At 71.9% G+C, this 115,343-nt stretch carries 100 protein-coding genes and 2 pseudogenes (2 of these 102 cut by a window edge); 75 read left to right on the top strand and 27 right to left on the bottom strand.

Going from position 1 to position 115,343, the window contains the following annotated elements:
* The 23 genes and pseudogenes from AB0K60_RS12885 to AB0K60_RS12775 form a co-directional block, all read left to right on the top strand.
* Window positions 1-182 carry the end of an amino acid adenylation domain-containing protein gene (locus AB0K60_RS12885; RefSeq protein ID WP_364052514.1) on the top strand. It extends 1,888 nt beyond the left edge of the window, so only the last 182 of its 2,070 coding nucleotides appear in the window; its start codon lies beyond the left edge, outside the window; it ends in the stop codon at window positions 180-182.
* 49 nt (window positions 183-231) lie between these two features.
* Complete coding sequence (locus tag AB0K60_RS12880) at window positions 232-1,545, top strand: condensation domain-containing protein (RefSeq protein WP_364052511.1); 1,314 nt, start codon at window positions 232-234, stop codon at window positions 1,543-1,545.
* On the top strand, window positions 1,542-2,822 hold the full coding sequence (locus AB0K60_RS12875) for an MFS transporter (protein ID WP_364052508.1): 1,281 nt from the start codon (window positions 1,542-1,544) through the stop codon (window positions 2,820-2,822). The genes AB0K60_RS12880 and AB0K60_RS12875 overlap by 4 nt, the downstream gene beginning before the upstream one ends.
* A gap of 571 nt (window positions 2,823-3,393) precedes the next feature.
* Entirely contained in the window at window positions 3,394-5,163 is a 1,770-nt protein-coding gene (locus AB0K60_RS12870) for an ABC transporter ATP-binding protein (protein ID WP_364052505.1), read from the top strand.
* Entirely contained in the window at window positions 5,160-6,902 is a 1,743-nt protein-coding gene (locus AB0K60_RS12865) for an ABC transporter ATP-binding protein (protein ID WP_364052502.1), read from the top strand. The genes AB0K60_RS12870 and AB0K60_RS12865 overlap by 4 nt, the downstream gene beginning before the upstream one ends.
* A 32-nt stretch (window positions 6,903-6,934) precedes the next feature.
* Window positions 6,935-7,561, top strand: coding sequence for an MptD family putative ECF transporter S component (locus AB0K60_RS12860; protein WP_364052499.1), 627 nt, complete (start codon window positions 6,935-6,937; stop codon window positions 7,559-7,561).
* A gap of 319 nt (window positions 7,562-7,880) precedes the next feature.
* Window positions 7,881-8,669: an energy-coupling factor transporter transmembrane component T gene (locus AB0K60_RS12855; protein ID WP_364052496.1), complete on the top strand. Its 789-nt coding sequence runs from the start codon at window positions 7,881-7,883 to the stop codon at window positions 8,667-8,669.
* Window positions 8,670-8,674: 5 nt separating this feature from the next.
* Window positions 8,675-10,126, top strand: a complete 1,452-nt coding sequence (locus AB0K60_RS12850) for an ABC transporter ATP-binding protein (protein ID WP_364052493.1) — start codon at window positions 8,675-8,677, stop codon at window positions 10,124-10,126.
* A gap of 155 nt (window positions 10,127-10,281) precedes the next feature.
* Window positions 10,282-11,028, top strand: coding sequence for an alpha/beta fold hydrolase (locus AB0K60_RS12845; protein WP_364052490.1), 747 nt, complete (start codon window positions 10,282-10,284; stop codon window positions 11,026-11,028).
* 237 nt (window positions 11,029-11,265) lie between these two features.
* Window positions 11,266-12,615 carry a salicylate synthase gene (locus AB0K60_RS12840; RefSeq protein ID WP_364052487.1) on the top strand — a complete coding sequence of 450 codons (1,350 nt, stop codon included), beginning with the start codon at window positions 11,266-11,268 and terminating at the stop codon, window positions 12,613-12,615.
* Window positions 12,612-13,766, top strand: coding sequence for a Gfo/Idh/MocA family oxidoreductase (locus AB0K60_RS12835; RefSeq protein WP_364052484.1), 1,155 nt, complete (start codon window positions 12,612-12,614; stop codon window positions 13,764-13,766). Before AB0K60_RS12840 ends, AB0K60_RS12835 begins: the two co-directional genes overlap by 4 nt.
* A 70-nt stretch (window positions 13,767-13,836) precedes the next feature.
* On the top strand, window positions 13,837-14,553 hold the full coding sequence (locus AB0K60_RS12830; protein ID WP_364052481.1) for a VOC family protein: 717 nt from the start codon (window positions 13,837-13,839) through the stop codon (window positions 14,551-14,553).
* 330 nt (window positions 14,554-14,883) lie between these two features.
* A pseudogene (locus AB0K60_RS12825) lies at window positions 14,884-17,685 on the top strand (amino acid adenylation domain-containing protein); the annotation flags it as partial.
* Window positions 17,686-17,854: 169 nt separating this feature from the next.
* On the top strand, window positions 17,855-18,145 hold the full coding sequence (locus AB0K60_RS12820; protein WP_364053472.1) for a hypothetical protein: 291 nt from the start codon (window positions 17,855-17,857) through the stop codon (window positions 18,143-18,145).
* The gene (locus AB0K60_RS12815; RefSeq protein WP_364053469.1) at window positions 18,139-20,640 is read left to right on the top strand and encodes a methyltransferase; all 2,502 of its coding nucleotides are present in this window, start codon (window positions 18,139-18,141) and stop codon (window positions 20,638-20,640) included. The genes AB0K60_RS12820 and AB0K60_RS12815 overlap by 7 nt, the downstream gene beginning before the upstream one ends.
* Window positions 20,637-21,779 carry a saccharopine dehydrogenase NADP-binding domain-containing protein gene (locus AB0K60_RS12810; RefSeq protein WP_364052478.1) on the top strand — a complete coding sequence of 381 codons (1,143 nt, stop codon included), beginning with the start codon at window positions 20,637-20,639 and terminating at the stop codon, window positions 21,777-21,779. Before AB0K60_RS12815 ends, AB0K60_RS12810 begins: the two co-directional genes overlap by 4 nt.
* Complete coding sequence (locus AB0K60_RS12805) at window positions 21,776-22,021, top strand: hypothetical protein (RefSeq protein WP_364052475.1); 246 nt, start codon at window positions 21,776-21,778, stop codon at window positions 22,019-22,021. The genes AB0K60_RS12810 and AB0K60_RS12805 overlap by 4 nt, the downstream gene beginning before the upstream one ends.
* A 47-nt stretch (window positions 22,022-22,068) precedes the next feature.
* Window positions 22,069-23,451 (top strand): class I SAM-dependent methyltransferase, encoded by a 1,383-nt coding sequence (locus AB0K60_RS12800; RefSeq protein WP_364052472.1) that lies wholly within the window; start codon window positions 22,069-22,071, stop codon window positions 23,449-23,451.
* Entirely contained in the window at window positions 23,441-25,069 is a 1,629-nt protein-coding gene (locus AB0K60_RS12795; protein ID WP_364052470.1) for a methyltransferase, read from the top strand. Before AB0K60_RS12800 ends, AB0K60_RS12795 begins: the two co-directional genes overlap by 11 nt.
* Window positions 25,070-25,085: 16 nt before the next feature.
* Window positions 25,086-26,927: an asparagine synthase (glutamine-hydrolyzing) gene (gene asnB, locus AB0K60_RS12790; RefSeq protein ID WP_364052467.1), complete on the top strand. Its 1,842-nt coding sequence runs from the start codon at window positions 25,086-25,088 to the stop codon at window positions 26,925-26,927.
* Between the two features lie 57 nt (window positions 26,928-26,984).
* Window positions 26,985-28,190 carry a cytochrome P450 gene (locus tag AB0K60_RS12785; protein WP_364052464.1) on the top strand — a complete coding sequence of 402 codons (1,206 nt, stop codon included), beginning with the start codon at window positions 26,985-26,987 and terminating at the stop codon, window positions 28,188-28,190.
* A 2-nt stretch (window positions 28,191-28,192) separates the two neighbouring features.
* Entirely contained in the window at window positions 28,193-29,890 is a 1,698-nt protein-coding gene (locus AB0K60_RS12780) for an AMP-binding protein (RefSeq protein WP_364052461.1), read from the top strand.
* Window positions 29,891-30,224: 334 nt separating this feature from the next.
* A complete protein-coding gene (locus AB0K60_RS12775; protein ID WP_364052458.1) occupies window positions 30,225-37,199 on the top strand; it encodes an amino acid adenylation domain-containing protein in 6,975 nt (2,324 codons plus the stop codon).
* A gap of 261 nt (window positions 37,200-37,460) precedes the next feature.
* On the opposite strand, the gene AB0K60_RS12770 is transcribed toward AB0K60_RS12775, so the two are convergent.
* Both AB0K60_RS12770 and AB0K60_RS12765 read right to left on the bottom strand, forming a co-directional pair.
* Complete coding sequence (locus tag AB0K60_RS12770; RefSeq protein WP_364053466.1) at window positions 37,461-39,506, bottom strand: RecQ family ATP-dependent DNA helicase; 2,046 nt, start codon at window positions 39,504-39,506, stop codon at window positions 37,461-37,463.
* A 252-nt stretch (window positions 39,507-39,758) separates the two neighbouring features.
* Complete coding sequence (locus AB0K60_RS12765) at window positions 39,759-41,045, bottom strand: helix-turn-helix transcriptional regulator (protein WP_364052455.1); 1,287 nt, start codon at window positions 41,043-41,045, stop codon at window positions 39,759-39,761.
* Window positions 41,046-41,558: 513 nt separating this feature from the next.
* On the opposite strand from AB0K60_RS12765, the gene AB0K60_RS12760 reads away from it, so the two are divergent.
* Window positions 41,559-41,978, top strand: a complete 420-nt coding sequence (locus AB0K60_RS12760) for an ATP-binding protein (RefSeq protein WP_364052452.1) — start codon at window positions 41,559-41,561, stop codon at window positions 41,976-41,978.
* Between the two features lie 242 nt (window positions 41,979-42,220).
* On the opposite strand, the gene AB0K60_RS12755 is transcribed toward AB0K60_RS12760, so the two are convergent.
* Together AB0K60_RS12755 and AB0K60_RS12750 are read right to left on the bottom strand one after the other, a co-directional pair.
* Complete coding sequence (locus tag AB0K60_RS12755) at window positions 42,221-42,592, bottom strand: hypothetical protein (protein WP_364052449.1); 372 nt, start codon at window positions 42,590-42,592, stop codon at window positions 42,221-42,223.
* Window positions 42,593-42,695: 103 nt separating this feature from the next.
* The gene (locus AB0K60_RS12750; protein WP_364052446.1) at window positions 42,696-43,100 is read right to left on the bottom strand and encodes a tetratricopeptide repeat protein; all 405 of its coding nucleotides are present in this window, start codon (window positions 43,098-43,100) and stop codon (window positions 42,696-42,698) included.
* 12 nt (window positions 43,101-43,112) lie between these two features.
* Here AB0K60_RS12750 and AB0K60_RS12745 point away from each other — a divergent pair, with 12 nt between their 5' ends.
* Both AB0K60_RS12745 and AB0K60_RS12740 read left to right on the top strand, forming a co-directional pair.
* The gene (locus AB0K60_RS12745) at window positions 43,113-43,385 is read left to right on the top strand and encodes a TetR family transcriptional regulator C-terminal domain-containing protein (protein ID WP_364052443.1); all 273 of its coding nucleotides are present in this window, start codon (window positions 43,113-43,115) and stop codon (window positions 43,383-43,385) included.
* A 369-nt stretch (window positions 43,386-43,754) separates the two neighbouring features.
* On the top strand, window positions 43,755-44,510 hold the full coding sequence (locus AB0K60_RS12740) for a maleylpyruvate isomerase family mycothiol-dependent enzyme (RefSeq protein WP_364052440.1): 756 nt from the start codon (window positions 43,755-43,757) through the stop codon (window positions 44,508-44,510).
* 10 nt (window positions 44,511-44,520) lie between these two features.
* On the opposite strand, the gene AB0K60_RS12735 is transcribed toward AB0K60_RS12740, so the two are convergent.
* From AB0K60_RS12735 to AB0K60_RS12720, 4 genes are all read right to left on the bottom strand, one after another.
* The gene (locus tag AB0K60_RS12735; RefSeq protein ID WP_364052437.1) at window positions 44,521-45,366 is read right to left on the bottom strand and encodes a fumarylacetoacetate hydrolase family protein; all 846 of its coding nucleotides are present in this window, start codon (window positions 45,364-45,366) and stop codon (window positions 44,521-44,523) included.
* A gap of 82 nt (window positions 45,367-45,448) precedes the next feature.
* Window positions 45,449-45,844, bottom strand: coding sequence for a nuclear transport factor 2 family protein (locus AB0K60_RS12730; protein ID WP_364052434.1), 396 nt, complete (start codon window positions 45,842-45,844; stop codon window positions 45,449-45,451).
* A complete protein-coding gene (locus AB0K60_RS12725) occupies window positions 45,841-46,293 on the bottom strand; it encodes a hypothetical protein (protein ID WP_364052431.1) in 453 nt (150 codons plus the stop codon). Before AB0K60_RS12725 ends, AB0K60_RS12730 begins: the two co-directional genes overlap by 4 nt.
* The gene (locus tag AB0K60_RS12720; RefSeq protein ID WP_364052428.1) at window positions 46,290-47,180 is read right to left on the bottom strand and encodes an NmrA family NAD(P)-binding protein; all 891 of its coding nucleotides are present in this window, start codon (window positions 47,178-47,180) and stop codon (window positions 46,290-46,292) included. The genes AB0K60_RS12725 and AB0K60_RS12720 overlap by 4 nt, the downstream gene beginning before the upstream one ends.
* A gap of 101 nt (window positions 47,181-47,281) precedes the next feature.
* Between AB0K60_RS12720 and AB0K60_RS12715 the strand changes: the two genes are divergently transcribed.
* Entirely contained in the window at window positions 47,282-48,718 is a 1,437-nt protein-coding gene (locus tag AB0K60_RS12715) for an AMP-binding protein (RefSeq protein ID WP_364053463.1), read from the top strand.
* On the opposite strand, the gene AB0K60_RS12710 is transcribed toward AB0K60_RS12715, so the two are convergent.
* Window positions 48,693-49,346 carry a GntR family transcriptional regulator gene (locus tag AB0K60_RS12710; protein WP_364052425.1) on the bottom strand — a complete coding sequence of 218 codons (654 nt, stop codon included), beginning with the start codon at window positions 49,344-49,346 and terminating at the stop codon, window positions 48,693-48,695. The genes AB0K60_RS12715 and AB0K60_RS12710 overlap by 26 nt on opposite strands.
* Here AB0K60_RS12710 and AB0K60_RS12705 point away from each other — a divergent pair.
* Window positions 49,239-50,477: a carboxylesterase family protein gene (locus AB0K60_RS12705; RefSeq protein ID WP_364052422.1), complete on the top strand. Its 1,239-nt coding sequence runs from the start codon at window positions 49,239-49,241 to the stop codon at window positions 50,475-50,477. The genes AB0K60_RS12710 and AB0K60_RS12705 overlap by 108 nt on opposite strands.
* A gap of 93 nt (window positions 50,478-50,570) precedes the next feature.
* On the opposite strand, the gene AB0K60_RS12700 is transcribed toward AB0K60_RS12705, so the two are convergent.
* The 7 genes from AB0K60_RS12700 to AB0K60_RS12670 all read right to left on the bottom strand — a co-directional run bounded on the left by AB0K60_RS12700 (window position 50,571) and on the right by AB0K60_RS12670 (window position 57,179).
* Window positions 50,571-51,233 carry a TetR/AcrR family transcriptional regulator gene (locus tag AB0K60_RS12700; RefSeq protein WP_364052419.1) on the bottom strand — a complete coding sequence of 221 codons (663 nt, stop codon included), beginning with the start codon at window positions 51,231-51,233 and terminating at the stop codon, window positions 50,571-50,573.
* A gap of 40 nt (window positions 51,234-51,273) precedes the next feature.
* Window positions 51,274-51,726 (bottom strand): MaoC family dehydratase, encoded by a 453-nt coding sequence (locus AB0K60_RS12695; RefSeq protein ID WP_364052416.1) that lies wholly within the window; start codon window positions 51,724-51,726, stop codon window positions 51,274-51,276.
* Between the two features lie 70 nt (window positions 51,727-51,796).
* Entirely contained in the window at window positions 51,797-52,861 is a 1,065-nt protein-coding gene (locus AB0K60_RS12690; RefSeq protein WP_364052413.1) for an ABC transporter permease, read from the bottom strand.
* On the bottom strand, window positions 52,858-54,447 hold the full coding sequence (locus AB0K60_RS12685) for a sugar ABC transporter ATP-binding protein (protein ID WP_364052410.1): 1,590 nt from the start codon (window positions 54,445-54,447) through the stop codon (window positions 52,858-52,860). Before AB0K60_RS12685 ends, AB0K60_RS12690 begins: the two co-directional genes overlap by 4 nt.
* Window positions 54,448-54,465: 18 nt before the next feature.
* Window positions 54,466-55,005 carry a hypothetical protein gene (locus AB0K60_RS12680; RefSeq protein ID WP_364052407.1) on the bottom strand — a complete coding sequence of 180 codons (540 nt, stop codon included), beginning with the start codon at window positions 55,003-55,005 and terminating at the stop codon, window positions 54,466-54,468.
* Entirely contained in the window at window positions 54,956-56,356 is a 1,401-nt protein-coding gene (locus tag AB0K60_RS12675) for an AMP-binding protein (RefSeq protein ID WP_364052404.1), read from the bottom strand. Before AB0K60_RS12675 ends, AB0K60_RS12680 begins: the two co-directional genes overlap by 50 nt.
* A 52-nt stretch (window positions 56,357-56,408) precedes the next feature.
* Entirely contained in the window at window positions 56,409-57,179 is a 771-nt protein-coding gene (locus AB0K60_RS12670; protein WP_364052401.1) for an SDR family oxidoreductase, read from the bottom strand.
* Window positions 57,180-57,439: 260 nt separating this feature from the next.
* Here AB0K60_RS12670 and AB0K60_RS12665 point away from each other — a divergent pair, with 260 nt between their 5' ends.
* The 21 genes from AB0K60_RS12665 to AB0K60_RS12565 all read left to right on the top strand — a co-directional run bounded on the left by AB0K60_RS12665 (window position 57,440) and on the right by AB0K60_RS12565 (window position 81,348).
* The gene (locus tag AB0K60_RS12665; RefSeq protein WP_364052398.1) at window positions 57,440-58,057 is read left to right on the top strand and encodes a TetR/AcrR family transcriptional regulator; all 618 of its coding nucleotides are present in this window, start codon (window positions 57,440-57,442) and stop codon (window positions 58,055-58,057) included.
* A gap of 129 nt (window positions 58,058-58,186) precedes the next feature.
* A complete protein-coding gene (locus AB0K60_RS12660; RefSeq protein WP_364052395.1) occupies window positions 58,187-59,536 on the top strand; it encodes an amidohydrolase family protein in 1,350 nt (449 codons plus the stop codon).
* Window positions 59,533-60,414, top strand: a complete 882-nt coding sequence (locus tag AB0K60_RS12655) for an NmrA family NAD(P)-binding protein (RefSeq protein ID WP_364052392.1) — start codon at window positions 59,533-59,535, stop codon at window positions 60,412-60,414. The genes AB0K60_RS12660 and AB0K60_RS12655 overlap by 4 nt, the downstream gene beginning before the upstream one ends.
* Window positions 60,411-61,868: an amidohydrolase family protein gene (locus AB0K60_RS12650; protein ID WP_364052389.1), complete on the top strand. Its 1,458-nt coding sequence runs from the start codon at window positions 60,411-60,413 to the stop codon at window positions 61,866-61,868. Before AB0K60_RS12655 ends, AB0K60_RS12650 begins: the two co-directional genes overlap by 4 nt.
* Window positions 61,869-62,226: 358 nt before the next feature.
* On the top strand, window positions 62,227-63,456 hold the full coding sequence (locus AB0K60_RS12645) for a substrate-binding domain-containing protein (RefSeq protein WP_364052386.1): 1,230 nt from the start codon (window positions 62,227-62,229) through the stop codon (window positions 63,454-63,456).
* A complete protein-coding gene (locus AB0K60_RS12640) occupies window positions 63,453-64,976 on the top strand; it encodes a sugar ABC transporter ATP-binding protein (RefSeq protein ID WP_364052383.1) in 1,524 nt (507 codons plus the stop codon). The genes AB0K60_RS12645 and AB0K60_RS12640 overlap by 4 nt, the downstream gene beginning before the upstream one ends.
* Window positions 64,973-66,058, top strand: a complete 1,086-nt coding sequence (locus AB0K60_RS12635) for an ABC transporter permease (RefSeq protein WP_364052380.1) — start codon at window positions 64,973-64,975, stop codon at window positions 66,056-66,058. The genes AB0K60_RS12640 and AB0K60_RS12635 overlap by 4 nt, the downstream gene beginning before the upstream one ends.
* A gap of 53 nt (window positions 66,059-66,111) precedes the next feature.
* Entirely contained in the window at window positions 66,112-67,284 is a 1,173-nt protein-coding gene (locus tag AB0K60_RS12630) for a serine hydrolase domain-containing protein (protein ID WP_364052377.1), read from the top strand.
* Window positions 67,285-67,387: 103 nt separating this feature from the next.
* Window positions 67,388-68,329: a fumarylacetoacetate hydrolase family protein gene (locus AB0K60_RS12625; protein WP_364052374.1), complete on the top strand. Its 942-nt coding sequence runs from the start codon at window positions 67,388-67,390 to the stop codon at window positions 68,327-68,329.
* Window positions 68,326-69,816 (top strand): amidohydrolase family protein, encoded by a 1,491-nt coding sequence (locus AB0K60_RS12620; protein ID WP_364052371.1) that lies wholly within the window; start codon window positions 68,326-68,328, stop codon window positions 69,814-69,816. The genes AB0K60_RS12625 and AB0K60_RS12620 overlap by 4 nt, the downstream gene beginning before the upstream one ends.
* 131 nt (window positions 69,817-69,947) lie before the next feature.
* Window positions 69,948-71,126 (top strand): substrate-binding domain-containing protein, encoded by a 1,179-nt coding sequence (locus AB0K60_RS12615; protein WP_364052368.1) that lies wholly within the window; start codon window positions 69,948-69,950, stop codon window positions 71,124-71,126.
* A 20-nt stretch (window positions 71,127-71,146) separates the two neighbouring features.
* A complete protein-coding gene (locus AB0K60_RS12610; protein WP_364052365.1) occupies window positions 71,147-72,673 on the top strand; it encodes a sugar ABC transporter ATP-binding protein in 1,527 nt (508 codons plus the stop codon).
* The gene (locus tag AB0K60_RS12605) at window positions 72,670-73,713 is read left to right on the top strand and encodes an ABC transporter permease (protein WP_364052362.1); all 1,044 of its coding nucleotides are present in this window, start codon (window positions 72,670-72,672) and stop codon (window positions 73,711-73,713) included. Before AB0K60_RS12610 ends, AB0K60_RS12605 begins: the two co-directional genes overlap by 4 nt.
* 48 nt (window positions 73,714-73,761) lie before the next feature.
* Window positions 73,762-74,733: an MBL fold metallo-hydrolase gene (locus AB0K60_RS12600; protein ID WP_364052359.1), complete on the top strand. Its 972-nt coding sequence runs from the start codon at window positions 73,762-73,764 to the stop codon at window positions 74,731-74,733.
* A gap of 2 nt (window positions 74,734-74,735) precedes the next feature.
* Window positions 74,736-75,461 (top strand): CoA transferase subunit A, encoded by a 726-nt coding sequence (locus AB0K60_RS12595; RefSeq protein WP_364052356.1) that lies wholly within the window; start codon window positions 74,736-74,738, stop codon window positions 75,459-75,461.
* Complete coding sequence (locus AB0K60_RS12590) at window positions 75,462-76,154, top strand: CoA transferase subunit B (protein ID WP_364052353.1); 693 nt, start codon at window positions 75,462-75,464, stop codon at window positions 76,152-76,154.
* A complete protein-coding gene (locus tag AB0K60_RS12585; RefSeq protein ID WP_364052350.1) occupies window positions 76,151-76,861 on the top strand; it encodes a hypothetical protein in 711 nt (236 codons plus the stop codon). Before AB0K60_RS12590 ends, AB0K60_RS12585 begins: the two co-directional genes overlap by 4 nt.
* Before the next feature lie 4 nt (window positions 76,862-76,865).
* Window positions 76,866-77,504 (top strand): flavin reductase family protein, encoded by a 639-nt coding sequence (locus tag AB0K60_RS12580; RefSeq protein ID WP_364052347.1) that lies wholly within the window; start codon window positions 76,866-76,868, stop codon window positions 77,502-77,504.
* Between the two features lie 80 nt (window positions 77,505-77,584).
* Window positions 77,585-78,745, top strand: a complete 1,161-nt coding sequence (locus AB0K60_RS12575; protein WP_364052344.1) for an iron-containing alcohol dehydrogenase — start codon at window positions 77,585-77,587, stop codon at window positions 78,743-78,745.
* Between the two features lie 70 nt (window positions 78,746-78,815).
* Window positions 78,816-80,318 (top strand): CoA-acylating methylmalonate-semialdehyde dehydrogenase, encoded by a 1,503-nt coding sequence (locus tag AB0K60_RS12570; protein ID WP_364053460.1) that lies wholly within the window; start codon window positions 78,816-78,818, stop codon window positions 80,316-80,318.
* The gene (locus AB0K60_RS12565) at window positions 80,311-81,348 is read left to right on the top strand and encodes an enoyl-CoA hydratase/isomerase family protein (protein ID WP_364052341.1); all 1,038 of its coding nucleotides are present in this window, start codon (window positions 80,311-80,313) and stop codon (window positions 81,346-81,348) included. The genes AB0K60_RS12570 and AB0K60_RS12565 overlap by 8 nt, the downstream gene beginning before the upstream one ends.
* A gap of 44 nt (window positions 81,349-81,392) precedes the next feature.
* Here AB0K60_RS12565 and AB0K60_RS12560 read toward each other — a convergent pair whose 3' ends face one another.
* From AB0K60_RS12560 to AB0K60_RS12540, 5 genes are all read right to left on the bottom strand, one after another.
* Complete coding sequence (locus tag AB0K60_RS12560) at window positions 81,393-82,259, bottom strand: aldo/keto reductase family oxidoreductase (RefSeq protein ID WP_364052338.1); 867 nt, start codon at window positions 82,257-82,259, stop codon at window positions 81,393-81,395.
* Between the two features lie 151 nt (window positions 82,260-82,410).
* Window positions 82,411-83,592 carry a cytochrome P450 gene (locus AB0K60_RS12555; RefSeq protein WP_364052335.1) on the bottom strand — a complete coding sequence of 394 codons (1,182 nt, stop codon included), beginning with the start codon at window positions 83,590-83,592 and terminating at the stop codon, window positions 82,411-82,413.
* Between the two features lie 173 nt (window positions 83,593-83,765).
* On the bottom strand, window positions 83,766-85,856 hold the full coding sequence (locus tag AB0K60_RS12550; protein WP_364052332.1) for an iron ABC transporter permease: 2,091 nt from the start codon (window positions 85,854-85,856) through the stop codon (window positions 83,766-83,768).
* Between the two features lie 22 nt (window positions 85,857-85,878).
* Window positions 85,879-86,859 (bottom strand): iron-siderophore ABC transporter substrate-binding protein, encoded by a 981-nt coding sequence (locus AB0K60_RS12545; protein WP_364052329.1) that lies wholly within the window; start codon window positions 86,857-86,859, stop codon window positions 85,879-85,881.
* 10 nt (window positions 86,860-86,869) lie between these two features.
* Entirely contained in the window at window positions 86,870-87,691 is an 822-nt protein-coding gene (locus AB0K60_RS12540; protein WP_364052326.1) for an ABC transporter ATP-binding protein, read from the bottom strand.
* 557 nt (window positions 87,692-88,248) lie between these two features.
* On the opposite strand from AB0K60_RS12540, the gene AB0K60_RS12535 reads away from it, so the two are divergent.
* The 5 genes from AB0K60_RS12535 (at window position 88,249) to AB0K60_RS12515 (ending at window position 93,231) form a co-directional block, all read left to right on the top strand.
* Window positions 88,249-88,998: an ABC transporter ATP-binding protein gene (locus tag AB0K60_RS12535; protein ID WP_364052323.1), complete on the top strand. Its 750-nt coding sequence runs from the start codon at window positions 88,249-88,251 to the stop codon at window positions 88,996-88,998.
* The gene (locus AB0K60_RS12530; RefSeq protein ID WP_364052320.1) at window positions 88,995-89,849 is read left to right on the top strand and encodes an ABC transporter ATP-binding protein; all 855 of its coding nucleotides are present in this window, start codon (window positions 88,995-88,997) and stop codon (window positions 89,847-89,849) included. Before AB0K60_RS12535 ends, AB0K60_RS12530 begins: the two co-directional genes overlap by 4 nt.
* Window positions 89,849-90,736, top strand: coding sequence for a branched-chain amino acid ABC transporter permease (locus AB0K60_RS12525; RefSeq protein WP_364052317.1), 888 nt, complete (start codon window positions 89,849-89,851; stop codon window positions 90,734-90,736). Before AB0K60_RS12530 ends, AB0K60_RS12525 begins: the two co-directional genes overlap by 1 nt.
* Window positions 90,736-91,827, top strand: a complete 1,092-nt coding sequence (locus tag AB0K60_RS12520; protein ID WP_364052314.1) for a branched-chain amino acid ABC transporter permease — start codon at window positions 90,736-90,738, stop codon at window positions 91,825-91,827. Before AB0K60_RS12525 ends, AB0K60_RS12520 begins: the two co-directional genes overlap by 1 nt.
* A gap of 129 nt (window positions 91,828-91,956) precedes the next feature.
* A complete protein-coding gene (locus AB0K60_RS12515) occupies window positions 91,957-93,231 on the top strand; it encodes an ABC transporter substrate-binding protein (protein ID WP_364052311.1) in 1,275 nt (424 codons plus the stop codon).
* 170 nt (window positions 93,232-93,401) lie between these two features.
* Here the strand turns inward: AB0K60_RS12515 and AB0K60_RS12510 are convergent, their stop codons facing one another.
* Window positions 93,402-93,692, bottom strand: a complete 291-nt coding sequence (locus AB0K60_RS12510) for a hypothetical protein (protein WP_364052308.1) — start codon at window positions 93,690-93,692, stop codon at window positions 93,402-93,404.
* A 106-nt stretch (window positions 93,693-93,798) separates the two neighbouring features.
* Window positions 93,799-94,317, bottom strand: coding sequence for a DUF6879 family protein (locus AB0K60_RS12505; RefSeq protein WP_364052305.1), 519 nt, complete (start codon window positions 94,315-94,317; stop codon window positions 93,799-93,801).
* 32 nt (window positions 94,318-94,349) lie between these two features.
* On the opposite strand from AB0K60_RS12505, the gene AB0K60_RS12500 reads away from it, so the two are divergent.
* A complete protein-coding gene (locus tag AB0K60_RS12500) occupies window positions 94,350-94,571 on the top strand; it encodes a hypothetical protein (RefSeq protein ID WP_364052302.1) in 222 nt (73 codons plus the stop codon).
* Here the strand turns inward: AB0K60_RS12500 and AB0K60_RS12495 are convergent.
* Window positions 94,551-94,772 carry an alpha-hydroxy-acid oxidizing protein gene (locus AB0K60_RS12495; protein WP_364053457.1) on the bottom strand — a complete coding sequence of 74 codons (222 nt, stop codon included), beginning with the start codon at window positions 94,770-94,772 and terminating at the stop codon, window positions 94,551-94,553. The genes AB0K60_RS12500 and AB0K60_RS12495 overlap by 21 nt on opposite strands.
* 750 nt (window positions 94,773-95,522) lie before the next feature.
* On the opposite strand from AB0K60_RS12495, the gene AB0K60_RS12490 reads away from it, so the two are divergent.
* Window positions 95,523-96,077, top strand: a complete 555-nt coding sequence (locus tag AB0K60_RS12490; RefSeq protein WP_364052300.1) for a hypothetical protein — start codon at window positions 95,523-95,525, stop codon at window positions 96,075-96,077.
* A gap of 59 nt (window positions 96,078-96,136) precedes the next feature.
* On the opposite strand, the gene AB0K60_RS12485 is transcribed toward AB0K60_RS12490, so the two are convergent.
* Both AB0K60_RS12485 and AB0K60_RS12480 read right to left on the bottom strand, forming a co-directional pair.
* Window positions 96,137-97,282 (bottom strand): DUF6596 domain-containing protein, encoded by a 1,146-nt coding sequence (locus AB0K60_RS12485; RefSeq protein WP_364052297.1) that lies wholly within the window; start codon window positions 97,280-97,282, stop codon window positions 96,137-96,139.
* Window positions 97,283-97,288: 6 nt separating this feature from the next.
* Window positions 97,289-97,696 carry a YciI family protein gene (locus AB0K60_RS12480; RefSeq protein ID WP_364052294.1) on the bottom strand — a complete coding sequence of 136 codons (408 nt, stop codon included), beginning with the start codon at window positions 97,694-97,696 and terminating at the stop codon, window positions 97,289-97,291.
* Between the two features lie 556 nt (window positions 97,697-98,252).
* Between AB0K60_RS12480 and AB0K60_RS12475 the strand changes: the two genes are divergently transcribed.
* Window positions 98,253-98,708 carry an Lsr2 family protein gene (locus tag AB0K60_RS12475; RefSeq protein ID WP_364052291.1) on the top strand — a complete coding sequence of 152 codons (456 nt, stop codon included), beginning with the start codon at window positions 98,253-98,255 and terminating at the stop codon, window positions 98,706-98,708.
* A gap of 536 nt (window positions 98,709-99,244) precedes the next feature.
* Here the strand turns inward: AB0K60_RS12475 and AB0K60_RS12470 are convergent.
* Window positions 99,245-99,682 carry a hypothetical protein gene (locus AB0K60_RS12470; RefSeq protein ID WP_364052288.1) on the bottom strand — a complete coding sequence of 146 codons (438 nt, stop codon included), beginning with the start codon at window positions 99,680-99,682 and terminating at the stop codon, window positions 99,245-99,247.
* Between the two features lie 403 nt (window positions 99,683-100,085).
* On the opposite strand from AB0K60_RS12470, the gene nifV reads away from it, so the two are divergent.
* The 18 genes and pseudogenes from nifV to AB0K60_RS12380 all read left to right on the top strand — a co-directional run.
* Complete coding sequence (nifV, locus tag AB0K60_RS12465) at window positions 100,086-101,222, top strand: homocitrate synthase (RefSeq protein WP_364052285.1); 1,137 nt, start codon at window positions 100,086-100,088, stop codon at window positions 101,220-101,222.
* A 126-nt stretch (window positions 101,223-101,348) separates the two neighbouring features.
* A complete protein-coding gene (gene nifH, locus AB0K60_RS12460) occupies window positions 101,349-102,221 on the top strand; it encodes a nitrogenase iron protein (protein WP_364052282.1) in 873 nt (290 codons plus the stop codon).
* 14 nt (window positions 102,222-102,235) lie between these two features.
* A complete protein-coding gene (nifD, locus tag AB0K60_RS12455; protein ID WP_364052279.1) occupies window positions 102,236-103,711 on the top strand; it encodes a nitrogenase molybdenum-iron protein alpha chain in 1,476 nt (491 codons plus the stop codon).
* A complete protein-coding gene (gene nifK / locus AB0K60_RS12450; RefSeq protein WP_364052276.1) occupies window positions 103,708-105,240 on the top strand; it encodes a nitrogenase molybdenum-iron protein subunit beta in 1,533 nt (510 codons plus the stop codon). The genes nifD and nifK overlap by 4 nt, the downstream gene beginning before the upstream one ends.
* Window positions 105,241-105,262: 22 nt before the next feature.
* On the top strand, window positions 105,263-106,888 hold the full coding sequence (nifE, locus tag AB0K60_RS12445) for a nitrogenase iron-molybdenum cofactor biosynthesis protein NifE (protein ID WP_364052273.1): 1,626 nt from the start codon (window positions 105,263-105,265) through the stop codon (window positions 106,886-106,888).
* On the top strand, window positions 106,888-108,312 hold the full coding sequence (gene nifN, locus AB0K60_RS12440; RefSeq protein ID WP_364052270.1) for a nitrogenase iron-molybdenum cofactor biosynthesis protein NifN: 1,425 nt from the start codon (window positions 106,888-106,890) through the stop codon (window positions 108,310-108,312). The genes nifE and nifN overlap by 1 nt, the downstream gene beginning before the upstream one ends.
* Window positions 108,313-108,325: 13 nt before the next feature.
* Window positions 108,326-108,760 (top strand): nitrogen fixation protein NifX, encoded by a 435-nt coding sequence (gene nifX, locus AB0K60_RS12435; RefSeq protein ID WP_364052267.1) that lies wholly within the window; start codon window positions 108,326-108,328, stop codon window positions 108,758-108,760.
* Window positions 108,757-109,206, top strand: a complete 450-nt coding sequence (locus AB0K60_RS12430) for a NifX-associated nitrogen fixation protein (RefSeq protein WP_364052264.1) — start codon at window positions 108,757-108,759, stop codon at window positions 109,204-109,206. The genes nifX and AB0K60_RS12430 overlap by 4 nt, the downstream gene beginning before the upstream one ends.
* On the top strand, window positions 109,193-109,402 hold the full coding sequence (locus AB0K60_RS12425) for a CCE_0567 family metalloprotein (protein ID WP_364052261.1): 210 nt from the start codon (window positions 109,193-109,195) through the stop codon (window positions 109,400-109,402). Before AB0K60_RS12430 ends, AB0K60_RS12425 begins: the two co-directional genes overlap by 14 nt.
* The gene (locus tag AB0K60_RS12420; RefSeq protein WP_364052258.1) at window positions 109,399-109,746 is read left to right on the top strand and encodes a nitrogenase-stabilizing/protective protein NifW; all 348 of its coding nucleotides are present in this window, start codon (window positions 109,399-109,401) and stop codon (window positions 109,744-109,746) included. The genes AB0K60_RS12425 and AB0K60_RS12420 overlap by 4 nt, the downstream gene beginning before the upstream one ends.
* A 5-nt stretch (window positions 109,747-109,751) precedes the next feature.
* Window positions 109,752-110,051 (top strand): nitrogen fixation protein NifZ, encoded by a 300-nt coding sequence (locus AB0K60_RS12415; RefSeq protein WP_364053454.1) that lies wholly within the window; start codon window positions 109,752-109,754, stop codon window positions 110,049-110,051.
* The gene (nifB, locus tag AB0K60_RS12410; RefSeq protein ID WP_364052255.1) at window positions 110,048-111,577 is read left to right on the top strand and encodes a nitrogenase cofactor biosynthesis protein NifB; all 1,530 of its coding nucleotides are present in this window, start codon (window positions 110,048-110,050) and stop codon (window positions 111,575-111,577) included. Before AB0K60_RS12415 ends, nifB begins: the two co-directional genes overlap by 4 nt.
* Window positions 111,574-111,885 (top strand): annotated as a pseudogene (locus AB0K60_RS12405) (iron-sulfur cluster assembly accessory protein); the annotation flags it as partial. The gene nifB and the pseudogene AB0K60_RS12405, both read left to right, overlap by 4 nt.
* A 51-nt stretch (window positions 111,886-111,936) precedes the next feature.
* Window positions 111,937-112,158, top strand: a complete 222-nt coding sequence (locus tag AB0K60_RS12400) for a NifU family protein (protein WP_364053451.1) — start codon at window positions 111,937-111,939, stop codon at window positions 112,156-112,158.
* A 23-nt stretch (window positions 112,159-112,181) separates the two neighbouring features.
* Window positions 112,182-112,502 carry a ferredoxin gene (gene fdxA / locus AB0K60_RS12395; RefSeq protein ID WP_364052252.1) on the top strand — a complete coding sequence of 107 codons (321 nt, stop codon included), beginning with the start codon at window positions 112,182-112,184 and terminating at the stop codon, window positions 112,500-112,502.
* 165 nt (window positions 112,503-112,667) lie between these two features.
* Window positions 112,668-113,468: a ThiF family adenylyltransferase gene (locus AB0K60_RS12390; protein WP_364052249.1), complete on the top strand. Its 801-nt coding sequence runs from the start codon at window positions 112,668-112,670 to the stop codon at window positions 113,466-113,468.
* Entirely contained in the window at window positions 113,465-114,679 is a 1,215-nt protein-coding gene (locus AB0K60_RS12385) for a cysteine desulfurase family protein (RefSeq protein ID WP_364052246.1), read from the top strand. The genes AB0K60_RS12390 and AB0K60_RS12385 overlap by 4 nt, the downstream gene beginning before the upstream one ends.
* Window positions 114,680-114,710: 31 nt before the next feature.
* Window positions 114,711-115,343, top strand: the 5' portion of a protein-coding gene (locus tag AB0K60_RS12380) for a 2-oxoacid:acceptor oxidoreductase subunit alpha (protein ID WP_364052243.1). Its footprint extends 1,272 nt past the window's final position; the window shows 633 of its 1,905 coding nt (coding positions 1-633); its start codon is at window positions 114,711-114,713; the stop codon falls past the right edge of the window.

Genomic DNA, 115,343 nt, shown 5'->3' with positions numbered 1-115,343 from the left:
TGCTCGGCGTCGCCTCGGTCGGCGTCACCGACGACTTCTTCGCGCTGGGCGGGCACTCGCTGCTCGCCATGCGGCTGCTGTCCCGGGTGAACGAGGACTTCGACGCCGGGGTCGAACTGGGTGACTTCCTCTACGAGCCGACGATCGCCCGGCTCGCGGCCGAGGTGTCCCGTGACCGCTGACCGGGTGACCGCTGACAGGGCGACCGCCGACCGTGTGACCGCTGACCGTGTGACCGCTGACCGGGTGGCCTCCTCCGCGCAACGCCGACTGTGGATCCTCGACCGGCTCTACCCCGGGTGCGCCGCCTACGTGATCCCCGTCGTCTACCGGATCGAGGGCGACCTCGACGCCGAGGCGCTGGGGCACGCGCTGAGCGACGTCGTCCGCAGGCACGAGGTGCTGCGCACCGGCTACCGCATGGTGCGGGGCGCCCTGCGTCAGACGGTACGGCCCGCCGGGCCGGTGCCGATCCCGGTCGTGGACGTCGCCGCGCACCGGAGCCCGGGGGAGGAGGCGGAGCGGCTCGCCGCCGCCGAGGCGCTGCGGCCGTTCGACCTGAGCGCGGGCGAGGTGATCCGGGCGCTGCTGGTGCGGACCGCGCCCGGGCGGCACCTGCTGTGCCTGTCCCTGCACCACATCGCCTGCGACGGCTGGTCGCTGCGCGTGCTGGAGGACGAGCTGGCGGCCTGCTACCGGTCCCGGCTCGCCGGCAGCCCCGGCGATCTGCCGCCGCTGCCGGAGCAGTACGGCGACTTCGCCGAGTGGCAGCAGGCGCGGCTCGCGGATCCGGCGCTGCGGCCGGTCCGCGACCACTGGCGCGAGCACCTCGCCGGCATCCCCGCGCCGGCGACGATCCGTACGGACCGGCCGCGCCCGGCGGTGTGGAGCTTCGCCGGAGGCCACGTGCGGTTCCGGATCGGGCCGGAGGTGGCCGAGCGGGTCCGCCTGCTCGCCCGGGCGGCCGCGACCACCCCGTACACGGTGCTGCTCGCCGCGTTCGCGCTGCTGGTGCGGGAACACGGCGCGCCCGGCCCGGACGTGGTGATCGGCACCCCGGTGGCGGGCCGGTCGCGGGAGAGCCACTATCGGCTGATCGGCCTGTTCCAGAACACGGTCGTGCAGCGCATCCGCGTGCCGGACCGGACCACGTTCCGGGACCTGGTGCGCCTGACCCGGGAGGAGAGCCGCAACGCGATCGTCAACCAGGCCCTGCCGTTCGACGCGCTCGTCGAGGAGCTGAACCCGGCGCGCGACCCCGGACTCAACCCGGTCTTCCAGCTCATGTTCAGCCACGAGGAGGACGAGCCGGGCGGGCCGGCCCTGCCCGGATGCGCGGTCCGCAGGACGTTCGGGGACACCCGGACGGCGAAGGTCGATCTGACCCTCGGTGTCGCCCGGGACGGGCCGGGCTACACCGGGCGGCTGGAGTACAGCACCGACCTGTTCACCGCGGCGACCGCCCGGCGTATCGCCGAACGGTTCGGGGTTTTGCTGGAAAACGCCACCTCCGCCCCGTTCCGCGTGATGGGATCCGTCGAGTGACGCGGACGGAGACCGAGACCGGTGCGCGGCCCCCATCCCTGTTCCGCCACCGCGACTTCATGCTGCTGTGGAGCGGGCAGACGCTGAGCGAGATCGGCTCGATGGTCACGCCGTTCGCGATCCCGTTCCTCGCCGTCACCGCGCTGCACGCGTCGAACTTCGAGGTCGCGCTGCTCACCGCGCTGGGCTCGGCGGCGTTCCTGCTGGTCGCGCTGCCCGCCGGGGTGGTGGTCGACCGGGTGGCGCGGCACCGGCTGATGATGTGGTGCGACGTGTTGCGCGCGCTGATCGTCGGCAGCGTGCCGCTCGCCTGGCTGCTCGGCCTGCTCACGCTGCCGCAACTGTACGCCGTGGTCCTCGCCACCGGCGTGCTCACGGTCTTCTTCGACGTGGCCTACCAGAGCTACCTGCCGGTGCTGCTCGACGAGCGGTCGCTCATCGACGGCAACGGCAAGCTCGGCGTGACCAGCTCGGCCGCGGGCATGCTCGGCCCGACGATCGCCGGGGGCCTCGTCGCCGCCGTCGGCGCGGCGCAGGCGGTGCTCGTCAACGCGGTCTCGTACGTGGTGAGCGCCGTCTCGCTGCTGCTGATCAGAACCCCCGAGCCGAAGCCGGCTCCGCCGCCGGGGCCGCGCCCGACGTTCCGCCGCCAGATCGGCGAAGGGCTGCGGTTCGTCCTCACGCACCCGATCCTGAACAGGATCGTCGCCTGCACCGGGACCGTGAACCTGTTCGTCACCATGGTCCTGTCGATGGAGATGCCGTTCCTGGTCCGGGTGCTCCACCTGACACCGGAGACGGCGGGGCTGCTGCTCGCCCTCGGCGCGTCCGGCGGCATCGTCGGCGGCCTGCTCGCGGGAAGGCTCTCCCGCGCGATCGGGTCGGCGCGGATCATCTGGGTGGCGCCCCTGCTGCTCGGGCTCCCGGGGCTGTGCGTGCCGCTGGCGTATCCGGGGTGGCGGGTGCTCCTGTACGCCGTGGGCTGGTTCTCCTTCAACTTCGCCGCGGTCGTCTACAACACCGCCCAGGTGAGTTATCGGCAGACGATCTGCCCGCCGGATCTGCTGGGCCGGATGAACGCGGCGGTCCGGTGGATCGTCTGGGGGACCATCCCGCTCGGCGCGCTGATCGCCGGCGGGCTCGCCACCTGGCTCGGCCTGCGCGCGACGCTGTGGATCGGCGTCACGGGCACGTGCCTCGGCGGGCTCTTCGTGTTCTTCTCCCCGCTGCGGCACATGCGCGACATCGAGACCGGTCCCGCCCCGGCGGGCTCCTGACCGCGGCGGCCTCGCGGCGAGCTGGACTACCGGCCCGACCTGGCGGCCCGTCGGCTCGTCACCGGCCGTTCCGGCGTGCTCGGGGTCGTGAGCATCGACTCCACCCTGTACGGCCCGGCCTCCACCCTGTACGGCATCGAGCAGGCGGCCAGGCTCAACGGCTACACGGTGAGCATCGCCAGCCTGAGCACGCTCACCCGCAAGTCCATGGAGGAGCTACCGACGCGCGGCCTGGCGGCGGTCGGGCCTGGCGGCGGTCGCAGGCCGAGCCGGTCGAGATGCCGGTCGAGATGCCGGTCGAGATGCCGGTCGAGATGCCCGGCCGGTCACGGAGGTGGCCGGACGTGGGCATCGCCCGGCCGATTCCCATTCCGGCGGGGGCCCGTGCGCCGTGCAAATGGAAATGGTTTTCGTTATCATGAGGATCGCCTCGATCGCAGAGGTCGGCGCGGTCGGTTGGGGCCAAGTCGTGTCCGGCGTGATTTGAGGGGTGGATCTGTCGGGCGGCGCGGGTTTATTGTCTCCAGTAACTTAGCTTAGCCTAACCTAACTAATATCCGGAGAGTTGCTGATGGTGACCACCGCGGAACCGGGCGTGTCCCGGACGCCGTCCGTGCTCGCTCCCGCCCGGCTCACGCTCATCGGCTGCGGGCTGCTGACCGGCGTCAGCGCCCTCGCCGGCATGGCGCCGCTCGTCGCCGTCGTCGAGATCAGCAGACGCCTGCTGTCCGGCGACACCGACGTGTGGCCGGTCATCGTCGTGGCGCTCGTCGCGCTCGCGGTCAAGCAGCTCGGCACCTTCGGCGCGGGCGTGCTGACCCACCTCGCCGACATCCAGGTCTCGTTCCGCCTGCGCCGGGAACTGCTCGGCAAGCTGCGCAGGCTCCCCCTCGGCTGGTTCACCGACCGCAACTCGGGCGTCGTGAAGAAGACCGTCGAGGACGACGTCGCGGCCCTCCACCACCTCATCGCGCACTCCGTGGTGGAGATCACGGCCGCCGCCGTGCCGCCGGTCGTCGCGATCGCCTACCTGTTCGCCGTGGACTGGCGGATGGCCCTGGCCGGCCTGCTGCCGCTCGCGGCCGGGCTCGTCGCCTACCAGCGCGCCATGGCCGGGGCGAGCACCAAGTACCCCCAATTCATGGACTGGCTGGCCCGGCTGAACGGCGCGGCGGTCGAGTTCGTCAACGGCATCGGCGTGGTCAAGGCGTTCGGCACGCCCGGGGTCGCAAGCCAACGGTTCCAGGAGGTCTCGCGGCGGTTCGCGCGGTTCTTCCTGGACTGGGCACGATTGACGAGCCGCGCCGCCGTCCTCGCCGAGATCCTCATCTCGCCGCCGAGCGTGCTCGTCGTCGTCACGGCCGCCGGCGGCGTGCTCACCGCGACGGGTGGGCTGCCGCTGCCGGACTTCATCGCCTTCGTGGTGTTCGGCACCGTCACCACCGCCGGGTTCATGACGCTCATGATGTCCGTGCACCCGCTGGTCACCGCGCTCGGCGTCGCCCGCGACATCCGCGCACTGCTCGCCACCCCGGAGCTGCCGGTGCCGGACGACCCCGTCGTACCGGACCCGGACGCCCCCGGGCCGGTGGTGCGGATGCGCGGGGTCCGGTTCGTGTACGGCGACACCGTCGCGCTCGACGGGGTCGACCTGGATCTGGAGCGCGGCACCGTCACCGCCCTCGTCGGGCCGTCCGGCTCGGGCAAGACGACGCTCGCCAGACTGCTGCCCCGGTTCGACGACCCGGTGGCGGGCGAGGTGCGGCTGTACGGCGTGGACCTGCGCCGCATCGACCCCGCCGAGCTCTACCGGCACGTCGCCTTCGTGTTCCAGGACGCGGCGCTGCTGCGGATGAGCATCCGGGACAACATCCGGCTCGGCCGCCCCGACGCCGACGACGCCGCGGTGCGCGACGCCGCCCGCAAGGCGCGCGTCCTCGACCGGCTGGAGGAGCTGCCGCGCGGCCTCGACTCGGTCGTCGGCGAGGACGCCGAGCTGTCCGGCGGCGAGCGCCAGCGCGTCTGCATCGCCCGCGCGATCCTCGCCGACCGGCCCGTGCTCGTCCTCGACGAGGCCACCGCGAGCGCCGACCCCGAGAACGAGGCGCACATCCAGGACGCCCTCAGCGAGGTGGCGCGGGACCGCACCGTGCTGGTCATCGCCCACCGGATCAGCACGATCCGCGGCGCCGACCAGATCGTCGTGCTCGACGGCGGGCGCGTCGTCGAGCGGGGCGTGCACGACGAGCTGCTCGCCCGCGACGGCCTCTACGCGCGGCTGTGGGCACACGACCGGCGTGCGCGCGCCGGCGCGCCCGAGGAACTGGAGGCCGGCCGATGATCCGGATGATGCGGCATCTGTTCGAGCTGCTCGACGAGCGCGGGCGGCGCCACCTGAGCGCCATGCTGCTGCTGCAGGCCGCGCAGGGGGTGCTGCAGGGGGCGGGATTCCTGCTGGTCGCGCCGCTCATCGCGGCCCTGCTCGACGCGCCCGTCGACGGCGGGAGGGTCGCCCTGTGGATCGGCGCGATCGTCGCGGTCGTCGTCGCCCACCACGTGCTGCTCGCCTGGAGCACCTCGCTCGGCTACCTCGTCGGCACGGACGTGCTCACCGGCTTCCACACCCGCCTCGGCAACCACCTCGCCACGCTGCCCATCGGCTGGTTTCGCGGCGACCGCACCGGGCCCGTCGGGCGCATGCTCGGCAAGGGCACGATGGACGTCGCCAACGTCCCCGCGCACCTGCTGCGCCACGTGGTGGTGGGCGTCACCGCCCCCGTCACCATGATCGTCGGTAGTTTCCTGCTGGACCCGCGCGTCGGTGTCGCGTTCGCCGTCGGCGCCGTGGCGTGCGCGCTGGCGCTGCGCGTGCTCATGGTCGTGGTGCGCCGCAACGACGACGACTACGAGCACGACATCGGCGTGACCGCCTCGCGCATCGTCGAGTACGCCCGCCAACAGCCCACGATGCGCGCGTACGGCGTGCTCGACCGGCCCGAGATGGGCACCCTGGAGGAGTCCCTCGTCCGCCAGCAGGGATCCCAGTCGCGGCTCACCGTCCGCGGCGCGTGGGGAATGATCGCGTTCTTCGGCACGCTCCAGCTCGTCATCACCGGGATCATCGCGCTCACCGTGGCGCTCGCCGTGGACGGCACCCTCGGCCTGCCCGTGATGATCGGGCTGCTCGTCGTCACCCTGCGCATGGTGGACCCGATCTCGTCGCTGGGCGAGCTCGCCGGCATGGCGCAGTTGAACGCCGACGCGATCCGCCGCGTCCGGGAACTGCTCGCCGTACCGCCGCTGCCGGAGCCGGAGCGCCCGGCCGAGCCGTCCGGCGCCGACGTGGAGCTGCGCGGTGTCCGCTTCGGCTACGAGCCCGGCGCCGTCGTCATCGACGGGGTGGACGCGTGCTTCCCGCAGGGCGCGCTCACCGCCGTCGTCGGGCCGTCCGGAGCCGGCAAGAGCACCCTGCTCACGCTCATCGGCCGGTTCTTCGACGTGGACGCGGGCAGCGTACGCATCGGCGGGCGGGACGTGCGGGAGCTCGGCAGCGCCGGCGTCTCCCGGCTGACCGCCCAGGTGTTCCAGGACGTCTACCTGTTCGAGGGCACGATCGCCGACAACCTGCGGCTCGCCGCCCCCGACGCCGGCGACGCCGAGCTGGCGCGCGTCGCCCGGATCGCCCGGCTCGACGAGGTCGTCGAGCGGCTCCCCGACGGCTGGGACACCCGCGTCGGCGAGGCCGGGAGCACGTTGTCCGGCGGCGAGCGGCAACGCGTCTCCATCGCCCGCGCCCTGCTGAAGGACGCGCCGATCGTGCTCCTGGACGAGGCCACCGCCGCCCTCGACCCCGTCAACGAGGCCGCCGTCGCCGAGGCGATCGGCGAGCTCGCCCGCGACCGCACCGTCATCGTCGTCGCCCACCGGCTCTCCACCGTCATGGCCGCCGACCACATCCTCGTGCTGGAACGCGGCCGGATCACCGAACAGGGGCGGCACGACGCCCTCCTGGCGGCGGGCGGCACGTACGCGCGCTTCTGGAACGAGCGGGTACGCGCCCGCGGCTGGCAACTGCAGTGACCCCCTCCCACGGCACGAGCAGAAGGGAACCCATGGCCACCTCCACCCCGAAGGCCCCTTCCGGGCGCGGGCTCGACCTGCGCATGAGCCCGAAGGACCTCATCACCATCGGCGTCTTCGCGGCCATCTACATCGTCATCGTGTTCGCCGTGAACATGCTCGGGTTCGTCAACCCGACCGTGATGATCGTCGCGCTGCTCGCGAGCATCGTCGCCGCCGGGATCCCGTTCCTGCTGTTCCTCACCCGGGTGCGGCATGCCGGAATGGTCACGATCTTCGCGATCGTCACCGGCGGGCTGTTCTTCCTCACCGGCCACCCCCCGATCAGCTTCGCGCTCACCGTCGGCTGCGCGCTGCTCGCCGAGGTCATCCTGCTGGCCGGGCGCTACCAGGTCCGCCGGGTGGGCGCACTCGCCTACGCCGTCTACTCCGCCTGGTACGCCGGCCCGTTCCTGCCGCTCTTCTACGCCCGGTCGGAGTACCTCGCGAGCGCCGGGGTGCGGCAGATGGGGCCGGAGTACGCCGCGCAGATGGACGCGGTCCTGTCGCCCGGCGTGCTCGTCGCCTTCGACGTCTGCACCGTCGTCGCCGGGCTGCTCGGCGGGCTGCTGGGGCTGCGGCTGCTGCGCAGGCACTTCGAGCGGGCGGGCCTGGCGTGAGGCGGACGCCCCGCACCCGATCTTCAGAGCCCGCCGTCTCGACCCGGGCGGGTTCGACCCGAGCGGGTTCGGTTCGGGCGGGTTCGGTCCGGGCGTGTTTGGGCCGAGCGGGTTCGGTCCGGGCGTGTTTGGGCCGAGCGTGTTTGGGCCGGGCAGGTTCGGTTCGGGCGGGTTCGGGCCGAGCGTATTTCGGCCGGGCAAATTCGGTTCGAGCGGGCTTGGTCCGAGAGGGTTCGAGCCGGGCGCGAGGTGCGGCCCGTCCAGCGCGCCGCTTCCCCCGTCTCGTACGGCGTGCTCCGCGTCCCGTGCGGAGTCGGCCGTGAGCGCCGCCGCGGAGCATCGCTCCGCCGAGGTCGTCGCCGCGCCGGTGTCGGCGCGGCGGGAAGACGAGGCTGACCATGCAGGCGGGGCGAGCCGGGGGATGCGGCTCGACCCGCGGACGAAGATGCTCCTGGTGGGCGTGGCGAGCGCGGTGCTCATGTCGCCCGGCGGAGAGCCGTTCGTGCCCGCCGTACTCGTTCTCGGGGTGCTGCTGGCCGTGGCCGAGCGCGCCTGGGCCCGCGCGCTCGGGCTGCCGCTCGCCGCCGCGGTGCTCGCCGTGGTCGCCTACACGCTGCCGCGGGCCGTGCCGCACCCGGCCGTCGCCATGGTCGCCGTCGGCGCCGCCTACCTGCTGCGGCTGGTCGCCGTCGGCGGTGTCGCGGCGCACCTGGTGCGCACCACCCGGCCGGCCGAGCTCACCGCGGCGCTGCGCGCCGTCCGCGTTCCGCGCGCCGTCGTCGTCCCGGCCGCCGTCATGCTGCGCTTCGTGCCGACGATCGCCGACGAGGCGCGGGCCGTGCGCGACGCGATGCGGCTGCGCGGCATCGGCGGTATGGGCAACCTGCTGCGGCACCCGGTGCGCGGCATCGAGTACTTCGCCGTGCCGCTCATCGCCTCGGCGCTGCGCGCAGCCGAGGACTTGTCCGCCGCCGCTCTGCTGCGCGGCCTCGGCTCCCGCGTCCGGCCCACCGCGATGCGTCCGCCTCGGTTCGGTCTCGCCGACGCCGCCGTCGCGTTGCTCGTCGCGGCGTTCGCCGCCGCCACGTTGACGGGCGGGGTGCCGTGATCCGCGTGGCGGGCGTGCGGTGGACCTACGCCGCCGCCGACGCCCCTACCCTCGACGGTTTCGACCTGCACGTACGGCCCGGCGAGACGGTCGTGCTGTGCGGGCCGAGCGGCTGCGGCAAGAGCACCGCGCTGCGGCTGCTGAACGGCCTCGTCCCGCACCTGCACAACGGCCGCCTCGACGGGACCACGCGGGTCGCCGGCCTGCGCACCGACGAGGCGACGCTGGACCTGCTCGGCCGCCACACCGGCACCGTGCTGCAGCATCCCCGGCGGCAGTTCTTCACCGACTCGGTCGAGGCCGAGCTCGCCTTCGCCTTGGAGAACTTCGGCGAGCCACCCGCGCGCCTGCGCGAGCGCGTCGCCGAGGTGATCGACGAGCACGGCCTCGCGCCGTACCTGGACCGGCGGCTGCCGGAGCTCTCCGGCGGCCAGCAGCAGCGGGTCGCCTGCGCGGCGGCGACCGTGCACCGGCCGCCGGTGCTGCTGCTCGACGAGCCCACCGCGAACCTCTCCGAGGCCGCGGCCGACCACCTCACCGACACCGTACGGCGGCTGCGCGCGGCCGGCGCCACCGTCGTCATCGCCGAGCACCGGCTGCACCGCCTGCACCGCGTCGCCGACCGCGTCATCCTGCTGCGCGACGGACGCGTCGACGCCGAGTGGACGGGCGCGGAGTTCGCCGCCCTCGGCGACGACGCCCTGCGGGCCATGGGCCTGCGCGGCATCGAACCGCCGGCGCGCCCCGCCCCCGACCCCGTGCCCGCGCACGGGCCGAGCGTCGATCACCGAGACGGCGACGGCGGCCGGGGCGCGGGCTCTCTGCCAGGGGCGGGGGAGGGGCTGGCCCTGCGCGGGGTGCGCTGCGCCTTTCGCGGGCGGCGGGTGCTCGACATCGCCGAGGCGTACCTGCCGGCGGGTGCGATCACCGCCGTCACCGGCCCCAACGGCGCCGGCAAGAGCACCCTCGCCCGGGTCGTCACCGGCCTGCGACGGCACGAGGGGGAGGTGCTGCTCGCCGGGCGGCGGCTCAACCGGGCCCGGCGGCTGCGGGAGAGCGCGATCGTCATGCAGGACGTGCAGCGGCAGCTCTTCACCGACAGCGTCGAAGCCGAGCTGTGGCTGGGCGCGGCGGCCGACGCGCCGATCGGGCCGCGTGCCCGCGCGCTCCTGGCCGACCTCGGCCTCGAATCCCTCGCCGCCAGGCATCCGCTGTCGCTGTCCGGCGGGCAGCAGCAGCGCCTCGTGGTCGCCGCGGCCCGGCTCAGCGGCCGTCGCGTCGTCGTCTTCGACGAGCCCAGCTCCGGCGTCGACCACCGCCACCTGCGCTCCATCACCCGGGTCATGCGTGACCTGGCGGACGCCGGCGCCGTGGTGCTGCTCATCAGCCACGACGCCGACCTGCTCGCCCTCGCCGCCGACCACGAGCTGCGGCTGCGCCCGCCGCCCGCCGGGTGAGATGGGCCACATTGACAACGATAATCGTTTTCATTCAGGCTGAGAGAGGAACGAGAGGATATGTGGCTACATGGCGCTCGAAATGCGACATGCCGGAGAGCCGAGTGGCATCGGCCGCGGCGCCGGCATGCCGCCCGGATCCCGTGAGGTGCCGGGTGAGCGAGCGATGGCTGCGGCGCCGCCTGGCCCGGGAGTCGGCGAGCCACCGGACCGTCTGCTTCCCGCACGCGGGCGGAGCGGCGAGCTTCTTCGCCCCCTGGGCGACGGCCGCGCCGCCCCAGACCGAGATCTGGGCCGTGCAGTACCCCGGCAGGGAGGACCGCCTCACCGAGCGGTGCGTCGGCGACATGGACACGCTGGCCGCCGCCGTGGCACGGCATCTGGTGCCGCTGGCGGATCGCCCGCTGGTCCTGTTCGGGCACAGCCTCGGCGCGCTGGTGGCCTACGAGACGGCGCGGACCCTCCACCGCGAGTACGGCGTCGCGCCCGCCCACCTGGTGGTGTCCGGCCGCCGCGCCCCCACCGAGCCCGCCGCGGGCGACATCCACCTGCGGCCGGACGAGGAGGTGGTGGCGGAGCTGGTACGGCTCGGCGGCACCGACCGCAGGCTGCTGCGCGACCCCGACGTCCGGGCGGTGTTCCTGCCCGCCATCCGGTCGGACTTCCGCCTCGCCGAGACCTACCGCCACCGCGCCGGAACCCTGCTGACCTGCCCGATCACGGCGGTCATCGGCACCGAGGACACCGAGGTCGACACCGAGCGGGCGCTCGGCTGGCGGCACACCACGACCGGGACGTTCGCACTGCGCCGCCTGCCCGGCGGCCACTTCTACCTGATACCGCAGCGGTCGGCGGTGCTCGGACTCCTCGCACCCGAGGCGGCCGACGCGATCCGGCCCTGAACCGCTCCGGCCCCGGCCCGTCGCCCGGCACCGGCCGGGGGCGGGGCGGGACGACGAGACATCACATCGCGCCGGACAGCTCCCTGGAACCCCGACCGATTCAGGGGCGTGGGGCGGGACGACGAGACATCACGTCGCGCCGGACAGCTCCCTGGAACCCCGACCGATTCAGGGGCGTGGGGCGAGACGACGACACATCACATCGCGCCGGACAGAGGGAAGAAAGGCAGTGACGGAGTGAAATCCCCCGCTGGTCACCGCGGCCGCCGCGTGCACCGGCTCCCGTTCCGCGCCGACCGGTTCGCCACCGCGGCGGCGCTCGCGAGCGCCGCCGCCGGGCCGTACATGGTCTATGAGAACGACGGCACCGTGTGCTGGGCCGAGGGCGCGAAGGCGACCGTGACCGCCCGAGGCGGCGGGGCGGTGCTCGACGTCGGCGGCGAACGACGCGAGTTCGAGCCGGGCTCATCGCCCCTCGACGCGGTCGGCGAAGCGCTGGACGCCCTGCCGTACTCCGGCTGGCGGGCGTACGGGTGGCTGTCGTTCGAGCTGAGCCACGCGCTGCACCTGCCCGAGCCGGTGCCGCCCGCGACCCCCGTCGCCCACCTGACCGTGCCCCGCTGGGAGATCCGGCTCGGCCCCGATGTCGCCGAGCTGCGCGCGGACGACGACGCCGGGCTGAACGCGCTGCGGGAACGGCTCGCCCGCGCGATCCGGGACGGCGCGGCGGGCCCGGCCCCGGAACGGGTCGCCGTCGACGCCGACGGCCACGACGCCGACGCGTACCGCAAGGCGGTCGGGGAGGCGCTGCGGGAGATCGGCGCGGGCCGGCTGGAGAAGGTCATCCTCTCCCGGACCGTCCCCGTCGACGGCGGGCTCGACCTGCCCGCGACCTACCTCGCCGGACGCCGCGGCAACAGCCCGGCCCGCTCCTTCCTGCTCCGCCTCGGCGGCTGGGAGGCGGCCGGTTTCAGCCCCGAGATCGTGGTCCGGGTGACCGCGGACGGGTGGGTGGCGACCCAGCCGCTCGCCGGCACCCGGGCGTTCGAGGGCGACGCCGCCGCCGACGCGGCACGCCGGCGGGAGCTCTACCGCGACGCCAAGGAGGTGTACGAGCACGCGATCTCGGTACGACTCGCGGCCGAGGAACTGGGGGAGGTGTGCGAGCCCGGCACGGTGCGGGTGCGGGACTTCATGTCGGTGAAGGAACGCGGCAGCGTGCAGCACCTGGCGTCGGAGCTGTCCGGGCGGCTCAGACCGGGCGCGGGCCCGTGGGACGCGCTCGCCCGCCTGTTCCCGGCGGTCACCGTGTCCGGGATCCCGAAGGCGGCGGCGTGCGAGCTGATCCGCAGGCACGAGGGCACCGACCGCGGCCTGTACGGCGGCGCGGTGCTCACCGCCGACGCCGACGGCACGATCGACGCCGCGCTGGTGCTGCGCACCGTGTTCCGGCGCGGCGGCCGGACCTGGCTGCGCGCGGGGGCGGGCATCGTGGCCCAGTCCAGCCCGGGGCGCGAGCTGGAGGAGACCCGCGAGAAGCTGCGCAGCGTCTCCCGGTTCCTCGTGCCGGCCGGCGGGGCGTCGTGAGCGGCCCGGCACCGCTGCGGGTCGTGGTCGCCGGCACCTCCTTCGGGCGGGTGTACGTGGACGCGGTGCGGTCGCGGCCGGACCGGTTCACGCTCGCCGGCCTGCTGACGCGCGGCGGCGAGTTCTCCCGGCGGTACGCGCGCACGCTCGGGGTGCCGCTGTACACGAGCGTCGCCGAGGTGCCCGGCGACGTGGACGTGGCCTGCGTGGTGGTCCGCTCGGGCGCCACCGGTGGGCCGGGCGCGGAACTCGCCCAGGGCCTGCTGCGCCGCGGCGTCCACGTGCTGCAGGAGCATCCGGTGCACGCGGCGGAGATCGAGTCGTGCCTGCGGGCGGCACGGGAGGGCGGCGCCGCGTACGCGGTGAACACGCTCTACCCGTACGTCCGGCCGATCCGGCGGTTCCTCGCCGCGGCGGCGGCTCTGCGCCGGCGCCTGCCGCTGCGGTTCATCGACGCGGCCTGCAACAGCCAGGTCGCCTATCCGCTGCTCGACGTGCTCGGCCGCGCGGCCGGACGGCTGCGCCCGTGGTCCTTCGGCGCGCCCCAGCCCGTGGACGCGGAACTGAGCGCGCTCGCCACGGTCCGGCAGCCGTTCGAGAGCCTGCACGCCGTGATCGGCGGGGTGCCGGTGACGCTGCGCGTACAGAATCAGGTGCATCCCGACGATCCCGACAACCACTCGCTGCTGCTGCACCGGATCTCGATCGGCGCCGAGGGAGGGGTGCTCACGCTCGCCGACACCCACGGCCCGGTGCTGTGGAACCCGCGCATGCACGCCCCCCGAGACGAAACCGGACGCCTGATCATGGACGGGCCCGGCACGGACCGGCTCGGCGTGCCGAGCACCGTGATCCTCGGCGAGGACCGCATGTGGACCTACCACCAGGTGTTCGCCGAGCTGTGGCCGGAGGCGGTCGCCGCCGCGCTGTGCGACCTCGCCCGCGACATCGAGCGGCCGTCCCGGCGCGCCCGCGCCGGCCAGTGGGCGCTCGGCGTCGCCCGAGCCTGGCACGACCTCACCGCCCGCATCGGGCTCCCCGAACTGATCACCCCTGACGAGCCGGAACCCGTGCCGACCGCCGAACTCGCGGCCGCCGCCCACGCCGCCCACCCCGCCCACGCCGCCCACGCCACCTGCGACCCCCGCTGAGCGCCGCGCGCCGACGCGGCGGCTCGCTCAGCCCGATCCCCCGACCCACGCCCGACAAGGAAGGGCGATCATGACAGCCACCAGATGCAGCCACGTGCTGCTCGCCGTACGGGACCTGCGCCAGGCGGTCCGCGACTACCGGCGGCTCGGCTTCACCGTCGACTACGCGACCGCGGAGCGCACCGCCCGGCACGCGCACGTCTGGTTCCCCAGCGGACCCATCATCGAACTGCTCTGCCCGCCGCGCCGTGCCGCCCTCTACACCTGGCCGATCGAGCTGCTCGCCGGACGCGGCGCCGGCCGCCGCATGGTCCGCTGGGCCCGCGAGGCCGAGGGATTCTGCGACGTCGCGGTCGTGGTCGACACGCCCGATCTGACCGGGCCGCTGGCCCGCCTGCGAGCCGCCGGGATCCCGACGGGCAGGCGGGTCCGCTGGACCAGGACCCGCCCGGACGGCGCCAAGACCCGCTTCCAGTTCGCCTACCCGCGCCACAACCGCCTCCCGTTCCTCGTCACCCCATACGACCCGCCGCAACATCCCGAGGTCACGCACCCCAACGGCGCATTCGCGCTCACCGCCGTGCACATGGGCGTCCGCGACGAGGACCGCGCCGCCTTCGACCTCATCACCGCCGGCGACCCCACCTTCCGGGTCGAGCCCGCGCCCGCCACCGCCGTCCTGGCGGTGGAAATCGCCGGGCTCCGCGCCGATCCGGACCCGGCCCTCACCCATGGTGCCCTGGTACGGCCTGCCGTCTTGCCTCATGGCCGCAGGGAAGGCGGGTGAGCGGCCGATGTCGTGGCGACAGATTGGCGACCTTAACGACCTTAACGACCTAGACGACCTGGACATGGCCCATCCCAAAGCGGCCCGATGGCCGCTGCCGGGGATGGCGAGCGCCGGACGCCGTTCGCCCCGGGCGCGGCGCCCGCCCGGCTCGGGTCCAGTGGCGGCACGGCCGCGGCGGCGTCCCCACGGCGACCGGCGGGCGGACGACGCGGACCTCGGTCGGCGCACACCGAGCCGCAGGAGACGACGGCGGACATCGCCACGGACGGGCGGCGCGATCCGCGCCTCGAACGCATCCCATAGCGATCCACGAGGAGGAAGCCGCGCATGAGCGCAGCCGAGATCATCTCTGAACTGCGAGGACTCGGCGTCGACCTGTGGGTGGACGCCGGGCGGCTCCGGTTTCGCGCGCCCCGGGGGCTGCTGACCGAAGAACGGCAGGCGGCGCTGCGCGCGGCCAAGGCGGAGATCGTCGCATTGCTCGCCCGGGAACGGGACGAGACCGCCCTCATCCCGGATGCCGCCGCACGCCACGAGCCGTTCCCGCTCACCGACGTGCAGACCGCCTACCTGCTGGGCCGCCGCGAGCCCTTCGGCTACGGCGGCGTGGCCTGCCACGGCTACCTCGAGGTGACCTACCCGCGCCTCGACCCGGCCCGGCTGGAGCACGCCTGGAATGTCCTGATCGAACGGCACGACATGCTGCGCGCCGTGATCGAGCAGGACGCCCGCCAGCGGGTGCTGCCGAGCGTGCCGAGGTACCGCGTGGCCGTCGCCGACCTGCTCGACGCCTCCGCCGGGCGGGTCGCGGCCCACCTGGACCAGGTGCGTGCCGAGCTCGGGCACCGCGTGTACCGGACCGACGAGTGGCCGCTGTTCGAACTGCGCGTCACCCGTACCGGCGACGGCGACGTGCTGCACATCTCGATCGACTCGCTCATCGCCGACTGGGCGAGCGCGGGCGTGCTGCTCGCCGAGCTCGACACGCTGCTCGCCGCCCCCGCCGCCGTGCTGCCGCCGCTCGACATCGGCTTTCGCGACTACCTGCTCGCCGAACGACGGATGCGTGAGACCGCCCGCTACCGGCGTGACCGGGATTACTGGTTCGGCCGGGTCGACGAACTGCCGCCCGCGCCCGAGCTGCCCGTCACCGCCGCCGCCCAGGACGGCCCGGCCCGGTTCCGCCGCCACCACACCCGCCTGAGCGCCGCGGACTGGTCCCGTCTCGCCGAGCGCGCCCGCGAGCACGGCGCCACCCCGGCCGCCGCGCTGATCGCCGCGTACGCGGCGGTGCTGCGCCGATGGAGCCGACACCCCGCCTTCACCGTGAACCTCACGTTGCTGAACCGGCTGCCGCTGCACCCCCAGGTCGATCGCCTGGTGGGGGACTTCACGTCGGTGAGCCTGCTCGCCGTCGAGCCCGGCGACGGCCGTACGCTCGGCGAGCGGGCGTCCCGGATCGCGGAGCGGCTGTTCGCCGACCTCGACCACCGGCTCTGCTCGGGCGTGGAGGTGATGCGGGAGATCGCCAGGCGGCGCGGGCGCGAGGCGGCGCTCATGCCGATCGTGTTCACCAGCGGCATCGGCGTCGGCCCCGGCGGCCGCCCGCCCGGCGGCGGACGCGCCGGGTACGGCATCACCCAGACTCCGCAGGTGTTCATCGACTGCCAGGTGACCGACGACGCCGACGGTCTCGAGGTCAACTGGGACGTGCGCGAGGGGATCTTCCCCGCCGGGCTCGTCGAGGACATGTTCGCGGCGATGCGGTCCCTGCTGACCGCGCTCGCCGACCCCGCCACCGACGCCGCCTGGCACGACCGGGAGCCGGTCCCGCTCCCGCGGTGGCAAACCGAGGAGCGTACGCGCGCCAACGCCACCGACGCACCCCTGCCGGATGGGCTGCTCCACCACGCCGTGCTCCGCCAGGCCGAGCGCACCCCCGACGCCCCGGCGGTGATCGGCCCGTCCGGCACGCTCGGCTACGACGAGCTGGTACGGCGGGCCGCCGCGGTCGCCGACGCGCTCCGCGCGGACGGCACGGCACCGGGCGAGCGGGTCGCGATCGTCATGGACAAGGGCGCCGAGCAGGTGATCGCGGTCCTCGGAGTGCTGCTCGCGGGCGCGGCGTACCTGCCGGTGGACACCGCCCAGCCGAGGCTGCGCCGGGAGCGGATGCTGCGTGACGGCGGTGCCGTGCGGGTGCTCACCCAGTCGTCGGTGTGCGCCGCGACCGAGTGGCCCGAGGGAACCCGCGCGATCCGCGTCGACGCCCTCCCTCCGGCGCCCGTACGCCCGGCGGTGGAACCGGGCGACCCCGGGGCCCTGGCGTACGTCATCTACACCTCCGGCTCCACCGGCCACCCGAAAGGCGTGATGATCAGCCATCGGGCGGCGCTGAACACCGTGGCGGACATCAACCGCCGGTTCGGCGTGACCGCCGCCGACCGCGTGCTCGGCGTGGCCCGGCTCGGCTTCGACCTGTCGGTCTACGACATCTTCGGGCCGCTGTCCGTCGGCGCCGCCCTCGTGCTGCCCGACCCCGCCCGCCGCGCCGACCCCTCGCACTGGGCTCACCTGATCGACGAGCACGGCGTGACCCTGTGGAACTCGGTCCCCGCCCAGCTCGGCATGCTCGCCGACTACCTGAAGGCGGAGGACCCGGGGCGGCGACCCGGCCTTGGCTCCCTGCGGCTGGGCCTGCTGTCCGGCGACTGGATCCCCGTCACCCTCCCGGCCCGCGTCCGGCCGCTCGCCCCCGGCATGTCGCCGGTCTCGCTGGGCGGCGCGACCGAGGCGGCGATCTGGTCGATCTACCACCCGATCGAGGACGTGAACCCGGCCTGGACGAGCATCCCGTACGGCAGGCCGCTCGCCAACCAGCGCTTCCACGTGCTCGACGCGGACCTGCGCGACGCACCCGTGTGGGTGCCCGGAGAGCTGTACATCGGCGGCGCCGGACTCGCCGAGGGCTACCTCGGCGACGCCGAACTGACCGCCGCCCGGTTCGTCACCCACCCCCGTTCCGGGGAGCGGCTCTACCGCACCGGCGACCTCGGCCGATACCTGCCGGGCGGCGAGATCGAGTTCCTCGGCCGCGAGGACGACCAGGTGAAGATCCGCGGCCACCGGATCGAACTGGGCGAGGTAGAGGCGGCGATGCTCGCCCACCCGGCGGTCGGCGCCGCCGCGGCCGTGGTCGCCGGCGACCCCCGCACCGACCCGGTCCTCCTCGGCTTCGCCGTGCCCGCCCGTACGGCCGGATACGACGGCCCATCCGACGATCCGAGCGCGACGGACCGTGGCGCGTCGGACCACGGTGCGGCGGATCGTGGAGCGGCGGATCGTGGCGCGTCGGACCACGGTGCGGCGGATCGTGGCGCGTCGGACCACGGTGCGGCGGATCGTGGCGCGTCGGACACCTCTGCGACGGACTGCGGCGCGTCGGACCGTGGCGCGACGGACCGGGAGAGCGCGGCGGTCGTGGCCGCGGTGCGGCGGTTCGCGGCCGAGCAGGCCGCAGGGCTGGACGCGGGCCGGGTCGCCGAGCACGTGCGCCTGCTGCACGACGCGTCCCTCGCGGCCATGGTGAACGTGCTGTGCGAGCGCGGGGCGTTCGACGCGGAGCCGGTCACCGCCGACGACGTGCCGCGTGCGGCGCGGGTGCACGACCGGCACCACTGGCTGGTACGGCGGTGGCTGGAGCTGCTCGCCGACGCGGGCCGGCTCGACCGCGACCCGGGCACGGGCGGCTACACGCTGCGCCGTCCCGCCGACCGGCGGACCGTCGAGGAGGCGTGGCGGCTGGTCGAGCGGCAGTGCGCGCACGGCATGTGCACCCCGGATTTCGTGCGCTACCACCTGGCCCACGTCGAGCGGCTCGACGCCTTGCTTGAGGACGAGCAGAACCCGTTCGACCTGCTGTTCCCGGAGGGCCGGATGGAGCTCGCCCACGCCGTGTACCGCGACGACGCCATCTCCCGCCACCTGAACGCCGTCGCGGCGGCCACGGTGCGCGAGATCGCGGCGGCGAGGGGCGGCGGTCGGCGGCTGCGGGTGCTGGAGGTCGGCGCGGGCACCGGCGCCGCGACCGCCGCCGTCCTGCCCGCGCTCGACGGGGCCGCCGCCGACTACCTGTTCACCGACGTCACACCGTTCTTCCTGGCGGAGGCGAAGGAGCGGTTCGGCGCGCGGCCATGGGTCCGGTTCGGGATGTTCGACCTCGACGGGGATCCGCGCGCCCAGGGGCTGACGCCGAACTCGTTCGACGTGGTGCTGGCGGCCGGGGTGCTGAACAGCGCCCGCGACCCCCGCCGCGCGGTGGCGACGGCCGCCGAGCTGCTGGCGCCCGGCGGCTGGCTGGTGTTCACCGAGCCGACCGCCGACCTGCCGCACATCCTGCTCACCCAGGGCTTCATGATGACCCCGGACGGCGGCGACCGGACGCGGGGCCGTACCACCCTGCTCTCCCGGCGGGAGTGGGCGGACGCGATCGCGGACGCGGGCGGCGAGACCGTGGTGTGCCTGCCCGCCGACGACGAGCCCCTGGCGGCCCACGGCATGCACGTGCTCGCGGCGCGCTTCGGGACCGACCGGCGGGACCTGCGCGCGGACGAGCTCGCCGCGTTCCTCGCCGAGCGGCTGCCCGCGCACATGATCCCCGCGCCGCTGCAGATCGTCGACGCGCTCCCCGTCACCGGCAACGGCAAGATCGACCGGAAGGTGCTGGCGAGCTGGCGGCCCGCCGCGCCCGCGTGGACGACCGCGTCCGAACCCGACGCCTCCTCCGACGACCTGACGGCGCGGCTCGGCCGGATGTGGGCGGACGCCCTCGGCCTGCCCCGGATCGGCCCGGACGAGAACCTCTACGACCACGGCGCGGACTCGCTGGTGCTCGCCCGGATGGCCGGGCGGCTGCGGGAGGAGGTGCCGGAGGCGTCCGGCGTCGCCTACGACACCCTGCTGCGGCAGATGCTCAACGAGCCCACCGTCGCCGCGCTCGCCCGCGCCCTCCGTGCACTCCGCGACCACGGCGACCACGGCGACTATGGCGACCACGGTGATGAGGTCGGCCCGGGCGGGCCCGCGTCGGCCGAGACGGGCACGGCCTCCGGGGCGCGGCGCGGCGCGTACGGCAACACCCTGCTGGTCCCCTTCGGCGGCGGCCCCGACGGCCCGGTCCGCGTACTGTTTCACGCCGCGCTCGGCACCATGGACTACTTCCAGTCGCTGGGGCGGGAGCTCGTGGCGCAGGACCTCGGCCCGGTGGTCGGCGTGGCCGTCGCCGACGCCGACGCGTACTGCGCGATCGAGCCGAAGCGGCTGATCGCCCGCGCCGCCGACGACTACGCCGAGTCCCTGATCGCCGACGGCCACACCCGGTTCCAGCTCGTCGGCTACTGCCTGGGCGGGCTGCTCGCCGTCGAGGTGGGGCGGCGGCTGCTGGAACGCGGAGTCGAGATCGCCGACCTCACCCTCGTCGACAGCATCCCGATGTTCGTCGAGACCGACGAGGAACTCGCCTACGAGTCGATCTTCGTGCCGAACCTCGGCCTCGACCCGGTGGCCGCCGTCTTCGGCGAGGAGGTGGACCCCGCAGACGTGTACCGGGCCATCGATCTCCTCATGGCCGAGCACGGTAACAGGGTTCCGGCGGGCGCGCTCGCCCGGCTGGGCGGCGACCTAGGCCTCGACGCGGTGGCCGCCGCGGTACGCGCGCGAAGTGCGCTCAGCCAGGGGGAACGGCTCGCCGCCTACGCCAGGGCCTCGGCCGAGCGGGCCGGCGTGCCGGTCGGCCCCGAACTCGTGCCCAGCCTGTTCCGGGTGTGCCGGCACAGCATGATGGCCTCCCGCTTCGACCCCGAGCCGTACGCCGGCGACATCACGTTCCTGCGCGCCACCGAGGCGCAGTCGTTCGGCATCACCGCGGGCGTCACCCACCTCACCGCGAACTTCTGGAAGGAGATCTGCCTCGGCGAGTTCCGCCTCGTGGACGTCGCAGGCAACCACTTCAGCGTGATCGAGCCGCCCCACCTGTCCACGGTGGCCGACCACCTGGCCGCCCCGCTGCGCCGGAGCCCGGCATGAGCGCCGCCCGCGCGCAACCGGCGACGGCCACCGAACCGGTGATCGGCCTGATCGGCGGGTACGGCGACGTCGGCGGCCACGCCGCCCGCTTCCTGCGCCGCCTGGGCGGTCACCGGCTGCGGGTCGGCGGGCGGGACCTCGCCGCGGCCCGGCGGTTCGTCCGCGATGAACTGCACGGCGAGGCGGAGGCCGTACCGGTGGACTGCCACGACGACGGCGCGCTGGACCGCTTCGCGGCGGGCTGCCACGTGCTCGTGAACTGCTCCGGCCCCTCCCGGTCGATCGCCGACCGCGCCGCCTGGGCCGCATCACGCGCGGGCGCGCACTACATCGACGCCGGAGGCGACGACGCGCTGCATCGCCTGCTCGGTCCGGACGCTACCGCCCGGGGCCGTGCCGTGGTGCTGTCGGCGGGCCTGCGACCCGGGCTGACCGGCCTGCTGCCCCGGTGGGCGGCGCACGCCTTCGACCAGGTGCGATCGCTCACCGCCTACCTGGCGGTGCTCGACCGCTTCACCCGGACCGCCGCCGACGACTACGTGCGCGGCGCCGACGACGGGGTGACCCGGCCGCTCGCCGCCTGGCGGGACGGCCCCCGCCCACGGACGCTCACCCGCAGGACCGGTGTCACGCTCCCGTTCCTCCCCGCCGAGGCCACCCTGCTCCCGTACCTCGACACCGAGGGAGTACGGCTCGCCGAGGCGCTGGGCCTGTCCCACGGCGACTGGCACACCGCGCTCGTCGGCGAGCACGTGCGCGTCGCGTTCGACCGGGTACACACCCTCGACCGGGAGCAGGCCGTCACCGCCCTATGCGAGGCCGCCCGCCTCGACGCCGCCGGGCGCACGCCGTTCGCCGTGTTCCTCGCCCAACTCGACGGCGTAGTGGACGGAACGCCGGCAAGCCGCACGGTCCTGTGCCGCGGACCGGGCAGCGGCGAACTCACCGGCGCGGTCACCGCGCTGTCCGCGGTGGCGGCGGCGCGCGGGGAGGTCCCACCGGGCCGCCACTTCGCCGCAGACGTGCTCGACCCGGTTACCACGATCAACCGGCTTCGCGCCGGTCCCGTCCCGGTCACCCTGTCGCTGCTCGACACCACGATCGACCGCCTGTCCCTGGTCGAGGAGGGTGTGCTGTGACGTCGTGGCTCACAGGCGCGGACATCGCGCAGCCCGGCCTGCGGGAGGCGGTGGCGCAGGCGCATCACGCCGGTCTCGCCGCCGTGCTCAGACCCCCGGAGACGTTCCCCCGTGCGCTGTGCCCGCTGGAGCGCGTCGGCCTGCGGGCGATCCGGGCGCTGCTCGCGGCCGAGGGCGCGCTGCCGCCAGGTGGACCGGCGAAGGCGGCCGAGGAGGTCGTCGTCGAGGAGGGTGTGCTGTGACGTCGTGGCTCACGGGTGCGGATATCGCGTCGCCTGGTCTGCGGGACGTGGTTGCGCAGGCGCATCACGCCGGTCTCGCCGCCGTGCGCGGACCCGACCCGGAGATGTTCCCTCGGGCGCTGCGTCGGCTGGAGGGCGTCAGCCTGCGGGCGATCCGGGCGCTGCTCGCGGCCGAGGGCGCGCTGCCGCCAGGTGGACCGGCGAAGACGGCCGAGGAGGTCGCCGCCGCGCTGCGCGCCGCTCCCCGGCACGTCTGGCTGGTCGGCCGATGGCTCACTGCTCTCGAAGCGGAGGGCGCGCTCGCCCGGAAGGGTGAGCGCTACCTGCCTCCTCGCGTACCGGACGACGGGCCGGAGGATGCCGAAAGCGCCGATGGCATGGGGAGGCGCTGCCCGCCTTCCGATATGCGGGGCGACAGGTCGGGGGAGGCGGGAGGCGTGGGTGTGTGTCGCCCGGCCTCCGATGTGCCGGATGACAGGCCAGGTCATGCGGAAGACGAAGGGGCGCGCTACCGGGCACTTGGCGTGTCGGCCGCCGGGGCGAGGAATGCCGAGGGCGTCGACATGCCGCGTCGCGCGGCTCCCGTCGTGTCGGGCGACGTGGCGTCGGAGGGCGCGGGTGACGTGGGTGCGCTGCTTCGCGACGGATACGCGGCCCTCGGGTTCCCGCCCCTGATGGCGCGCTTCCACGCGGAGGCGCTCGCGCGGCTCGGCGAGCTGGTCCGTGACGAGGTGACCGTTCAGCAGTTGCTGTTCCGCGACGGGGACGTGCTCGGCGCGCTCGCCGCCTATCAGGACAACGTCTTCACCGACTACCTGAACGCGGCCTGCGGTCGTTTGCTGCGCCGACTGGCGGAGCGCGGACCCGCGCCGCCGCGCATCGTTGAGCTGGGCGGAGGCGGCGGGGCCGCCACGGCCGCCGTGCTGCGGGCGCTGGATGGAGTCCCGACCGACTACGTGTTCACCGACGTCTCACGGGCCTTCACCACCGCGGCCCGGGAGCGTTTCGGCGACCGGCTGTCCTACCGCCTGCTCGACATCAACGCCAACCTGGCCGCGTGGGCGATGACGCCCGGAAATGCCGACGTGGTGCTCGCGGCGAACGTGCTGCACAACGCCGTCAACATCGGCCGCACCCTCGGCCGCATTCGCCGTCTCCTGCGCCCTGGCGGGGCGCTGGTGTTTACCGAGTCCATCCGGGAGAACCACGTGATCCTCACCTCGATGCAGTTTCTGCTGTCCGCCCCGCCAGGCCGTACCCGGCCGGGGGAGGCCGACCGGCGCGCCGCCCGCGGCGAGGTCTTCCTCGATTCGGACGGCTGGTACCGGGAACTCGCTGCGGCCGGATTCACCCCGGTTTGCGCGCTTCCCGACGCCGACGATCCGCTCGCCGCCGCGGGCCAGCACCTGTTCTGGGCCGATGCCCGCTGACCGGGCGGCGGGACGAGTGGGGCCGGGGCTTCCCGGCGGCCGGGGCGGCCCGCTCGTACGGCGGTGCCCGCCCGAGCGGGCGAGCGATGGAGAGCCCGAGTGGGTGGGCGGTGGAGAGCCCGAGTGGGTGGGCGGTGGAGAGCCCGAGTGGGTGGGCGGTGGAGAGCCCGAGTGGGTGGGCGATGGAGAGCCCAAGCGGGCGAGCGATGGAGAGGAGGTGGCGGCGATGAGCCCTGCCCAGGACGTGGCCGCCTTGACGCGGGCCGCGTCGGACGCCGCCGACCGTGCGCTCGCGGACGTTGACCTCGACCGTGCCGTGGCCGCGATCGAACGGCTCGGCCGGGTGGCGCTGGCGTCGATGCTTGACGCGCTGCGCCGCCGCGGCCTGTTCACCGCGCCCGGGGATCGGCACACGGTCCAGGAGGTCCTCACCCGGGCGCATGTCGTGCCCGAGCACCGCGGCCTGATACGCCGCTGGCTGACCGTGCTCACCCGGGAGGGGCTGCTCGCCGAGGACGGCGGTTGGCTGTGCGCCACGCCGGGCGCGGCCGAGGCGACCGGGCCGGCGCTTGACCGGGCGTGGGCCTGGATTGGAACCGAGTGGCGGGCGGCGATGGGCGCCGCGCTCACCATCGAGTACGCCCGCCGCAACGCCGAGCGGCTGCCGGACCTGATGACCGGCGCGGTGCCCGCGTTCATGCTGTTGTTCCCCGAGGGCGGCATGCGCCTCGCCCGAGCCCTCTACCGGGAGAGCGTCACCGCCCGCTACCAGCATGGCGCGGTGGCCGCCCTGGTCGCCGAGATCGCCCGGCGGCGGCGTCCGGAGCAGGGGCCGGAGCGGCGTCCGGAGCAGGGGCCGGAGCGGCGTCCGGAGCGGGGGCCGGAGGGGCGTCCGGAGCGGGGGCCGGAGGGGCGTCCGGAGCGGGGTCCGGAGCGGGGGCCGGAGGGGCGTCCGGAGCGGGGGCCGGAGGGGCGTCCGGAGCGGGGTCCGGAGCGGGGGCCGGAGGGGCGTCCGGTGCAGGGGTCGGAGCGGGGGCCGGTGCGGATCCTGGAGGTCGGCGCTGGTACCGGGGCGACGACGGAGGCCGTGTTGCCCGCCCTCGACGGCGTCGCCGCCGACTATCTCTACACGGACGTCTCGCGCTACTTCCTCGACCGGGCCCGGGAACGGCTGCGCGACCGCGCCTGGGTGCGCTTCGCCCGCCTCGACATCGACGCCGACCCCGGGCCCCAGGGGTACGCGCCGGGCTCCTTCGACGTCGTGGTCGGCGGCGGCGTGCTGAACGCGGCGCGCGACACCGACGCCTCGGTCCGGTGGCTCGCCGGGCTGCTCGCGCCCGGCGGCTGGCTGGTGCTGAGCGAGCCCACCGTCGAGGAGTACTGGGTGATGACCTCGCTGGCCTTCATGATGGCCGACCCCGGCGACGGCCGGGCCGAGACGGGGGCGACCTTCCTCACGCTCGACCAGTGGCACGCGGTCCTCGACCGTGCCGGGCTGCGGCGGGCCGTGACGCTTCCCGGCGCGGGCCATCCACTGGAGCGGCTCGGGCACCGTGTGTTCGCCGCCACGACCGGCGACGGCCCCGGCGCCGTTTCGCCCGACCTCGCGCAACTGTGACACGAAGGGCTGTGCAATGTGTGGCATCGCTGGATGGGTGGCGTTCGACGCCGACCTGACCGCACGCACCGACGTCATCGAGCGGATGACCGCGACCATGACCGCGCGCGGGCCGGACGAGGGCGGCGTGTTCGTCCGCCGTCATGCGGCGCTCGGGCACCGGCGGCTCGCCGTACTCGACCTGCCGGGAGGACGGCAGCCGATGACGGCCGAGACCCCGCAGGGGACCGTCGCGCTGGTCTACTCCGGGGAGACCTACAACTACCGTGAGCTGCGGGTCGAGCTGCGGCGGTGCGGCCACCGGTTCCGCACCGACGGCGACACCGAGGTGGTGCTGCGCGGCTACCTCGAATGGGGCGACGCCGTCGCCGAGCGCCTCAACGGCATGTACGCGTTCGCCGTCTGGGACGAACGGACGCAGACGCTGCTGCTGGTCAGGGACCGCATGGGGGTCAAGCCGCTCTACCACCACCGCACCCCCGACGGAGTGATCTTCGGCTCCGAGCCGAAGGCGATCCTGGCGAACCCCGCCTTCCGGCGGGTCGTCGACACCGGCTGCCTGCGCGAGCTGGTCGGCTTCACCAAGGCGCCCGGCTGGTCGCTGTGGAAGGACATGTACGAGGTCGAGCCCGGCACCGTGGTCACGGTGGACCGGGACGGCGTACGGCGCCGCGACTACTGGCGCCTGGAGCCCCGGCCGCACGCCGACGACGCCGACGCCACCGCCGGCAGGGTGGGCGAGCTGCTCGCCGACATCGTCCCCCGCCAGATGGTCGCCGACGTGCCGCAGTGCGTGCTGCTCTCCGGCGGCCTCGACTCCAGCGTGGTCACCGCGCTCGCCGCCGTCGAGATGCGCGGCCGGGGCGAGAAGGCGCGCACGTTCTCCGTCGACTTCGCCGGGCTGGAGGAGTCGTTCCGGCCCGACGAGTTCCGCGAGGCGCCCGACTCGCCGTTCGTCCGGGACGTGGTCGCGCACGTCGGCACCGAGCATCGCGACGTGCTGCTCGACTCCCGGGAGCTCGCCGACCCCGCGCTGCGCCGGGCCGTGGTCTCCGCCCGCGACATGCCGATCGGCCTCGGCGACATCGACTCGTCGATGTACCTGCTGTTCCGGGCGATCCGCGCCGAGTCGACGGTGGCGCTGTCCGGCGAGTTCGCCGACGAGCTGTTCGGCGGCTACATCTGGTTCCACCACCCGGCGGCGCGGGACGCCGACACCTTCCCCTGGCTGGCGTTCCAGAACACCTACACCGCCGACCGCACCGACCTGCTGCGCCCGGAACTGCGCCGCGCCCTCGACATCACCGCGTACGTCGCCGACGAGTACGCGACGGCCGTGGCCCGGGTCGAGTGCCCGCCGGACGAGAACCCCTTCGAGCGCCGCATGCGCGTCATCGGCCACCTGCACCTGACCCGGCTGGTGCGGGCGATGCTCGACCGCAAGGACCGCATGTCCATGGCCGTCGGCCTGGAGGTGCGGGTGCCGTTCGCCGACCACCGGCTCGTCGAGTACGTCTACAACACCCCCTGGTCGCTGAAGACCCTGGACGGCCGGGAGAAGGGCCTGCTGCTGCGGGCCGCCGGCCACCTGCTGCCCCGCTCGGTCACCGAGCGGCGCAAGTCCCCCTACCCGTCCACCCAGGACGACGGCTATGCCGCGGCGCTGCAGCGGCAGGCGCGCGACGTGCTCGCCGAGGCCGGCCACCCGACCTTCGAGATCGTCGACCCGGCCTGGGTGCACGACATCGTCCGGCGCGACCCGGCGACGGTGACCGGGGCGACCCGGACCGGCCTGGAACGCGTCCTCGACCTCTACCACTGGCTCGACATCTACCGCCCCGAGCTGCGGCTCGGCTGAGCCGCCGACGCCGGGCCGTACCGGACGGCCCGCACGGCCCGCACGGAAGGAGCCCTCATGTCACCGACGTCCGAACCGCTCACGCTCGACGACGACTTCATCCAGAACGCCCACGAGATCGCCGCGTCGATCCGGGAGGCCACCCCCGTCCGCTTCGTCGTGCTGCCCGGAGGCCTGCCCGTGTGGCTGGTCACCGGGTACGAGGAGGCCCGCGCGGCGATGACCGACCCGCGGCTGAGCAGCCACCGCGTCTTCGACCGGCTGGAGCGGCTGCGCCTGGGCGAGGGCGAGCCGAGCCGGTTCTCCGAGGACCTGGCGCTCAACCTGCTCAACCTCGACCCACCCGACCACACCCGGCTGCGTCGGCTCGTCACGAAGGTGTTCACCGCGGGCGCCGTCGCCCGGCTGCGCCCCCGCGTCGAGCACATCGCCGACGAGCTGCTCGACGCGATGGCCGGCCGCGACGAGGTGGACCTGCTGCACGAGTACGCCTACCCGCTGCCGATCCGGGTCATCTGCGAGTTGCTCGGCATCCCGTACGAGGACCGGGACGAGTTCATCGCCTGGTCGCACACGATGGTCTCGCTCACCACCCCCGACGAGATCGGGGCGGCGTCCATGAAGATGGCCGACTACCTCGGCCGGCTCGTGGAGGTCAAACGGGCCGAGCCCGCCGCCGACCTCCTTACCGAGCTGGTGCGGGTCTCCGACGGCGGCACCGGGTTCTCCCGCCCCGAGCTGATCTCGACCGTGCTCGTGCTGCTCACCGGCGGCTTCGAGACCACCGTGAACCTCATCAGCAGCGGCATGCGCGCCCTGCTGGCCCACCCCGACCAGCTCGCCCTGCTGCGCGCCGACCGCACGCTGCTGCCGCAGGCGATCGAGGAGCTGCTGCGGTACGAGACGCCGAACAACCTGTCCTCGCCGCGCTACACCACCGAGCCGGTCGAGCTCGGCGGCGTGACGATCCCGGCCGGTCAGTTCGTGATGGTCTCCTGGCTCGCCGCCAACCGCGACGGCTCCCGGTTCCCCGACCCCGAGCGGCTGGACATCACCCGGCCGGTCGGCGGGCACCTCGCCTTCGGCCACGGCATCCACTACTGCGTCGGGGCGCCGCTCGCCCGGCTCGAAGGCGAGATCGCGTTCGGCAGGCTGCTCGACCGCTTCGCGCACATCGAGCCGGTCGCCGAGGCCGAGCGGCCGCGCTGGCGGTACAGCACCTCCATGCACGGGCTGGAGTCCCTGGTGCTGAGGATGCGGTGAGCATGGCCGTACTCGACGGATTCACCGGATGGCCGCAGGAGTTCGCCGACCGCTACCGGGCGCGCGGCTACTGGCGCGACCGCCCGCTCGGCACCGTGCTCCGGGACAGCGCCCGGACCTGGCCGGACCGCGTCGCGCTCGTGGACGGCGAGCGCCGCTGGACCTACCGCGAGCTGGACGCGTGGGCCGACCGGGTCGCCGCCGGGCTACGCGGCCGGGGCATCGCCGACGGCGACCGGGTGCTCGTGCACCTGCCCAACGTCGCGGAATTCGTACCGCTGTGCTTCGCGCTCTTCCGGATCGGGGTGGTGCCCGTGCTCGCGCTGCCGCCGCACCGGGACACCGAGATCACGCACCTCGCCCGGCTCGCCTCGGCGGTCGCGTACGTCATCCCCGACGTGTGGGCGGGATTCGACCACCGCCCCTCGGCCCGCGCCCTCCGGCAGCGCGTCCCTGCGGTCCGGCACGTGATCGTGGTAGGCGACGCCGCCGAGTTCACCGCGTTCGGCGAGCTGGACCGGCCCGCCGCCACCGCCGGGGAGGCCGGGTCCGAGCCGGGCCCGGATGACGTGGTCCTTTCCGGGTCGGGTCCGGGCGACGTGGCCCTGTCCGGGCCGAGGCCGGACGATGTGGCCCTGCTCCTGCTGTCCGGCGGCACCACCGGACCGCCCAAGCTGATCCCGCGTACGCACAACGACTACGAGTACAACCTGCGGGCCAGCGCGCGGGTTGCGGGCCTCGGCCCGGACGACCGCTATCTCGCCGCGCTGCCGGTCGCGCACAACTTCGCCCTCGCCTGCCCCGGCGTGCTTGGCACGCTCGCCACCGGAGGCACCGTGGTGCTCGCCCCCTCCGGTGACCCCGAGACCGCGTTCACGCTGATCGAGCGGGAGCGGGTCACCGTCACCGCCCTGGTGCCGCCGCTGGCGCTCATGTGGCTCGACGCGGCGGAGGCGCTCGGCCCGGATCTGCGCGGCCTCCGGCTGCTCCAGGTCGGCGGCTCCCGGCTCAAGGCCGCGTCCGCGCGCCGCGTCCGGCCCGTGCTCGGCTGCGCCCTGCAGCAGGTGTACGGCATGGCCGAGGGCCTGCTCAACTTCACCCGCGTGGACGACCCCGACGACGTGGTGTGCGAGACCCAGGGCAGGCCGCTCGCCGCCGACGACGAGGTGCGGATCGTGGACGCGGCCGGGCGCCCGGTGCCGCCGGGCGAGGCCGGCGAGCTGCAGGTGCGCGGGCCGTACACGCTGCGCGGCTACTTCGGCGCGGGCGAGGACGTGCGCGCGCACAACGCGACCGCCTTCACCCCGGACGGCTTCTACCGCACCGGCGACCTGGTGCGGCGGCTGCCGGGCGGGGAGCTGGTGGTGGAGGGCCGGGTCAAGGACGTGATCAACCGGGGCGGGGACAAGATCCCGGCCGAGGATGTCGAGGGCCTGCTCATGACGCACCCGGCCGTCCGCGACGTGGCCCTCGTCGGCATCCCCGACGAGGTGATGGGGGAGCGAAGCTGCGCCTATGTGATCCCCAGGGGCGAGCCACCCACCCGCCGCGACCTCGTGCGGCACCTGACGGATCTGGGCGTCGCCGCGTACAAGTTCCCCGACCGGGTGCGGATCGTCGACGACTTCCCCCGCACCCCCCTCGGAAAGATCGACAAACGCGCCCTCGCCCAACGCGATCGCTCGCCGGGAACGGCGTGACGGCCCGGGCGCGCTGTCGTGTCTTCCTCCGGGTGCGGGTCGTCGATGACTTCCCTCGCGCCCCCTCGGAAAGATCGGCAAATGTGCCCTCGCTCAACGCGACCGCCCGCCGGGCACGGCGTGAGGGTCCCGAGCGGCGCTGTCGGGCCTTCCTCCGGTGGGGCGTGAGCCAAGGCCGCGCGTGCCGTCGTCCCACCCGCCCGCGAGGCGAGAGAGCCCGACGCAGCCGGCCCTCCACCGACGGCCGGGAGCCCGCGTCGTATGCCGGCCCTCCCGCCCGCCGGGCGGACGTCGATGCCGTTGATCCACAGTGCGAAACGAGAAAGGGAGACCAGTGTCCGACAAGAGCATCGAGATCGCCGAAGAGCTGGACCGGGCGGTCGCCGAGCTGCTCGACCTCCCGGTGCGATCGATTGCGCCGGACGACAACCTGATCGAGCTCGGCCTAGACTCGATCGCGACGATGAGGCTGGCGGGCGAATGGCGCGCCGCCGGGCTGCGGGTCCGCTTCGCCGACCTGGTGGCCGAGCCGACCCTCGGCGCGTGGCGGCGCATCCTTGACGGCCTGCGCGCCGACCCCGGCTCCGCCGAACCCCGCGCCGCCGACGGGGAGGCGGACGCGGCCGGGTTCGATGAGACGGCGCCGTTCCCGCTCGCCCTCATGCAGCACGCCTACTGGGTGGGCCGCGAACCCGACCGGCCGCTCGGCGGCGTGGCCGCGCACTTCCACAACGAGTTCGACGGGTCGGACGTGGACCCCGAACGGCTCGACGCGGCCGTGCGCGCCCTGCTGGACCGGCACGCCATGCTGCGCGTGCGCATCCTCGACGACGGCACCCAACGCATCCTCGACCGGTCCCCCTGGCCCGGCCTGCGCGTACACGACCTGCGTGACCTTCCGGCCGACCAGGCCGAGCGACGGCTGGCCGAGCTGCGCCGGGAGCTGTCGCACCGCCGACTCGACATCGCATCCGGCGAGGTGTTCGACGTACGGCTCTCGCTCCTCCCCGACGAGCTGCGCGAACGCGGCACTCGCCTGCACGTCGACCTCGACATGGTGGCCGCCGACGCGCTCAGCCTGCGCATCCTCCTGCGCGACCTCGCCCGGCTGTACGCGGGCGAACGGCCACCCCCGCTGCGCTACAGCTACCCGCGCTACCTCGCCGCCCGCGCCCGGGCACGCGAGTCCGCCGACGCCCGCGCCGCGGCCGAGGCCGCCCGCGCCCACTGGCGCGAGCGGTTGCCCGAACTGCCGGGCGCCCCCGCGCTCCCGGCGTCCGCGCGCCCCGACGACGCCGTCACGGTCGTGCGCAGGCACCGCCTCCTCGGCCCCGACGAGGTACGCCGGCTGGAGGAGACGTCCCGGCGGCACGGGCTCACCCTGGCGATGGCGCTCGCGGCGGTGTTCGCCGAGACCCTCACCGCGTGGAGCGCCGAGCCGCGCTTCCTGCTCAACCTGCCGCTGTTCGACCGCGAGCCGCTGCACCCCGACGTCAGCGCCCTCGTCGGCGACTTCACCTCCTCGGTGCTGCTCGCCTGGGACGGCGCCGCGCCGGGGACGTTCGCCGAGCGCGCGTCACTGCTGCAAAAGCGCTTCCACACCGACGTGGCGCACGCCGCCTACTCGGGCGTGGAGGTGCTGCGGGACGCCTCCCGGCTGCACGGCGAGCAGGTGCTCGCCCCCGTCGTCTACACCAGCGCGCTCGGCCTCGGCGAACTGTTCCCCGCCGAGGTGCGGCGGTGCTTCGGCGAGGCGTCGTGGATCATCTCGCAGGGCCCGCAGGTCTGGCTCGACGCGCAGGTCACCGAGCTGGACGGCGGGCTGCTCGTCAACTGGGACGCGCGCGAGGACGCGTTCGCCCCCGGCGTGCTCGACGCCATGTTCGACGCGTACGGCAGGCTGCTCGACCTGCTGCTCGCCGACGAGGCCGCCTGGTCGCGGCCGGTGCCGCCGCTGCTCCCCGCCGACCAGACCCGGGTGCGCGAGCGGGTGAACGCCACCACGGCCCCGCGCAGCGGACGGCGGTTGCACGACGCGTTCTTCGCCCACGCCCGGCGCACCCCGCACGCGCCCGCGCTGCGCTGGGGCGCCGACGGCTCGCTGAGCTACGGCGAACTGGCCGCCCGCGCGCTCGCCGTCGCCGCCCACCTGCGGGCCCAAGGGGTACGGCCCGGCGAAACGGTCGCCGTGTCGCTGCCCAAGGGGCCCGACCAGGTCGTCGCCGTCCTCGGCGTGCTCGCCGCGGGCGCGGCCTACCTGCCGCTCGGCATCGACCAGCCCGCCGCGCGCCGCGACCGCATCCTCGCCGCCTCGGGTGTCCGGGTCCTGCTCGACGACCTGTCCGTTGTGGCGGGTGCCGTGCCTGCTGACGACCCGGTCGTCGGCCCGGTCGCCGCCGCGGTCGACGGCCCCGACACGGCACTCGCCTACGTGCTGTACACGTCCGGCTCGACCGGCGAGCCCAAGGGCGTCGAGATGCCGCACGCGGCGGCGGTGAACACGATCGAGGACCTCAACGACCGCCTCGGCCTCGGCCCCGGCGACCGGACCCTCGCGCTGTCGGCGCTCGAGTTCGACCTGTCGGTCTACGACATCTTCGGGCCGCTCTCCATGGGCGGCGCGGTGATCTGCGTCGACGAGGAGCACCGCCGCGACGCCGTCGAATGGGCCGCGCTCGCCCGGCGACACCACGCCACCGTGCTCAACTGCGTACCCGCGCTGCTCGACATGCTGCTCACCGTGGCCGAGTCCGACGGCGGCGGCCTCGGGCTGCGGGCCGTGCTGCTCGGCGGCGACCGGGTCACCCTCGACCTGCCATCCCGGCTTGCCGCCGTCGCCCCCGGCTGCCGATTCGTGGGTCTCGGCGGCACCACCGAGACCGCGATCCACTCCACCTGGCAGGAGGTGGAGACCGTGCCGGCGGACTGGGCCTGCGTGCCGTACGGCAGGCCGCTGCGCAACGTGCGCTGCCGGGTGGTGGACGCGCTCGGGCATGACCGCCCCGACTGGGTGCCGGGGGAGCTGTGGATCGGCGGCGCGGGTGTCGCACGCGGCTACCGCGGCGACCCGAAGCGCACCGCCGACAGGTTCGTCGAGGTGGACGGGGTGCGCTGGTACCGCACCGGCGACCTGGCCCGCTACCGGCCCGACGGCACCCTGGAGTTCCTCGGCCGTCTGGACCACCAGGTGAAAATCCGCGGCCACCGCATCGAATTGGGCGAAATCGAGGCGGCGCTCACCGCGCACCCGCAGGTTGCCCAGGCCGTCGCGGTAGTGACCCCGCGCCGCCGCCTCGCCGCCGCCGTCGTCCTCCGCACCGGACGCCCCGACGCGACGGGCGAGGCCCCGGGCGACGAGGCTGCGGATCGCGAGGCCGCAGACGGCGAGGCCCTGCATGGTGGGGCCCTGGATGGCGGGGTTCCGGGTGGCGGGGTTCCGGGTGGTGGGGCTGCGGATGGTGGGGCTCCGGACGACGAGGCCGCGGATCGCGAGGCCGCAGACGGCGGGGCCCTGGATGGCGGGGCCCTGGATGGCGGGGTTCCGGATGGCGAGGCCCCGGGTGGCGGGGTCCCGGATGGCGAGGCCGGGGTCGGAGCCGCATGGCTGCGCGGGTTTCTCGCCACCCTGCTGCCGCCTCCGATGGTGCCGGATCGCATCGCCGTCCTGCCTGGGCTGCCGCTCACCCCGAACGGCAAGGTGGACCGGGGCGCGCTCGGCCGTACCCTGGACGTGGACGCGCCCGAGGCCACGGTCTCCCCGCCCTCGGGCACGGTCGAGACGCTGGTGGCCGCCGCCTGGCGCGAGATCCTGGGGGTGCGGGAGGTCGGCCGCGAGCACGATTTCTTCGCGCTCGGCGGCGACTCGCTGCTCGCCACCCGGCTGATCGGCCGGCTGCGGGCGGCCGGGCTGCGAGGGGTGGCGCTCAGGTCGCTGTTCGCCCACCCGGCGCTCAAGGACTTCGCCGCCACCCTGAGCCTCGGCGACCCGCCGGACGCCCAGGGCACGGCGGGCGGACCGGGCGCGTCCGCGCGGGAGGCCGAGCGCGACCCGGTCGAGCGCCATCGGCCGTTCCCGCCCACGGAGGTCCAGCGGGCGTACTGGCTCGGCAGGCGTGAGGGGTTCACCCTCGGGGGCGTCGGCAGCCACTTCTACCGCGAGTACGACGTGTCCGGCCTCGACGTTGAGCGGCTCGAACGCGCCGTCAACCGGCTGGTGCTGCGCCACGAGATGCTGCGGGCGGTCTTCGACGAGTACGGCGATCAGCGCATCCTCGCCGAGGTGCCGCCGTACCGGGTGCGGGTCGAGGAGGCCGGGCCGGACCCTGAGGCGGCGTTCGCCAGGCTGCGTGATGCCATGTCGCATACCGTCTTCGACCCCGGGGTGTGGCCGCTGTTCGCGATTCGGGTGGTGCGGGCGGGCGACCGCGCCCGGCTCGCGATCGGCGTGGACAACCTCGTCCTCGACGCGCTGAGCATCCTCACCTTCTACACCGAGCTCGCCACCCTGTACGAGGACCCCGACGCCCCGCTGCCGCCGCTCGACGTGTCGTTCCGCGACCACGTGCTCGACACCGTGGCGCGTCCCCGCGACGACGCCGAGGCCTGGGCGTACTGGCGCGAGCGGCTCGACACGCTGCCGCCCGCGCCGCGGCTGCCGCTCGCCATGGACCCCGCCGAGGTCGCCAAACCGGTCTTCGCCCGCCGCACGGCCACCCTCGAACCGGACCGCTGGCAGGCGATCGCCGGCAAGGCCCGCGCGCACGGCATGACCGCGTCGGGCGTGCTGCTCGCCGCCTTCGCCGAGGTGCTCGGACAGTGGAGCGCCCGGCCCGACCTCACCGTCAACCTCACCCTGTTCGACCGGGGCGAGACGCACCCGCACATCGACCGCGTGCTCGGCGACTTCACCTCGCTGCTGCTCATCGCCTGCCGCCCGGAACGCGAGGACACCTGGCTCACCAGGGCCCGCCGGGTGCAGGGGGAGCTGTGGGGCGCGCTCGACCACCGTCAGGTCTCGACCGTGCGGGTGCTGCGGGAGCTCGCCAGGCGCACCGGCGAGGCCGAGGTCACCATGCCGGTGGTGTTCACCAGCACGATCGGGTTGGGTGGCGACCTGCGACCGGCCGGGCGGCTGCTCGACCACTACGTGTGGGGCATCTCGCAGACGCCGCAGGTCTGGCTGGACCACCAGGCGGTGGAGCACGTGGACGGTCCCGCCGGGCCGTACGTGGAGCTGAACTGGGACGCCGTCGAGGAGCTGTTCCCGCCCGGCGTGCTGGACGACATGTTCGCCGCCTACCTGCGGCTGCTGGACTGGATCGGCGCCGCCGACTGGCACGAGCCGGTCCCCTCGCTGCTCCCCGAACCGCAGCGCGAGGTACGGCGACGCGTCAACGCGACCGCCGGGCGGCAGCGGCAGACGCTGCTGCACGCCGAGTTCTTCCGGCTCGCCGCCGAGCGGCCGGACCTGCCCGCCGTCATCGCCGACGGGCGGGCCACCCTCCGCTACGGCGAGCTGGCCGAGCGCGCGCTGCGCGTCTCCGCCCTGCTCGCCGCGCACGGGGTCGGCGTAGGCGACGTCGTCGGCGTGACCCTGCGGAAGGGGCCCGACCAGATCGCGGCCGTGCTCGGCGTGCTCGCCGCCGGCGCGGCCTACGTGCCCGTCGGCGTCGACCAGCCCCCGGCGCGGCGCGACCGCATGTACCGCGGCGCCGGCGTGCGCCTGGTGCTCACCGACGGGACCGTGCCGGATCTCCCTGCGGATCTCCCTGCGGATCTCCCTGCGGGCCTCCCTGCGGGCCTCCCTGCGGATCTCCCTGCGGGCCTCCCCGCGCACCTCCCCCCGGACGTCCCTGCGGATGTGGCCGCGCTGCTGGTCGGCGAGGCGAGCGCGCACCCGCCCGCGGCCGGGCCGGTCGCCGTCCCGGCCGACGCGCTCGCGTACGTGATCTTCACCTCGGGCTCCACGGGCGAGCCGAAGGGCGTCGAGATCACCCACCGGGCCGCGGCGAACACGATCGAGGACATCAACGACCGCTTCGGCGTCGGCCTTGGCGACCGCGTGCTCGCGGTGTCCGCCCTCGACTTCGACCTGTCGGTGTACGACATCTTCGGCCTGCTGAGCGTCGGCGGCGCCGTGGTCACCGTCACCGAGGACGAGCGCCGGGACGCCAGGCGCTGGGCCGAGCTGGCGGCCCGGCACGGCGTGTCGATCTGGAACAGCGTGCCCATGCTGCTGGACATGCTCCTGGTGGTGCTGGAGACCGGCGGCCGGGAACGGCCGGAGCGGCTGCGGCTCGCCCTGGCGTCGGGCGACTGGGTCGGGGTGGACCTGCCGGGCCGGCTGCGCGCGGCGGTCCCCGGCTGCCGCCTCGTGGCCCTCGGCGGCGCCACCGAGGCGTCGATCTGGTCGAACGCCTACGAGGCCGACCGCCTCGAACCGGGCCGGCGCTCCATCCCGTACGGCTACCCGCTCCGCAACCAGACCTACCGGGTGGTGGACGCGCTCGGCCGGGACCGCCCGGACTGGGCGGAGGGCGAGCTGTGGATCGGCGGGGCGGGCCTCGCCCGCGGCTACCGGAACGCCCCGGAGACAGCCGCGCGCCGCTTCGTCACCGTGGACGGCGAGCGCTGGTACCGCACCGGCGACCTCGGCCGGTACCGTCCCGGCGGCGAGATCGAGTTCCTCGGCAGGACCGACCACCAGGTGAAGATCCGCGGCAACCGCGTCGAGCTCGGAGAGATCGAGGCGGTGCTCGCCGAGCACGAGCGCATCGCCCAGGCGGTCGTCGTGGTCACCGGCCGGGGAGCGGCCCGCCAACCGGCGGCCGTGGTGGTCCCGGCCCCCGGCGGGGAACCGGACCCGGCGCAGGTGCTGTCGTGGGCGCGGACCCGGCTCCCCGCGCACATGACACCCGCGCGTATCGTCGTCCGTCCCGCGCTCCCGCTCACCGCCAACGGCAAGATCGACCGTGACCGGGCGCTGGAACTGGTCCTCGCCGACGGCTCGGACCGGCCCGGCGCCGCACCTGTCAACGGTGACCCTTCCAACGGTGAGTCTCCTGACGGCGAGAACGAGCGGCGCGTCGCGGCGCTGTGGGCATCGCTCCTCGGCGAGCCGGTGACCGATCGGGACGCGAGCTTCTTCAGCCTCGGCGGCGACAGCGTCACCGCCATGCGCTTCATCGAGCTCGCCGCCCGCGAACTCCGCGCCGAGATACCCCTGCCCAGGTTCTTCGCCGCGCCCACCATCCGCCGGGTCGCCGAGTTCCTCGACGCCGGCGACGGCTACGAGGAGGGCACGATCTAGCGTTCCGGCGGGCCGTCCGATGCCGAAGGCATGACCTGCCGCCCCCGCACACTCTTACCGTGCGTATGGCTGCCGACGGCCCGCGTCAAGCTCGTGCCAATCTCGTGCCGCCGATCCTCGAGGCGATTTCCGCGCCGCGACGCAGCCTGGCCATCCCCGGGGCGGCGTTCGTATGGGCCTGCTTCCCCGGCATCCCGTCGGGCGGCTCTTTCCCGTGTGTCTGCGGCGCGGCGCCCGGTCCGGGGACACATCGACGCGGCGTCAGGCGGTGACGGCCAAGGCGAGCGGGAGGACGGCGGGGGCGCCGGCGTGGCGGACGAGGGCGGCGGCCATCGTCATGGTCCAGCCGGTGTCGACGCGGTCGTCCACCAGCAGAACCGGGCCGTCGACGCCGCGCAGCGCCTGGGCGAGCTCCGGCGGCATGGTGAGGGTGGCGCGGATGGCCCGTACGCGCTGGGCGCTGTTGTACTGCCGCCCCGGCGAGCCCGCCCGGTAGCCGAGTTCGCCGAGGTAGCGCAGCTTTCCGGTCCGCGCGATGCGCTCGGCGAGGCCGCGGACGAGCCCCGGGCGGCTCTGCGAGGGCACGCTCACGACCGCCACCGGCCGCTGCGCCCAGTCCCAGGCGGCGAGCACCTGCACCACGGCCTGGAACATGTCGTCCGGCACGGGCGAGTCGGGGGCGCCCTCGGCCAGCAGGCCGCGCAGCCGGGAGCCCCAGCCGATGTCGGTGAGGCGCCCCAGGGCGCGCCCCGGCTCGGCGCCGAACTGCGGCTTGACGCGGCCGGACAGGTCGGCGATGCCGGTCGGCCACTGGCGGCGCGGCTCGAACTCGACCCCGGGGCGGCGCAGCCGCTCGGCCGCCGCCCGCACCGCCTCGGGTGGCGCGGCGTCGGGGGAGCGGTGCACGCCGGTGCAGTTGTCGCACCGGCCGCACGGCGTGGCGGTGTCGTCGTCGAGGTGGCGGCGCAGGAACTCCTCGCGGCACCCGGTGGTGGCGATGTAGTCGAGCATCGCCCGCTGCTCGGCCTGCCGCTCGGCCGCCACCCGGGCGTACCGCTCGGCGTCGTACGTCCACGGCTCGCCGGTCGCCTCCCAGCCGCCCCGCACCCGCCGTACCGCGCCGTCCACGTCGAGCACCTTGAGCATCATCTCCAGGCGGCTGCGGCTCAGGTCGACCCGCGCCTCCAGCGCGGGCGTGGACAGGGTGCCCGCCTCGGCGAGCGCGTCGAGCGTACGGCGCACCACCTGCTCGGACGGAAAGGCGAGTGAGGCGAAATACGCCCAGATGTCGCGGTCCTCGGGCCCGGGCAGCAGGATCACCTCGGCCCGCTCCACGCCGCGTCCCGCTCGGCCCACCTGCTGGTAGTACGCCACGGGCGACGGCGGCGCGCCCACGTGCACGACAAAGCCGAGATCGGGCTTGTCGAAGCCCATGCCGAGCGCCGAGGTCGCCACCAGCGCCTTGATCTTGTTGTAGATGAGGTCCTGCTCGGCGGCGAGCCGTTCCGCCGGGTCCGTCTGCCCCGAGTACGCGACCACCGCGTGGCCCTGGTCACGCAGGTAGGCCGCGATCTCCTCGGCGGCGGCCACGGTGAGCGTGTACACGATCCCGGACCCGGGCAGCTCGTACAGCGTCTGGGCGAGCCAGGCGAGCCGCTGCTCCGGACCGTCCGTGCGCACCACGCCGAGGCGCAGGCTCTCCCGCTCCAGCGGCCCGCGCAGCACCAGGGTCGCCTCGCCGAGCTGCTCGGCCACGTCACGGGTCACCCGCGCGTTCGCCGTCGCCGTGGTGGCGAGGATCGGCACGCCCGGCGGAAGCTGCTCGAACAGCGTGCGCAGCCGACGATAGTCGGGCCGGAAGTCATGCCCCCAGTCGGAGATGCAGTGCGCCTCGTCCACGACCACGAGCCCGGCGCTCGCGGCCAGCTCGGGCAGCACCCGGTCCCGGAACTCGGGATTGTTGAGCCGCTCCGGGCTGACCAGCAGCACGTCCACCTCGCCCGCGGCGACCTCGGCGTAGATGTTCTCCCACTCCTCCAGGTTCGCCGAGTTGATCGTGGCCGCGTGGATGCCCGCCCGCTCGGCCGCCGCGATCTGGTTGCGCATCAGCGCCAGCAGCGGCAACACGATCACCGTCGGCCCCTCGCCGAGCTCCCGCAGCAACGCCGTGGCGACGAAGTACACCGCCGACTTGCCCCACCCGGTGCGCTGCACCACCAGCACCCGCCGCCGCTCGACGACCAGCGCCTCGATCGCGGCCCACTGATCCTCCCGCAGCCGCGCGCCCTCCCCGGCGAGCGCCCTCAGCCGCTCCTCGGCCTCCTCCCGAAGGGCCTCCCGATCGGCCTCCCCCGCGCCGGAGAACGGCTGATCCCCGAACGCCCCGCCCGGAGTCGTTCCCCCGTCCACATCATCGAACTCGTCATCCGGGTACGGCTCGTCCGGGTACTCCGGAAACGGCGCGTCATGCAGGTCGTCGGGAAGCGGATTCTCAGGCACCCCTCTTTGCTAGCACGTCCGGGCGACCGTTCCCGCCGGTTCCGGAGGGCCTGTGGATGGTCAGGCGGCCGGCGGCGGGGCCGGACGGGTGGAGGCGGCGAGTTCGCGGAGCCGGTGGGCGGGCTCCGACGTCTTGGCCTTGGGCGGAAGCGCGTCCAGGATTTTGGCCGCGATGGTACGTCGCTGGGCGCTGAAGGACATCTCTTCACCGACCTGTACGGCAAGCGTGAGCCCTTCAAGGTCGCGGTTCTGGACCATGTGCAGCGCCTGCATGAGGCGAACCGACCTCGCGCCACCGTTGTAGCCGATACGGCTATGGCGCTCGTACGCAGCCTCGAGCTCATGTACGGCTGTGGCCTCGCCGAGCAGCGCGTGGGCGTAGCCCTGGGTTCCGAGCGGACCCCGCGCCCAGGTCCAGGTCGCAGGGTCGGTGGCACCGTCCACCGCTTGAGGCCGCCGCTCCCAGATCTCATTTGCCTTGACCAGGGCGGTCCGGACCATTTCTCTGTTTCCCTGCATCGCGCCGACCAGAGCGTGGGCGCAGTGGGCGTTCATGAGGCCGGGTGAAGGCTTGCCGTTGGCGATGTCCACGGCGTCCCGGGCGAGGCGGTCGACGACCGCGATCGGCCGTCCGAACCACAGGGAATGGAGGGCTTCCCCGGCCCGAATCCAGGTGGCAAGGGCCTGGTCGGAGGATGCGTCGGCGAAACGGCGGGCGGTGGCGAACGCTCGTACAGCACTTTGGACCTGCCCGACGTCGGCCAGATCGCAGGCCAACAGACTGGCGAGCTGGGCGGCGATACGCGTGAGTCCGTCCCGGACCACGGCTGTTTCCGTTTTGCCGAGCAGGTCGGTCACCTGGAGGAGGTCGGTGGCGAGCATGGGCACGGCCGCGCCCGGTCGATTGGTCGTGTAGTAGTGCCAGCGCTCGAAGACGATCCAGTCCCATTCGTCGGGATCGTGGGAGATCGGCCCGAGGGATTTATCGGCTGCGCCGAAAACGCGATTGATGACTTCCGGGCTGACGGCGGTGTGGATGCCGAGCATCGGAATCACCTGCATGAGTGTCCGTCGTTCCATGTCCTCGTCCTCGCGTTGTGTGGAAGACCTCGGCTCCACGGTACCCCTATACCGATCCAAATCGACTAGCGCGGCAGAAAGACGTACAAGTCGGCCATTCGCGCCGTAGAGCGCGTCGAGTTCGCTGATCACGCTCTCCGGTATCGGCCGTTCCGCCCGCTCCCATCTCGCCAGATAGGAAAGGTCGCGGTGGATGGCCCGCGCCGCGTCCTGCAGCGTCATGTTTCGCAGATCGTTGCGCCACCATCTGAGCGCGAATCCAATCACATACGCAGGAAAGTCGTCGATAGTGACTGATCTGTATACCTTAGAGGATTTCGGCACTTCGACCCCGCCTTTGGCCACATTGGACAGCCGCTGACCAGCGAAAAGCGCTACCGGCTCTTTGCCTGCTCCTCATCATGGCATTGCCGGAAAACGACGCGGCCGAAAACGGTGGAATCCATCGACTGCCCCGCCGTACGAGTCCTAACAAAACAGAACCCGGAGGTCCCATCCCATGTACCGGGACATTCCCGCTAATAACCCCATATCGCCCGGTTTTATCGTCGTGGTCGCCCCTGGCAGCGAGGATCGGCGACTCCGCTGCCCACAGCAGACCGCCACCCGGTACTGGGTGTTCCAGGACGCAGGCCGGTCACGCTTGGTCGCCGCACATCGCCCAAAGGGTGCCACCTCGCCCAGCCCTGATGCACCGATGCGACCGTGCCTGTGGCATCCATGCCATGACGAGCTCGGCGAGCCGTCGCGAGCCGCCAAAAGCGAGCGGAGGTCGGCCGAATGACCGTCCCCCTCGACGCCCACCGCCTGACACTCTCCGCCGACCCACGCGCCGCCGCCGAGGCACGCGAGTTCACCGGCAAAATCCTCACCGAGTGGGGCGTAACCGGCGACGCGGCCGACGACCTGCTGCTGATCGTCTCCGAACTCGTCACCAACGCCGCGGTCCACGGCGCCGCCCCCATCCACCTGTGGCTCTGGACCGCCAACGGCTGCGTACGCGGCGCCGTGGACGACCACGGCGACGGCATGCCCCGCCTGACTCCCCAGGCCACCGCGCCCGCCGGCGACATCAGCGAACACGGCCGCGGCCTCGCTCTGGTAACGAGCCTGGCCCGCACCCTCACCTGGCGCCGAATCCCCGAGGGCGGCGTCCGCGTGTGGTTCTCCTACCAGCCGGACGGTGCCGCCAGGGCTTGAACCGATCAGGCCCCGCCCGGCGGTTGACCGGCACAGATGTGTCCACGGCCGGTGGCCCCATCCCATCGGAGGCCGAAGACCTGACCGTCGGCGTGCCGGTGCCAAGGGCGGCCTCTACGCCGGACCGGCTTCAGTCCTCACGCGGCCCGCCGTGTCACGATCCGCCACGCACCGCCAATGCACGAGGTCGAACGCCACCGCGCCGCGCTCACGACACGGCTGAACCACACGGTCGAATGGGCTCAATCGTCTCCGCTGTGGAACACCACGTTCTGAGTTCCCTGGCCGAGGACCGCCTGCTGCGCCCGGTCGGATGCGACCACGTGCTGGACCACGGTCGTACCGCACGGTGCCGCCTCGGCACGTACCGCCTCGATCAGCTCACGCAGCTCGGTGGCGCATGCCGGATGGTCTTCGAGTAGATCGGTCAGGCGGGCCTTCCAGGCCGCAACCTGCTCCGCCCGTGCCTGCTCCAGCTCGCCGCCCGATCTGCCGGCGAGCTCCTGGCGCGAACGCTCCAGGCGCCGCTCCGCCGCCTCGACCTGCTCGGGATCGCCCCGGCCGAGCAGCCGGGCGAAGCGCTGCTTGACGGCGGTCCACGCGTCTGTGGCCATCGCCGAAACCAGGGCCGTGCCTCCGGCGGCGGCCAAAGCCGCCAACGATTCGCTCAACATGTGATCACCAGTGATCCTCTTCGAGGGGCGGGGCCGGGAATCGTCAGGGATCGAGTTCCGCCTCCGTCGCCTTGGAGAGCGGATGGTCGGCACCGAACCGTTCGCGTTTGAGGCGAAGCACCTCGCGGAACTCCGCGTTCGCGTCGTCGAGCCGTCCCGAGGACTTCAGGACGGTGGCGAGGCCATGCCTGATGATCAGCGTGTTCGGGTGCCCTGGGCTGTACACCCGGGACGCGATGGCGAGGACATCGCGCAGTTCCGACTCGGCGCCGACGTAGTTCTCCTGCTGGCGCATGGTCTCCGCCAGCTCGTAGCGGATGTCCAGCGTGGTCAGATCCGCCGCGGAATGCTCCGCGCTCCAGTCATGCAGCGTCTTCCGGTACAGCCGCTCCGCCTCTTCGAACCGGTTCTGTCGGCGCAGACAGACGGCGAGATTGAGCGCGGTCACGATCGTGTCCTCGTGTCGCTCGCCGAGCACACGCTGACCGAGCCCGACCTGGCCCCCGACGGCATCGCCTCCGCCAACGCCCTGCGCGACTTCATGGCCGAGAAGTTCCGCCAGGCACAGCAGATGGGCGAGCTCCCGCAGGACGACGATCCACCCACCCTCGCCGCCGTCACCCTGGCACTGGCCAACGGCCTGCAGTCGAGCGTGCTGGCCGGGCAGTACGACGGCCCCACGGCCGTGCGCCTGCTCACCGCCCACCTCGACCGGCTCTTCACCGGAGCATGACGCCGTGCCCGGCCCCGTACGCGATTCCTGCCACTCGCCCGAGCGAATGAGGCGGCCGGGCCGCCCCCCGACTGCGGGAACTCATCACCGCCTCCGCCTCCCCGACCCCACCGGCTCCGACGCCTTGGCCTGTGGTGGAGTGGGGCGCTGAGGGATATTTCCTCGCAGGTCGCCAGGGTGAGCGTGAGGCCCGCTCGGCATCGCCGCGCGGCGGAACGGCGTGCACTACCAGACCGCCTGGCAGTGGGCACGAGACGGGAAGACGCCGGTACCCGTCGTCAAACGCGGGCGCTTCGCCACCTCGATACGACCCGAGAGTCGGCGCGCGGTTACATTGATGGGACCTACCGTGATGGAGATGATCCGGCCATGGATGACAGCGCCGCCCTTATTGAGCAGAACGAGCAGTTTGGGGAAATCGTCCGGAACGCCGACTGGTCGGCGCAGGTGCCGACCTGCCCGGGTTGGACGATCAAGCAGTTGTTCCGGCATCTCGGGCGGGGGCACCGGTGGGCGGCGCAGATCGTGAGCGACCGGGTGGAGGGCTACCTCGACCCGCGCGAGGTACGCGACGGCCGGCCGCCGGACGACGTCGACGGCGCCGTCAAGTGGCTGCACGACGGGGTGCGGCTGCTCGCCGACGCCGTGGCCGAGGTCGGCGCGGACACCTCGGTGTGGACCTTCCTCGGGCCGCGTCCGGCACGCTGGTGGGTGCGGCGCAGGCTGCACGAGACGACCGTGCACCGCGCCGACGCCGCGTTCGCCCTGGGCGCGCCGTACGAGCTGGCGGCCCCGCTGGCGGCGGACGGCATCGGCGAGTGGCTCGACCTCGTCGCGGGCGGGCGGCCGGGGATCGACGCCACGGCGCTGCTCGACGCCGGGACGACCCTGCACCTGCACGCGACCGACGACGGCCTCGGCCCGGCCGGGGAGTGGATGATCCGCAGCGGCGAGGACGGCGTCTCGTGGGAGCACGGGCACGGAAAGGGCACGGCGGCGGTGCGCGGCCGGGCCGCCGACCTGCTGCTGGCGCTGCTGCGCCGCCGTACCGCCGACGAGGCCGGGGTGGAGATCCTCGGCGACCGGGAGGTCTGGACGCGCTGGCTGGAGCGCACGCCCTTTTAGAACGCGGGTCTCACCGGGCGGCCGCGATGAAGGTGGTGGTCATCTCGCCGATGACCTCGGCATGGGTGACGAGCCGGTCGCCGTCCCGCAGGACGATCTTGGGGTCGCGCGCCCAGCCGATGCCCGCGGGCGTACCGGTGAAGATCAGGTCGCCGGGCGACAGCGGCACGATGGCGGACAGGAACGCGATCAGGCGCGGGACGGTGAAGACCATGTCGCGGGTGCGGCCCTGCTGCATCCGCCGCCCGTTGAGCGTGCAGCCGAGTTCGATGTCATCGGCGTCATCGAACTCGTCCGGGGTGACCAGCACCGGGCCGATCGGCGAGAACCCGGGGAAGGACTTGCCGGGCGAGAACTGCGGGGTCGGCCCCTGGAACTGAACGACCCGCTCGGAGATGTCCTGTCCCAGCGTCAGACCGGCGACGTGGGACCAGGCGTCGTCGGCCGCCACGCGATGGCCCGGCGTCCCGATGACCACGACCAGTTCCGCTTCGTAGTCCACCGCGTCCGAGGGCAGCTCGACGACCGCGCCGGGCCCGGTGATCGATGAGGGGAACTTGGCGAAGACGACAGGGCCGTTCTCGGGCAGCGGGAGCCCGGCCTCGGCCGCGTGGTCGCGGTAGTTCAGCCCGATGGCGAAGACCTGGCGCGGAGCGGGCACCGGCGCTCCGAGGTCGGACTCGTCATAGGGCCGCGCCTCGGCGTGCTCGATGTCCTGGGCGTGTTCGGCCACCCAGGCGGTGAACTCGCTCCACCTGTCGTAGACGGCCTGCGGGTCGGCGTCGAAACGGCCCCGGCTGAAGGACTCGACGTCCACCGCTCCGCGCGGGCACAGCAGCGCAAGACGCCGGTTCACGTTTGCCAGTTTCATTGATCAGCATCTCTCGGTCGGCGGCGGAACGCGGTCGCGGGGGAGTGTGGCTTCGGCGAGATCGTGATCAGGGCGGTTCGGGCAGGTTGGTCGACTGGAGGTAGCGCATCCTGGGCGTGCCGTCGATGATCTGCCAGATCGCGACGATCCTGCTGCGCAGGCTGCGGGACGTTCCGCCCACCAGCGCCTGACCGGTCAACCGGTGCGGCAGCAGTACGACGCCGTTCAGGTCCATCGGCCGCAGGTCGTCCACGGAGAGCGAGAGATACTTGATCGCGCCGGTGGCGAACTGCTCCAGATAGGTGGTCTTGGTGTCGGTGGCGCCGGTGGAGTGGACGTAGAGGCAGTCCTCCGCCAGCAGAGCGTCGAGGGCCGCGACGTCTCCGGCGGTCATCGCGGCCAGGCGCCGGGCTTCGGCGGCCAGGATCGATTCGAGCGCCGGTCGGCGGTCGGGGCCGCTCAAGGGACGGCCTCGATCGGCCGCCGGGCCGCGTCCAGGTACGCGGCGCGGATCGCCGGGACGAGCGCGCGGGCGGCCTCCGGAGCGGCCCGTTCGGTGCGCAGTTTCAGGATGTCGCCGAGCCGGCGGTCCGCGCCGATGTCCGCGGTCCGGGGGGTGATGAGGCTGTGCAGGTGCGGGTTGGCCTCCCCGAAGATCATGAAGTAGGTCGCCGAGGCGCCCGTCACCGCGCTGACGGCCGTCACCACGTCCCGGGCGCGGCGGCCGAACTGAGCGAGCTCGGCGGCGGTGAGCCCGCTCAGCCCCTCGGCGTGCCGGCGCAGGCGGAGCACGATCCAACCGGGAACCTCGTAGCCGGTGATGACACCGGCCGACCAGGTGTCGTCCCGGAACACCACGTCTTCGGGGTCGGCGTGTTCCTGCTCGCAGATCAGGCAAGCGGGATCGGTCATCCCGCCGCCTCGCCGACGCCGGCGCCCACCTCGTCGCGGACCGTCTCGCCGATGTACGCCTCGACGTTGCGAGGCGCTTTGCCGGTGATGCGCTCCACGTCGCCGGAGACGAACTCCGACTCCCCGCGCCGGAACAGCGCGTACATCTCCTCGAAGTGCTCGGCCTCCCACAGCGGGGTGCCGCGTGCGACGAGCGTCTGCCGGATGTCGGCCGGTGTGATGTCGCGGACGTCGACCGGCCGGCCGACGCGGTTCGAGATGAGCGCGGCCAGTTCGGCGTAGGTGACCGGCCGGGATCCCGTCAGCACGAGCGTCTGACCCGTGTACTCGTCGGTCGTCAGCGCGGTGGCGGCGCATTCGCCGACGTCGCGGGCGTCCACGAAACTGATGCCCGATTCGGCGATCGCGTTGGGGATGGTGCCGGTCTCGCGCACCGACGGCAGCAGGATCTGCCCGATGATCGTCTGCATGAAGGCGTTGGGCCGCAGGATCACGTGGCGCGCGCCGCTCTCGCGCAGGATGGTCTCCACCTCCCAGTGCTGGCGGCAGGCGTACGGGCCGTCCGGGCGGATCGCCGAGCTCGTCCCCGAGATCTTGACGATCGTGATGTCGAGCCTGCGCAACGCCCGCATGATGCGCAGTTGCAGGTCGGCCATGTCGCGTGAATGCTCGGTGAGCAGGAGCACCGACCGTGCTCCGGCGCAGCCGGCGGCGACCTGTTCGTCCTCGGTGATGTCGGTCTGGCGGATCTCGGCGCCCGGGGCGAGCACGGTACGGGCGCGGGCGGCGTCGCGGGTCAGGACCCTCCTCTCCACCTGGCGGGCGAGCAGGGCGTCCACCACGTGCGGCCCGATGGTGCCGGTGGCGCCGATCAAAGCGACGGTCATCAGAACTCCTGTACGATCGCGCCTTCGGGGATGTCGTCGCGCACCAGGTGCTCGTATGGCTCGCCGCCGCCGCCGTCCGCCACCCTGATCGCCCGGCCTGGATCCACGCCGGCCGCCGCTCGTCCTACCGCGACTCGGCCGAGCGGACCGCCCGGCTGGCCGCAGGCCTGGCCCGGCGCCTGAAGCCGCGGTCGCGCGTCGTCCTGGTCATGAGCAACGGGCCGGAGTTCATCGAGGCGCTTTGGGCGATCTTCTGGGCGGGCATGGTGGCGGTCCCGGTGAACCGGCACCTGCACCCGCGGGAACTCGGCTACGTGGCGGAGCACGGCGAGGCGTCGATGCTGATATACGATGCCGCGACACGCGACGCCGTGTCGGCGGCGGTCGTCGGCGACCGCCTCCAGGCCGTGTGCGCCGAGGGCGCCGAGTGGCGGGCCCTGGAGGGGGAGCCGTCCGCCGGTCCCGCCCCGGTGAGCCCGGACGATCCGGCCTGGCTGTTCTACACCTCGGGCACGACCGGGCGGCCCAAGGGCGCGACGCTCACCCATCGCAACCTCGTGGCGATGGCGTTGAACTACTACGCCGACGTCGATCCGGTCGCGCCGGGAACGGTGTGCCTGCACGCGGCGCCCCTGTCCCACGGCAGCGGCCTGTATCTGCTCCCCGCGATCGGCCACGGCGCCACGAACGTCATCAGCGACAGCGAGAGCTTCGATCCCGGACGGTTCCTGTCCCTGGTTCGCGAGCACGCCGTCACCCACGCGGCGTTCCTCGTACCGACCATGCTGCGCCGCCTGACCGACGCCGCCCGGGCCGAGGGGCGAGCGCTGCCGACGCTGCGGCACATCACCGTGGGCGGCTCCCACCTGTACGAGCAGGATCTCGCCGACGCCCTGGAGGTGTTCGGCCCGATCGTCACCCAGATATACGGTCAGGGCGAAGCGCCCATGACCATCTCCGCCATGCAGCCCGGCCTGCTGACCGCCCGCGACGCGCCCGACACCAACTGGCGATCATGCGGGCGGCCCTTCACGGGGGTGGAGATCCGCATTGGAGACGGCCGTGATCACGGCGACGGCGGGATCTGGGTCCGCGGAGACGTGGTCATGAGCGGCTACTGGAACGACCCGGAGGCCACGGCCGCCGCCCTGGTCGAGGGCTGGCTCGCGACCGGCGGCATCGGGCGCCTCGACTCCCGCGGCTTCCTCTACCTGACCGACCGCGCCAAGGACGTGATCATCTCCGGAGGCTCGAACATCTATCCGCGCGAGGTGGAGGAGGCGCTGCTGCTGCACCCTGCGGTACGCGAGGCGATCGTCGTCGGCGTGCCCGACCCCGACTGGGGCGAGTCCGTGCGCGCGTACGTGGTCCTTACACAGGGTGCCGAAGTAGGGGAGAGCGAGCTGATCGACCACTGCCGGAGCCTGATCGCCTCGTACAAGAAACCCCGATCGGTGCGCTTCATGGACGAGTTGCCCAAGAGCGCGAACGGCAAGCTGCTGCGCAAGGCGCTCAAGGACCTGGCGGCGGAGTCGTAAGCGCCGCGATCCCGGAGAGGCAGGCCGCCTCATTGTCGGCCAGATGCTCGCTGATCGCCTGCCGGATCTCCAGCGGCGATCCCGAGCGCGCGGCCGCGAAGATCACCTTGTGGGCCATCCGGCGCTTCTCGCGGTTCTCGTCGCTGACCGCGTAGGTGTCGAAGACCACCCGGGTGTAGCGGTCGGAGGCGTTCCACAACTGGGCGAGAATCCGCAGATCCCAGACCGTCGCGGCCGGCCGCAGGTACACCATGTGCAGCTCATGATGGACCTGCCACAGGTGATCGGCGTCCATGTCGCCCTCGGTGAACTCGCGCAGCAGTTCGTCGGCGCGCGCGAGATCCGCGTCGGTGAGCATGGCCACCGACCGCGCGGCCAGATCGGGCTCCAGCATCTGCCGCAGCCGGAAGATAGAGCGCAACTCGTCTCGGTCCAGCGGGCTCACCATCGCGCCGCGCCCCTGACGCAGTACGATCAGCCCCTGGGCTTCGAGCCTGCTCAACGCCTCCCGCACCGGAATGTGGCTGACGCCGAGCCGCGCCCCCAACTCCGCGATCGAGAACGTACGCCCCGGCGGCAGTTCCCCCGACAGCACCGCACGCCGCACCTCCGCCGCGACCCTGTCCACGGCCGAGTCGGCCGTCTGAGACCGGCGCCCGCGCAAGGACACCGCCTCGGAGCCGAGGGATTTCTGTACACGGAGGCCGACGCGGGCACCGGCGACGTCAACCTCGGCCTGCGGGATCAGATCGCGGCGCTGCGATGGGTACAGGAGAACATCGCGGCGTTCGGCGGCGACCCCGCGCGCGTCACCGTCGCCGGTCAGTCCGCCGGGGCGATGAGCGTGACGACGTTGCTGGCGATGCCCTCGGCGGCGGGCCTCTTCGCGCGGGCGATGACCGCATCGGGGGCGGCGGCGAACACCTTGACCGCCGAAACCGGCGCTTTCGTGGCGCGCGTGCTCGCCGACGCGCTCGGCACCGAACCCAGCCGGGAGGCGATCGCCGCGCTCGACCTCGACACGGTCGTGAAGGCCGTCTCCGACCTGGTCACCGAAGTGCAGTCCGCGCCGGACCCGCAGAAGTGGGGCGCTCTCGTCCTGAGCATGCTGCCCTTCGCGCCCGTCATCGACGGAACGGTGCTTCCCCGGCACCCGCTCGAAGCGATCGCCGGCGGCGCGTCGCGCGACGTCCCCCTGCTGGTGGGGACGACCCGCCAGGAGGCGCGGCTGTTCCTCGTGGTGCCCGGCACGATCGACGAGGTCGATGACGCGGGCCTCGCCGGCGGGGCGGCCGCCTACGGCCTCACGCCCGAGGGCCTCGACGTCTATCGCGAACACCACCGGGACGCCTCGCCCGGCGACCTGCTGGCTCAGATCGTCACCGACTGGTACTACACCCTGCCGGCCATCCGGCTCGCGGAGGCCCACGAGCGGGGAGGGGGAACGACCTGGGCGTACCGCTTCGACCGGCCGTCGCAGGAGGACAACCACCGGCTCGGCGCCGCGCACGCGGTCGACACCCCGTTCGTCTTCGGCACGATGCGCAACCCCGAGAACGCCCTTCTCGTGGGCGGCGAACCGTCGCAGGCCGTGGCCGACACGACCCACGGCGCGTGGGTCCGGTTCGTGAAGCACGGTGACCCGGGGTGGGCGCCCTACACCAGCGCCACGCGTACCACGGGGCTGCTCGCCGAGACCGTCACCGTCGTCGATGACCCCGACGGTGAGCTGCGCCGGACGTGGGACGGCATCCGTTAGGCCCGGCCGCCGTGGAGGGCCGGGACACCGGTCCTCCACGGACGGCGCGTCCGGCGCGGGGGCGAACGGCGGGGCGAGGTCAGGATGTCGGTGTCAGGAGGTCGGCGTCAGCTTGAGCCCGTTGACCCAGAGCTTCGTGACGACCTCGACGACCTCGTCGAGCTCTCGTAGTTGGGGGACGAGTACGTCCATCGCGATGCGGCTGACCATGCCGGACAGCGCCATCGAGGTCAGCAGCGGATCGAGCGTCGGGTCGGCGAGGCCGCGTTCCTGCAGTTCGGCGATGCGGCGCGCGTTGCGCTCGGCGAATATCGCCCCACGACGCCGGCGAAGCTCGCGGAACTTCGGATCGATCAGGGCGACCTGCTGCATCAGCTCCATGAGTTTGGCGTTGCGCAGGAACGCCACGAGGTAGGCGCGGTTGCTGGCCTCGATGACCGCGATCGGGTCATCGCCGTCGGCATGGGGCATCCCCGGATGCAGCATGTCGTCCTGCGCGGCCTCCAGGACGGCGGTGAAGATCTCTTCTTTGCTGGAGAAGTACTTGTAGAACGTGCCGGTGGCGCAGTTCGCCTCGGCCGGGATGTCGGTGATCCGAGCCCCGAGGAAACCGTCGCGTTCGAACACCCTCCGGGCCGCCGCCACCAGTGCCGCGCGGGTACGCGCCCCCCGCGCCGTGGAGGGCTGCTTCATGCCCGAGGTGTCCGCGAGCAGCGGTATGTCGTCCGGCCGATCCGTCAAAAGGTCCTCGCCCATGCCACAGTTATAGTGAACTTGGATTCACATTGCGAACGGCTCACGTGACCATCAGAGTGACGCTCTCGGCGACGCATACCGGCTTGGGGGATCCTTCGCGCTCGACCGTCACACGGGTGACCACCAGCGCGCCGCCCGGGCGGGGCTCGACGGAAACCAGTTCGACGCCGGCCCGGATCTTCGATCCCACGGGGACGTGCGAAGGGAATCGCACCCTGTTGTTGCCGTAGTTGACCGCCATCGAGAGGCCCTCGACGCGCAGGATTCCGTCGGTCAGGTGCGGGATGAGTGACAGCGTCAGGTAGCCGTGCGCGATCGTGGTGCCGAACGGGCCGGTCGCGGCACGCCCGGGATCGACGTGGATCCACTGATGATCACCGGTCGCGTCGGCGAATCGGTCGATTCGCTCCTGGGTGACCTCCAACCACTCGCCGTACCCCAGATGGATGGAGCCTGCCTGTTCGAGCTCGCCAAGGTCGCTGAAGATCTTCATGACGTTCTCGTTTCTCCGTTCGTTGGGTCGTTCGGCCGTGCGCGTCGTGGGCGTCGCGCCCGCGGTGCTCTCAGGTGCGCTGGGAGGACACGCTTTCCGGCTTCCCGTCGCGTTCGTACGCGTCGCCGTCACCCTCACCGTCACCATCGCCGTCGCCGGGATCGAGTCGGCGCTCGCGGCGGGAGCGGCGTGACGAACCGGGTCTCTTGGCCACCGCCAGCGCCACCGCCACGATCACCGCCAGACCGTTGAACATCTCGTTGATCCACGGGATGCTCGTCAGCAACTGGAGCCCCAGCACGCCGGTGGCGAGCACGAAGATCGCCAAGATCGTTCCGAGGACGTTGAAGCGCCCCGGCTTGAGCTGGGTGGATCCCAGGAACACCGCCGCGAACGCCGGCAGGACGAGGGAGTTCCCGAACGTCACCGCCACTCCGGCGAGCGAGACGAAGAGCACGCCGGCCAGAGCCGCGTTCCCGCCCGACGCCACGAAGGAGATCCACGACCAGGTGTCGGTACGGATGCCGGACAGCCGTGCCGCGTCCGGGTTGCTTCCGGTCGCCATCATGTACCGGTCGGCCGGGGTGCACTCCAGCACCCACCACGCGAGCGCGACGGCGATGATCAGGTAAACGACCACGATCTGGAACCCGAAGACCTCGGTCTGCGTGATCGCGGACCAGAGGTCCGACTCGGGCACCGGCGGAAGCTGGGACTTGGTCACCATCGTCTGGAAGGCGGTGAGAATCGACGCGGTGCCCAGCGTCGCGATGAACGAGCTCACCCCCAGCTTGACCACGATGAAGCCGTTGACCACCCCGATCAGCAGCCCGATCGCGACGGCTACGGCGACGGCGGCGAGCACCTGCGTTCCCTGCTCGACCTGGAGCGTCACCGCGACCATCGCGACGAGATTCGCGTTCGCGCCGACGGACAGGTCGAACTGGCCGCAGATCATCGGGATGAGTACGGCGATGGCCACCAGCCCGTTCACCGCCTGGGAGGACGCCAGGATGTGAACCGTCTCCACCTGGGCGAAGGTGTCCGGGCGTGCCAGGCTGAACACGACGATGAACAACAGCAGGATGTAGACACCGCTGAATCGATCGACCTTGAGGTCGAGCCGTCCGATCATGACGAGGTTCCTTCGGGAGTCCGCGGTTGGCCGCGTACGGGATCGTTCAGCCTGCGGCCGAGTTCCGCCTCGCTGATCTCGGCGCCGACGAGGGTGCTGACGATTCGGCCGCGCTGGACGAGATGCACGCGTGAACACAGGGCCGCCATCTCCTCGTCGTCGCTTGAGGCGATGACCACGGCGAGGCCTTCCGCGACGGCCTTGAGGATGGCGCGGTGGATGGCGGCCTTCGCTCCGATGTCGACGCCCTGCGTCGGCTCGTCCAGCAGCAGCACGAGCGGGTGGGTCCGGAGCCATTTCGCCAGAACGATCTTCTGCTGATTTCCGCCGCTGAAGGTGGTCAGCGGAAGGTGGGAGGCGTCCGCCGGACGCACCCCCAGGCGGTCGAGCCAGGTGTTCGCCTCACATTCCTCCGCGGCGAGGTCGATCCTGCCGCGACGCCAGAAGGACTTCAGCGCCGGCATCGTGACGTTCTCCCTCGCGCTGAGGCCCAGGAAGCAGCCCAGCGCCTTGCGATCGGCGGGCACGAAGCCCAGTCCCCGCTGGATCGCCAGGTCCGGCCTCAGCGGAGGCAGTTCTTCGCCCGTGACTCGGACGACTCCGCCGCGCCGTACGCGTGCGCCGAAGATCGAGCCGAGGACCGAGTCACGACCCGAGCCGGTGACGCCGTAGAAGCCGACGACTTCGCCGGGCGCGACGGAGAACGACATGCCGTCGATGAAGTCCCCGACGAGCTCCTCGACCACCAGCCTGGGCTCGGCCGGCTTCGATGGATTCTCCGGATGGGCGACCGGCGCCGAACGGTGGACGGCCTCCAGCTCGGTCCCGACGAGGTGGTGGACGATCGCCGGCCGGGTGAACTCCGAGGTCGGGCCCGAGGCCACCATCCGGCCGTCGCGCAGGATGGTGACGTTCGTCGCGATCCTGAACACCTCGTCCAGGTGGTGGGTCACGTACAGGATGGCCACGCCGGTCTCGGCCACGTCGGTCAGCGTGGCCAGGAGCCTGTCGGTCTCGCGCGCCGGGAGGGTCGCGGTGGGCTCGTCGAGGACGAGCACGCTCGGTGTGCCGCCGTCCGTGGCCAGCGCGCGGGCGATGGCGACCCTCGTTCTCTCGGCGGGGCTGAGGTCGGCGACCGGGGTGTCCGGTTTGAGCGACGTGAGGCCGACGCGGGCCAGCGCCTCTCGCACGTTGCCCCGCGCCAGGCGGGTCCTGACGGTGAATCCACGCGTGGGGTACGGCCGTCCCCCCAGGTAGATGTTGTCCAGCACGGACATCGACGGGATGAGGCCCAGGTCCTGGTGGACGAACCGGAGTCCCGGGTCACGCGTACGATCGTGTGCGGTGGGGGTGAGTTCGGCACCTGAGACCCGGATCCTCATCCCGGGGTCGGGATCGGCCTCGTGGTAGCCCGACAGGATCTTTATGAGGGTGGACTTGCCGGATCCGTTCTGTCCGAGCAGGGCGTGGATCTCGCCTCGGTGGATTTCGAGTCCGTCGAGGTCGAGCACCACCCGCCCGTTGAAGGATTTGGTGACGCGGCGCAGTTCGAGGGCCGCCGCGTCCGTGTGCGTGAAGGCGGGCATGTCGGCTTCCGTTCGCCGTCAGGATCCCGCGACGAGCCAGAGCTTCTTGAACTGCTCCAGCGCGTCGTCGGGACGCCTGAAGAGGGCGTCGGCGGGCAGCTCGCCGAGGTTGTCCTTGGTGATCAGCTGGATGGGGGTGGAGGACTTCGGGTTGCTCGTCTCGTCGCCGACCGAGTGGCGTACGGCGGCGTCGATCGAGTCCAGCCCGGCGTACCTGAAGTCGTAGGCGACGAACGCCTTGGCCTGCCCGGACTCGATGCTCTTCACCGTCACGGGGTCGATGCTGTGTCCGATCACCTTGACGTCGGTGAGTCCCGCGGCCTTCAGCGCGGCGTCGAATCCGTTGATCTCGCCGGAGTTGTCGAAGACCGCGTACTTGATCGATCGGTCCGCGCGAAGCTTGGAGATCACGTTCGTCGTCAGCTTGCCGTTCAAGGCGTCCGAGATCGTGACCGGGATCGTCTCCGTCGTGCAGGAAGGGCACGTCTTGGCCACGTGATCGGCGAAATTATCGGTGAACAGGGTGAGCGTCGCGTACGTCGTGATGTTGATGACCACGGCCTTTCCACGGCCCTCGGAATCGGCGATGAACCAGTCGCCGAGCCGCTTGGCGGCCTCGATTCGGGAGTTCTCGTCGCTGTAGAGGCCGAGCAAGGTGTCGGTCTGCGGCACCGGAGTGGCGCCCTTGGGAGAAGGCCTCGGCGGTGGCCTCCGGACGGCCCCGATATCCCGCCATGACGTTCTTGCCGGCGACGGTGATCTCACCGATCTCGCCCGGCGGCAGGACGCGGCCCAGCTCGTCGACGACGCTGATCTCCACCCCGGGAACCGCCTGCCCCACGCTGCCCTCGCGCGGCTCGCGGCCGGGGCGATGGCAGGTCGCCGTCGCCGTGGTCTCGCTCAGGCCGTACCCGTCGGCCACTCCGGCGCCGAACATCGCGGCGAACGCGCGGTTGATCTCGACGGGCAGCGCCGCCCCTCCGGACGCCGCGAGCCGCAGTGAGGTGATATTGGGAAGCGGGTCCAAGGTACGGGCGGATTCCAGCATCTCCACCCACATCGTGGGAACGTCGCACAACACCGTCAGGCCGTCCCGCTCGGCCATGCGCAGCGCCCCCTCCCCGCTGAACGGCCGCAGCAGGGACACGCTCGCGCCCGCGTCGAGCGCGCAGGCGAGCACCGCCACCTGCCCGTACACGTGGAAGAGCGGAAGGGCCGTCCCGATCCGGTCGTCGGCGGTGGTGTCGAACGTACGGCACAGCGCCCACGTGGACGCGAAGATGTTGCCGAACGTGATGATCGCGCCCTTCGGGCGACCGGTGGTGCCGGAGGTGTAGAGCAGGACCGCGGGATCGTCCGGCGCCCTCTCGACGGGCTCGAACACCTCGTCGTCCGCCCCGGGCGCGATGTCGTGCAACTCGACGAAGGGCAGGTCGAGGCGGCCGGCGACGTCCGCGGCGATCCGCGCGTTCTCGTGCCAGCCGATGACCAACCGGCACCCGGAGTCCTCGGCGAAGTACTGCAGTTCACGCGCGGTGCACATCGGATTGACCGTGACGGCGACGGCCCCGGCCGCGAGGATCCCCAGGTACGCCTGCACGAAGCCCACGGAGGTCGGCGCGACGAGCAGCACCCGATCGCCCGGCGCGAGCCCGCCCGCGACGAACCGGCGCGCGTGCCGCGACGAAGCGCGGACAAGGTCGTCATAACTCCACACGTCCCCGGCGTGCCGGATGGCGACGGCGTCGGGTCGCGTCGCGGCATGCCGCCACGTCCGGTGCACGACATCGACGTAGGCGTCATCGTCGTAGTCGTCGTAGTCGTCGTGGCCGGCATCGCCGTCATCGCGTCCGGGACCCGTCCACCTCGGGCGTCCGGGAGTCCGCGCCGTGCCTGCGTTCCCGCCCATTGCCGCCACCGCTCTCCTCACTTTCATAGGGGCCGGCCCGTATTCAAGGTCGTCAGCGGGCCAGCAGGACGCCGCCGTCGACGGGGATGGTCGATCCGACGACGTAGTCACCGGCCCTGGAGGCCAGGTAGATCGCGACGCCCGCCATGTCCTCGGGCTCGCCGATCCGCCCCGCCGGGATGTACTGAAGGATCGAGTCCGGGGCGTCCCGGGCGTCCTTGTTCATCGCCGAGGGGAAGGCGCCCGGCGCGATCCCCGTGACGGCGATCCGATCGCCGATCAACCGTCGCGCCATCCGCTTGGTCAGGTGGATAACGGCGGCCTTGCTGGCGTGGTACGAGTACGTCTCGTACGGGTGCATCGACAACCCGTCGATGGAGGCGACATTGATGACCTTGGCCAGGTGATCCTCCGCCGCGGCCATCAGATCCGGCTTCAACGCCTGGGTCAGGAAGAAGACGCTCTTGACGTTCAGGTCCATGACCTTGTCCCACCCCGACTCCGGGAACTCGTCGAAGGGCGCCGCCCAGGCCGCGCCGGCGTTGTTGACGAGGATGTCCAGCGAGGACTCGTGCTCGCGGTAGCGGGCGACTAGGTCGTTGATGCCGTCCAGCGTGGACACGTCGGCCGGCAACGACACGCAGGTGCCGAGCTTCGACAGGACCGCCGCCGTCTCGTCGCAGGCGGCGGCCTTGCGGGCCGAGATGTACACCCGTACGCCCTGGGCGAGGAATCCCTCCGCGATCATGCGTCCGATGCCCCGGGATCCTCCGGTGATGAGCGCGGTGCGGCCCTGGAGCGAGAAGAGGTGCGATATATCCACGGCGACCCTTCGAGGTTGAGGGTGGAACGGTCCTGTCAGGTGCTGGGGGCGTGCGAAGCGGCGGAGGACGGCGTCGCGCCGTCGAAGGACGGGGAGGCTCGGCTACTCAGTGGTGAACCGAGCAGCACGGACGAGAATACGTGAAGGTGCATGCACCTTCAATATTTTCGGACGCTCTTCATCGCAGTTGGCGGGCCGACAAATTACACTCTGGTATATTTTGGGGTCGAGTTCACCCGGCGGAGAGGAGCCGATGCGAGATGACCGCGCAGGAAGCGGTTGCGCCGGAACGGCGTCAGCGGCGCTGGCACCAGGTGCACGACAGGCTATATGAGGCGGCCTGTGAGCTGTTCCTGGAGAAAGGGTACGCCGCCACCTCGGTGGACGAGATCGCCGAGCGGGCTGACGTCGCTCGAAAGACGGCGTTCAACCACTTTCCGCGCAAGCGGGACTTCATCAACGAGTGGGGGAGCCGTCGGCGGCGGCAGGTGCTCGCCGCTCTGTCGCCGGTTCTGATGGCCGATCCGCGGCTTGAGGTCGTGCTGCGGCACTACTTCGCCGAACTGGCCGACATCAATCTCCAGCAGCGGTCCCTGACGATCTGCATGTCGAAGGGGTGGCGGGAGTCCGGCGGGCCCTTCGACACCGATCCGCATGAGCTTGTCGACGTGCTTCGCGGGTTCATCGGCGACGCGGTGGCGCGCGGTGAGATTCCCGCCGCCGTCAACGCCTCGCACATGGGGACGGTGCTGTACAGCAGCTACTTCGGCCTGCTCTACGACTGGTGCGAAGGGCCGGAGGACGTGCCACCCTTCGACCTGAACGAGGCCTTCACGCAGCTTCTCGACGTCTTCCTCGCCGGGATCAACTCCCTGTGACCTGCGGCTTCTCGTCGCCGATGGGGTGTTGACGCGCCGCGGACGGGCGTGATAGCAGTATTTACATTCCAGTGTAAGTATGTCCCGGTCGGCGGATGCCTTCGCTTCGCGGGGCTGGAGAGGCTCGACGTGTCACCAGTTGAGGTCGTGTTGCGGGGAGCTCGCGCGCTCCTCGGAGATCCACGAGACAGGAAGATCGAAGCCGTCGACATCCGGATCGCCGGCGGTGTCATCTCCGAGATCGGCGCGGGGCTCGACGCCGGTCACGCGGAGGTCGTCGACTACTCCGGGTGCTGGATCATTCCCGGGTTCGTCGACGCGCACCAGCACGTGTGGCAGGCGGTCCTGCGGGGACGCCTGGCGGACCTGCCGCATGAGGAGTCGGAGGCCGTCGTGCGCGACCTCGTGGCCCACGCGGTCGCGCCGGCCGACGTGTACGCCGGCGCCTACGGCGGTGCCATCGCCATGCTGGACGCCGGCATCACCTGCACGTTCGATCACTGCGACGCGGTGGCGACCGTCGAGCACGGCCGCGCGGCGGTGCACGGACTCCACGACGCGGGGATTCGCGGCGTATGGGGCTATGGGTTCGACTCCGCCGGGTCCGAAGCCGGTCCCGAGCAGCGTCTGGACGACGCGCGACGGCTGAAGAGCCTGATCGACGGGTACCCGCTGCTGTCCTTCGGCGTCGTCCCGTACGCGGATGACGACCCGGAGCGGTTCGCGGCGCAGATCGCGCTGGGCGCGGAGACCGACGCGGCGATCCTCACGCACACGGACGCGCGGCGCCGGGGCGAAGGCCCGGCCGACAGCGAGACGTGGCTGAAGGCGGGACTTGTGTCCGCACGGCACGTGCACGCCTTCTGCTCCGCGACCCCGGCGAGCGTGTTCGGCGAGTTCGCGCGGCTCGGCTGCTCCGTGGTCTCGACGCCGGACATCGAACTGGGCGGCGGCCTGGGGTACACGGCGCTCCATCAAGCCGACGACGCCGGAGTGAACACGGCCCTCGGCACGGGCTCGCAGGCCGTGTCCTCGCCCGACATGTTCGCCACGATGCGCCTGGGCATGCAGAGCGAACGCATGCGCTATCAGCAGGCCGCGGCCGTCACCAGAGGCACGTCCGGGATCAGCCGCATCACGCTGCGCACCGAGGAGATGCTGCACTTCGCGACCCTGGGCGGGGCGCGGGCGCTGGGCCTGGGCGACGTCTGCGGATCCATCGAGGTCGGCAAGGCGGCCGACCTCGTCGTGATCCGGCCGGCGTCGCCGCGGCTGGCGCCGCTCGTCGATCCCATGGTGAGCATCGTCATGCACATGGGAGTGGCCGACATCGACGCCGTCCTGGTCGGCGGCGAGTTCCGCAAGAAGAACGGCGCGCTGACGGGCGACGCCGCCGTACGCGCGATGAACGAGCTCGACGCGGCGCACGCGCGCATCGCCTCCGCCGTTTCCGGGCGGATGAAGGAGGTCTCCGTATGACGATCCCCGCGAGGACGTTGGTGTGCGGCGTGGGCGGCATCACGGGCGACACCGTGGTGTCCGTCCTGGCGGAACGCGGCTTCACGGTACGCGCCCTGGTGCACCGTGACGAGCGCCGGGCGGCGGCGCTGAGCCTCGGCGCGGAGAGCGTGGCCGTCGCCGACTACGACGACGACGCCTCCCTGGCGGCGGCCATGGACGGCGTGGACGCCGTCTTCTTCGTCGCGCCGTCCTACCAGGAGGCCGAGCCCCGCTGGGTCGCCGCGGCCCTGCGCGCGGCCGAGGCCGCCGGGGTCGTCCGGTTCGTCTACCAGTCGGTGCTGCACCCGTTCACCCCCGCGATGCCGCACCACGCGCGCAAGGCGCAGGCGGAGGTCGAGGTCCGCGCGTCGCGTTTGCGCTGGACGATCCTGCAGCCCGCGATGTACGCCCAGACCGTCCTGCGCGTGCGCGGGCGGTCGTCCGAGGGGCGGATGAACGTGCCGTACGACCCGGACGCGCTGTTCGCCGTGGTGGACGTGCGCGACGTGGCGGCGTGCGTGGCCGAGGTGCTGCTCGACGACGCGCACGTGTACGGCGGCTACGAGATCGTGGGGGCCGAAATCCAGAGCCTGCGGCAGATGACCGCCACGTTGAACCGCCTCCTCGGCGAGGACCGCGAGGTCGTGCAGGTCGAGCCCGACACGCTGCCACTCCCGCCCTGGTGGGGGGAGCGGCAGCGTGCGGAGTACGCGTTGATGTGCCGCGAGTACGGCGCCCACGGCCTGCTGGGGTCGGCCCGCACGGCGACGGCCCTCCTCGGACGCACCCCCACCACGTTTGCCGATGTCGTCGTGCGCGACCTCCGCGACTCGATCACGCCGGGAGTCACCGTATGAGCGCATCGAACGGTTCCGCGTCACGAAGGATCCTCGTCGCCGGAGGGCTCGTGCTCGTCGGCGACCCGAGGCTCCGCGACCTGCGACGCGTCGACGTACTGATCGAGGACGGAAAGATCATCCGTCTGGCGCCGGAGGTCACCGAGCCGGTCGACGAGGTGATCGACGCGCGGGAGCACTGGGTGATCCCCGGGTTCGTCGACACCCACACCACGCTGTGGCAGTCGAACATGCGCGCGCTGACCGGCGACTGGCTGCTCGACGACTACTTCTGGTGCATCCGCATGAACCACATGCTCGCCTACACGGCGGAGGACGTGTACGCGGGCACGTACGGGGGCGCGGTCGCCCAGCTCGACGCGGGCGTGACCTGCACCGTCGACTTCTCGCACTGCGTCAACACCCCCGAGCACGCGGACGCCGGCGTGCAGGGCATCATCGACGCCGGGGGCCGGGCCGTGTGGTGCTACGGCTTCTGGTCGCCGTCGCCGCGGACCCCGGCGTTCGCCTCCATCGAGGAACGGTTCGCGGACGCGCGCCGCATCGCCTCGACCTACTTCCCGACGCGGGACGGCCGGGTGACGTTCGGAGTGTCCCCGACCGAGATGTTCCGCGCCTCGTACGAGCAGATCAAGAACGAGTTCCTGGTCGGCAGGGAGACCGGCGGGCTGGTGCATCCGCACACCAACACCCGCTGGCGGCCCGGCGCGCGCTCGGACATCGAGGTCTGGCACGAGCAGGGGATCCTGTGGGAGCACCAGCTCCACGCGCACTGCAACACGAGCACGGCCCGGGACTTCCAGCTGCTGGCCGACTGCGGTGCGTCGGTGTCGGCGACGCCGGAGACCGAGCTGGCCATGGGCATGGGGCCCAACATCGTGGCTCAGGCCGATCGCGCCGGTCTCAACGTGGGGCTCGGCGCGGACATCCAGGCGAACAACTCGCCCGACAGCCTGACGTCGATGAGGCTCGCCCTGCAGACCTCCCGGGCCAACGCCGTCCACCCGGTCCTCGGCGAGGCCGAGGCGGGCGATCGCGGCGAGATCTCGCTGCGGACCGAGGACGTGCTGCATTACCAGACGCTGGGCGGGGCGCGCGGGCTGGGCCTCGGCGACGTCTGCGGCTCGCTGGAGGTCGGCAAGGCCGCGGACCTGGTTCTGATCGACACGCGGACGCCACGGCTGCGGCCGGTCATCGACCCGGTCGCCGCCATCGTGCTTCAGGTGACGGTGGCGGACATCGCGACGGTCATGGTCGGCGGGCGGGTGGTGAAGCGTCAGGGGACGCTGGATCCCGTGCTCAGCGAGCGGGCCACGCGCCTGCTGCAGGAGTCGGCGAGCCGCATCGAGGCCGTCGTCGAGAGCCGCGGCGGGTGGAAGCCGCCGCGACCCGAGGTGGCGGCCAACCCCAATCACGGTGGGGTCGCGAGCGTCGGCGAAGTCGCGGTCATCTGAGGAGGAGGGGGCGGCCGCCGCGCGCATCGACGGCGTGCCTGGCGTACGGCGCGTCGGTACGGCCGACCGCTTGATGTGAGCGCGTCGCCGCCGGATCTCGCGTTGATCCGGCGGCGACGCTTTGTTGTGGCGTGCCCGGGTCGCATGTGACGTGCCCGGGTTGTTGTTACATGCCCGGGTTGTTTGTGGCGTGCCCGGGGCGAAGACGACGCGCCTGGTCGCGCCGAGCGGCGGCTTTTACCAGGCCGAAATCACAACCGATGCCGCAACCGCTGTGACCCTTGACACGTAACACGGCTGACATCAAAATCTGCATCTGAGTGTAAATGCACCCTTGAGTGCAGAAATGAGCAACATCATGAAGCCGGTTCAAGTCCTGGTACGGAACCTCCCGACCGCCAAGGCGCCCACGGGCCGCATGCTCGTGGAGAGCGGCGAACTCACGAAGCCGGGCAAGGTCACAAGGGCCAAGAACGTCGTCCGTCCCACCCTGCTGGGAGCGGTGCTCGCCACCGCCGCCCTGGCCGCGGCCGCCTGCGGCAGCCCCTCCGGCGCGGTCGGCGACGGCGCGAGCGCGTCCGGCGCGGGCATCAACGTCGCGCAGGCCAAGAAGGATCTCGACGCGATCATCGCCGAGCCGGGCGAGATCAGCGTGCCCGCGATCGGCAAGGCGATCCCGAAGGGCAAGACCATCAGTTACATGACCTGCCCGGTCGCGGTCTGCACCGAGGTGGGCCGCGGCGTCGAGGAGGCGGCGAAGACGCTCGGGTGGAGCGTCCGCATCGTCCAGAACAACGCGACGCCGATCGGCTACAAGAACGCGTGGGACCAGGTCGCCCAGAACCCGGGCGACGGGGTCATCAACGCCGGGCCGGTCCTGCCGTACTCGGCGGTGGAGAGCCAGATGGCCACGGCGGGCGTGCCCGTCATCTCGTCCACGTCCCCGAGCCCGGTGGGCGGGTACCTCAAGGCCGTGATCGCCTCCACCGACGACGTGCGGCGTCAGGGCGAGGCCGTCGGCCACTGGGTGGTCCAGGACGCGGGCGCGCCGGTCACGTCGGTCTTCATCCACGATCCGTCGATTCCGGCGCTGGCGAGCGCCCTGCCCGGCTACCGGGACGCGGTGAAGAAGAACTGCCCGGCGTGCGACGTGGTGGACCTGAAGGTGAGCGCCGCGCAGATCGGCCCCGCACTGGCCCAGCAGGTGGTCAGCTACCTGCAGTCGAATCCCGACGTGAAGTACGCGGCGTTCGGGCTCGGCGACCTCGCCACGGGCGTGCCGGCCGCGATCAAGGCCGCCGGCCTCTCCGACCAGGTCAAGGTGACCACCCGCGCGGCGACGCCCGCGAACCTGGAGGACGTCAAGAACGGCGGCATGGCCGTGGCGTTCACCGGCGAGCTCTACGAGTCCGGCTGGCGGGCGGTCGACAAGCTGGCCCGGGTGTTGTCCGGCGCGCCGATCGGCGACACCTACCCGCTCGGGCTCGTGCGTGCGATCACCAAGGACAACCTGCCGTCGGACCTGACGGTTCCGTACAGCATCCCGGGCTACGAGGCGAGCTTCAAGAAGGCGTGGAACGTCTCATGACCCGGACGCGGACGTCCCGGCTGGCCGTACGGGGTCTGAGCAAGACCTTCACCGGCCAGCGGGCGCTGGCCGACGTCTCGTTGACGGTGGCGCCCGGTGAGGTGCACGCGTTGCTCGGCCAGAACGGGTCGGGAAAATCGACCCTGATCAAGATCCTCGCGGGTTATCACCAGCCCGACCCGGGGGCCGCGGCATGGTACGACGGCCGCCCGCTGGCCCTGGGGTCCGCCGCGGCCGCGCATGCCGCCGGGATCCGTTTCATCCACCAGGACCTGGCGCTGATCCCGGACCTGAGCGTCACCGACAACCTCGCGCTGGGCGGGCGGTACCGGTCGGCCAGGTGGATCTCCGATCGCCGGGAGGCCGCCGCGGCGCAGGCCCTCCTGGACGAATGGGAGGTGAAGGTCGACGCGACGGCGCCGCTGCGGACGCTGGGCCAGGCCGACCGCACGATGGTCGCGATCGTCCGCGCGGTTCGTGACGGGGTCGAGAGCAGCGGCACGCTGGTGCTCGACGAGCCGAGCGCCGCGTTGCCGCCCCACGAGGTCGAGCACGTGGTCCGCCTGGTACGCCGGCTCCGGGATCGCGGCACCTCGATCATCTACGTCACCCATCGGCTGAGCGAGGTGTTCCGGCTGGCGGACACCGTCACCGTCCTGCGCGACGGCAGGGTCACCGGCACTCGCCCGGTCGCGGGCATGGACCACGACGGCCTGGTCGCGATGATCATCGGGCGGCCGCTCGGCGACGTCTATCCCGAGATCCCCCAGCCCCTCGACAACGCGCTGCTGACGGTCGAGGGCGTTCGCGGCGCCTCCGTACGGACGTTGTCGCTGCAGGTGCGGGAGCGCGAGATCGTCGGCGTCGCGGGGCTGACGGGGTCGGGCCGCGAGGCGGTCACCGACCTGATCTTCGGCACCCGGACCCGCGACGGCGGCACCGTACGGATCCTCGGCACGGAAATCCGCCCCGGCAGCCCGCGGGACTCGGTCGCCCACGGTCTGGCGCTGCTGCCCGCCGACCGCAAGGGCGCCGGGTCGATCCCCGGGCTGACGGTCAGGGAGAACGTCACGCTGCCGGCGATCCGCTCCGGGCGGGGGCGCTGGCTGAGCATCCGCGCCGAGCGCCGCGAGGTCGGCGGCTGGCTCGGGCGGCTCGGCGTCGTGCCGGACGACCCCGAACGGCGGCTGGCCACCCTCAGCGGAGGCAACCAGCAGCGCGCGCTGCTCACCCGGTGGCTGCGCTGCCAGGCCAAGGTCTTCCTGATGGACGAACCCACCCAGGGCGTCGACATCGAGGCGAAGGTCGGGATCTACCGGGCGATCCGCGACGCCGCCAACGACGGCGCGGGCGTCCTGGTCGCCTCGACGGACAACGACGAACTCGCGGCGATCTGCGACCGGGTGATCGTGATGCGCGACGGCGTCGCCGCGACCTCGCTCACCGGCCCGCGCCTCACGTCCGAGGCGATCCTCGAGCACAGCATCGAACGCGTCACGACCAAGGAGGAGCACCAATGAACCGGCTGGTCGGACGCCTGGGACTCGCGCGCTACAGCGGTCTGTACGTCTTCGCGTTCTTCGTCCTCGTGCACTCCCTCTGGCTGCCGAACACCTTCCCGACCGGCACCACCCTGCAGAGCGTCGCGAGCAACCAGGCGATCACGGGTGTGGCCGCGCTCGGCCTGGTCTGCGCGCTGTCGGCCGGCGCCTTCGACCTGTCGATCGCCAACGTCGTCGGCCTCAGCTCGACCGTCGCGGCGGCCCTGACGGTCCAGGCCGGACTCTCCCCGGCGTCGGCGATCGCGATCGTGCTCGGGATGGGCCTGGCCGTCGGTCTCGTCAACGGCCTGCTCATCGTCCGCTTCCGCATCCCCAGCGTCGTCGCCACGCTCGGCATGAGCTCGATCCTGATGGCCTTCGACGACCGGATCACCGAAGGGCAGTTCATCACCCCGCTGCCCCCCTCGTTCACCGAGCTCACCAAGGGGTCGCTGCTCGGGATCCCGATCCCGTTCCTCGCGCTGATCGTCGTCGCGCTCCTGACCTGGTACCTCCTGGAGCACACCCCGCTCGGACGCCGCATGATCGCCACGGGGGCGGGCGCCGACGCCGCCCGCCTGGCCGGGACGAACACGGGCCGGATGACGGTCGCCGGCCTGGTCATCTCCGGCGTCCTCGGCAGCCTCGCGGGCCTGATGCTCGTCTCCACCATCGGCACGGCCGCGCCCAACTCCGGCCCGGCCTACCTGCTGCCGCTGTTCGCCGCGGTCTACCTCGGATCCACGCAGATCAAGCCCGGCCGCTTCAACATCTGGGGCACCATCGTCGCCCTCTACGTGCTGGCGACCGGCGTCAAGGGCCTGCAACTGGCCGGCGGCCAGTACTGGGTCGCGGAACTGTTCAACGGGGCCGCGCTGATCATCGCCGTCGGCGTCGCCATCTCGGCCCAGGAGCGCCGCCGATCCCTCCTCGGCCGGTTGCGCCCGCGCCGCCGGGCCGAGCCCACGGCCGGGCCTGGCGACCCCGATCCGGGCGAGTCCCGAGGGCCGGACGCGACGCGGCGCGAGGCGCGGGACGAGTACGCCGGGCCGAGGAGTTGACGCCGCCGAACGTCACGCCGATCAGCCGTACGGGATCACACCAGGAGAAAGCCATGTCAACAACCACCACCGTGCTCGACGCGCTGCTCTCCGAGGCCGTCGAGCGGCAGGACCTCCCCTTCGTCGTGGCGATGGTGGCGGACCGCGACGGCGTGCTCTGGCAGGGGTGCGCCGGTCAGGCCGCGGAATCCTCGCCGGTCGCGCCGGACGCCGTGTTCCGGATCTACTCCCAGACGAAGGGGATCGCCGCCGCCGCGGCCATGATCCTGATCGACCGCGGCCTGCTGTCGATGGAGACGCCGGTCGCGTCGGTGCTCCCGGAGTTCGAGCGGGTCCGCGTCCTGGAGTCGCTCGGGCCGGACGGCCCGGTGCTGCGCGCGCCGCGGACGACCTGCACGCTGCGACATCTGCTCACCCACACCTCCGGGCTGGCGTACGAGGGACTGGACGAGCGCATGACGGCCTTCAGGGAGGCCACCCCTCCGCCCGCCGCCCAGGGCACCCTGGAGCACCTGTTCGGATATCCCATGGTCTTCGATCCGGGCGCGGAGTTCGCCTACGGCGTCGGCGTCGACTGGGTGGGGCTGATGATTCAGCGCATCGACGGCCGCACCATCGACCGCTTCTGCCGCGAGGAGCTGTTCGAGCCGCTCGGCATGGTGGACACCGTCTTCGAACCGGACGAGCACCGCGACCGGATCCCGCGGCTGCGGCAGCGGACGTCCGACGGCGGCTTCACGACCATCGAGGTGGCCCCGCCGCCGCGTCCCGAGTTCTACGGCCTCGGCATCTGCCTGTACAGCACGGCCGCCGACTACATCCGCTTCCTGCGGATGCTGCTCAACCGGGGCGAACTCGACGGGCGGCGCGTCCTGAGCGAGCGGGCGATCGACCTGATGACGCTCAACCAGATGCCGGACGGTGTCACCGTGCGCCCCCTGGAATCGAGCGACCAGCCGTGGTCCGCCGACATCGACTTCTTCCCGGGTACGCCGAAGACCTGGACCGCCGGGTTCCTGCGCAACGAGCACGCCATTCCCGGCATGCGTGCCGCCGGCTCGCTGTCCTGGGGCGGGATCCTCAACACCCACCACTGGCTGGACCCGGCCAACGGCATCGCCGCCGTGTACATGACGCAGTCCCTGCCGTTCGTCGAGCCGCGCGTCGTCGCGCAGTACGAGCGGTTCGAGCGCGCCGTCTACCGGCACCTCGTGACCGCGGACTGACTGTGGCCGTCGGGTTCGTCGTGGCTCTTGACATGGCACTCCTCCGCTCGCAGTATCTACATTGCAGTGTAAAAATTCTCTCGAGTGTAGAAATGGAATCATCATGAGGCTGGTTCGCGCCCAGGAGCGCAACAAGCCGGGCGAGGCGCCGACGACGCGCTTCGCGCTTCTCACCGGCGACGAGAAGCTCACCCTGCTCCCGCCGAGCTGGAGCTTCGCGGACGCGCTCGACGCCCTCCGCCGCGACGACGCCACGGAGGCGGACGGCGAGGCCACGCCCGCCGACGGGTGGGAGCTGCTCGCCCCGGTGCCGACCCCCGCGAGCGTGCGCGACAGCGTCGGCTTCTTCCAGCACATCCGCAACACGCGGGCGAGCCGCGGCGACCACGCCCCGCTCCCGCCCGTCTGGAACAAGCGGCCGGGGTTCTACTTCGCCAACCCCCACTCCCTGCGGTCGGCGACCGACGACATCGCCATCCCCTCGGGCAGCGAGTGGTTCGACTTCGAGCTGGAGATCGCCGCCGTCATCGGCAAGGCCGGGCGCGACCTCACGGCCGCCGAAGCCGGCGAGGCGATCGCCGGCTACGTCCTGTTCTGCGACTGGAGCGCGCGGGACCTCCAGGCCGAGGAACGCACCATGCAGATCGGCCTCGGCAAGGGCAAGGACGCGGCCACCTCGCTCGGCCCGTGGATCCTCTCCGCGCGGGAGGCGGCGTCCGTCCGGATCGAGTCCGGGCTCGACATTCCCGTCGGCGCGTACGTCAACGGCGATCTGGTGACCGACCCCGAGGCCCGCTACACCGGGATGGACTGGACGTTCGAGGAGATCGTCGCCTACGCGTCGGTCAGCGTGGACCTCCACCCCGGCGACGTGATCGCGGCGGGCACGGTGCCCACGGGCTGCCTCCTGGAGACCTCCGCCAAGGAGGACTTCCGCGGCTGGCTCAAGCCGGGCGACGAGGTCCGCCTGACGGCCGGGCCGCTCGGTGAGATCACCAGCAGGATCGTGCCCGGGGCCCCGCTCGCGGATTGGCGGCGGACATGACGGCGAACCCCCGCGCGTCCGGCCCCACGCTCTACCGAGGGGCCCAGGTCGTCCTCGGCGACCCCCGCCTGCGCGACGTCCGCCGGGTCGACGTCGAGGTACGCGACGGCGTCATCACCCGGATCGGCGAGCGGCTCGACGCGACGCCGGGCACCGAGGTGATCGACGTCTCCTGGGCGTGGATCATGCCCGGCATGGTGGACGGCCACCACCACCTCTGGCAGTCCACCATGCGGGCCCTCACCTCGGACTTCACCCTCGACGACTACTTCTGGACCATCCGCCGCAACCACTCGGCGCTGCACCGGCCCATCGACGTGTACAACGGCACGCTGGGCGGCGCGGCCGCCATGCTGGACGCGGGCGTCACCGCGACGGTCGACTTCTCGCACTGCATCCTCACCCCCGAGCACGCCGACGCGGGCGTCGCCGGCTTCCGCGAATCGGGCATACGCGGCGTCTGGTGCTACGGCTTCTACAACCAGCCGCTGGACGAGCCGTACTTCACGACCCCGGAGGGCCGGTACCGGGACGCGCGCCGGGTCCGGGCCGAGCACTTCCCCTCCGACGACGACCGGGTACGCTTCGGCGTCGCGCTCACCGAGACGGGACGGGCGGCGTTCGACCAGATCGCCGACGAGATCCGGATGGGCCGGGAGCTCGACGGCCTCGTGCACGCCCACACCAACACCCGCTACCGCGCCGGGGGCCAGCCGTCGGACATCCGCCAGTGGCACGAGGCGGGCCTGATCTGGGAGCGTCAGCTCCACGCCCACTGCAACACCAGCGACGCCGAGGACCTGAAGATCCTCGCGGACGCGGGCTGCGCGGTGAGCTCGACCCCGGAGACCGAGCTGGGCATGGGCATCGGCCACCTCATCGTCCGCGCCGCCGATCAGGCCGGCGTCACGACGGGGCTGGGAGCCGACATCCAGTCCAACAACGGACCGGACCTGTTCGCCGCCATGCGGCTGACGCTCGGCTCCGAGCGAGGGCGCTACCACCAGCCGGTGATCGAGGAGGCCGGGACGTCCGGCCTGGAGAGCGTCGCCCTGCGCACCGAGGACGTCCTGCACTTCGCGACGCTCGGCAGCGCCCGAGGGCTCGGACTCGGCGACGTCTGCGGCTCGATCGAGGTCGGAAAGGCCGCCGACCTGGTCTTCATCCGCACGGACACGCCCCGCCTCAGGGCCGTCACCGACGTGATCAACGCCATCGTCATGCACGTGACCGTCGCGGACGTCGACACCGTCCTGGTGGGCGGGGAGGTCGTCAAGCGGGACGGCCGCCTCAACGCCCCGCTCAGGGACAAGGCGATCGCGGCTCTGGACGAATCGGGGGACTGGATCCGCGAGTCGGCGCACGCCAGGGGCGGCCTGCGCCTCGAACTGCCCTCCTGGATGGGCACGCCCGCCGAGCACCACCTTTCCAACAGCGGGGTCGATCTGCGCCTCGGCACGCCCGCGCGCGACGAGCGCGACGCCTAAACCACATCCCTATCCGTTCTGTTCGCACCCTGATCTGATCGCACGCTTATCTGTTCGCACCCTTACTTGATCGCACCGTCTCTTCGCACTGCGTAACTCCCCCCATCCGCGCCACAGCTCAAGGAAACACCATGAAGTTCTTCTCCAAGGCCGCCATGGCCGCGGCCTTCGGCACGGTCCTGCTGGCCGGCTGCGCCGGCGGCAACGCCTCGAACACGACGACCGGCGCGGGCGGCGCCACCACGTCCCCGCAGGTCCTGGCCGCGGCCAAGAAACTCACGGAGGAGAACTTCGCCGGCACGGACCGGGAACTGCCGAAGGACGGCCCCAAGGCCGTCCCGGGCAAGACCGTCTGGGCGCTGGTGTGCTCGACCGCGGCGACGGGCTGCATGCTGCCCGCCAAGGGATTCGAGGAGGCCGGCAAGGAGCTCGGCTGGAACGTGAAGATCGCGGACGGCAAGCTCGATCCCTCCGTCTACAACTCCCAGATCAGATCGGCCGTCGCGGCCGGGGCGGACGCCATCGCGCTGTTCGGCACCGAGTGCGCCTCGACGGAGAGCGCCCTCAAGGCCGCCAAGGCGGCCGGCGTCCTGCTCTACGCGGCCAACGCCGTGGACTGCGACGACAAGTTCGCGGGCGGCACGGCGCTGTACGACGGCAAGATCGTCTGGGACGCCGGCGAGAACGGCGACGACTACGAGGCCTTCCTCCGCAAGATCAGCGAGTCCCTGGTCGCCTGGGTGATCGCCAAGACCGAGGGCAAGGCCAACGTCCTGGTCATGGTGGAGGACGACACGGCCACCACCCGGCACATCGGCGAGGACGAGGTCGCGGCGCTCGCCAAGTGCGGCGGCTGCGTGGTGAACACCGTCCCGTTCACGGCGGCCGACCTGCTCGGCGGCAAAATGCAGGCCAAGACCAGCGCGGCGCTGCAGAAGTACCCCGACGCGAACGTCGTGATGGTCCCGACCGACGCCACCAACCTCGTCGGCGTCGCCGCGGGCGTCCAGCAGGTGCGGGCCCAGGGCCGGGAGATCCTCCTGGTCGGGCAGGAGGGCGTGCCCGGCGCGGTCGCGCTGATCAGGAAGGGGGAGCAGTCCTTCGCGCTCGGACGCCCGTGGCCGTGGGCGGGCTGGGCGTCCGCCGACGGGCTCAACCGGCTCTTCGCGGGCGAGAAGCAGGTGGACCCCGGGTTCGGGTTCGGCGCCATGGACGCCGACCACCTGCCCCCCGCCGACCTGTACGACGGAAACCCCGACACCCCGAGCTACAAGGAGAACTACCGCCGGATCTGGGGGGTCAAGTCGTGACGGGGGCGGCCATGCGGACCGTGCCTTCTCCACCGGCGCCGGTGCTGAGCATCGACCGGGTGCGCAAGTCGTTCCCCGGCGTACGGGCCCTCGACGACGTGTCGTTCGACGTGGCGCCGGGCAGCTTCCACGCCCTGGTCGGCGGGAACGGCTGCGGCAAGTCGACGCTGATCAAGACGCTCGCCGGCGTCCACCAGGCCGGCTCCGGCACGATCACCGTGCGCGGCACGTCCGTCCCGGCGGACTCGGTCACCCCGGCGTGGTCGCACGCCTCGGGCATCCGCTTCGTCCACCAGGACCTCGGCCTCTTCGGGACGATGTCGGTGGCCGAGAACATGTTCGTCGGCCGTCCCTATCCGCGGACGGGCGGCGCCATCTCCTGGACCGCGCTGCGCCGCGAGGCCCAGGCGTGCCTCGACCGGCTCGGCATCGACATCGACGTACGGCGTCCGCTGTCCCGGCTGCGCCCCGCGGAACACACGCTGATCGCCATCGCGCGGTGCCTGTTCGACCAGGCGGACGGCGGGGTCGCGCTGCTGGTGCTGGACGAGCCGACCGCCAGGCTCCCGCAGGCGGAGGTGGACGAGCTGCTGGGCCGCCTCGATCGCTACGTACGCGACGGGCAGAGCATCCTCTACGTCTCCCACCGCCTGGACGAGGTCCTCGAACACGCCGACACCGTGACGGTGCTGCGCGACGGACGGCACGTGCGGACCGGGCCCGCCGCCGGGCTCACCCGCCAGGACCTGACCGCGATGATCGTCGGCTCGCATCGCGAACTGGCCGCCGAGCGTGCCTCCCGGCCCATCGACCCCGAGGTGGTCCTCCAGGTCGAGGGGCTGACCGGCGGGCCGCTGCGCGACGTCTCCCTGGAGGTCCACCGCGGCGAGATCGTCGCCGTCGCCGGGCTCGTCGGCAGCGGCCGGACGTCCCTGCTGGAGACCGTCTTCGGCGTCCACCGGCCGCTGTCCGGACGCGTCGTGGTGAAGGGCAGGCGGCTCAAGCCCGGGGCGATGACGGAGGCGATCGCGGCCGGGGTCGCCTACGTGCCCGAGGACCGGGCCGGATCGAGCGCCTTCCCCGACCTCGGGCTGGACATGAACATGTCCGCGGCCAGCCTGCCGCTCTACCGCCGGGGCTGGCTGCGTCGCCGGCTGGAGCTGAAGGCGGCGGAGGAGGACATCGCCAGGTTCTCGGTCCGGACCCCGGGGACGCGGGCGCCGTTCGCCCACCTGTCGGGCGGCAACCAGCAGAAGGCCGTGGTGGCGCGCTGGCTGCGGCTGCGCCCGGCCCTGCTGCTGCTCGACGAGCCGACGCAGGGGGTCGACGTCGGGGCACGGGCGGAGATCTACGCCCAGATCGAGAGCGCGGTCGAGTCCGGCGCGTCGGTGCTGCTCGTCACCTCCGACCTTGACGAGCTGCTCCATCTGGCCGACCGGGTGGTGGTGATGAGCAACGGACGGATCGTCGAGACCTCGGATCACACACGGATCACCCGCGGCTGGGTGACGACCCGCATGTTCGATGCCGCACAGGAGAAGAAATGACGTTGACCGACGGCGTGTCGCCGACGACATCGCAGATCACGCCCTCCCGCGGGTCCGCCGCGGGCGGCGAGTCCCGTCTGGGGCGGTCGCTCGCGCTGCTGGAGCGCTTCGGACTGGTGATCGTCCTGATCGGCGTGGCCCTGTTCTTCACCTTCTGGCCGGCGACCGCAGGCGTCTTCCCGACGGCGTCGAACATCCGCACTATCGCCGCGAACGAGTCGATCCTGGTCATCGCCGCGATGGCGGTGCTGATCCCGCTGGTCGCCTTCCGGTTCGACCTGTCGGTCGGCTCGGTGGTGGCGACCAGCTCCATCTGCAGCGCCAAGCTGCTGGTCGAGTGGCACGCGCCGCTCGTCGTCGGCGTCGTCTGCGGCGTACTCGTCGGCGCCCTCCTCGGGCTGATCAGCGGGTTCGTCATCGCCTACTACGACGCCAACTCCATGGTCATCACCCTGGGCATGTCCACGCTGCTGACCGGGGTCGGCGCCTACCTGACCGGTTACACGAGCATCCTCGGCATCCCGCAGCCCCTGCTCGACTTCGGCAACGAGTCCTGGCTCGGGCTGCCCCGGCCGGTGTGGCTGTTCGTCCTGGTCGCGCTCGGGGTGTCGGCGCTGCTGGGCCTGACCGTCTTCGGGCGGCGGCTGCTGTCCATCGGCTCGAACGAGGCCGCCTCGCGGCTCGTCGGCATGCCCGTGCAGCGCACCATCATGATCGCGTTCGTCTGCTCGGGCACCCTCGCCGGACTGGCGGGCGTGCTGCTGCTGGCCCGCACCGGCAGCGCCTCCGCCGGATTCGGCGCGGGCTACACCCTGCCCGCGCTGGCCGCCATCTTCCTCGGATCGACGACGATCCGGCCGGGACGCTTCACCGTGATCGGGACCATCGTCGGCGTGTTCTTCGTGGCGATCAGCATCAACGGCCTGACGCTCGCCGGCGCCGAGGACTGGGTGGAGCCCACCTTCAACGGCGCGGCCGTCGTGATCGCCGTCACGGCCGCCGCGGTGCTGGCCAAACGCCGGCTCCGAGCCGCCCGCTAAGCCACGCGGATCACCGCGTACACAACCACCATTAACGAAGGAGATTTCATGGAGAGCGGCAACAGGACCGCGACCGACGAGCAGCCGGGCGCCCCGGCCGGGCCGGAGCCGGGCAGGTTCATCGAGGTGGCCGAGGGCGTCTACGCGTGGATCCAGCGGGACGGAACCTGGTGGATCAACAACGCCGGGTTGGTCGCCGGTGACCAGTCCATGCTGCTCGTCGACACGTGCACCACCGAACGCCGCACCCGGGAGCTGCTGGCCGAGGTCGCCGGCGTCAGTGCGGGCAGGCCGCTGCGGTACGCGGTGAACACCCACCACCACGGCGACCACACCTTCGGAAACTCGCTGCTCCCCGAGGAGACGTGCCTCATCGGGCACCACCAGATGCGCGAGTCGCTGCTGGCCGACAGGACGCTGCTGGCCTTCCCGCCCTACTGGACGCCCACCCCCGACTTCGGCGACCTGACCCCGCGGGTCCCGACGCTGACGATCCAGTCCGACGTGTCGGTGCACCTCGGCGACCGGCACGCGGAGCTGCTGCACCCCGGCTACGCCGCGCACACCTACGGGGATGTCATCGTCTGGGTGCCCGACGTCCGAGTGCTGTTCGCCGGGGACCTGCTGTTCCCGGGGCACACCCCGATGCTGCTGGCCGGCGCGCCGAGCGGAGCGATCCGGGTCCTCGACTGGATCGCCTCGTTCGACGCCGAGACGATCGTGCCCGGCCACGGGGAGGTGATCGAGCGCGCCCGCATCGCCGACGTCCTCGACGAGCACCGCAGGTACTACGAGTTCGTCGTGGCCGCCGCCGCGAAGGGCATGGCGGCGGGGCTGACGCCGCTGGAGGTGGCGCGGACCACCGACCTCGGCGAGTTCGCCGACCTCCTCGATCCGGAGCGTTTCGTGCTGAACGTGCACAGCGCGTACGCCGAGCACGCCGGCGAGCGGGCGAACCGGGCCGGCGCGTTCAAGGACGCCCTGACCTGGCTCGGCGCGCCGCTGCACACGAAGGTGTGACCGTGAACGGCACGGGAAAGATTCGCGACTCGGTCGTCGGCCCGCTCCGCGAGGTGCTGACCGACGGCGCCACGATCATGGTGGGCGGCTTCGGCCTCAGCGGCAGCCCGTTCGGGCTGATCGAGGCGGTCCACGAGTCCGGGGTCGGCAACCTCACCGTCATCGCCAACAACGTGGGCACGAACGGCAAGGGACTGGGGCTGCTCGTCGAGAGCGGCCAGGTGGTCAAGATGATCGCCTCGTACGTGGGCGAGAACACCGCCGTCGCCCGCCGGTACCTCGCCGGCGAGCTCGACATCGAGTTCGTGCCCCAGGGCACGCTCGCCGAGCGGATGCGCGCGGGCGGGGCGGGCATCGCCGGGTTCTACACGCGCACCGGCGTCGGCACCGTCGTGGCCGAGGGCAAGCCGCACGCGGAGTTCGACGGCGAGACCTACATCCTGGAGCGGGGCATCGTCGCCGACATCGCGCTGGTGAAGGCCCATCGGGCGGACCCCGCGGGCAACCTCGTCTACCGGAAGACCGCGCGCAACTTCAACCCGCTCGTCGCCACGGCCGGGAGGGTGACGTTCGCCGAGGTCGACCGCTGCGAGCCGGAGTACCTGGACCCCGACATCGTCGGCACGCCCGGGATCTTCGTCGATTACGTGGTCCAGGCGGCTCCGCGTCCCCCGGAGATCGAGTATCGGACCGTGCGCGTACGGCCGATTCAAGAGCGGAGCGCATAGATGTGGACACGTGATGAGATCGCCGCGAGGGCGGCACGGGAGCTCTTCGACGGCGCGTACGTCAATCTGGGGATCGGCATACCGACGTTGGTCGTCGATCACGTGCCGGTCGGCGTGACGGTGATGCTGCACAGCGAGAACGGCCTGCTGGGCATGGGCCCCTTCCCGTGGGAGGGGGAGGAGGACGCCGACCTGATCAACGCGGGCAAGCAGACGATCACCGCCGTGCCGGGCGCGAGCTTCTTCGACTCCGCCGCCTCCTTCGGCATGATCCGCGGCGGCCACATCGACGTCGCCATCCTCGGCGCGATGCAGGTGTCGGCGGCGGGCGACCTCGCCAACTGGACCATCCCCGGCAGGCTCATCAAGGGAATGGGCGGGGCGATGGACCTCGCGGTCGGCGCCCGCAGGCTCCTGGTCCTCACCACCCACGTCGCCAAGGACGGCACTCCGAAGATCGTCGAGGAGTGCACGTTGCCGCTCACCGGGCGACGCGTCGTGGATCGCGTCATCACCGACCGCGCCGACTTCACCGTCGACGAGGACGGGCTGCTGCTCACCGCGGTCGCGCCCGGGGTCGAGTTCGAAGAGCTGCGACGTCTCACCGCGGCGCCGTTCCGCGTCGCGCCATACGTCCTTGAGAAAAAGGAAGCCGACATTAAGGAAGCCGAGCAGAAGGAAACGGTCTCATGAGGCAATCGCCGTCCCTGGACGTCCACATCACCGGCTGGGCGCACTCGCGGTTCGGGAAGCTGCCCGCCACGCTGGAGGAGCTCGTCGTCGAGGTGACCCGCGAGGCGCTGACCTCGGCGGAGATCGAGCCGTCGGACATCGACGCGATCTACTACAGCCACTACAACGGCGGCATGCACCCGCTCACCTTCGGCGCGGCCCTGGTGCTGAGCGCGGGCCCGACCCCGCCGGCGACGAGGCACGGCGCGGTGCGCTTCCTCGGCGTCGGCCACGCCACCGATCACTTCCCCGCCGCCAAGCGCGACCCGCTCGCGTTCGCCGCGGGCGCGCTGGCCTGGCGGCGGGCGCTGGACATGGCGGGGGTGGAGCTCGCGGACCTGTCCTTCCTGGAGGTCCACGACTGCTTCACCATCGCCGAGCTCGTGCTGTACGAGACCCTCGGCCTGGCCCCGGCGGGCAAGGGCAGGACGCTGCTCGACGACGGCACCGTGTACCGGGACGGCGGCCTGCCGGTGAACCCGTCGGGCGGACTGAAGTCGAAGGGGCACCCGGTCGGGGCGACCGGCGTCAGCCAGCACGTCCTCGCCGCGATGCAGCTGACCGGCACGGCCGGCGACATGCAGGTGCCGGACGCGAGCGTCGCCGCGGTGCACAACATGGGCGGCCTGGCGGTCGCCAACCACGTCAGCGTCCTGAGCGCGGGCTGATCCGATGACCGACTACGAATCCCTGGCCACCGAGGGCCTGTCCGAACGCCAGGTGTACCGGCTGCTGACCGGCATCGTCGTGCCGCGCCCGATCGCCTGGATCACCACCCGCGGCGAGGACGGCGGCGTCAACCTCGCGCCGTTCAGCGCCTACATGATCCTGGCCAACGATCCCGCCATGATCGGCGTCTCCATCGGGCGCAGAGGCGCCGAACCGAAGGACACGGCCCGCAACATCAAGCGCACCGGCCAGTTCGTGGTGAACGCCCCGCACGTCTCCCAGGCCGAGTCGGTCCACCTGAGCGCGGAGGAGCTGCCGAGCGAGGTGAGCGAGGTCGAGAAACTCGGGTTCGGCACGATCCCCGGCGTCGCGGTCGACGTGCCGCGCCTGGACGGCGTGCCGATCGCGATGGAGTGCGAGTTCGTGCAGGCGATCGAGTTCGGCAGGGCCAAGACCGAGCTCATCGTCGGCGAGGTCAAGGTCATCCATGTGAAGGAAGGGCTCCTCCACAACGGGAAGATCGACACCGTCGCCCTTCAGCCCCTGGGACGTGTGGCCGGTCCGCGCTACGCCGGGATCGGCGAGGTGACCACGTTCCGCGAGTTGCAGCACACCCTCTACACCGAACGTGACGGCGCCTGACCGGTCGTCCTCCTCGCCCGCCTTCGCGGCCTCGCCGATCGTGGCCGGGGCGGGCCGCAGATCCACCTAGGAGCGTCATCGTGGTAGCCACCATCGCCCAGCCCCGCCAGATGCTGATCGGAGGCGGCGCGCGACATCGCCTCGCCGAGGTCGTCGCCGGTCTCGGAGCCGTCCGGCCGCTGCTCGTCACCGACGGGTTCCTGCGGGGGAACGGGTCGGCCGACGAGCTGATGGACCTGATGACCCGGGCCGGCCTCCGCCCGGCGGTGTGGTCGGGAACGGTTCCCGACCCGACCACCGAGTCCCTGACCGGAGGGCTGCGGGCCGTCGAGGAGCACGGCGCCGACCTTCTGATCGGGTTCGGGGGAGGCAGCCCCATGGACACCGCCAAGGCCCTGGCCCTGCTCGCCGTGCAGGGCGGGACCATGCGCGACCACAAGGCCCCCAAGCGCAACGACGGGCCGGCCCTGCCCATCGTCGCCATCCCGACGACGGCGGGCAGCGGCTCGGAGGCGACGCAGTTCACCATCATCACCGACAGCCTCTCCGACGAGAAGATGCTGTGCACGGGACCGGCGTTCCTGCCGACGGCGGCGATCATCGACTACGAGCTGACGGTGTCCATGCCGGCGCGGCTCACGGCGGACACCGGCGTCGACGCCCTGACCCACGCGGTGGAGGCGTACGTGAGCCGCAAGGCGAACGGCTTCTCCGACGGCCACTGCCTGACCGCCATCGGCTCCATCGGCGGGAACCTGCGCCGCGTGTACGCCGACGGCGCCGACCTCGCGGCCCGTGCGGCGATGATGCTGGCCGCCACCCAGGCGGGCATCGCGTTCTCCAACTCCAGCGTCGCGCTGGTGCACGGCATGAGCCGCCCCATCGGCGCCCACTTCCACGTGGCCCACGGCCTGTCGAACGCGATGCTGTTCCCCGCCGTGACCCGGTTCTCCGTCGCCGCCGCCGAGTCCCGCTACGCCGACTGCGCCCGCGCCCTGGGGTGCGCCTCCGCCGCCGACGACGACGCCCGCGCGGCCCGCAAGCTGGTCGCCGAGCTCGAGACGCTCTGCCACGACCTCGCCGTCCCCACCCCCGAGGCGTTCGGCATCGACGAGGGCGAATGGAAGGCGAAGATCCCCACGATGGTGGAGCAGGCCATCGCCTCCGGCTCCCCGGCCAACAATCCCCGCGTACCGTCGCCCGACGACATCGCCGCGATCTACACCGACATCTTCCGCTGAACAGGACGCGACCATGACCAACGCCCCGACCACCGCGGGCAACGCCGCTCCGGCGCTCATCGACCACTGGATCAACCACTCGATCAACCACTGGATCAACGGAGCCGAGACCGCCCCGGCCCACGACCGGCGCGGCGAGGTGTACAACCCGGCCACGGGCAAGGTGACCGGCAGGGTGGCGCTGGCCACCCCCGAGGAGGTGGACGCCGCCGTCGCCGCGGCCCTGGCCGCCTTCGAGGACTGGTCCGCGACCCCGCCGCACGTCCGCGCCAGGGTGCTGTTCCGCTTCCGGGACCTGGTCGAACGGCACCGCGACCGGCTGGCCGCGATCATCACCGCCGAGCACGGCAAGGTCTTCGACGACGCCCGAGGGGAGGTGACGCGCGGGCTGGAGGTGGTGGAGTTCGCCTGCGGCGTGCCGCAGCTGCTCAAGGGGGAGTTCTCCGAGGCGGTCGGGCGCGGCGTGGACGCCACGACCCTGCGGCAGCCGCTCGGGGTCGTCGCCGGCATCACCCCGTTCAACTTCCCGGCCATGGTGCCGATGTGGATGTTCCCGATCGCGATCGCGACCGGGAACACCTTCGTGCTGAAGCCGTCGGAGAAGGATCCGACGCTCGGCATCGAGCTCGCCCGGCTCCTCAAGGAGGCCGGCCTCCCCGACGGGGTGTTCAACGTCGTCAACGGCGACAAGGTCGCGGTCGACGCCCTGCTGCGACACCCCGACGTGGAGGCGATCAGCTTCGTCGGCTCCACCCCGGTCGCCGAGTACGTCCACACGACCGCCGCCTCGTACGGCAAGCGCGTCCAGGCGCTCGGCGGCGCCAAGAACCACATGGTGGTCATGCCCGACGCCGACCTCGACCAGGCGGTCGGCGCCCTCATGGGCGCGGCCTACGGTTCGGCGGGGGAGCGCTGCATGGCGATCTCGGTCGTGGTGCCGGTCGGCGAGGACACCGCCGACCGGCTGCGCCGCAAGCTCGTCGCCGCGCTCGCCGAGCTCAAGGTGGGCGACGGGATGCGCGAGGGGGTCGAGATGGGGCCGCTGGTCACCGGTGACCACCGCGCCAAGGTGCTCGGCTACCTGGACGTCGCGGCCGAGGAGGGCGCCGAGATCGTCGTCGACGGGCGCAAGGAGGGCGGCAGGCCCGAGGGCGACGAGGGCTTCTTCGTCGGCGGCTCGCTGCTCGACCACGTCGGCCCCGGCATGCGCGTGTACCGGGAGGAGATCTTCGGGCCCGTGTTGTCGATCGTCCGGGCGGAGACGTTCGCGCAGGCGCTGACGCTGGTGAACGAGCACGAGTTCGGCAACGGGACGGCGATCTTCACCCGGGACGGCAACACCGCGCGGACCTTCGTCTCGAAGGTCAGGGCGGGCATGGTGGGCGTGAACGTGCCCATCCCCGCGCCGATGGCGTTCCACTCCTTCGGCGGCTGGAAGCGGTCGCTGTTCGGCGACCACCACGTGCACGGACCGGAGGGCGTGCGGTTCTACACGCGCGGCAAGGCCGTCACGGTCCGGTGGCCCGGCGACGCGGCGATCACCACCGATTTCGCGATGCCGACGCATGGCTGAGCCGTCGCCCGTCGGCGTACGGGCTCTGCGGGAGGGCGGCGTCGCCCGGATCCTGCTCGACCGACCTCGCGCGCTCAACGCCCTCGACCTGCCGATGATCCGGCGCGTGCGCGAGCTGCTGGAGAACTGGCGCGCGGAGCCGCTGCGCGCGATCACGATCGAGAGCTCCACCGCTGGGGTGTTCTGCGCGGGAGGCGACATCCGGCGCATCCGCCAGAACACCCTGGACGGCGACCTCGAGGCGAGCGAGGAGTTCTTCGCCACCGAGTACCGGGTCAACGAGATGCTGGCCGCGTACCCGATGCCGGTCGTGGCGGTCATCGACGGGGTGTGCATGGGCGGCGGCCTGGGGTTGTCGGTGCACGGGCCGTTCCGCGTGGTGACCGAGCGCGCGATCCTGGCCATGCCGGAGACCGCCATCGGCTTCTTCCCCGACGTCGGGGCCTCGCACTTCCTGTCGCGCCTGCCCGGCGGCGTCGGGGCCTACCTCGCCCTGACGGGCGCTCGCCTCGGCGCCGCCGACGCCCTGGGGATCGGCCTGGCGACCCATCACGTCGCGTCCTGGAACCTGCCCGCCCTGCTGAGGCTGCTCGCCGAGGACCCCCGGCCGGTCGACGCGGTCCTGCGCGACCTGGCGTCGGTGCCGGCGCGAGGGTCCGCGCTCGCCCGGCACCGCGGTCACATCGATCTGGCGTTCACCGCGTCGGACGTGGCGGGGGTCTTTCGCCGCCTGGGGAACGACACCGGCGACTGGGCGTGCCAGACGCGCAAGGCGCTGGAGAGCATGTCTCCGCAGAGTCTCGATCTGACGCTGGACCTGCTCCTGTGGGGCAGGCAGCGTTCCCTGCGCGAGTGCCTGGACGCGGAACGGGAGGCCGGCCGGTACGTCGTCCGCAGCCCCGACTTCATCGAGGGGGTGCGCGCCGCGCTGGTGGACAAGGACCGGTCGCCGAGGTGGGGCGAGTCCCGCTATCGGGGCATGTCGCCGGACGGGACGGTGCGCTGGGCGGATGAGGCGCCGGTGACGTGAGCCGGGCGCGGCCGGTGCCGGTGCGGTACCGGCCGCGCCCGCGGTCAGCCGCCGATCTTGTCGAGTTCGGCCACGTCGTCCGCCGAGAGCGACAGGGCCGCACCGGCGACGTTCTCGCGCAGGTGCTCGACCGACGAGGTGCCCGGTATGAGCAGGATGTTCGGCGACCGCTGGAGCAGCCACGCGAGCGCGACCGACAACGGCGTCGAGTTCAGGCGGGCCGCGACGGCCGAGAGCGCGTCCGACTGCAACGGGGTGAATCCGCCGAGCGGGAAGAAGGGCACGAAGGCGATGCCGTCCTCGGCCAGCTCGTCGATGAGGGCGTCATCGTGACGTACGGCGAGGTTGTACAGGTTCTGCACGCAGACGATGGTGCCGATCGACCGTGCCTCGGCGATCTGCTCCTCGGTCGCGTTGCTTATGCCGAGGTGCCGGATCAGGCCCTGGCGCTGCAACTCGACGAGCGTGCCGAACGCCTCCGCGACCGACTCGGGCTGACGTCCCTCGGCGTTCCCCATCCGCAGGTTGACCAGGTCCAGCACGTCGAGCCCGAGGGTTTCGAGGTTGGTGTGCACCTGCCGCCTGATGCTCTCGGCGTCCCTGGCCGGCGGCCAGCCGCCCTGCGCGTCGCGGAACGCGCCCACCTTCGTCACGATGTGCAGCGACTCGGGGTAGGGGTGGAGCGCCTCGCGGATCAGTTCGTTGGTCACGTTGGGGCCGTAGGCGGCGCTGGTGTCGATGTGGGTGATGCCGAGGGCGACCGCCTCGCGCAGCACGGCGATCGCCCCGTCGTGGTCGGCCGGAGGGCCCATGACCCACGGGCCGGCGAGTTGCATGGCCCCGTAGCCGAACCGGGTGACGTTCAGATCCCCCAGCGTCCATGTGCCGCCGGGAAGGGATCCAGCACTCATAGCGCGTACCTGCTTTCTAGATCGGAGATCGTCGGTGCGAACCCATCGAGCCGATGGGTCGGCCACAGCCGGATCGCGCTATTGATACTAGCGTGTAAGTTTACACTACAGTGCAAAAGGCCGGGGGTGGGGGAGTCCCCCGGCCCTGCCGCTACCAGGCGACGGGAAGGGCCTCCAGGCCGCCGGTCAACTGGTCGTTGCGCCGCCTCAGCTCCTCGAACGGCACCGCCAGCCGCAGCGTGGGGAAGCGCTGGAACAGCGTGCCGAAAACCGTCTGCAGTTCGACCCGGGCCAGGCTCGCGCCCAGGCAGAAGTGCGCGCCGTAGCCGAAGGCGATGTGCGGGGAGCGGGACTCGCGGGCGATGTCGAAGCGGTCCGGGTCGGGGAAGACGGCGGGGTCGTGGTTGGCGACGTGCGGCGAGAGCAGCACCGCCTCGCCGCGGCGGATCGTCACCCCGTCGATCTCGATGTCGGCGTGCGCGTACCGGGTCACGCCGCTGCCCTGGCCCGGCACGGTCACCCGCAGCAGCTCCTCCACCGCGGCCTCGACCAGCGAGGGGTCGCGCAGCAGCGCGTCGAGCTGGTCCGGGTTGGCCAGCAGCGTCAGCACGCCGTAGTCGATGCGGTTGACGGTCGTCTCGTGCCCGGCGAACAGCAGCCCGGCCGCCAGCAGCGCGGCCTCCCCGTCGGGCAGGTCGGCGGCGGCCAGGTCCGAGTAGACGTCCTCGGCCGGATGCTCGCGCTTGCGGCGCAGCAGCTCGCCGGTGTACTCGGTGAACTGCTCCAGCGCCTGCAGGCTCCGGTGCGGGTCGCTGAAGTCGCCGAGGTCGACGCTGAGGGCGCGGAAGCGGTCCCGGTCCTCGTACGGCACGCCGAGCAGTTCGCAGATCACCAGCACGGGAAGCCGGAGCGAGAACTCCGCGTGCAAATCCACCGGCCGCTCCAGCCCGGCCATCCGGTCGAGCAGCCCGTCGACGAGTTCCTGGACGTGGCCCCGCATCGCGGTCATCCGCCGCGCGGAGAACGCCGGGGTGAGCAGCCGCCGCATTTTCGTGTGGTCCTCGCGCTCGGTGGCGTAGTCGCCGCGCGGCCCGCCGAGCAGCGCCGAGTTGGAGATCCTCGGCGCGTTCGCCGGGTCGTGGTGGGACCGCCCCAGCCGGTCGTCGGCGAACAGGCGCCGCGCCTGGTCATAGGCGACGACCAGCCACGCCTCGTCTCCGGCGGCGGTCGTGACGCGGGTGATCGGCGCCTGTTCCCGCAGCTTCGCGTATTCCGGCGGCAGTTCCAGTGGGTTATTCCATACGAATGGTAGCCGCGGTTGCGTAGACGTCATCAGCTTGCCCCTCATGCCCCGACAGCAAGGTCATCTCTGAAACTTCCATTCGAACGATTCGCTGTCAAATATGGCCGCCGAACCTCTCGCAGAGCGAAAACCAAACGACTTTCTGCAATCCGTAACCGGTATTTCCTTCCGGTCCTTTTCGTTCCCGCGGCGGCACCGGATGCTCACGCCCGGACCCGCGGCCGGGAGCGCCACAGCAGCCACACGAAGTACGGCGTACCCAGCAGCGCGGTGACGATGCCCGCCGGCACCTGGGCAGGCGCGATCACGGTACGCCCGAGCGTGTCGGCGAGGCTGACCAGGACGGCCCCGAGCAGCGCGGCCACCGGCAGCACGCGCGAGTGCCGGGCGCCGACGAGGGCGCGCGCCGCGTGCGGGGCGACCAGCCCGACGAAGCTCACCACGCCCACGGCCGACACCGCCGTGGCCGTGAGCAGGACCGCGCCGGCGAGGGCGGCGAGCCGTACCGGCTCCAGGGGCACGCCGAGCACCCGCGGACTGTCCTCGTCGAGGGCGAGCAGGTCAAGATCGCGCCGCAGCCAGGTCAGCAGCGGGACGACCAGGACCAGCGCGGCCGCGACCGGGATGAGCTGCACCGCAAGCCGGTTGTAGGTGGACCCGGACAGCCAGGTCAGCGCCATCGCGGTGTTCCACGGGTCGGCCTTCACGATGATCACCACGGTGATCGCCGTGCACGCCGCCTGCACCCCGACGCCGACCAGCACCAGCCGGTCCGAGCTCAGCCCCCCGCGCCACGACAGCAGGTAGACCAGCGCCCCCGCGGCCAGCGCCCCGGCCATCGCCACGGCCGTCATCGACCAGATCCCGGCCAGCGGGACCAGCGCGAGCAGCGAGATCGCGCCCACCCCGGCCCCGGCGGTGACGCCGAGCACGCCGGGCTCGGCGAGCGGATTGCGGCACACCGCCTGTACGGCGGTGCCCGCCACAGCCAGCGCCGCCCCGGCGAGCACCGCCGCGAGCACCCGCGGATACCGCTGGTCGAGCACGTAGGTGAGGGCGCGCCCGGTCCGCCCGCTCAGCCAGTTGGCCAGGTCCCCGCCGAGCACCCAGGTGTCGCCCCCGAGCATCCCCAGAAAGATCGCGCCCCCCAGCAGCGCGGCCGACACGGCGACGACGACCAGGAACGCGGCACGCGACCGGGCGGCCCGGAACCGCACGATCGGCGGCTGCCGCGTCGGCCCCGCGTCGCGGTAGCGCCGCGCCAGCCAGATCATCACCCCCGCGCCCAGCACGGTCGTCACCGCCCCGGGCGGCACCTCGACCCCGGCCTGCCCGCCCAGCAGGGCCCGCAGCGCGATGTCGGAGCCGAGCACGATGAGCACGCCGACCAGCCCGGCGAGCGGCAGCATCGTCCGGTGCCGGTGCACGCCCGGGATCGAGGACGGCAGCAGCCGCACGATCACCGGCGCGCACAGGCCGACGAACCCGATCGGCCCGGCGACGGTCACCGCCGCCGCCGCGAGCACGACGGCGAGGAGCGTGGCGGCGAGCCGCAGCCGCCGCACGCGTACGCCGAGCACGGTGGCGGTGTCGTCGCCGAGGCCGAGGATGTCGAGCCGGGGCCCGGCGAGCATGCCCAGGCCAAGCGCGACCAGGATGAGCGGCCCCAGCCGCGTGACGGCCTCCAGGTCGCTTTGCACCAGCGAGCCACTGCCCCAGGCGAACAGCCCGGTCGTCTCCTCCTCGAACAGGATCATCAGCAGGTTGGTGAGCGAGTGCAGCGCGAGCGAGGTCGCCGACCCGGCGAGGATCAGCCGCGTGGTGCCGATCCGGCCGCCGGCGGCGAGCGCCAGCACGAGCGCGGCGGCGGCGAGCCCGCCGATCAGCGCCAGCAGCCCCGACAGCGCGAGCGGCAGCGTGAAGCCGAACGCGGCCGCCGCCGCGACCGCCAGGTACGCCCCCGAGCTGACCGCGAGCGTGTCGGGCGAGGCCATCGGGTTGCGCGCGATCGACTGCAGCAGCGCGCCCGCCACGCCGAGCGCGACGCCGACGGCGGCGCCGGCGAGCATCCGGGGCATCCGCGAGGCGATCAGCACGCGGGCCGCCTCGTCGTCCCCGCCGCCGAACGGCAGCCGCAGCAGGTCGAGCGCGCCGATCGACGAGGTGCCCTGCGTCAGGTGCACGGCGGCGACCACGACGACGGCGGCGAGCGTCAGCAGGACGACCCCGGCCGCGCCCAGCCGCCGCAGCGGCGTGACGGGTACGGCCGGGGCCGGGTGGATCCGGGTGTCCAAGGTCAAAAAGAATCGGCCGATGTCAGGCGGTGTACGCCTGGACGATCGCCTCGGCGTACTGCTTGCACGACAGCGGTCCGCCGAACGTCCAGATGCCGTCGGGCAGCTTGCTGACCTGGCCCTTCTCCACGAACGGCAGCTTCTTCCAGATCGCGTTGGAGGCCAGGCCGTCGGCGAAGACGTCCACGCCGTCGGAGGCGTTGTAGAACAGGCGGGTGTCGGGGTCCTTCAGCGCGGTCAGGCCCTCGACGTCGGTGGTGCCGAGCCCCCACTCCGCGTCCACCTCGCCCTCCCAGGCGTTGACCAGGCCGAGCCGGGTGACGACCTCGGAGACGAGCGAGCCCTTGCCGAACAGGCGGATGGAGATCTTGCTGCCGTCCTTCCACCCGTCGGCCATGACGAACGGCTTGCCCGCGAACCCGGCGGCGGCGAGCTTGGCCTTGCCGTCGGCGAGGGTGGCCTCCAGGCCGGACATGAGCCGGGCGGCCTCGCCGGTCTTGCCGAGCGCCGTGGCGATCATGTTGAGGTCCTCGTGCAGCCGGTCGAAGTTGCGGCTCGCGTCGCTGCCCTTGGCCACGATGACCGGGGCGATCTTCTCCAGCTGCGGCACGAGCGTCTCGTCGTCGCTCTCCATGATCACCAGGTCGGGCTGGAGCGCGGCGATCGAGTCGACGCTCGGCTCCTGGCGGGTGCCGATGTCCTTGACCGACGCGTCGGGGGTGGCGGCGGTGACCCAGGTCTTGTAGCCCGCCACGTCGGCGATTCCGGCCGGCATGACGCCGAGGCTCATCACCATCTCGGCCTCGCCCCACTCCAGCGCCACGACCTTGGACGCCGGGCGGTCCAGGGTGACCTGCTTGCCGCGGGCGTCGGTCACCGTGATCGGGGCGGCGGAGGAGGAGCCGGAGGAGGCGGGTTCGGGGGCGGCGGTCTCGGTGGTGCCGCAGGCGCCGAGCACGGCTACGGCGGCGACGGCCACGAGGGCGGTACGCAGGGTGATCATTACGTTCCTGTCAGATTGTCGCGGGGAGGCCCTTGGCGCGTCGGCCGATCGGCCGGGTGGTGAGGGTTCCCGTCGCGGGATTGTGCGTGACCTCGATGCGGATGCCGTACACCTCGGCGAGCAGCTCCTCGGTGAGGACCCGCGCGGGCGGGCCGTCGGCGCGGATCCGGCCCCGGTGCAGCAGGACGATGTGGTCGGCGAGTTCGGCGGCCTGGTTCAGGTCGTGCAGCACGACGCCGATCGCCACGTCGTGCTCGTCGGCCAGGTCGCGCACCAGGTCGAGCAGTTCGACCTGGTAGCGGAGGTCGAGGAAGGTGGTGGGCTCGTCGAGCAGCAGGACGCCGGTGTCCTGCGCCAGGCAGGCGGCGAGCCACACGCGCTGGAGCTCGCCGCCCGACAGCTCGTCCGCCGCGCGGTCGGCCATCGGCGTGACGCCGGTGAGCTCCATCGCCCGCGTGATCGCGGCCTCGCCGTCGGGGTCGCCCGCCCGCCAGCGGCCCCGGTAGGGGTGCCGGCCGTACCCGACCATGTCCCGCACCCGTACGCCGGAGGGCGTGGGGCGGCTCTGCGCCAGCAGGGTGACCCGCCGGGCGAACTCGCGGGGGGACAGGGACGCGGCGGCGGTGCCGTCGGCCAGCGTGACCGCGCCCGCCGCGGGCCGGTGCAGCCGGGCCAGCGCGCGCAGCAACGTGGACTTGCCGCTGCCGTTCGGGCCGACCAGCGCCGTCACGCGCCCCGGTCGCAGGGCGATGGAGGCGTCCTCGACGACCGTGGTGCCGTGGTAGCCGAGGCACAGGCCGTCACCGCGAAGGGATGTTTCGGTCACGGCCATTAGGTTAGGCTTACCTATCCCAATGCACAAGTTTGGGGTCCCGTTGACCCGAACGAAGGTTCGGCGCTCCCGCCGGACGACCAACCGGGCCCCGGAGCGCGGGCGGAAATGTCACGGCGAGGTCACGGAGCCGTGAAAGTTACACGGATGTCGTTACAGGGATGTCACGATGCGGTCATATGGCCCGACGTCCGCGCGATGCCGACATTCCGGCCGTTTCGTTCGCCTTCGACCATCGGGCGGCGCGCGCTACCGTACTGGCCGAACCGTTGTACCTCTGTGACCAGGGCGTATATCACCCCGTGAAACGTTGGGGCTCCAAGATTCGATTGCAGTTTCACCTGCGTCATTTGACGTAGGTGAGGGGCTGCATTTTGTCTTGCCAACGCGGTCATTTGGCCGTCGTCGGCCCTAGTGTGACGTGGGTAACGTCGCCGACACGCCTTGTCGAACCAGCTTATCGAGGAGTCTTTGTGACAGGTGGGGAAACCGAGTCCCAGACGTCTCAGGGACTGATCGTTCGAGATCTCACGGTCCGATACGGACCGGCCATAACCGTGTTGAGATCCATCGACGTCGAGGTCCGCCCCCGCAGCGTCGTGGCGTTCATGGGCGTGAACGGCGCCGGCAAAACGACGCTCGCCCGAGCCGTGACCGGGATGCTGTCCTTCCATGGCGGTTCGGTGATCAGCGGAAGCATCACGTGGAAGGGCCGCTCGATCGTCGGGCACAAGCCCGCGCGGATCGTGCGCTCCGGCATCAGCCAGACGCTGGAGGGCCGGCGGATCTTCGCGGATCTCACGGTCGACCAGAACCTGTCGGTCGGCGGCATGACCAAGCGCAACGACGCCGCGCTCAAGCAGCGGCGCGAGTCGGTGTTCGAGCTGTTTCCCCGGCTGGCCGAGCGCCGCGACCAGCTCGCCGGCTACCTGTCCGGCGGCGAGCAGCAGATGCTCGCCATCGGCCGCGCGCTCATGCAGTCGCCCGAGCTGCTGGTGCTGGACGAGCCCTCCCTGGGCCTGGCGCCGAGCATCGTGGACCAGATCCGGGAGACGATCTCCAACATCCGCGAGACCGGCACCAGCGTGCTGCTGATCGAGCAGAACGCGACCATGGCGCTCACCGTCTCCGACTACGGCTACATCCTGTCGCACGGAACCGTCACCAAGCAGGGCCCGTCGAAGGAACTCCTCGCCGACCCGCACATCCAGTCCTTCTACCTGGGCCTGGACGAGGACGTCGCCGATCCCGCCGGCACCCCCGGCACCGCAGACACCGCCGCCGCGCCCCACGGAGCGACCGCATGACCGCCGCCGACCGGCCGATGCTGGCCGCCCGCAACATCAAGCTCACCTTCGGCGGCATCACCGCGATCAAGGACGTGTCGTTCGAGGTCAACAAGGGCGAGTTCTTCGCGATCATCGGGCCGAACGGCGCCGGCAAGACCTCGACGCTCAACGTCGTCAACGGGGTCTACAAGCCCAGCTCGGGATCGCTGGAGTTCGAGGGCGAGTCCCTCCTCGGCCGCAAGCCCGCCGACATCGCCGAACTCGGCATCGCGCGCACGTTCCAGAACCTGGCGCTGTTCGAGGAGATGACCGTCCTGGACAACATCGTCCTCGGACGGCACCACCTGATGAAGTCGGGCGTGCTCAGCGGCATGCTCTGGTGGGGCAGGGCCCGCCGGGAGGAGTACGAGGCCCGCCGCGACTGCCTGCCGCTGCTCGAACTCATGGGCCTGTCCGACATCCGCGACGAAATCGTCCAGGACCTGCCGTACGGCGTGAAGAAGCGCATCGAGCTGGCCCGGGCGCTCGCGATGCGGCCCAAGCTGCTCCTGCTCGACGAGCCGGTGGCCGGCATGAACGGCCCGGAGACCGCCGAGCTGGCCTCCTGGGTGCTGACCGCCAAGCGCGAGCTCGACCTCACCATCGTCATGATCGAGCACGACATGGCGCTGGTCACCAAGGTGGCCGACCGCGTGCTCGTGCTCGACTTCGGCGAGGTCATCTGCTGCGACACCCCCTCGGCCGCGGTGAACGACCCCCGGGTGGTCCGCGCCTACCTGGGCGGCAGCGGCGAGGACGTGATCGGACGCGCGACGGCGGGACTGAAGGGCGAGCCGGTCTCCACCTCGACAACGGAGGACGCCTCATAATGGAGAATCTGCAGATCCTCGCGGGAGGCATCTCCCAGGGCTGCGTCTTCGCGCTGCTGGCCCTCGGCTTCGTGATCGTCTCCAAGTCGACCGGGGTGTTCAACCTCGCGCAGGGCGCGTTCGTGGTGATGGGCGCGTACCTGACCTATTCCCTGCACCGGCAGGCGGGCCTGCCGTTCTGGGTGGCGGCCGTCCTGGCGATCGTGGCCTTGGCGGTCTCCGCGGCCGTGCTCGAAGCGGTCGCCGTGCACAAGGTGGCGACCAAGAACCTCTACACCCCGATCCTGGTCACCTTCGGCCTGCTCATCATGATCCCCCCGCTCGTCTCCCCCTTCTGGGGGACCGGCCAGCTGACGATCGGCGACCCCTGGGGGCTGAAGGTGGTCTCCCTCGGCGAGGTCGTGATCAGCCAGCGGGACCTGGCGGTGATCGCGGTGACGTTCATCGTGGTCGGCCTGTTCGGCCTCTTCTTCCGGTTCTCCCGGCTGGGCCTGGCGATGCAGGCGACCGCCATCGACCCCGAGGCGGCCCTCGCCCAGGGCGTGAGCGACCGGCTGGTGCACCGGCTCTCCTGGGCGATCGCGGGCGGGCTCGGCGCGTTCGGCGGCATCATGCTCGCCACCGCGGGCGGCGTCGGCCTCGGCCCCGGCCTGGAGAACTACGCGCTGCTCGCCCTGCCGGTCATCATCCTCGGCGGCATCGAGTCCCCGCTCGGAGCCGTGATCGGCGGACTGATCGTCGGGGTCGTGCAGCAGTTCGCCGTGGTCTACGCCGGTGAGAACTTCGGGCAGGGATTCGACGAGGTCGTGCCCTACCTGCTCATGATCGCAATCATGCTCGTGCGTCCCGAAGGACTCTTCGGGACCAGGAAGGTCAGGCGAATCTGATGGCGGTCGACATTTCCCCCGATGTCGCCGAGGGCTCCGCGCGCAAGGTGACGGTCCCGAAGCTGCGCCTGGTGAACTCGCGCGCCGGCCGGATCGGCGTGATCGTCTTCGTCGTCTTCGTCGTGGCGCTGCCGCTGAACTTCGGCGACACGTACTGGCTGGGCGTGCTGAACTCGGCGGGCATCGTCGGCATCGCCGCGATCGGCCTGAACATCCTCACCGGCTACGCCGGGCAGCTCTCGCTCGGCCACGCGGCGTTCGTCAGCGTGGGGGCCTTCGTCACCCAGTGGCTGGGCGGCCAGCTCGGCATGCCCATGATCGTCTGGCTGCCGGCCGCGGGCCTCGCCGCCGGGCTCGTCGGCGCGGCCGTGGCGCCGTTCGCGCTGCGGCTGCGCGGGCCGTACCTGGCGATCGTCTCGCTGGCGCTGGTCGCGATCGGCATCTACGTCGCCCGGAACATCCCCTCGATCACCGGCGGCAACGAGGGGACCATCGTCAACGCCCCCGTCACGCTGGGTCCGATCGACTTCGAGAACCTGACGATCGGCCCCCTCGCCTTCGGGCGCGAGCAGGGGATGTTCATCCTCATCTGGGCGATGGTGGGCCTGTTCGTGCTGCTGACCGCGAACGTGATGCGCACCCGCAGCGGGCGGGCCATGCAGGCGATCCGCGACCACGACATGGCGGCCGAGGTGCTGGGCGTACGCATGATGCGGACGCAGGCGAACGCCTTCATCCTGTCCACCTTCATCGCCGGCGTCTCCGGCGGCCTGCTCGCGGTCAACCTCGAGTACATCCGGCCGGACAGCTTCAGCATCGCGCTGTCGGTGCAGTACCTGGCGATCATCGTCATCGGCGGCATGGCCTCCCTCTGGGGACCGATCCTCGGCGCCCTGTTCGTGACCATGGTCCCGGTGATCGTCGATCTCTTCTCCGACTCCCTGCCCTTCCTCCAGCACGGCGGGACGGACGGGATGAGCACGACCGACCTGAGCCTGGTGCTCTACGGCCTGATGATCGTCATCTTCCTGCTCGCCGAGCCCAAGGGCCTGATCGCCATCCTCCGAAGGCTCAGGCGACGGTTCTCCTGACCCGGCGGCCCCGCAGTCTTACCGACGCTTACCGATTCGACGCTTATCGTTTCGACGCTTACCGATCCAACGTGGCACCACCTACCCGCGATCAACCCCTCCGCGGATGACCACCGAGAGGAAACACTCATGAAGTTCCCCAATAAGCGGACAGGAGCCGTCGCCGCACTGCTCCTCAGCGCCGCCCTCGCGGCGACCGGTTGCGCTGCGCAGAACACCGGCGGGGGCACCGACACCGCCGCCGGCGGCGAGCTCAAGGCCGCGCCCGGCTTCGACCCCAAGGCGAAGACCATCACCGTCGGCAACATCATCGCGCTGAGCGGCCCCATCTCGACCACCGCCCGCGAGCAGCTCGCCGGCCAGCAGGCCTGGTACGACAAGGTCAACGCGGCCGGCGGCATCGCGGGCAAGTACCAGATCAAGATGATCACCGCCGACAACCAGTACGACGCCCAGAAGTCCGTGCAGGCGTACCAGGAGATCAAGGACCAGGTCGTCATGCTGTCCGGCATCCTGGGCACCCCGTCGGTGAAGGCTCTGATCCCGATCCTCAACCGGGAGAAGGTCGCCGCGGTCCCCAGTAACCAGGACGCCAGCATCCGCAACGACCCCGCGCTGCTGCCGACCTTCCCGTCGTACCAGACCAACGTGGTCAACGCGGTCTCGTACCTCGTCTCCAAGAAGCCCGAGCTCAAGAACGCCAAGTACTGCGTGCTCGGCTACAACAGCTCCTGGGGCGACGACGTCGTGCAGGGCCTGACGTACATCACCGGCAAGTTCGGCAACAAGGTCACGAGCGTGGCCAAGTACGCGCCGCTGGACACCCAGCTCACCGCGCAGATGCAGCAGCTCAAGTCCGCCGGCTGCGAGGTCGTCGCCTTCTCCGGCGCCGCCAACAACCTGCCGTCGATGGTCGCCGCGGCCACCCAGCTCGACTTCAAGCCGCAGTGGATCGCCGAGTTCATCGCCAACTCCACGGCGTTCTCCGAGTCGCCGATCTCGTCGTACCTGAAGGACCACGTCCTGTTCACCGGCCTCGGCGCGGACCTGAAGGGCGCGACCGTTCCGGCGATCAAGGAACTGCGCGAGTCCAAGGCGCTGAACGGCGCCGACCTGACCGTCCAGCACATCTACGGCCACATCCAGGCGATGGCGGTTACGGCGCTGCTTGAGGAGGCCGTCAAGGACGGCGACCTGAGCCACGAGGGCGTCACCAAGGCCCTGGCCAAGCTGCCCAAGGTGGAGTTCAACGGCATCAACGGCGAGGTCATCCTCACCCCCGGCGCCCGCGTGCTCCCCAAGACCACGACCATCTACGAGTACGACAAGGAGTACTCGCCGTACGCCCTGAAGGCGGTCGCGGAGAACTACGCCGCCCCCGAGGGCAACGACCCCGCCTTCTAACCCCGCCGCGCTCAGAGCGCATTCCCCGCGACCGATCACGGCCGCCCGGAAACCACGTAGTGGCCCTGTCCGCAACCCGGACAGGGCCACTACATTTCCGCCGCAAATGCTCAGGAATCCGTACGCAACCGACTGGGCTCGTTGCGACGCCAGGCGTTGGCACCGGAACGCTACGCCTGGCCTGCTCCTGTGGCGGACGGCTTCAGCCGCTCGTCCAGAGCACGAACGTAGGCATTTTTCGACCAAGGGTCGAGGAGCCTACGCGCCTCGGTGAATCGGTGTCTGAGGCGGGCGGAGCTGTGGGTGTTGATCAAGGGAATGGCCGCCGCCAGTCTCGTGGTGGCTTCGGGGATTTCCTTCATTTGTGCCAAGGCGACGGCCTGGTGAATGAAATCGAAAGCTCCTTCCCGGCTGTAGCCGGGTGCACCCCTCGCCGCCCGGGCCTTCGCCGTGTCGAGCACGTCTTTGACGTGGCCGAGGCAGACCGGACTCTTGCCGAAGGCGGCGGAGTCTCCCCGCCAGAAGGTCGAGCGCCTGCCGAGCGCTGGAGGAGGTTGGGCGCACGGCTCAGGCCGGCCGATAGTCCTCGTGAGGGATGGCTCGCCGCCATACGGCCTCGAATGCCTCCGCCTGCCGCTTGATAAGGATGGGGTCGGTGATGAGCTCCGCTCCCACCTTGTCACCCACTCCGCTGAAGTGGTGAACGAGCAGCGTGTCGTCGTCGAACAGCCAGAAGTCGTTCGCAGGTAGCATCAGGTCCGTCGCGTTCCGGCGGGGCAACCATCGCACCTGTTCCCCTGCTCGGATGTTCGGGACGGTGATGTCGTACTCGTACCGGATGTAGGGGCTGATCGGCTCCGACACGACGCGCGCCCGCTTCACCTCAACGCCTCGGCTGACAGCGTCGACGATGTTCTGCAGCCAGGGCCGCCACCACGAGGAACGGTCATCCAGGTCGATTCTGTGCCCGGATTGCCAGGCGCTGAAATTCGGATCGTTCAGGGTGTAGCCGTCGCGCATCTCCAGATGCCGGGCAGAGCGTCGGCAGGCGGTCAGGAGCTGCTCAAGCGTTCGTGCTGCCGACACTGGCTACCTCCGGGAAGAACTGCATCATACGCTTGAGTGCTCGACAGGTTCACCGACCTGGGGCGGAAACCGGGACCGTCGCGCTCATCGCGCTGCTGTCGGCCCAGCTGCTGCAGACCGTCGCGATCAGCCACGGCGACCTCGTCGTCATGGCGTCCGGCGCGCTCTCCCTGGCGGCGCCCGCGCTGATCGTGTCGCTGCCCAGGGTCAGCACCGGTTCGGGTGCCGTCCGATCAGCCCCAAGGGATGGCTGATCGCGCTCGGCTGCGGGGCCGCCGCCACGGCCGCGGGCCTAACGCGCGGTCGGCGTCGCCTGGGTGCAGGACGCCCTTGAAAACGATCGGCAGGCTGGTGCGCTCGCGCAGCCAGTCGAGGTCGGACCAGGTTGCAGGCCGGGAGTCTGCGAGTCGGACACCTTGTCGCGATCCTCCTGAGCGGGGGCGGGTTCGCGCAATTCATATCATGGGCTGGACAACCGTCACTGACTCGTCCTGTGAAAGTCTGAGACCTTCTATACGGCCATTTCCTGTCCACTCTCAGCTATTTTCCCAGGTCGGCGCCATCATATGATCGAGCGACGTCGAATGTTGCACCGTGCGCTCCGCCCTCGGATGTCGCGCCTCAACGCAAAGTGGCCGGTCGGATGCTATTGCCCCGGGGTCTGCGGTGACCGCCTGGAATCGCTCCGGAATCGCTCCGGAATCGCACCCGAAAGGAATGTCATGAGTTTGACGGAGGATGTCGCGGAGTTCACGTCCCGGCAGTTTCGGTAAACGGTCCGGGGCCGGCGCATGTCATCGGCGTGACTTTTCGAGGACGGCACCATGGCCGAACGTCCCCGCCGCGCCTCGGATCAACCGGACCGGCCGTCCGCCGAAACCGGCCGCGTACCTTCCCCTGCAAGTTTCCGCCGGCCCGTACCGGCGCTTGACCAGCGCCGCACCGCGCCTGCCGCGTTCCACTATCGGGGGTGGGTGTGGCCTATTGGACCGTTTTGAGTGAGCGCTGCGGCCGTGAACCGGATTACGACATGGCCCGATGGCTCCGGGAGTCCTGGTCGTGATGTACCCGATGGTGTTGGCCCGGTCCACAAGAGAACGGGCGGGAATCCATGCGCTGCCGATAATTCAGAGCGTGACGCGACATCAACATTTAGGCTTGGAGCGGTATGCGAGTCATACCGACCGCGATCAAAGGAGATTTCCGTGACAAACCCCCGAGCCAGAACCATCGCACGGACCGGAGCGATCGCCGCACTCGTACTCGCCTCCGGCCTGCTGACGGCGCCGCCGGCCTCGGCTCAGCCGACCGCCGTCTCCGCGCCGCAGCGGGTCGTGACGATCACGGACACCGCCGGGGCCGAAAGCGCCGCCGCCCGCCCGAGCAACGGCCGCATCCTCTACTCCGGAATCCGGGGCGGCCTCGGCAGACTCACGATTAAGAACGGCCTGAGCCGAGACGGCGTGGTCACCCTCGTCCGTGGCCGGACCAAGGCGATCAGCGTGTACGTCCGCGCCCGCAAGAGCACCACCGTACGCAACATCAAGGACGGCACCTACCGCGTCTTCTTCACCACCGGCTACCGCTTCAGCGTCTCCAAGGGCCGTTTCACCCGCAGCGCCACCTACCAGCGCTTCAACAGCCGCCTGCTCTTCCGCACCACCGCCACCCAGTTCAGCACCTGGCGCCTGACCCTCCACGCCGTCCCGGGCGGCAACGCCGGAACCACCACCATCAACCCCAAGGACTTCCCCGCCTAACCTTTGTGGTCGTACGCGTGGGCATGGAGGTCCATTAGCGGATGCCCGCCGATCGACGCTCACCCGCGCAGCCGCGCGTTCAGCCGTGCGGCCTGCAGGGTGAGGTGATCGCGTTCGGCAAGGCTGGGCGCCGATCGGGCGGCTTCGGCGTAGAGCCGTGCCGCCGTGGCCGGGTCACCGTCACGCTCGTGCAGGTACGCCGCGACGGCGGTGTAGCGGGGGAGGGCGGGGTCGAGCTCCGCCAGGGCGGCCAGGCCGGCCCGGGGGCCGTCGGCCTCCCCGAGCGCGACGGCCCGGTTGAGGCGGGCCACGGGGCTGTCGGTGAGGCGCACCAGCTCGTCGTACCACTCGACGATCTGCACCCAGTCGGTTTCTTCGGCTGTGCGGGCGTCGGCGTGGAGGGCGGCGATGGCGGCCTGGGCCTGGAACTCGCCCAGGCGATCGTGGGCGAGGGCCGCCTGGAGCACCTCGACGCCCTCGGCGATCATGCGGGTGTCCCACAGGCCGCGGTCCTGCTCGGCGAGGGGCACGAGCCTGCCGTCGGGGCCGGTGCGGGCCGGGCGCCGGGCGTGATGGAGCAGCATGAGCGCGAGCAGGCCCGCGACCTCCTCGTGGTGAATCCTGGCGGCCAGTTGGCGGGTGAGCCGGATCGCCTCGGCGGCGAGGTCGACGTGGCCGGAGTAGCCCTCGTTGAAGACCAGGTAGAGCACGCGCAGGACCGTGGCGACGTCACCGGGCTGGTCGAACCGGACGCCCGAGACGGTCCGCTTGGCCCTGCTGATCCGCTGGGCCATCGTCGCCTCCGGCACGAGGTAGGCCTGCGCGATCTGACGGGTGGTCAGACCGCCGACCGCGCGCAGCGTGAGCGCGACGGCCGACGCGGGTGTCAGGGACGGGTGGGCGCACAGGAAGTACATCTGGAGCGTGTCGTCCACCGCCGATCCCGGGCCGGGGGCGGGCTCGCTCTCGACGCGTATCTCCCGGTGCCGACGGGAGGCGTCGGCGCGGGCGGCGTCGAGGAACTTGCGCCAGGCCACCGTGACCAGCCAGCCCTTGGGGTCCCGCGGCGGGTCGTCCGGCCAGACGCGTACGGCCTCGACCAGGGCGTCCTGCACGGCGTCCTCGGCCGTCGCGAAGTCGGCTCCGCGGCGGACGAGGACGCCGGTCACGGTGGGGGTGAGGGTCCGCAGCAGGGACTCGTCCACCGCGCGTCACTCCGTCACGGTCGGCGGCTCGGTCAGGAACGGGCGCACCTCGAGCCACTCGTGGATCGGCTTCCCGCCCGCGCCCGGAGCCGCCGACAACTCGCCCGCCAACTCCAGCGCTCGCTCGTAGGACTCGACGTCGATCACCATCCAGCCGGCGATCAGGTCCTTGGTCTCGGCGAACGGGCCGTCGGTGACGGGCGGCCGTCCCTCGCCGTCGTAGCGGACGAACGTGCCTTCCGGGGAAAGCGCCTGCGCGTCGACGAACTCGCCGGTGCCCTCGAGCCGGGCGGCGAAGTCCCGCATGTACTGAATGTGGGCCGAGACCTCCTCCGGCGTCCACTGGTCCATCTGCACGTCGTTGACCGCTGCCGGGGCGCCCCGGTAGTGCTTGAGCAGCAGGTACTTGGCCATCGTGTTCTCCTTGCGTGGTACGGCCCAGTGTGGCCGTGTTCACTGCGGGGACGGAGCCGTACCCGGGTTCTCGACATCCACCGCGACATTTGTCGGCGAACTTCACGACTTCCCGCAGTGCGTGGTTCCTCCTGGCCGAAGATGATCGCGGCGCCGAGGGCCGCCTCGGCGGGTACGAAGATTCGGCCGGTGGCGGGCTCACGCAGAGGGATGCCGTTGTCTCGGAGCAACCGTTCGGTGTGTGCGATGTCGCGTACGGCCACCGTGGGGAGGCGGCGAACGCGGGCAGGTCCGACGGGCGTTCTCCGGAAAGCAGATCGCCGAGGGCGTCGCGGCCACGAGGTGGGGACGGGCTGGGCGGGATTGTCGGTCGGTCCTGCCAAGATGGGCGGTTGTGTCATGGCATGAGGCCGAGTGGGGGAGGAGCGATGTGGTTTTCGCGCTCGCTCACCGGAAGAAGTGCGTGGCACGAGCGGCATAACCATGATCGTTCTGGATGGGCGTCAGTAAGATGCCACGGTCCAGACAGACGGAGTAACCCCGGAAAGGGCAGCACGTGGCGCAGAAGGTGATACTGGTTGACGACCTCGACCATTCCGAGGGCGATGACGTGGCGAGACGGGAGTTCCCGCTGCTGAACCGGACCTTCGCCATTGATCTATCCGACGCCAACCACCAGCGGCTGAGTGAGGCGCTCGCGTTCATCGAGGAGGTTCTGGAGCACGCGCGGGAGGTGAAGCAGCAGGCGCGCGTCAAGAAGGCCGCCGACACCTCGCCGCGGCTGCGCGGCTACACCTTCACCGATGTCCGGGCGTGGGCGCGGGAGCAAGGGCTGGAGGTTCCGGCTCGGGGCAAGCTGCCGGACGAGATCGTCGAGCGGTTCATCGCGGCGCATCCCGAGACGGCCGATATGACGGAGACGAGCGAAGCGGCGGACGAGGAGACGAGCGAGGCGGCGGACGAGCCAGGTGACGCGCCGTCGGCCGAGGTGGAGGCGAGCACCGCCGCCTGATCGGCGTTCGGGCCGAGCCGTTCACCCCCGCGTACGGCCTGTCGGGCGGGTGGCGTGCTCATCGTGGGAAGCTGCGGGAGCCGTTCACCCTCGGGTACGGCCTGCCGGGCGGGCGGCGCTCATCGTGGGAAGCCGCGCGAGCCGTCCACCCGCGTACGGCCTGTCGGGCGGGTGGCGTGCTCATCGTGGGAAGCTGCGGGAGCCGTTCACCCCCGGGTACGGCCTTTCGGCCGGGCGGCGCTCATCGTGGAAAGCCGCGCGAGCCGTCCACCCGCGTACGGCCCGCCGGTGGTGGGAAGCCGTGCGGCGGGTTCTGTGCGACAGGGGTCAGTACGACAATCGAAAGCCCTTGACCGGCCGTGTTCCGGTCAAGGGCTTTCGGCTTGGCTACGCCGACGCGAAGGGGCGTCGTCGTCCGCTTAGGGCGGTTCAGGCCGGATCGGACAAAGTGTGCTGAAGGCCCGCGATTGCCTGCTGGGGCGGCTGCATGGAACTTCGGCGTCGCCCGAACGATGCTTGAGTAGGGCGGCGCGTCCTCAGAGCAGCGGCTTGCTGCAGGCGCGGCAGCGGTCGCTGAGGATGGACAGCAGTTCCACGGCCTTCTGCGACGCCTCGCGGAGCTGGTCGAGCTCGTTGGAGGTGTTGAGGCGGATCAGAGCCGTCTCGGCGTCCTCGGACGGGGTGTCGCTGATCGCGGCGATGACGTTGGCGGCGGGTGTGCCGTACTGGTAGAGGAGGACCTGCTGGTCCTGGCTCGCCGGGAGTTCGGCGGGCAGGTGGCCGACGCCGATGCCGGCGAGTTTGCCGCTGAGCGTCTGGCGGACGGTGGTGCCCAGGCGTCCGAAGCCGCCGATCTCGCGCAGGACGGCCATGCCGATCCTGAGAACGCCGTTGTGCCGGATGACGACCGCCCGCAGATCCTCCCAGGTGGTGGGGGTGTCCGCGACCGGCTCGATCGCGTGGGCGCTGGACATGGCTAGGACACCGGCCGGCGGGTCGTGGTGCCGGCGCTTACTGAGGCGGGCGGCATGCTCTCTCTCCTTCACCTGCGTGGACCCCGGTCGTCTGCAGGCGAGTTTCCCTGACGTCCGTTGTCATCCGTATTACTTCCGTGTTAAATCCTGCCGCCTGCGCCGGGGCGGGGCCGCCGGCCGCACGCGGGGTCGCTCAGGACCCAAGGATAATTTTAAGATTGACTTTATCCTTGGATTTATCTTCTCGGATATCTTTCGCGCTTTCTTCGGCGCTTAGTTTAATGTTATCCTATTAACACCGCTGTTACCTGAACGACCAGGTTTCGCAACAACGCGTCCGCACATTCTTGTTCTGTCGCGGCGAACACGGGCCGCGGCGGACGCGAGAAGAAGCGGAATTGCTGTGGATTCTGAGCGCGCATTTTTCACCGGTTTTTGTGACACGACGCTGCGGGACGGCGAACAGGCCCCCGGAGTGGCTTTCACGGCCGACGAGAAGGTGGCGATCGCCGCCGCGCTCGACGCCGCGGGAGTTCAGCGAATCGAGGCGGGGGTGCCGGCGATGGGGCCGGCCGAGTGCGACGCGCTGCGGCGCATCGCCGACGCCGGGCCGCGCGCCGAACTGGTCGCGTGGTGCAGGGCGACCCGCGCCGACGTGGACGCCGCGGCGGGTGTCGGGCTCGCCGCGGCCCACATCACGATCCCGGTCTCGGACCTGCACCTGGGCGCCAAGCTCGGGCGGGACCGGGCGTGGGCCCGGCGGCGGATCCGTGACTGCGTGCTCGCCGGGCTCGACCACGGGCTGCGGGTCAGCGTCGGGTTCGAGGACGCCTCCCGGGCCGACGACGCGTTCGTCATCGACCTCGCCGGTGAACTGCGCGAGCTCGGCGTGGTCCTGCTGCGCTGGGCCGACACCGTCGGGATCATGGAGCCCTTCGGGATCAGCACCCGGCTGGCCGCGCTGGTGCGGGCCGTGCCGGGGCCGTGGGAGATCCACGCGCACGACGACTTCGGGCTGGCCACGGCGAACACCCTCGCCGCCGTACGGGCGGGCTTCACCTGGGTGAGCACGACCGTGGCCGGGCTCGGGGAACGGGCGGGCAACGCCCCGCTCGAAGAGGTGGCGATGGGCCTGCGCCACCTCCTGCACGCCGACCCGGGCCTCGACACCACCGCGTTCAAGGCCCTGGCCCGCCTGGTCGCCCGCGCGGCCCGGCGGCCGGTGCCGCACGGCAAGGCGGTGGTGGGCGGGTCGGTGTTCGCCCACGAGTCGGGCATCCACGTCGACGGCGTGCTCAAGTCGCCGGCGACGTACGAGCCGTTCGACCCGGCGGAGGTCGGCGGGCGGCGGCGGCTCGTGCTCGGCAAGCACTCCGGGCGCGCGTCGCTGCGGCACGCGCTGGCCCAGTGCGGTCTGCAGGCCGCCGACGAGCAGCTCGGCCCGCTGCTCGACGACGTCAGGACCCGGGTGTCGGAGCTCAAGCGACCCCTGCGCGCCCGCGAGGTGCGCGAGATGTTCCTGCAGGGCGCGTCGGCGTAGACCGCCCACCCCACCCGTCAACCATCCCCTCGACCAAACCCCGCGACCAATCCCTCGACCCATCCGGCGACCAACCCCGCGACCCGGCCTACGGAGGGCCGGCGACTTCGACGAGAGGACACGGCAGTGAGGCAGATCGCCTTCTACGGCAAGGGCGGCATCGGCAAATCCACCACGCAGCAGAACACCATGGCCGCGCTCGCCGAGCAGGGCCAGCGGATCATGATCGTCGGCTGTGACCCCAAGGCGGACTCCACCCGGCTCATCCTGCACTCCAAGGCGCAGACCTCCATCCTGTCGCTGGCCGCCGAGGCCGGCTCGGTGGAGGACCTGGAGCTGGAGGACGTGCTGCTCAAGGGCCAGTGGGACATCCGCTGCGTGGAGTCCGGCGGCCCCGAGCCGGGCGTCGGCTGCGCCGGGCGCGGCGTCATCACCTCCATCGGCTTCCTGGAGGAGAACGGCGCCTACGAGGACCTCGACTACGTCTGCTACGACGTGCTCGGCGACGTCGTCTGCGGCGGCTTCGCGATGCCGATCCGCCAGGGCAAGGCCCAGGAGATCTACATCGTCGCCTCCGGCGAGATGATGGCCATGTACGCGGCGAACAACATCGCCAAGGGCATCCTCAAGTACGCCCACTCCGGCGGCGTACGGCTCGGCGGCATCATCTGCAACAGCCGCAACACCGACCTGGAGGCCGAGCTCGTCGGCGAGCTGGCCCGGCGGCTCAACACCCACATGATCCACTTCATCCCGCGCGACAACGTCGTGCAGCACGCCGAGCTGCGCCGCATGACGGTCATCGAGTACGACCCGACCTCCAAGCAGGCCGACGAGTACCGCGAGCTGGCCCGCAAGATCCACGAGAACGACCGCAAGACGATCCCCACCCCGATCACGATGGACGAGCTGGAGCAGCTGCTCATCGACTTCGGGATCATGGAGCAGGAGGACGAGTCCATCATCGGCCAGGCCGCCGCCCCGGCCGGCGCGCGCTGAGAAGGGGCCGTCCCGTGACCATCACAGAGACCCCGGGCGCGACGCCCTCCAGGGCCGAGACCGAGGCGATGATCGCCGAGGTCCTGGAGGTCTACCCGGAGAAGGCGCGCAAGGACCGCGCCCGTCACCTCAAGCCGAACGACCCGGACGGCTCCAAGGAGTGCCAGGTCAAGTCGAACGTCAAGTCCCGCCCCGGGGTGATGACGATCCGCGGCTGCGCCTACGCCGGCTCCAAGGGCGTGGTGTGGGGCCCGGTGAAGGACGTGGTGCACATCAGCCACGGCCCGGTCGGCTGCGGCCAGTACTCCTGGGCCACCCGCCGCAACTACTCCCGCGGCGAGCTCGGCATCGACAACTTCGTCGCCATGCAGTTCACCAGCGACTTCGCCGAGCGCGACGTGGTGTTCGGCGGCGACAAGAAGCTCGCGCAGATCAACAAGGAGATCGCCGAGCTGTTCCCGCTGGCCAAGGGCATCTCCATCCAGTCCGAGTGCCCGATCGGACTGATCGGCGACGACATCGAGGCGGTCGCCAGGGAGTCGAGCAAGGAGCTGGGCCTGCCGGTGGTGCCGGTGCGCTGCGAGGGCTTCCGCGGCGTCAGCCAGTCGCTCGGGCACCACATCGCCAACGACTCCATCCGCGACCACGTGCTCGGCACCCGCGACACCACCGAGCGTACGCCGTACGACGTGGCCCTCATCGGCGACTACAACATCGGCGGCGACGCCTGGGCCTCCCGCAAGATCCTGGAGGACATGGGCCTGCGCGTGATCGCGCAGTGGTCCGGCGACGGCACCATCAACGAGCTGGCCACCACGCACCTGGCCAGGCTCAACATCATCCACTGCTACCGCTCGATGAACTACATCTGCACCACGATGGAGGAGCGGTACGGCATCCCCTGGGTGGAGTACAACCTCTTCGGCCCCACGAAGATCATCGAGTCGATGCGGAAGATCGCGTCCTTCTTCGACGACCACATCGCCGAGAAGACCGAGGCCGCGATCGCGAGCTACCAGCCCTTCTTCGACCAGGTGCGCGAGCGCTACCGGCCGCGGCTGGAGGGCAAGCGGGTGATGCTGCTCGTCGGCGGCCTGCGCCCCCGGCACACCATCGGGGCGTACGAGGACCTCGGCATGGAGGTCATCGGCACCGGCTACGAGTTCGGGCACCGCGACGACTACGAGCGCACCTACCCCGAGCTCAAGGACGGCGCCGTCCTGTACGACGACCCGACCGCGTTCGAGCTGGAGGAGTTCGCCCGCCGCCTCAAGCCCGACCTGATGGGCGCGGGCGTGAAGGAGAAGTACGTCTTCCACAAGATGGGGCTGCCGTTCCGGCAAATGCATTCCTGGGACTATTCCGGCCCTTATCACGGCGTCGAGGGGTTCGCGATTTTCGCCCGCGACATGGACATCGCGATCAACAACCCGTCCTGGGACCTTTTCCAGGCGCCGTGGGCGAATTCCGGATCGGAGGCCGGCCGATGACCACCGCTCCCGAGGCGTTTCGCGTCAAGGACCACAACGAGCTGTTCGACTCCCCGGAATACGCCGCGCAGTTCGAGCGCAAGCGCGAATTCGAGGAGGGCTGCTCCTCCGACGAGGTCGAGCGGGTCAAGCAGTGGACCCGCACCTGGGAGTACCGGGAGAAGAACTTCGCCCGCGAGGCCCTGACCGTCAACCCGGCCAAGGCGTGCCAGCCGCTCGGCGCGGTGCTGGCGAGCCTCGGCTTCGCCGGGACGCTGCCGCTGGTGCACGGCTCGCAGGGCTGCGTCGCGTACTTCCGCAGCCACTTCGCCCGGCACTTCAAGGAGCCCTGCCCCACGGTCTCGTCGTCGATGACCGAGGACGCGGCGGTGTTCGGCGGCCTCAACAACATGGTGGAGGCCCTGGACAACGCGACCGCCCTGTACAAGCCGGACATGATCGCGGTGAGCACCACGTGCATGGCCGAGGTGATCGGCGACGACCTGCACGCCTTCATCGAGACGTCCCGCGAGCGGGGCTCGATCCCGGCGGACTACCCGGTGCCGTTCGCGCACACGCCGAGCTTTGTCGGGTCCCACCTGACCGGGTACGACAACATGCTCCGGGCCATCCTGGAGTACCTGGCCAGGGACGTCGAGCGCAAGCCGCACGGCAACGGCCGGCTGAACATCGTGCCCGGCTTCGACACCTACGTCGGCGACCACCGGGAGATCAAGCGCATCCTCGCCCTGATGGGCGTGGACCACCTCATCCTCGGCGACCACAGCGCGTCCATGGACTCGCCCGCCGACGGGGAGTACGTGCTCTACCCGGGCGGCACCCCGCTCGACGAGGCCGCCGACGCGATCAACGCCAACGGCACGATCTTCCTGCAGGAGTTCGCCAGCAGGAAGACCGCCGAGCTGGTCCGGCACGACTGGGGGCAGCCGGAGGTCGTCATCCCCACGCCCATCGGCGTGCGGAACACCGACCGGTTCATCACCGAGGTCGCCAGGCTGGCCGGGGTCACCGTACCGGACGAGATCACCGCCGAGCGCGGTCGGCTCGTCGACGCGCTCACCGACTCGCACGCCTACCTGCACGGCAAGCGCGTCGCCATCGCGGGCGACCCCGACATTGTGCTCGGCACGCTCGGCTTCCTGCTGGAGCTGGGCATGGAGCCGGTGCACGTGCTCAGCACCAACGGCGACGCCGCCTTCGAGTCGCACGCCCAGGAGTTACTGGCGTCCAGCCCGTTCGGCGCCAAGGCGACGGTCTGGGCCGGCAAGGACCTGTGGCACCTGCGCTCGCTGGTGTTCACCGAGCCGGTCGATTTGCTCGTCGGCAACTCGTACCTGAAGTACCTGTCCCGCGAGTCGGACACGCCGCTGGTCCGGGTCGGCTTCCCGATCTTCGACCGGCACCACCTGCACCGATTCCCGATCATCGGGTACGCCGGCGGCCTGCACCTGCTCACCCAGCTGGTGAACACCGTGCTCGACCGGCTGGACCGCGAGGCCCCCGACCACAGCTACGACGCCGTCCGCTGAGGGATCTGAGGGATTCACCGCCATGACCACAGCGCAGCCTCCGGCCGTGCACCCACCGGCCATTCCCCCCACACCGGGGTCACCCCCCGCCCCGCCTGCCGCCGCCGTGCCGGCCGCCCGGACCGCCGAATCGCCCGCAACGGCGTCCGGGCGCGGCCCGGGGCGGGGGGTCACCCCTCTCCCGGGAGACATCCCGGCCGCGTCGTACGGCACGGCCCGGCTTGGCCCACTGTCCGGCCCACTGTCCGGCCCGCTGTCCGGCCAGAGTCTGCTGTCCGACCGCGAGGCGCTGTTCACCGAGCCGGGATGCGACCACAACCAGGCCAAGGACGCCAAGGCCCGCAAGGCCGGGTGCCCCAAGCCCAAACCGGGAGCCACCGCCGGAGGCTGCGCGTTCGACGGGGCGATGATCGCCCTGGTGCCGATCGTGGACGCCGCCCACGTGGTACACGGGCCCATCGCCTGCGCGGGCAACTCCTGGGACGGGCGCGGCAGCCTGACGTCCGGCCCAACCCTGTACAAACGCGGCTTCACCAGCGACGTCGGCGAGCATGACGTGATCTTCGGTGGCGAGCAGCGGCTGTACGACACCGTCGTCGAGGTCGTCGAGCGGCACCGGCCCGCGGCCGTGTTCGTCTACTCCACCTGCGTCACGGCGACGATCGGCGACGATCTCGACGCGGTGTGCCGGGCCGCGGCGCGGGCGACCGGCACACCGGTAGTCCCGGTGCACTCGCCGGGGTTCGCCGGCAGCAAGAACCTCGGCAACCGGCTCGCCGGCGACGCGCTGCTGCGGCACGTCATCGGCACCCAAGAGCCCGACGACGTCACCGACCTCGACGTCAACCTGGTCGGCGAGTACAACATCGCCGGCGAGCTGTGGGACGTCACCCCGGTCCTGGGCAGGCTCGGCATCCGGGTGCGGGCCTGCATCAGCGGCGACGCCCGATACCGCGACGTCGCCGCCGCGCACCGGGCCAAGGCCACCATGGTCGTCTGCTCCAAGGCGCTGCTGGCCCTGGCCAGAGGGCTGGAGGAGCGGTACGGCATCCCGTGGTTCGAGGGCAGCTTCTACGGCGTCCGGGCGATGGGCGACACGCTGCGCGGCTTCGCCCGGGTGCTCGGCGGGGCCGACCTGGCGCGACGTGCCGAGGAGGTGATCGCCGCCGAGGAGGCGGACGTGGCCGCGGCGCTCGCGCCGTACCGGGAACGTCTCGCCGGGGCGCGGGCGGTGCTGTACACCGGCGGCGTCAAGAGCTGGTCGGTGGTGTCGGCGCTGCAGGACATCGGCGTCGAGGTGGTCGCCTCCGGGGCCACCAAGAGCACCGACGGCGACGTCGACAAGATCGTCCACCTGCTCGGCCCGGACGGCAAGGTGATCAAGGACGGGAGTCCCGCCGAGCTGCTGCGGCTGGCCCGGGAGACCCGGGCCGACATCCTCATCGCCGGGGGCCGCAACATGTACACGGCGCTCAAGGGGCGGCTGCCGTTCCTCGACATCAACCAGGAGCGGCACATCCCGTACGCCGGATACACCGGCGTGGTGGAGCTGGCCCGCCGCCTGGACCTGGCGCTGTCCAGCCCGGTCTGGGACCAGGTCCGCGCCCCGGCCCCCTGGGAGCCGGCGTTCGCGGGGAGGGCCGGCTGATGGCGCGCGTGACGACCGGCGGGCGGCGGGGCGCCATCGACCCGCTCAAGCACAGCCAGCCGCTCGGCGGCGCGCTCGTCTTCCTCGGCCTGAACCGCGCCATGCCGCTGCTGCACGGATCCCAGGGCTGCACGGCCTTCGCCAAGGCGCTGCTCACCCGGCACTTCGGCGAGCCGATCCCGCTGCAGACCACCGCCGTCACCGAGGTCACCGCGGTGTTCGGCGGCGGCGAGGCCCTGGTCGCCGGGCTCGACACCATCCGCGCCAAGCAGCGCCCCGACGTCATCGGCGTGCTCACCACCGGCCTCACCGAGGTCAGCGGCGAGGACGTGCTCGGGGAGCTGCGAAAGTACCTGGACGGGGCGGGGCCCGACGCGCCCCTGATCGTCGGGGTCTCCACGCCGGACTTCCGCGGCGGCCTGTCCGACGGCTGGTCCGCCGCCCTGGAGGCCCTGGTCCAGGCGATTCCCCTGGACCCCCTGGACCCCGCGCGGCGGGCCGCCGGGGACGCCGCCGGGGGAGCCGCGGGGGAGCGGCGGTCCGAGCCGGAGCCGCTGGCCGTGCTCGCGGGTCCGGCGCTCACCGCCGCCGATCTCGACGAGCTCGCCGACCTCGTGCGGGGCTTCGGCCTCGCCCCCGTGCCGGTGCCCGACCTTTCCGGCTCGCTGGACGGGCACCTCGCCGCCGAGTGGTCCCCGTTGACCACCGGCGGCACCACTCTCGGCGACCTGCGGCGCCTGGGCGAGGCGGGGGCGGTCCTGGTGGCGGGGGCGACCGCGGCCCCCGCCGGGGACGCGCTGGCCGCGCGGACCGGGGCCCGGGTGCTCCGCCATCCGCACCTGTGCGGCCTGGCCCGGATGGACGCCCTCGTCGCCGAACTCATGGAACACACCGGCGCGCCCGCTCCCGCGCAGGCGCGCCGGTGGCGGTCCCGGCTCGCCGACGGGCTGCTCGACACCCACTTCGTGCTCGGCGGCGTACGGGTGGCGATCGCGGGGGAGCCCGAGCAGCTCGTCGCCACCGGCTCGCTGCTGCGCGACGCCGGGGCCGAGATCGTCGCGGCCGTGTCGCCCACCCCAGCGCCGGTGCTCGCCGAGGCCCCCTGGGACGAGATCGTCGTCGGCGACCTCGCCGACCTCGACGAACGCGCCGCCGAGGCGGGAGCCGAGCTGATCGTGGCCTCCAGCCACGGCAGGGCGATCGCCGACCGCCTCGGCGCCGCCCACCTGTGCCTCGGCTTCCCCGTGTACGACCGCCTCGGGCCGCAGTTGCGCGGCACCGCGGGCTACCGAGGCAGCCTCCATCTGCTGCTCGACGCCGCGAACCTGCTGCTCGACCACCGGGACCGCCGGGGCCACCACACCCCGGCCTTCCCGCCCATCGGCGCCGTTCCGCTCGGCGACACGACCAGTCCAGCGAACTGACCCAGGAGTCGACGTGTTGAAAATCGCGTTCGCGACCGGCGACGGCACCGCCGTGGACCAGCATTTCGGCTGGTGCCGCCGGTTCGACGTCTACCAGGTGTCCGCCGAGGGAGCCGAGCTGCTGGAGAGCAGGCTGCTCGGCCCGGCCGACTCCGACGAGGACAACAAGATCGAAAGCCGGCTGTCGGAGGTGCGGGACTGCGCGATCCTGCACGTCTGCGACATCGGCGGCTCGGCGGCGGCCCGCGTCGTCAACGCCCGCATCCACCCGGTGAAGGTGCCCCAGGGCACGCCCGTCGCCGAGCTGCTCGCCCGGCTGCGCGCCGTGCTCGCCGGGAACCCGCCGCCGTGGCTGCGCAAGGTGCTGCGGCAGCACGCCCCCGAGGCCGTACCGGCCTGGACGCCCGGCGCCGACGTGGTGGCGAGCGTGGCGGGAGGTGCGGCGTGAGCACGGCGACGTTCCAGGGGTTCCTCGCCGACCTGGTCGGCCAGCTGCGCGCCGAGGACACCTACGGCCAGCTCGACCGGGTCTCCGACCAGGCGCTGCTGCGGCCGTACGTGATCACCAAGGAGAAGGCGCGCGAGATCCCCGTGGCGTGCGACGTGGAGGCGGTCACCCAGGGCCGCATCCGGGCCTTCTACCAGGCGGTCGCGGTCGGCATCGAGAAGGCCACCGGCGCCTTCACCACCGCCGTGCTCGACCTCAGCCACGAGGGCTTCGGCCGGGCGATCGTCTTCGCCGGCCGGCTCGTCGTGCACTCGGAGGTCCTGCGCGACGCCCAGCGGTTCGGCTTCCCGTCGCTGGAACGGCTCGCCGAGAAGGGCGAGGCGTACGTGACCGAAGCGGTGAAGATCCTCGGCACCTACCCGGAGGTGGCCCGTGACGACGCCTGACCGGCTCGCCGACACCCAGGCGCGGCTGCGCAAGCTCACCGGGAAGGCCTCCCGGCTCAAGCTCGACCTGCACGACCTCGCCGAGGACCTGCCCACCGGCTGGGAGACCATCCTCGACGTCGCCACCCGCACCTACGAGGCGTACGCCGAGATCGACCGCCTTGAGCGCGAGCTCGCCCAGGGAGGCGCGGCATGAGCCCGGCGGAGCGGCTCGCGGCGTTCAAACGCTGCCAGACGGCCGAGGAGTACTTCGCCGTGCTGGACGTGCCGTACGACCCGCGCGTGGTGCGCGTCAACCGGCTGCACATCCTGCGCCACTTCGCCGAGCAACTGGTGGAACTCCACCTGGAGCGGTCGGAGCCGCAGCGTCCCGAGGAGATCCTCGACCGCTACCGGGCGGCGCTGGCCCGCTCCCACGACGCGTTCGTCGGCGCGACCGCCCTCGACCACCGGCTGTTCAAGGTGCTGAAGGACCGCGCGCCGCGCGCCTTCGTGGAGACCGGCGCGATCGCCGTCGAGCGGCCGGGAGGCGGACGGTGAACCAGATGACGAACCACGCGTTCGACGTCGGCGACCTGGTGGTGGCCACCAAGGACCTGCGCAACGACGGCACCTACCCCGACCCGGAGATCGGCGTCGGCGCCGTCCTGGTGCCGGACGGCACCCGGGGCGAGGTCCTGAACGTGGGCCTCTACCTGCAGGAGCACATCGTGTACGCGGTCGCGTTCGGCAACGGCCGCGTGGTCGGCTGCCTGGAGCGCGAACTCGCCGCCTCCCCCGCCGACACAACCCCGGCCGCCGCAGCGGCGGGCCCGAAGACCCCCGAGAAAGGTGAGCCGTCGTGAGCGCCGAGCCCGTGTTCCTCCCCGTCATCCAGCCCGCCACCCAGCCCGTCACCCAGCCGGCCCCCGCCTCCGAGACGAAGGGCAAGCCCGAGCTCGCCTCCGGCAGCGGCTGCAAGAGCAAGAAGAGCTGCGGCAGCAGCGGCCCGGTCGACGACCCGGAGATCGCCGAGAAGATCGCCAACCATCCCTGTTACAGCGCCGAGGCCCACCAGTACTACGCCCGCATGCACGTGGCCGTGGCCCCGTCCTGCAACATCCAGTGCAACTACTGCAACCGCAAGTACGACTGCGCCAACGAGAGCCGCCCCGGCGTCACCAGCACCCTGCTCACCCCCGAGGAGGCGCTGGCGAAGGTCAAGCACGTGGCCAGCGAGATCAAGCAGATGAGCGTGCTCGGCATCGCCGGCCCCGGCGACCCGCTCGCCAACGAGCGGCGTACCTTCCGGACGCTGGAGATGGTCGCCCGGGACTGCCCGGACATCAAGCTGTGCCTGTCCACCAACGGCCTGCGGCTGCCCGACTATGTGGACCGCATCGCCGACCTGAACATCGACCACGTCACGATCACCATCAACATGATCGACCCCGAGGTGGGGCAGCACATCTACCCCTGGGTCGCCTACCGGGGCAAGAAGTACACCGGCACCGACGCCTCGAAGGTCCTGTCCGAGCGGCAGCTGCTGGGCCTGCAGATGCTCACCGAGCGCAAGATCCTCTGCAAGGTCAACTCGGTGATGATCCCCGGCATCAACGACGACCACCTCGTCGAGGTCTCCCGCACCGTCCGGTCGATGGGCGCGTTCCTGCACAACGTGATGCCGCTGGTGTCCGCGCCCGAGCACGGCACCGTGTTCGGCCTGGCGGGCGTACGCGGCCCGACGCCGCAGGAGCTGAAGGCGCTGCAGGACCGGTGCGAGGGCGACGACGGCGCCGAGATGAACATGATGCGGCACTGCCGCCAGTGCCGCGCCGACGCGGTCGGGCTGCTCGGCGAGGACCGCAGCGAGGAGTTCGGCAAGGAGACCTTCGTCGGCAAGGAGATCGCCTATGACCTCGAGGGGCGGCTGCGCACGCACGCCGAGATCGAACGGTGGCGGGAGGAGGTGCGCGCGACCCGCGAGACGCTGCGCATCGAGTCCGGCGGGCGGCGGCCCGAGCAGGTGGTGCTGGTCGCGGTGGCGACCAAGGGCAGCGGCGTGGTGAACCAGCACTTCGGCCACGCCGAGGAGTTCTGGATCTACGAGGCCGGTCCTGGCTGGGCCCGGCTGGTGCAGACCCGCAGCGTGGCCCGCTACTGCGAGGGGCCGTCCGAGTGCGGCGAGGAGGAGTCGGTCCTGGACAAGACCGTGCGGCTGCTGTCGGACTGCGCCGCCGTGCTGTGCAGCAAGATCGGCCCCGAGCCGCGCGAGGCGCTGGAGGCCGCCGGCATCGAGCCGGTGGAGGTCTACGACCTGATCGAGCAGGCCGTCGCGGAGGCGGGCGCCCGCCTCGCCGGCCGTACCGAAGTGGAGGCCGCACGGAAATGATCGCGATCGAGCTCACCGAACGGGCCGCGGGCAAGGTGCGCACCCTGCTGCGCGGCGAGGACGCCGAGGGCTTCGGCCTGCGCATCGGCGTGGACGCCGGCGGCTGCGCCGGCTACCAGTACAACCTGACCCTCGCCCCGCAGGCCGGCCCCGACGACGTGGTGGTGCCGCAGGACGGTTTCGAGGTGTTCGTGCACAACACCGTCGCGCCGCTGCTGCGCGGCGTGCGCATCGACTACGTCGAGTCCCTCACCTCCTCCGGCTTCACCTTCGACAACCCCAACGCCTCCGACGCGTGCGGCTGCGGCAACTCCTTCTCGGCCACCTCGGCCGCCGAACGCGGCGTCGCCGACGCCGCCCTGTTCGCCCGCGTCCAGGAGGTCATCGGCGAGATCCGGCCCTACCTGCAGGGCGAGGGCGGCGACGTCACCCTCGTCGACGTCGCCGACGGCGTCGTCTCGGTCCGCCTCACCGGCGCCTGCGGCGGCTGCTCGGCCGCCGTGGGCACCGTCACCAACGTCATCGAACGCCGCCTCAAGGAGGCCCTCCCCGAGGTCTCCAAGGTCGCCCTCGTCGGCTGACCGGCGCAGGAAGGAGTCAGACGGTGACCTTCGTCATCACCGAGCCGTGCATCGACGTCGTGGACAAGGGCTGCGTGGCCACCTGCCCCGTCGACTGCATCTACGAGGGCGAGCGCATGCTCTACATCCACCCCGACGAGTGCGTGGACTGCGGGGCCTGCGCCGACGCCTGCCCGAGCGGCGCGATCTACCACACCCTCGAGGTGCCGAAGAAGTGGCGCGCCTTCATCGCCGCCAACGCCGACTTCTTCGCCGAGCTCGGCTCCCCGGGCGGCGCCGAGGCGGTCGGCAAGACCGCCAACGACCCCGAGTTCATCAAGGCGTACCCGCCGCGGGGGGAGTAGGCGAATCGACCGGCGTGCGACCCGCACCCCGGCATGCCCCCAGAGGAAACCCCCAGAGAAAACCTCCAGAGGAACCCCCGCAGGAAACAGCGCGGTGATCGGTCGTTCACCCGCTGCATATTGCCCCACCCCGGCCACCGGCGTACCCGCCCAGAGGAGGATCCGATGCTCATCTCGGAATACCCGGCCATCGCGCCGGTCGCGCCGTCCGGTCGCCCGACCCGGCGGTTCGAGCGCCAGCTCGGCATCCCGGGGTTCGACGCCGCGCGGCAGTCGCACCTGCGCGCGGCGACGGTGCTGGTGGCCGGGGTGGGCGGGGTCGGCGGGGCCGCCGCCACCTATCTCGCCGCCGCCGGGGTCGGGCGGCTGCTGCTGGTCCACCCCGGGGCGCTGGAGGAGCCGGACCTGAACCGGCAGACGCTGATGCGGCCGGGCAGGATCGGCCAGGCGCGGGTGGACTGCGCCGTGGACACGCTGCGCACCCACTATCCGGACGTCGAGGTCGACGGGTTCGACTGGGATCTGCGCCATCCCCGGATGGGGTCCCTGGTCGCGCAGGCCGACGCCGTGGTGGACGCCCGGCACAACTTTCCCGAGCGTTACCTGCTCAACCGCATGTGCGTGAGCGCCCGCGTGCCGCTGGCCGTCGCCGCGATGCACGCCACCGAGGCGTACCTGCTCATGGTCGGGCCCGGTACGCCGTGCCTGCGCTGCGTGTTCCCCGAGGGCGACCCGGCGTGGGCGCCCCTCGGCTTCCCGGTGCTCGGCGCGGTCGCGGGCACGGTGGGCTGCCTGGCCGCGATGGAGATCGTCAAGGTCGTCGCCGGCTTCGGCGAGTCCGCCGCCGGACGGCTGTGCCACCTCGACCTGTGGGACACCTCCTTCCGCTCGCTGCGCGTGACCCGCGACCCCGGCTGCCCCGACTGCGGCCCGCAGGCCGGCGACGATCCCGGGGGCGCGCGATGATCTACCTGGACTACAACGCCACCACGCCCGTGGACCCGCGGGTGCTGGAGGCGATGCTGCCGATGTTCGCCACCGACTTCGCCAACCCGTCGAGCAAGCATGCGGCCGGGCGGGACGTGGCCGCGCGGGTCGAGCGGGCCCGCGGCGAGGTCGGCGCGCTGGTGGGGGCCCGGCGAAAGGACGTGGTGTTCACCAGCGGGGCCACCGAGTCGGTGAACCTGGCGATCCACGGGGTGCTGGCGAGCGCCGGGCCCGCGCGGCGGCGCGTCCTCGTCGGGGCCACCGAGCACAAGGCCGTGATCGCCGCCGCCGAGGCCGCCGCCACGGCGCGCGGGGGCACGGTCGAGGCGGTCGCCGTACACGACAACGGCACGATCGACCTCGACGACCTGGAGCGGCGGCTCGGCGCGGACGTCGCGCTGGTGGCCGTGATGGCCGCCAACAACGAGACCGGGGTCATCAACGACGTACGGCACGCGGCGACGCTGGCGCACCGGGCGGGCGCGCCGCTGCTGTGCGACCTCACCCAGGCGGCCGGGAAGATCCCGGTCGCGATCGGCGCGCTGGGCGTGGACGTGGCCGCCTGGTCGGCGCACAAGCTGTACGGGCCGAAGGGGGTGGGCGCGCTCGCCGCCGCGCCCGCGCTGCGCGGGCGGCTCACCCCGCTGATCAGCGGCGGGGGCCAGGAGCGCGGCCTGCGCGCGGGCACGGTGAACGCCGCCGGAATCGTCGGGTTCGGCCGGGCGTCGGCGATCGCCGCCGAACTGCTCGACTCCGAGGCGGTCCGCCAGCAGAACCTGGTGCGCCTGCTGCGGCTGCGCCTGACCCAGCGGCTCACCTCCCGGTACGGCCCGGCCGCCGTCGAGGTGAACGGCGCGGGCGCGCCCCGCCTGCCGAACACGGTGAGCCTGCGCTTCCGCGGCGCCGACGCCGACGCCGTCCTGGCGTGCCTGCCGGACGTGGCCGTGTCGGCGGGCTCCGCGTGCGGATCCGGCGACCCCGAGCCGTCCCACGTCCTGCTCGCCATGGGGCTCGACGCCGAGGCCGCGCTGAGCAGCCTGCGCTTCAGCGTCGGCCGCCCCACCACCGAGCAGGAGGTGGTCGCCGCGGCCGACCGCGTCGCCGACGCCGTGATCCGGGTCCGCGAGCTGCGCGCCGAACAGACCCGGGAGCGCCCGAGCCAGGGGAGTCCGGTGGCCGCCGGACCGTAAAGGATCAGCGAACGAGAAAGGGGGCCCGTCCATGACGGCCGACCAGCTCACCCAACGCCCGCCTCGCGAGGTACGCCGGCTCGACCGGGTCGTGATCAGGTTCGCCGGGGACTCCGGCGACGGCATGCAGCTCATCGGCGACCGCTTCACCGCCCAGGTCGCGGCCTCCGGCAACGACCTGGCGATCCAGCCGAACTATCCGGCCGAGATCCGCGCCCCCGCGGGCACGCTGCGCGGCGTGTCCAGCTTCCAGGTGCACTTCGCCGACCACGACATCCTCACCGCCGGGGACCGCTGCGACGCGCTCGTCGCGATGAACCCGGCCGCGCTCAAGGCCAACATCGACGACCTCAAGCCGGGCGGCGTGCTCATCGTGGACAGCCGGGGCTTCACCAAGCGCGCCCTGGAACGCGTCGGGTACGCCGAGGACCCGCTGGAGGACGGCTCGCTCGACGGGCACACCGTGCACGCGGTGGACCTGACCGGGCTCGCCGGCGAGGCCGTCGCCGGAATCGGCCTGTCCCGCAAGGACACCCTGCGGGTGAAGAACATGTTCGCCCTGGGCCTGGTGTCGTGGATGTACAGCAGGCCGATCGAGCCCACCGTCGCCTTCCTGCGCCGCCGCTTCTCCGCCCGCCCCGAGCTCGCCGAGGCGAACGTGGCC

The organism is Thermopolyspora sp. NPDC052614 (genome assembly GCF_040678635.1).
Taxonomy (GTDB): Bacteria; Actinomycetota; Actinomycetes; order Streptosporangiales; family Streptosporangiaceae; genus Thermopolyspora.
Note: the sequence above shows the minus strand (reverse complement) of the source record. Positions and strands in the feature narration are given on the sequence as shown.

Coding starts and splice junctions, on each gene's coding strand:
- AB0K60_RS12650 (WP_364052389.1), top strand. CDS start 60,411: ATGAGCGCATCGAACGGTTCCGCGTCACGAAGGATCCTCGTCGCCGGA.
- AB0K60_RS12685 (WP_364052410.1), bottom strand. CDS start 54,447: ATGCCCGCCTTCACGCACACGGACGCGGCGGCCCTCGAACTGCGCCGC.
- AB0K60_RS12640 (WP_364052383.1), top strand. CDS start 63,453: ATGACCCGGACGCGGACGTCCCGGCTGGCCGTACGGGGTCTGAGCAAG.
- AB0K60_RS12545 (WP_364052329.1), bottom strand. CDS start 86,859: ATGATCACCCTGCGTACCGCCCTCGTGGCCGTCGCCGCCGTAGCCGTG.
- nifN (WP_364052270.1), top strand. CDS start 106,888: ATGGCGCGCGTGACGACCGGCGGGCGGCGGGGCGCCATCGACCCGCTC.
- AB0K60_RS12695 (WP_364052416.1), bottom strand. CDS start 51,726: ATGAAGATCTTCAGCGACCTTGGCGAGCTCGAACAGGCAGGCTCCATC.
- AB0K60_RS12865 (WP_364052502.1), top strand. CDS start 5,160: ATGATCCGGATGATGCGGCATCTGTTCGAGCTGCTCGACGAGCGCGGG.
- AB0K60_RS12525 (WP_364052317.1), top strand. CDS start 89,849: ATGGAGAATCTGCAGATCCTCGCGGGAGGCATCTCCCAGGGCTGCGTC.
- AB0K60_RS12860 (WP_364052499.1), top strand. CDS start 6,935: ATGGCCACCTCCACCCCGAAGGCCCCTTCCGGGCGCGGGCTCGACCTG.
- AB0K60_RS12560 (WP_364052338.1), bottom strand. CDS start 82,259: ATGAGTGCTGGATCCCTTCCCGGCGGCACATGGACGCTGGGGGATCTG.
- AB0K60_RS12555 (WP_364052335.1), bottom strand. CDS start 83,592: ATGACGTCTACGCAACCGCGGCTACCATTCGTATGGAATAACCCACTG.
- AB0K60_RS12620 (WP_364052371.1), top strand. CDS start 68,326: ATGACGGCGAACCCCCGCGCGTCCGGCCCCACGCTCTACCGAGGGGCC.
- AB0K60_RS12870 (WP_364052505.1), top strand. CDS start 3,394: ATGGTGACCACCGCGGAACCGGGCGTGTCCCGGACGCCGTCCGTGCTC.
- AB0K60_RS12675 (WP_364052404.1), bottom strand. CDS start 56,356: ATGGGCGGGAACGCAGGCACGGCGCGGACTCCCGGACGCCCGAGGTGG.
- AB0K60_RS12700 (WP_364052419.1), bottom strand. CDS start 51,233: ATGGGCGAGGACCTTTTGACGGATCGGCCGGACGACATACCGCTGCTC.
- AB0K60_RS12470 (WP_364052288.1), bottom strand. CDS start 99,682: ATGTCCAGCGCCCACGCGATCGAGCCGGTCGCGGACACCCCCACCACC.
- AB0K60_RS12625 (WP_364052374.1), top strand. CDS start 67,388: ATGAGGCTGGTTCGCGCCCAGGAGCGCAACAAGCCGGGCGAGGCGCCG.
- AB0K60_RS12415 (WP_364053454.1), top strand. CDS start 109,752: ATGACGAACCACGCGTTCGACGTCGGCGACCTGGTGGTGGCCACCAAG.
- AB0K60_RS12645 (WP_364052386.1), top strand. CDS start 62,227: ATGAAGCCGGTTCAAGTCCTGGTACGGAACCTCCCGACCGCCAAGGCG.
- AB0K60_RS12390 (WP_364052249.1), top strand. CDS start 112,668: ATGCTCATCTCGGAATACCCGGCCATCGCGCCGGTCGCGCCGTCCGGT.
- AB0K60_RS12690 (WP_364052413.1), bottom strand. CDS start 52,861: ATGATCGGACGGCTCGACCTCAAGGTCGATCGATTCAGCGGTGTCTAC.
- AB0K60_RS12665 (WP_364052398.1), top strand. CDS start 57,440: ATGACCGCGCAGGAAGCGGTTGCGCCGGAACGGCGTCAGCGGCGCTGG.
- AB0K60_RS12615 (WP_364052368.1), top strand. CDS start 69,948: ATGAAGTTCTTCTCCAAGGCCGCCATGGCCGCGGCCTTCGGCACGGTC.
- nifE (WP_364052273.1), top strand. CDS start 105,263: ATGACCACAGCGCAGCCTCCGGCCGTGCACCCACCGGCCATTCCCCCC.
- AB0K60_RS12655 (WP_364052392.1), top strand. CDS start 59,533: ATGACGATCCCCGCGAGGACGTTGGTGTGCGGCGTGGGCGGCATCACG.
- AB0K60_RS12830 (WP_364052481.1), top strand. CDS start 13,837: ATGACAGCCACCAGATGCAGCCACGTGCTGCTCGCCGTACGGGACCTG.
- AB0K60_RS12580 (WP_364052347.1), top strand. CDS start 76,866: ATGACCGACTACGAATCCCTGGCCACCGAGGGCCTGTCCGAACGCCAG.
- AB0K60_RS12785 (WP_364052464.1), top strand. CDS start 26,985: ATGTCACCGACGTCCGAACCGCTCACGCTCGACGACGACTTCATCCAG.
- AB0K60_RS12635 (WP_364052380.1), top strand. CDS start 64,973: ATGAACCGGCTGGTCGGACGCCTGGGACTCGCGCGCTACAGCGGTCTG.
- asnB (WP_364052467.1), top strand. CDS start 25,086: ATGTGTGGCATCGCTGGATGGGTGGCGTTCGACGCCGACCTGACCGCA.
- AB0K60_RS12600 (WP_364052359.1), top strand. CDS start 73,762: ATGGAGAGCGGCAACAGGACCGCGACCGACGAGCAGCCGGGCGCCCCG.
- AB0K60_RS12795 (WP_364052470.1), top strand. CDS start 23,441: ATGCCCGCTGACCGGGCGGCGGGACGAGTGGGGCCGGGGCTTCCCGGC.
- AB0K60_RS12725 (WP_364052431.1), bottom strand. CDS start 46,293: ATGACCGATCCCGCTTGCCTGATCTGCGAGCAGGAACACGCCGACCCC.
- AB0K60_RS12520 (WP_364052314.1), top strand. CDS start 90,736: ATGGCGGTCGACATTTCCCCCGATGTCGCCGAGGGCTCCGCGCGCAAG.
- AB0K60_RS12605 (WP_364052362.1), top strand. CDS start 72,670: ATGACGTTGACCGACGGCGTGTCGCCGACGACATCGCAGATCACGCCC.
- AB0K60_RS12585 (WP_364052350.1), top strand. CDS start 76,151: ATGAGGCAATCGCCGTCCCTGGACGTCCACATCACCGGCTGGGCGCAC.
- AB0K60_RS12810 (WP_364052478.1), top strand. CDS start 20,637: ATGAGCGCCGCCCGCGCGCAACCGGCGACGGCCACCGAACCGGTGATC.
- AB0K60_RS12515 (WP_364052311.1), top strand. CDS start 91,957: ATGAAGTTCCCCAATAAGCGGACAGGAGCCGTCGCCGCACTGCTCCTC.
- nifK (WP_364052276.1), top strand. CDS start 103,708: ATGACCACCGCTCCCGAGGCGTTTCGCGTCAAGGACCACAACGAGCTG.
- AB0K60_RS12565 (WP_364052341.1), top strand. CDS start 80,311: ATGGCTGAGCCGTCGCCCGTCGGCGTACGGGCTCTGCGGGAGGGCGGC.
- AB0K60_RS12740 (WP_364052440.1), top strand. CDS start 43,755: ATGGATGACAGCGCCGCCCTTATTGAGCAGAACGAGCAGTTTGGGGAA.
- AB0K60_RS12420 (WP_364052258.1), top strand. CDS start 109,399: ATGAGCCCGGCGGAGCGGCTCGCGGCGTTCAAACGCTGCCAGACGGCC.
- AB0K60_RS12780 (WP_364052461.1), top strand. CDS start 28,193: ATGGCCGTACTCGACGGATTCACCGGATGGCCGCAGGAGTTCGCCGAC.
- AB0K60_RS12530 (WP_364052320.1), top strand. CDS start 88,995: ATGACCGCCGCCGACCGGCCGATGCTGGCCGCCCGCAACATCAAGCTC.
- AB0K60_RS12480 (WP_364052294.1), bottom strand. CDS start 97,696: ATGGCCAAGTACCTGCTGCTCAAGCACTACCGGGGCGCCCCGGCAGCG.
- AB0K60_RS12540 (WP_364052326.1), bottom strand. CDS start 87,691: ATGGCCGTGACCGAAACATCCCTTCGCGGTGACGGCCTGTGCCTCGGC.
- AB0K60_RS12760 (WP_364052452.1), top strand. CDS start 41,559: ATGACCGTCCCCCTCGACGCCCACCGCCTGACACTCTCCGCCGACCCA.
- AB0K60_RS12755 (WP_364052449.1), bottom strand. CDS start 42,592: ATGGCCACAGACGCGTGGACCGCCGTCAAGCAGCGCTTCGCCCGGCTG.
- AB0K60_RS12590 (WP_364052353.1), top strand. CDS start 75,462: ATGTGGACACGTGATGAGATCGCCGCGAGGGCGGCACGGGAGCTCTTC.
- AB0K60_RS12385 (WP_364052246.1), top strand. CDS start 113,465: ATGATCTACCTGGACTACAACGCCACCACGCCCGTGGACCCGCGGGTG.
- AB0K60_RS12720 (WP_364052428.1), bottom strand. CDS start 47,180: ATGACCGTCGCTTTGATCGGCGCCACCGGCACCATCGGGCCGCACGTG.
- AB0K60_RS12815 (WP_364053469.1), top strand. CDS start 18,139: ATGGTGAACGTGCTGTGCGAGCGCGGGGCGTTCGACGCGGAGCCGGTC.
- AB0K60_RS12630 (WP_364052377.1), top strand. CDS start 66,112: ATGTCAACAACCACCACCGTGCTCGACGCGCTGCTCTCCGAGGCCGTC.